Genomic DNA, 87,343 nt, shown 5'->3' with positions numbered 1-87,343 from the left:
CTGACCCCTTGAACTCCCCCCTGATACCCTCCCCGCTGCTTCCTAGGGTGTCTTCACCCTAGGAACGTCAGCTCCAGCCCTCACCGCTTGAACAGGTACGCCATCTCCTCCAGCCGCGCCCCCTTTTCGTCGCACACCGCGAACTTCCCACCCGAATACAGCGTGGCACCGCCGAAGCGTCCGTCCTTGGTGAGGGCGTAGAACTCGAGATCGAACTTGGGGCGGCCGTTGGGGCCCATCAGGCGGGCTTCCGTCATGGCCACGACCCGCTCGAGGGTCTTGAGACAGGCCGCCTCGGGCGTCAGCCCCTGGCGCATGAACTCCACGATCAGGAACGACGCGCAGGTCTTGATGTTGGCCTCGCCGCGTCCCGTGCTGCCGGCGGCGCCGACCAGGTTGTCGCAGTACTGCCCGGCGCCGATCACCGGCGAGTCGCCGATGCGGCCGGGCACCTTCCACGCCATGCCGCTGGTGGTGGTCACCGATCCGATGTCTCCCGCGCCGTTCACGGCGTTCATGTTGATCGTACCCGTCGTGAACTTGATCTTGATGTCCTCGTCGTGATTGAGCCACGCGTCGTTGGCGTTCAATCGCGACTTCCAGCGCATCCAGTCCTGGCGCGACTGCTCGGTGAGCAGATTCTGCTCCTTGAAGCCCATCGCCTTGGCGAACTTCGTGGCACCGGCGCCCACCAGCATGACGTGATCGGTGTAGTCCATGACCGCCTTGGCCACCAGCGACGGCGTGGCGATCCCCTCGATCGCCGCCACCGAGCCGGCGCGGCGCGTCGGGCCATGCATACACGACGCATCGAGCTGGACCACGCCTTCCTCGTTTGGCAATCCGCCCAGCCCCACCGACTGATCGGTGGGATCGAGCTCCACTAGATTCACGCCGGCGATCGCGGCGTCCAGCGGGTCTTCGCCGGTCAGCATCTTGTCGTAGGCGACCTTCACGCCCTTGATGCCGTTCGACGACGACACCACCAACGGGCGCCCGCGGAATTCGGGGATCGTGGCCGGCGCCGACGCCGTGTGGCCCAGTTCCTGCCCGAAGTCGTCGGGCAGACGGGGAACGAAGCCGGCTGCGGCCAGCGCAGCGGAGCGCTCGAGAAAGTCGCGACGGGACAAAGGCACGTGAGGCTCCGGAACAGGGTCGGGTGACGACAGGGTACCACGAATGGTCTTCTGGTGATCAAACCGACGATATCGCAGCAAGCGACTGGTGGCGAGAGGCAGGTTTGTCGGGCACCTTCTTTACAGTAGCATCCTACCTTTACTCCCCCCCATGACCACTCCGGCCGAAATCGCCGATGCGCTGCGCGCGACCTCGTTTCTCGAGGGCTTCACCGACGCGCACCTCTGGAAGCTTTCGCGGCACGTCACGCCGCTCACGCTCGTCCCTGACGACACCATTTTCAACGAAGGCGAAGCCCGCCAGCGCTTCGCGATCTTGTTGAGCGGTGCCGTCGCCATCGAGAAGTCGTCGGATGGTCGCACCACGCGCCTCGTCACCCTGGGTGCCGGCGAAGCGGTCGGTGAAGGCCTGCTGCTCGATGACTCCGCCCACGGCACCACCGCGCGCGTGATCATGCCGGGCACCGCGATGGTGCTGGCCCGCGATCAGCTCGACGACATCACGCGTGAAGCGCCGCAGCTCTACGCAGCGCTGGTGGCCCGTGCCGCTCGCGCGATTTCGGCACGTCTGCGCCGTGCCGATGCCACACTCGTGGGCCGCGGCCGCACGCTTGGCTTCGGCGGCCACCGCACCCGCCAGGAACACGACCTGCTTGGCGAGCGCGACGTGCCCTATGAAGCGCTGTACGGCGTGCAGACGCTGCGCGCGCTCGAGAATTTCCCCATCACCGGCATTCCACTTCGAGAATTCCCGGTGCTGATCGAGTCGTTGGCGGCAGTGAAAGAGGCGGCCGCGCAAACCAACCTCGAACTCGGTCTGCTGGAACAGGAGCATGCCGATGTGATTATCCGCGCCGCCCGCGAAATACGCGCCGGCCGTCATCACGAGCACTTTCTGGTAGACATGATTCAGGGAGGGGCCGGCACCTCCACCAACATGAACGCCAACGAAGTGATCGCGAATCGCGCGCTCGAGCTCAGCAATCAGCAACGTGGCGCGTATGACGTGATCTCACCCAACGATCACGTCAATCTCAGCCAGTCCACCAACGACGTGTATCCCACGGCGGTGCGCATTGCGCTGCACAAGAGCCTGTCGGGCTTCCGCATTGAATTGGCGCGCCTGGCGGATGCCTTCGGCGCCAAGGGCGTCGAGTTCGCGCCGCTGATCAAGATGGGGCGCACGCAGATGCAGGATGCGGTGCCGATGACGCTCGGTCAGGAGTTCATGGCCTTTTCGCATACCCTGCAGGAAGACGTGGACCGCCTGGGCGAAGCCCAGTCGTTGATTCGCGAGATCAATCTTGGCGCGACCGCGATCGGCACCGGGATCAATGCGCCGCCGGGCTATGCGGCGCTGGCGTGCAAACATCTCGCCGTGATCGCCGAGGTCCCCGTGATCACGGCGTTCGACCTGGTGGAAGCAACCAGCGACACGGGCGCCTTCGTGCAGCTCTCGGGCGTCATGAAGCGCACGGCTACCAAGCTGTCGAAGATCTGCAACGATCTGCGCCTGCTGTCGTCGGGGCCGCGAGCCGGATTCGGCGAGATCAACCTGCCGGCGATGCAGCCTGGCTCGTCGATCATGCCGGGCAAGGTGAACCCGGTCATTCCCGAAGTCGTGAATCAGGTGTGCTTCGAAGTGATCGGCGGCGACGTCACGGTCACGATGGCGGCCGAAGCGGGGCAGCTGCAGCTCAACGCGTTCGAGCCCGTGATCGCGTATCGATTGCTGCGCGGCATCGACATGCTGCGCAACGCGTGCCTCGTGCTGCGTGAGCGGTGCGTAACCGGCATCACCGCCAATGCCGACCGCATGCGTTACTTCGTGGAGCATTCGATCGGCATCGTGACGGCGTTGGTGCCCGTGCTCGGTTATGAAATCGCGACCGACATTGCGAAGACGGCCCTCGCCAGTGGACGCGGCGTCTTCGACCTGGTGCTCGAGCGCAAGCTGCTCACGCGCGAGCAGCTCGACGAGATCCTCAATCCGGCGGCCATGACCGCGCCGCGCGACACGCAGGAATTCAGCACGGTCACCATTCCGCCGGCGTAAGTAGCCGCGGGTACTCCGACTCTCGGGGTACCCGCTGTCGTCCGGGTCGGCTCGCCTGTCACTCTCGCCACGCCATGCACTCAGCCCTGTCGTCTTCCCGGATCCGTTTCACGTCGAGCCTACGTCGTGTCCGCTCCGTCGCGCTTACGCTCGCGGTGGCGGCGTGCGGTGGCGGCGGCGATCCCTCCGGGCCGCCGGTCGTCGTGAATCCACCCACGGTGCGCGGCGTGACCGTCACGCCCGTCACGGCCACCATTCGCGTGGGCGAAACGCAATCGCTCAGCGCCGGCGTCGATGCCATCAATGGCGCCGGCACCGGCGTGACGTGGAGCAGCGAGTCACCCACCGTGGCCACGGTGAACAGTACCGGACTTGTCACGGCCATCGGCATCGGCACGGCCACCATCCGCGCCACGGCCGCGGCCGACACGCGCGTGAGCACGACGGCCACGATCACGGTGCAGGCGGCGCGCAACATCACCGTCAGTCCGACCGCGGTGTCGCTGGGCACGGCGCAGACGCAGGCGCTGCAGGCCACCGTACAAATCGACGCCGGACTTCCCACCACGGTGACGTGGCGAACCAGTGCCGCCACCATCGCCACGGTATCGGCTGCTGGCGTGGTGTCGGGTGTGGCGCAGGGCACGGCCACCATCACCGCCGTTGCGGTCGGAGACACCACCCTGCGCGCGACCGTGACCGTCAACGTGGTGCCCGTCGTGCGCACCGTCGCCGTGTCGCCGACCACGGCATCGTTGTTCATCAGCGCCTCACAGCAACTCACCGCGACGGTCACCGCCGACGCCGGTGCGGTGCAGACGGTGACCTGGCGTTCCAGCAATCCGGCCGCCGCCACTGTGAGCGCCACCGGCCTCGTGACCGCCATCGCGCTGGGCAGCACCACCGTCACGGTACTCTCCACCGCCGATACCACGCGCCGCGCCACCAGTGCGATTACCGTAGCCGCGCGCCCGGTCACGGTGAGCATTGCGCAGCGCAACGTCGGCATTAATCCCGGCACCAGCACCACGCTCACGGCCGTCGTCAGTGCGGATCCCGGTGTCGCCACCGGCGTGACCTGGAGCTCCAGCGCGGGTGGTGTCGCCACGATCTCGGCGCAGGGAGTCGTAAGCGCGGTGAGCGTGGGCAGCACGCTGATCACCGCCACGTCGGTGGCCGATGGCACGAAACGCGACACGGTGACGCTGAATGTCGTGCCTCGACTGGCCGCGGCGTGGAGCGCGACGCGACTGGGCGGTGTGTTGCGCGACGATCTGTTGTCGATCTTCGCGGTGAGCGCGGCGAACGTGTTTGCCATCGACCTGCAAGGCGACGTCTATCGCTGGAACGGCACCACGTGGACGCTGTCGCTGTCGAACAGTGCCGATTATCTGGCGCTGCATGGCTCGTCGGCCACGAACATCATCGCGGTGGGCACCAACGGTGCGATAGCGCGCTGGAACGGCACCGCGTGGAGCGCGATGACATCGGGCACCACCCAGACGCTCAACGCAGTCTGGGTAGAGAGCCAAACCGTGGCGTGGGCGGCCGGCAACAACGGTACCGTGCTGCAGCTGGCCACCAACACATGGAGCACGGAAACCACCAACTCCACGCAGACCCTGAACGGCGTTTGGGGCGGCGACAACGTGGTGTATGCCGTGGGCGCGAATACGGAAGTCCTGCGTCGCGTGGGGGCCACGTGGGCGCGCGTAGCGGTGCCGAGCTCGGAGCTGCTGTACGGCGTGCACGGCAACAGCGCCGCCGATGTGGTCATCGTGGGCACCAACGGCACGCTCCTGCGCTGGAACGGCACGGCGTGGTCGGTGCTCGGTGTCGGCGGATTGGCCGGCAACCTGTACCACGTGAGCGGCTCGGCCGCCAACGGTGGACGTCGCTATCTGGTCGGCGACGGCGGTGTCGCGCAGCTCGATGGCATCACTGCAGCGCTGGTGAGCACCCCGTATGCGCCGCAGCTGTTTGGTGTGAGCGTGGATGCCACGGGTACCGCATGGACGAGTGGCGAACGGGGATCGGTGCTACGCAGTGCCGACGGTGGCGGGGCCACCTGGACCACGAACAATTTGGCGCCCGATCTGCTCGACGTGTGGACGGCCGCGGCCGATAACGCGTTGGCGGTCGGTGAGTTCGGGTTCGTGTATCGCTGGAACGGCAGCAACTGGACCAAAGTCACGGTGCCCACGCAGGCTACGCTCACGAGCGTGTGGACGACCACGACCGGCGAGGGGTTCATCGGCGGCGAATCGGGCATCATGCTGCGACTGATCGGCAGCGCGTGGGTGCCGATGGCCTTTCCCAGTGTGAGTACGGTTTCGGCGCTTTGGGGCACGAACGGCGGCAACGTGTATGCGACCACGAAGGCCGGCGAGATCTATCGCTTCAACGGATCGGCGTGGACGCTGCTGACCACCGCCCCTTCGCCGCTGTGGGCGGTCTACGGGACATCGGCGGCCGACGTGTATGCCGCTGGCGAGAATGGCGCAGTCTGGCGACTGAACGGTGCGGTCTTCACGGCACTCCCCGCACCTGCCACCGGCACGTTGGCCGGCATCTGGCTCACGGCCGCCACGAACGTGTTCACCGACGGCGCGAACGCCGCGGGTACGACCGGTATCGCCTACCGCTACAACGGCACCGCGTGGTCGTCGCTGCAGCCGGGCGCGACGCCAGCGCTCACGGCGCTCTGGGGCCCGAGTGAATTCGATCTCTACGCAACGGGCGACAACGGTACGATCCTGCGCTTCAACGGCAATACGTGGACGTCGATGCCCACCGGGACGACGGACCTGCTGTGGAGCGTGTCGGGTGCACCGAATGCGTCCGCAGGATTTGCGGTCGGCATCAACAGCACGATCGTCGCCGCGAGTGGATCCTCGGCGTTTCGTGCGGCCATTCGCGCGACATCGGATGCGCCAGCACTCGGGTCACTCGAGCCGTCTGCTTCCGCTCGCGTACGCCGCGGTCCGCAGCCACACGGCATCGCACGCAAACGCAAGTCATCGCGCTAGCCTCGCGATCGCCTCGCGATACCGCGGGCAGGTGTCACGGTCGTGACGAAGGCGAACGGCGCGGTGACCTGGGTCACGGCGCCGTTCGCTCATCCGTATCACACTGTTTTTTGTGCACGGTGAGTGAAAAACTTGAGCGTTCGGGACGAAAAACTGTCCCGGACGCCTCCGCTGTAACGGCGGTGCCCGTGCCGTGATATCCCTGACAAACGCCTGCGCGAAATGATGCCGCGCGTCGGCATCGGTCGTCCAAAGTGTGAGTTGGATGACATTGTGCGCTGCGGATATTGACGGGGATGTACCCGTGATTCCACAGCAGCGCGCTTCGACCTTCGCTGGTGCGTGCTGTTCTCATGCGTGTTTCCCCGAACAAGTACGGCTCGCGCTCGACGCTTCGTCGCGCAGCCCGTTGGATCTCGCCGGTCACGCTCGGATCGATGCTCGCCATCGGTCTGCACGCGTGCGCCGTGCCGGCCGATGGCGTCACGGGTAGTTCCGGCAACGGCACCGGCGGTACGCCCACGCGTTTCGAGAGTTCGACTGGCGCACTCAATCTGAATGCCGTCGGCGCGTCGCAATCGATCACGGTCACGGCCCGCGACCGGTCGGGTAACGCGATCGCCGGCGTACCGGTCACTTGGACGAGCTCCGATGCCACGATCGCCGATGTCGCGGGAAGTGGGTCGACCGCGATGGTCACGGCGCGTGCGCCGGGCCGAGCGACGATTCGTGCCCGCACCGGCGATCTGGTGCTCGAGATCAGCGTCGGCGTACTCGCCGTTCGCAAGATCACGATCGCGCCGCAGGCGGTATCGGTGATCGCCGGGGGTCAGCTGCCGCTCAACGCCACGGTCGATGCTGACGCCGGCGCGTTGCTGGATCTCCGCTGGCTCTCCGACAATCCGTCGATCGCGGCGGTGAACACGCAGGGTATCGTGACCGGTGTGGCGCCCGGCAACACCATCATTCGCGTGAATGCCGTCGGCGATGTCCGTGTGACCACTACCGCGCAGGTGACCGTGACGTCGGCGGGTTCGATCGCCATCGCACCATCTACGTTGTCGATGGGCACCGGCGAGCAGCGCACGCTCGCCGCTTCGGTCAATCTCGAGCCCGGCCTCAGCACCGCGCTCACGTGGCGCAGCCAGAACAACGCCGTCGTGACGGTCTCGTCGACCGGTGTCGTTACCGGCGTCTCAGTGGGCAGCACGCTCATTACCGCGGTGTCCGTCGCCGACACCACGCGCCGCGGCACGGCCGCCGTCACGATCGTGCCGGTGGTACGCGATCTCGATATCACGCCCGCCGCCGCCACGATCTTCACCGGCGACACACGCCAACTCGGCGTCAACTTTACTGCTGATCCCGGCGCTTCGCAGTTGGTGATCTGGCGGTCGAGCAACGCCACGGTCGCCGCCGTGTCATCGTCTGGGCTGGTCAGTGGGGTGTCGGCCGGTACGGCTATCATCACCGCGATCTCCGCGGCCGACACGACCAAGCGCGCCACGTCGTTGTTCACCGTGCGCTATGCGGCCGCGGTGAGTGTTTCACCGGCGGCGGCCACCGTCGGCGTGGGTGGTACGCGTACGATCGTCGCAAACGTCACCACGGAGAACGGCGCCACCACGGCCGTCACGTGGCGTAGCAGTAATGCCTCAGTCGCGACGGTCTCGGCAACGGGTGTCGTAACCGGTATCGCTGTCGGGTCGGCTGAAGTCAGCGCCGTCGCCGTCGCGGATACCTCGCGCCGCGCGACGTCCACGATCACGGTCGCGGCTGTCGTGCGGTCGGTCAGCGTCACGCCCGGCACGTCGGCCATGCTGGCCGGACAAACCGTGCAGTTGGTACCGACGGTGGTGGCAGATGCCCCATTGTCGACGGCGGTGACCTATCGCAGCTCGAACAGCGCGGTAGCCAGCGTGAGCGCGGCCGGACAGGTCACGGCGATCGCGCTCGGCAGCACCAGCGTTATCGTGCAGTCGGTGGCCGACACCACGATGCGTGATACCGCCTTCGTGTCGGTGTCCAACGGCCTCGCAACGACGTGGGCCGCCACGCGTCTCGGCGGCGCGCTCTACGAAGATGTCGTCTCGCTGCGCGGGATCGACGCCAACAGTGCCTTCGCGGTCAACAGCGTGGGTGACGTGTTCCGGTGGAATGGCAGCACCTGGTCGGTCGCCGTACGCGGCGCCTCGTACGGAACGCAATTCCTGGCCGTGCACGGATCGTCGTCCAGCAACGTCATGGCGGTGGGCACGAACGGGGTCACGATCCACTTCGATGGCTCGATCTGGAGCATCGAGAGCTCGGGTACCACGAACCGCTTGAACAGCGTGTTCATGGAGAGCACGATCAGCGGCTTCGCGGTAGGCGAGAATGGCACCGCGCTGCGCTGGAATGGGTCGGCGTGGAGCGTCAACAGCACCGGATCGACGCAGACGCTGAACAGTGTATGGGCGAGCGGTGGCATCGCGTTCGCGGTGGGCGCGAACGGCGAAGTGCTTCGCTTCGGCAATGGCAGCTGGTCGCGTCAGACGGTCCCGACCACCGAGTCACTCAGCGGCGTGTCGGGCATTACCAGCTCCAACGTGGTGGCCGTCGGCGCGTTCGGCACGATCCTGTCGTTCAGCGGCGGTACTTGGACGACCGTGAACAGCAACGGCATCGTGGCCGACCTGTATGCCGTCAGCGCGGTGTCGGCCAGCGATACGCGGCTCTATATCGCCAGCGATGATGGCTTGCTCCTGCTGAACAGTGGCACGCTCACCCGAGTGACCACGCCGTACACCCCGCGCATGTTCGCGGTGTCGGCCGACGCCGCCGGTCAGGTGTGGGCGGGCGGACAGCGCGGCAGCGTACAGCGTCTCGCGACCGGAACGTGGGAGACGGTCGGACTGGCTCCCGACCTGATCGACGCCTGGACGACGTCAGCCACCAATGCGTGGGCGGTCGGCGAATTCGGATTCATCTATCGGTGGAACGGATCGGTGTGGGCGCGACAGGCCACGCCGACCACGGCCACGCTGAACGCGGTCTGGGGTGCCAGCAGCACCGAAGCCTTCGCGGCCGGCGACAACGGCACCATGCTGCGCTTCAATGGCGCAACGTGGACGGCCATGAGCTTCCCGTCCACCGCCAGCGTGTACGGTCTGTGGGGCACCAGCGGATCGAATGTGTACGCGGTGACGGCGGCGGGTGAGGTCGTCCGCTACAACGGCTCGTCGTGGGCCGTTGCCGCCACGAGCAGCAATGCGCTGTGGGCCATTCACGGTTCGTCGCCCACGGAGATCGTCGCCACGGGCGAGAATGGAGCGGCCCTCCGGCTGAGCACTGGTGGCTGGAGCACCGTCAACGTGAACACGACGGGCACGCTCGCCGGCGTCTGGTCGAGCGGCACGGGCGCCACCGCGGTCGGCGCCGCGGCGTCGGGGAGCAGCGGGGTCGCGTTCTCCCTGAGCGGCACGTCGTGGTCGTCGATTTCGACCGGCAGCAGCCGGGTACTCACGTCGGTCTGGGGCCCGAACGCCGCTGATCTCTACGCCACGGGCGAACAGGGCACGCTTTTGCGCTACAACGGCTCCTCGTGGAACGCCCTGACCACCGGCACCACGGACTTGCTCTGGAGCGTCACCGGCGCCCCCAGCGGCATCGGCGGGGCGTTCGCGGTCGGCTACAACAGCACCGTGGTCGCCGGCTCCAATAGCGCGTCGTTCTCGACCACCATGGTCCGTGCCATGAGCGTGGCCAAGGGCATCGCCCTCGACCCGTCAGCCGGCGCCCGCACCGTTCGCGGACCGCTGCCGAGCGGCAAGGCCCGCAAGTCGCGGGGCAAGCGGTAGCGGCTCCGCGGTAACGGCTCCGCGGTAACGGTTCGGCGGTAGCGGCTCGGCGGTAACGGCTCCTCGGTAGCGGCTGGACCGTAGGTTCACGCGAAGCGCGCGAAGGGCCGCGAAGAATCGCGAAGAACGGCAGAAGCATTTTTGTTGCTGTTCTTCGCGAACCTTCGCGGCCCTTCGCGAGCTTCGCGTGAACCAGCGAACGACCGAACGTCAGCTCAGTGCCGGCCGACGCGGTGCCGAGAGCTGCGACCACCCGACGCTCACTCGCGCGAGAACGCCGCCATCGTGGGGCCCATGGCGTCGATCGTCTCGCGGGCGTGCCAGCGATCCTTACCGTTGTACAGGAACGCGAAGGCCAGGATTTCGCCGTTTTCAGCGGTCACATAGCCCGACAGGCCGATCACGTCGTTCGTCGTGCCGGTCTTCGCGTGCAGGTTGCCTTGGGCCGGCGTGGCGCGCATGCGGTTGCGCAGCAGTTCGGATTCACCGGCCACCGGCAACGACGCGTGGAACGCGCTGCCCCAGGGGGCACGGTGGGCGTGGGCCAGCAACTGCACCAGGCTGCGCGGGGTGACGCGGTCGAGGACGGACAGGCCGCTGCCATCAGTGACGCTCACCGCGTCGGGCGCGGCACCGACTTGGCGTACCATGAACTCGTTCAGGGTGGCCGATGCATTCTCGGCCGATCCCAGCGTCTGCTTGTCGGCGCCACGCGCCGCGCCGCGGAACAGGAGTTCGGCAAAGATGTTGATGCTCTCGCGGTTCATTGTCGAGATCAGGCGCGCCAGCGGCGGCGATGGCAAGCTCGTCACGAGCGTCGCGTTGTCCGGGGTGCGCCCCACGCGCAGGGCGCCGTCCACCGTGATGCCCTGCTCCTCCAGCGCGGCGCGGAACGCCCCGCCGGTGAACGTGGCCGGATCGCCGACCACGAGTTGATAGCGCACCGTACCGGCGCGCGCGCCGATCGTGCCCGAGACCACCACGCGATCGTTGCCGGCGCGATGGGCGCTGATGCGCGTGCTGCTGCCGGCCACGGTGCGCACCGTGTTGGTGATGGTCAGCCCCCGGGTGGCCGGTTCGAGGAACACCGTGGCCGCGCCGCCCGAGCCGCCCGCCGTGACACCCACGATCACGATGTTCTCATTGAGCGTGAGCGCCGAGAACGGGGCCGCGTAGCCGGCACCAGCGTAGCGCGTGAGCCAGCCCTCGGGGATGCCGCGCAGCTCGAGCGCCGAGGCGTCGGCCACCAGGTCGCCGGTGACGCGCTTGATGCCGGCGCCAGCCACAAAGCGCGCCAACATGCTCATCGACGCGTCGGGGCCACCACGCACGAAGCGCGGCGACAGCGACGGGTCGCCATCACCGCGGAGCACGAGGTTGCCCCGCACCACCCCATTGGCCTCCAGCGGCCCGTCGCGCAGCACATCGGTACTGAACGTGTGTTCAGGGCCAAGCTTTTCGAACGCGATGGCGGAGGTGAACAATTTCATGGTGCTGGCCGGCACCATCTTGCTGTCAGCTCCGTGCGCAAACAGCGTATCGCCGCGCGAAATGCTGATCACCATCGCGCCCCATGCCCCGTTCTTCGTGCGACTGCCCAGCAACGTGGTCAGATCGCTGGTGAGCGCCGCTTCGCCACGTGGGGACGTGAAGCGCAACACTGGGACGATGGGCGCGCGGGTACGGCCCGCGCGTGTGCTGCGAGTGCTGCGCTTCGCCGGCGTCTTCTTCTTGGGGGTGGGGCGCTTGGTTTGCCTCGTCGATCGCGACTGCACCGCCAGCGCGGTGATCGCGGTCGCCGATGCGGACCCGGAGGCGGCGTTCGCCTCGGCGTGAGGCGGCGCGACGACAAGAAGGCCCGCGAACAGGGCGAGCGTACGACGGCGAACGGTACTGGTGAGCCGGAAAGGCGTCATCGTCAGACCTTGAGGACGAACCCACGCTTCCATGCGCCCCAAAGAATCAGGAACCAGAGGGCGACGAAGCTGAGGGCGTACGCGAACGAAGCTTCCCGCAGCGGAAGCCACGAGGCGTACAGGGTGTTGAACACGAATCCCTGCGCCGAGATCCGACTGCCGGTACTTGTCTCCCAGGTCCAGATCGATGAGGTGATACGCGCCATCAATCCGGACCCCAGAAACGCGAGCATGGGGTTGGTACCATATACGACGAACGGAAACGTCCAGCGTCGCACCTGCATCACGTCGATGATCCACATGCAAGTCGCGAGCGAGACGGCGCCCATACCCGCCGTAAACACGACGTACGAGCTGGTCCAGATGCTCTTGTTGATCGGAAACACCCAGTGCCAGACGAGTCCCAGCATCATCGTCAGTGCACCGACCGCAAACAACCCGGCGAGGCGATCGGTGAGCGTGCGCTCCTGACGCGCGATCCATCGTCCGGCGAACGTACCCAGCATCATGGTGCCGATGGCCGGGACGGTACTCAGCAGGCCTTCAGGATCCCACGTTTTGCCGCCGACCCAGAGATGGTTCGTGCCGAGGATGGTGCGGTCGAGCCACGCGCTCAGCAGGTGGTCTGGCTTATCGAGTACAAAGCGACCCGCCACGCCGGTATCGGGGACCGGCACCAACGTCATCAGCGCCCAGTATCCGAAGAGCAGCACGGCGAGGATGACAAACTGCTGCCGCAGTGTCGTGCGCCACGTGAGCAGCGCACCGAACAGATAGGCCAGACCGATGCGTTGCAGCACGCCCAGCACGCGCCAATGCTCGATGCGGTCCACCACACGATCGAGAAACGAGGCCTCCAGCAGCGCCGGCGGCCACGTGAAGAACGGAAACCCGGAGAGCAGGAAGCCAAAAAGGAAAATGAGTGCGCCGCGACGGAGAATCTGCCGCAGAATGGCGCGTTCATCATCGCCGCGGGCGCGCCGCGCGCGCAGCGAGAGTTCGGTGGTGATGCCGACGATGAACAGGAAGAACGGGAAGATGAGGTCCGTCGGCGTCCACCCGTTCCAGGCCGCGTGTTCGAGCGGCGGATAGATGGCAGACCAGGTACCGGGGTTGTTGACCAGCAGCATGCCGGCCACGGTCATGCCCCGGAACACGTCGAGCGAGACGAGTCGCTCGGGGCGCTCTGCCGTTTGGCCAGACGCCACCCGGCTGACGGCCATCAGGCGCCGCCCTCGGCCTTGGAAGCGGCGACCTTCCATCCGGTGGTGTCGCACCGCACGTCGTACGACTTGGTCGGCGACAGCGTGCCGTTGTCGTCGCCTCCCACGTAGTGACCGCCAAGTCGGACCGTCACCGTATTGCCGTTGTCCGCCTCGGTCTTGCCACGGAACACCACCAGCATCGAGGGATACGGGCCGACCTCTTCAAGCTTCTCGCGAATCTTCCGCTGCGCGACCGTGTCACTGCTGTAGAAGTACGTCGGTCCCTTGTCCTGCAGCACCTTGAAGCCGTCGTCGGGCACAGCGGAGTCGGTGCCGGCGGCGCTCAGAAAGCGCTTGGGGAGCGGTTCCGCCTTCGTGATGTAGTCGAGCACCGCAAGCCCGACCGGCGTCGTGTCCGTGCTCACACACGACGGACCGGCCGCTAGCTTCGCCTCCGCGGCCTTTTCTCGGTCAGCCGCCGCGCCACCGCCGCACGCGGCGAGCAACAGCAGCAGGCAGGGACCAGCGGCGGTCAACAACGTGGCCAGAACAGGGCGAGACGCTCGGGGCATGGCAGGACTCGGGATTAGGTGGTACTCTCGCGAGAGCCGGATTGCAGCATTGACCGACCACCGCCGCCTACCACGGGAGAGCATCGGGGAACGACGATCGCCATGTGGCGTAGAGCTACAGAAGCGCAGCAACCGCACACGGACTTCATCCTGCAGATATGTACTGCTGACGAAGCTATGTACAGCGTTGACGAGGTTTGTCGAGGGGCAGACCTCCGAAATCACCGCGAGTGGAGGAGGGCATCGGATGTCTACGGGCAATCGAATGGCACGTGAAGGAATCTCCGCCGGACTCATCGGAGCCACCGCGATTGCGGTCTGGTTCGCCATTCTCGACGCAACACGCGGCGAGCTCCTCGCCACCCCGGTCATGTTGGGCACTTCACTCGGATCGCTGTTTCTGCAAGGCGACACGCCGAGTAGAGCCGCTGCGTTCCTCGGCTACACGGTCTTCCACTTCGCGATCTTCTGCGTGATCGGCTATGGCTTCTCGTGGGTCGTGAACAGCGCGGAGAAAGTGCCATCGTCGTTCATTGGCTTCGCCGGCCTGTTCGTCGTGTTCGAAGTGGGCTGGGTCGGCTGGACGACCGTGCTCGCGCAGGGATTCGGTGACATCACATGGTTGCAGGTCTTCATCGCCAACCTCATCGCATCAGGCGCCATGGGCGCCTACATGTGGAAGCAGCACCCGTCACTGCCGGGACGCGTCGGAGCACAGATAGCGGGAGCCCCTGAGTGAACGGCAAACGGCGCTAAGAATCAACGGCGCTAAAAGTCAGGGGCGCTAAAAGTGAACAGCGCCAAGAATGAACGGCGAAACGACAAACGGCGGGAACGGCGAGCGATCCATCCGCTCCATCTGTTCACGCCGTTTGTCGTTTCGCTCCTGATTCTTAGCGCCGTTCACTTTTAGCGCCGTTCACTCTTAGCGCGGTCGATTCTTGGCGCCCCTAAGCCGTTCAAAACAGCTCGTCCAGTTGCTCCGCCATCCGTCCAAGTCCGTCGCGCCATTCTGCTTTCATCCGCTCGCCGGTTGCGACATCAGGCAACCGGGAGTGTTCGAGTTCCACGGCGCAGCGCGCGTTGCCTTTACGGCCGATCGACACGCTCACCAGCGTGCCGTCGTGCAGCATCAGCCGCAGGAAGCGCGGTGCCACGGCGTTCATCACCTTGTAGCCGAAGGCCCCGCCCCATTGCCGGCGCGTGGGGTCGTTGAAGGCGCGGAAAATCTCGCTGGGCGACGCGTCGATCGTCCGTGACACACTGACGGCGACCGTGCCCAGCGCCTCGGCCGGAATCGGCGCGGCCGCGTGCGACACGCGCGGCTGTTCGGCGTCGCGCCACGCGCCCGGCTTCTTGCCACCGTTTTCGGCGGCCTGACGCGCGGCTTTGCCGAACTTCTTTTCGGCGGCGGCTGCGTTCTTCTTGGGCGCAACCTTGGGCGCGTCCTTGCCGACGTGACGTCGGGCTACCGGCTTCTTGCCCGCCATCAGGTCAGCGCATCCGTCGAGGGGACCCAACCCACCTGCGCACTGTCCTGATCATCTTCGCCGCGCTGCGACCACTTGAAGAACACCACCGTCATCACCGCATAGAAGAAGACACCACCGGGAATCCACATGATCAGACCACCGTACTGCTGGTCCATCATCGGCGTGATCCCCATGATGCGCGGGGCGACGGCATACGCCGGGTACAGCAGCGTATCCGCCATCGCGATGTAGATCGAGATGACCGACATCGGGATGACCATCACAAAACAGTACAGCATCTGCGCCGGGTATGGCGCACGCGGCAGCTCGGGCAGCGGTGACGTGAGCGGCCACCACATCAGCACTGACGCCGCGATGAACATCAGGTGTTGCACGATGTGAATCGGGTGATTCGCCAGCGCCAGGTTGTACATCGGCGGCAGGTGCCAGAACGAGAGCACCAGGTTGAAGATCACGAAACAGGCCGCGATCGTCGTACCCTTGCGGGCCACCGCGAACACGGCCGGTGTGCGCAGCAGCGGACGCAGCATCCAGCCCGGGGTGCCGATGATCATCAGCGGCGGTACGATCAGCGTGAGGATCAGGTGCTGGACCATGTGCCCGCTGAACAGGTAGTAGTCGCTCAGATCGTGCAGCGGTCCGTTCAGCGTGAGAAACAGCAGCAGGAGCGACGTGAAGAAGCTGACGCGCTGCGCCGACGTGGGGCCCTGCGGCGCGGCCGCCGCATCGAGCTGCGCGCTGGTGGCCTGCGCCATGTCCGGCACGGTCACGGGCACGCGGTCCATCGCCGACGGCCCCTGACGCACGCGCCACATATAGGCCGCCCCGATCGCGGCGATGCCGATCGCCGTGCTGGGGTGGATCGTGAAATTCGACCAGCTGAGCTGGGCGGCGGGGTGCAGCAGGAGCGCGATCATATCGGGAATTTACACTGCAGCGGATGCGCCAGCGGATGCATGAGCGGATGCGCCAGCGGGCGGAGGAGAACCGAACGTGGCCAGACACCAGCTCAACGCTGACGACTGGCCACGGGTTCTCGCGACGGACGACTCAGCGATTAGCTGAGCAGGCCAAGTCGCAGCACGAGCTTGGAGAACAGGAACAGCAGTCCAATCAGCGTGAGACCGGCCACGATCAACGGGCCGGTGAACAGCGAGCGGAACAGCTTGTGATCGTACTTGAGGTGCATGTAGTACATCACGACGATGTAGAACTTCACCGCCGACATGATCAGCATGCTGGGCACGTACACCCAGCTTTCTTCCCACGCCTTGATGTAGTACGCCGAGACTTCGACCGCGGTGATCACCGTGAGAATCACGGCGATCTTCCAGTACGTCGTCCAGGTTGGATGGTGCGCTTCGTCGTGGGCGTGGCCAGCAGCCGGGGAATGGTCAGCCATCACCGCCTCACTTGATCAGGTAGATGAGCGTGAAGATCGCGATCCACACCACGTCGACGAAGTGCCAGTACAGCGCACAGATGTCGACGAGCAGCGCATCCGACGGCTTGAGTCCACGCTTGTAATCGATCGCGAGCAACGTGAAGAGCCACAGCACGCCGGCGGTCACGTGCGCGCCGTGGAAGCCGGTCAGCGTGAAGAAGCTCGAGCCGAACAGGTTCGTTCGCATCGTGAGTCCTTCATGAATGAACGACGTGAACTCGTAGGCCTGACAGCCAAGGAAACCGATACCCAGGAGGCAGGTCGCCCACAGCCACGTTTTCGACGAACCGAGAATGCGGTCCCACGTGGTGTGCTTGGGAAGGTCGCGATTCTGCACCGCGGCCAGCGCAAGCACCATCGCCAGCGACGACATCAGCAGCACGAATGTCGAGGCCGACGTGACCGGGATGTTGAGGATCGCCGGGAACACCTTGCCCGTGGTCGGACTCGTCCACGCTTCGTGCGGGAACGGGCCTTCGGGGCTGCGTCCCTTGTAGATCAGGTACGTCGAGATCAACGACGCGAAGAGCATGCATTCGGAACCGATGAAGGTCCAAATGGCGACTTTACGGTTGTCGAGCCCCAACGAGGTGTAATGGCCGCCGCCGTGCGCGTGGCCGTCGCCGTGCGCGGCGGTCGTAGGTGCCGTAGTGGCGGTCATCTTAGTGGTGATCCTCGAGCGGCGTGAGCAGCCAATTGTAGAGCGAGCCAATCCAGAGCGCCGTACCAGCCAGCATCACGGCCACTGCGGTGGGAACGCTCGCGTCCATGAACAGGAGCCCACCAAACATCACGATCAGTCCGAAGGCGGTGACCAGCGGCCAGATCGAGGGATTCGGCATGATGATGCCGAGTTCCTGCGATGTCGGGATATGCCGGCCCTTCTCCTCTTCGTACGTCGTCTCGTGCACGAGCTTCTCACCACCCTTCATGTTCCACAGCGGGTAGCGCGACTTCACCTGCGGCAGTTCGGCGAAGTTGTAGTCGGGCGGCGGCGACGGAATCGTCCACTCGAGCGTCGCGGCACCCCACGGGTTGCTCGACGCCATCCGTCCACTGCGCCAGCTGCTCCACACGTTGATCAGGCCGAACAGCGTGCCGATCATCAGGATGAGCGTACCACCGGTCGACATCGCGTTGAACAAGTCGAAGCCCTGGCCTGCATCGTATTGATAGATACGACGCGGCATGCCGAGCAGACCGCTGAAGTGCATCGGGAAGAACGTGAGGTTCATGCCGACGAACGAAATCCAGAAATGCCAGTTACCCAGCTTCTCCGACAGGAAACGGCCGGTGATCTTCGGGAAGTAGTAGTACATGCCGGCGAACAAACCGAACACCGAGCCACCGAACAACACGTAGTGGAAGTGTGCCACCACGAAGTACGTGTCCGTCTGCTGGAGGTCGGCCGGGGGCGACGAGTGCATCACACCCGAGATACCGCCCACCGTGAACATCCCCACCAGCGCGATCGCGAACTTCATGGCGACCGTGAACTGGATCTGGCCGCCCCACATCGTGGCCATCCAATTGAAGATCTTCACGCCGGTCGGAATCGCGATCAGCATCGTGGTGAGTGAGAACACCGCGTCGGCGATCGGGCCCATACCCACCGAGAACATATGGTGCGCCCAGACGCCGAAGCCGAGGAAGCCGATCAGGATGCCCGAGTACACCATCACGGGATAACCGAACAGCGGCTTGCGCGAGAACGTGGGGAGCACTTCGGACACGAGACCGAAGGCCGGAAGAATCAGGATGTACACCTCGGGGTGACCGAACACCCAGAAGAGGTGCTGCCAGAGCAGCGGGTCAGCGCCCTTGGCAATCGTATAGAAGTTCGTGCCGAAGAACCGGTCGAACTGCAGGAACACGAGCGCCACGGTGATCACCGGGAAGGCGAGCACCACCAGGAACTGCACGACGAACGACATCCACGTGAAGATCGGCATGCGCATGAGCGTCATCCCGGGCGCCCGCATGTTGATGATCGTCGTGATGAAGTTGAAACCGGCTGCCAGCGAGGAGATACCGAGGATCTGCAAACCGATCACCCAGAAATCCATGTTGTGCTGCGGCGAGTACGCCTTCGTGCTCAGCGGCGCGTAGCCGAACCAACCACCATTCGGCGCCATCGACCAGAAGATGGGCAGGGTGATGAAAATGCCGCCCAACAAGTAGATCCAGTACGAGAACGCGTTGAGTCGCGGGAAGGCGACGTCACGCGCGCCGATCTGTAGCGGGATCAAAAAATTGAAGAACGCCGCCGAGAGAGGCATGACGGCGAGGAAGATCATCGTCGTGCCGTGCATCGTGAACAGCTGATTGTACATCTCGGCCGAAATGAGCTTTCCATTCGGCGTCGCCAGCTGAGCGCGCAGAATCGCGGCCTCGAGGCCGCCGACGACGAAGAAGATCAGGCCGGTGATCAGATAGAGCGCCCCGATGCGCTTGTGGTCTACCGTAGTAAGCCAGGACCACACGCCCGTGGTCGACGGAATGGGCTTGGCTTCGGTGTACGGGGGCGCGGCAGCGATGGTTGCCATCGGTGTCGTTGGTCAGCGGTGACGGTGACTTACTTCAGGGCCTGGAGGTACGCGACGATGTCCGCGACCTCCGCGTCGGTCAAACCGCCGACGTTGACCACCATCTTGGTTTTCGGATCCGTCACACCCTTGCCGAGCGAGGGCATGATGGAGCCGGGCTTCATGTGCGGCGCACTCTTGATCCAGTACGACAGATGCTTCGTGTCGTTCGGATAGAGCCCACCGGCGATCGTGTGCCGCGACCCCACATGCGTGAGATTCGGACCCACGTTTGCCATGTTCATCGGCGTGCCGGCGATCGCGTGGCAACCGATGCAGCTCGACTTGCTATACAGCTGGCGGCCACGCTCCGCATCACCCTTGCCAAGCAACGATGCGTCGAAGCTGATCAGAGTCGTGAGCGGTGTTTTGGGAATCGTGAAGGCAAACTCTTTTTCGATCCGCTCCTTCGGAAACACCCACATCGGCACGGGCGCAGACTTCGCGGTCGTGTCGGCAGCGACCGCGGGCGTGACCGCCGATACCTGCAGCAGCGGCGTGCTGCCCGCTCCGGCCGGAACAGGAGCGACGGCCGGCACGGTCGTGGCAGCGCCGACGTCGGCGGTGGCCAGCGGGAAGCTCGCCGGCTGCTTCTGATGCGCGGCCCACTGCCCGAACTCGTCGGCCGTGACCGTGAACACCCGGAACCGCATGTTGGCGTGCGACGGACCGCAAAACTCAGCACAGAAACCGTTCCACGCCTTCGAACCAAGGTCCTTGTTCGGCGTGAACCAGAGGTAGTTGGTGCGATTCGAAATCAAGTCGCGCTTGCCACCCATCTGCGGAATCCAGAAGGAGTGCAACACGTCGACGGTCTTGAGCTGAAAGTTGACCGTGCGGCCATTCGGCAGATACAGCTCGTTCGCGGTCGTGATGCCGTACTGCGGGTAGCGGAACTCCCACCACCACTGGTGCCCGATCACCTCGACCTGCAGCGCCTCGGGCGCCGCTTTCGCCTGCGTCTTGAAGATCGTGCGGACCGTCGGAATCGCGATGAAGATCAGGATGACGGCAGGAATCGCCGTCCAGGTGATCTCGAGCGCGGTATTGCCGTGCACCTGCTTGGGAACTCCGCCATCCGGACGACGGCGGAACTTGAAGATGGTATAGACCAGAGCAGCTTCGACACCAATGAAGACCAGCGTGCCCCAGAAGAGCAGCTTGTCCCACAGTGCATCGATCGCTGCGTTGTAGTCCGAATTCGGGTTGAACGTCGAATTCGGATACTCGCCGCCGCACGCTGCAAGCCCTAAGGCCAGAGCGCCCAGCAGCGCGACGGATGCCAGCCGTCGCGGGCGGAACGTGCCAACCATGCCGGTTCCTGAGTGAGTAGAGAGCCTCGTGTGACGCGCGGTCGCGCAGAGACGACGAGGGCCGTTGTAGACAGCCTTGCGAAGCTAAACCGACGTTTCCGGCTGCCGCAAGCAAATCGGAACATCATGGCCATACTTCCCCAGTTTTCCTGATTTGAAGTAACTCTCTTTGCGAATTTTTGACGGTTTTTGAGTCCGAATCTGGTCCGAACGCCGCGCGTTGGACGGCCGCTCGGGGACGCCGTCACCGTGCGGCCGGCGGCCACGCCCGCCCTCGACACCGCACCGTTTCCGCACCCGACTCCAGATCGTCTATTGCTCGTGATCCAGATCCGACGTGCCACCATGCCCCGCGCCGCTTCCGCGGCACTCGCGTTCCTGCTGCTCCTGCCGGCCTGTCGCGCCTCGGACAGCCCCCAAGGGGGCACCGGCGACGGCACCTTCCTGATCGGCGTCGGGGCCATCCCCGGCAGCCCGGGATACGATGAAGTCGTGCGAGGGGTCGATCTGGCCGTCGAACGTCTGAACTCCGCCTCCTCCCTCCGGTTCCGAAGCCGTCCCCCGAAGGTCGGCTCGGCCGGCGCCGTCCAGGTCGCCCAGCAACTGACGGGAGATCCCGGCGTCATCGCCGTCGTCGGTCACCCGGAAAGCGGCAACACGATCGAGGCCCTTCCGGTCTATGCCGACGCCGAACATTCCGGCGCCAACGGCGTCGTCGCCATCTCCCCCACGGCCTCGTCGCCGCAACTGAGTGGCAAAAGCCCGTGGTTCTTTCGCGTAGCGCCGAGCGACAATGACGCCGCGCACGTCACCGCGCAGTGGGCGTTCGACTCACTCGGCGCCAGACGCGCCGCGATCATCTATCGCAATGACTCGTATGGACGCGACTGGGCGAGCACCTTCTCCCAGACGTTCACCCGGAGCGGCGCCAGCGTGATCGCCCGCGAGCCCTATCTGAATGGCGTCACCGAGTGGGATGCCTATGCCCAGCTCCTCTCGACGATGCACCCCGACGTGGTGCTCTTCCCCGGCGATGCGGTCGATGCGCTGGCCTTCATTCGCGCCCTGAAAGCACACGGGGTCACTGCGCCGTTCATCGGCGGCGACGGCACCGAACAGATCAATCGGCACGCGGAGGCCGTCGGTGCGCGGTATGTGGCGTTCTTCCGCGCCGATCGAGCGACGAGTCCTGAAGCGCTCTGGTTCCTGTCGCGCTACCGCGAGCGCTTCAAGCAAGACCCCGACATGTTCGCCGCACTGTCGTACGACGCTGCAATCGTCATGGGACGCACGATCATCAGCGGGGCGCGCACGCGCGCGGCACTGCGCCTGGCGCTCGAGAGAATCGGCAATGGTGCCCCCTCCGTTGACGGCGTGGCCGGACGGATCGCGTTCGAACGCAATCACGACATCAAGGGACGCAGCGTCGTCATTGTTCGCGTGGATCGCGTGCGCGGCAACGCCGACACGGCCGCGGACAGCACCGACGCACCAGATGGAGGAACGCGCTGATGGCCGTCATCCGGCTCGCGACCATTCGCGTCCGATTGATCGTCGGCTTCGGCACGTCGATTGGCCTGCTCCTGCTCGCTGGGCTGTTGGGGTGGTACGGCCTCAAGCGAAGCAACAGCGAAGCGGAAGCCACCGTGCGCGCACTCGCCGACCGATCCGAGTTCACCGAGCAGGCGACCACGACCGTGCTTCGCGAGCTCGTGGCAGGACTACGCTATCTCACGAGCCGTTCGCCCGAAGACGAAGCCCAGTACGTCGCACTCGTGGCCGAAGCCGGAAAACTGCGCCGGGCCGCCCTCGATCAGGGCATCCTGCGCGCGGACGAACGCCAGCGACTTGAAGCCATTGGCACGCTGCAGGCCGCGATGGAAGTGCGGATTGCCGTCACCCACGCCTGGCAGGTGGTCGGCAACGAAGGAAACGCGCAACGCGTGCTGCAGCAGACCAGTCGTGACATGCAGGCGATCGAGTCCGAGCTGCAGGCGCTGCGTCGGGCCGCGCGCACCGGTGCCGAAGATTCGATGGAGCGTATGCGCGATGGCCTCTGGAGAGCGGAGCTGTTGCTCGCCATCGTCGTCGCGTCCGCCTTCGGGGTGGCAGCCTTCTTCGGGCTCTCCACCGCGCGCGCCGTGACCGCTCCGCTGGTGCGACTGCGCGACGAGATGATGGCGATCGGCGCTGGTGACCTGCGTGATCCCGACGTCGACCTGCGGCGCTCCGGCGTGGCGCGCGAGTACGCCGAACTGATCGATGCCATGCAGCAGGCGCGAGAGCGACTCCGCCGCTTGCTGTCACGCGTACAGGACGAAGCCGATCAAGTCACGCTCGCGGCAGGCGAACTCAGTGCGTCCGCGTCGTCAGCCGCGGCGTCGTCGCAGCATGTCACCACCGCGGTCATGGATATTTCGCACGGCGCCACGGTGCAGTTGAGCGCGCTCAACACCGCCAGCCACACGGTGAAGCAGCTCGCGGAGGCCGGCGCCACGATCGGTGAAGCGGCCGAGGAGACGGATCGTGTGGGCCGTGACATTCGCAACACCACCAACAACACGCGCGATCAGGTACAGCTGGCCATCGACACGCTGCTCGGCGCGCGCGAAGTCGTCACGGCATCCCGCGCCGAAATGGTCTCGCTGAAAGATGCGACGAGTGATATCGACGACTTCGTGAGCGTGATCTCCGAGATCGCCACGCAAACCAACTTGCTTGCCCTCAACGCCGCGATCGAAGCGGCGCGTGCGGGCAGTGCCGGACGTGGCTTTGCCGTGGTCGCGCAGGAAGTGCGCGCGCTGGCCGAGCAGAGTGCGAACGCGGCCAACGAGGTCACGGAGAACGTGAAGCGCATCCGCGCACGCATTGCCAGCGCGTCGAGCGCGGTGGACTCCGGTGCCACGCGCCTCAAGGACGTGGAAACCGTGGCCGAGGGCGTGGGCGAGGCACTGTCGCGCATCGAGCATGCGGTCGCGCAGGTCGAAGGCGCGGCGTCACGCGTGTCCACGGCGGTGAATGCCAACCGTCAGTCGTTGGGCGCGGTGCAGAAATCGCTCACCAGCGCCCGCGATACGGCGGAAGGTCATGCAGCCGCGGCAGAACAGGTCGCGGCCAGCACCGAACAGACCTCCGCCTCCGCGCAGGAAGTGTCCGCCACTGCCGAGATGCTGCAGACGGCGTCACTTCGCGTACGCGGGTTGATCGGCGAGTTCAGGACGTGAGTTCGGCGGCCGCTCTGCCGCTTCCGCGCTTGCCATAGGTGCTGGTCGACTCGAAGGCACGTGAAGAGTTGGCGAACAACGTCGTGACAGGGGATGGTCGATTCACACTTATGTGTTCTAGCGCGATTGGTCGCAAGTCGCCGCCGTAGCTCATCCGGTGCACTGCCTCCACCGTAGTCTCCGCTCCGAATTCACGGCACGTGCCCCGCTCGCACATTTTGATCGTTCCATGTTCCATGCTCACTCTGAAGTTCGGGCAAGTCGAGCGTCTAAGAAAATGGTTTAAGCTCACGATCGATTCACGGGTAACTAATGAACACGCGAGCCAGACGGACGATAGTCGTCGGATTGTTCGCACTTGCGGTCGCTGCTTGCGACCAATCGAGTGAAAGTTTGACTACAACCGCACCAAGTCAGCCTAGGTATCTGTTTGACGACGACTGGATAAGCGGCAACTGCTGGGGAGGCACTTGCCAGCCTGTCTCTAGCGGCGGAAGCTATGGTTCGTTGTACAGCCAAATTCAGGCAGAATCAAGCAGATTGATTGGCCTGTCGACAAAACCTCTTTGTCAAAATATCGGAACCGCAATGTGGCGAATGCTAACACGTGGGCAATATTTTGTTCGAATTGAAGGACCCGCGAACGTAAATGGCACTATGGCAGCTGGGGAATACCAACCGCTAGACGGACCGTTTGTCCCGAATCCGCCAGGCGCCACAGACAATTCACGAAACGGGTCAATCTGGTTCGCGCGCGGTCGGTTCCTCGTCGCGAAGGATGGATCTTACAGCGATACTATCGATACAATCAGACACGAGACTGGACATACGCTTCTTGATCTATCGCTTGATCCGTCTGGGTACACTCTGGTTATGGATGCCGGTCAAGGTGGATCGATTACAGCTCAACAACTGGCGGTGCAGTGCAGATAATCTGCAAGCCGACTCCTTCGAAAGTGGCCCTCTTGCGCACGATCAGTTTTACGTTGTTTTTATGCGCACTCTGCATTCGTACCGCGAGCGCACAGTCTTCAGGCACTTCTTCATCAGGTGTCGATACTTCGCAACTTGCTGATGCCGCGCTGAAAGGAGTCGGCATACGTATACGAATTGCCTCGGGGCTGGAGTCGGGGAGAGTTATCGTAGTCTTGGACAGCGCGTTTGTGGACGGGAAGAAGCGCGTCGAGACTGAAGCGTTGTTGCAGCGTGCTGCGGTAGCGAGGAGTGCGTCTGCAACGCCTGTGCACTACAGGGTTGCGCTACAATCGTTTGAATCTCTAACCGATAGTACAGCGAAGGTGATTGTCACACTTGCTACCCGCGCTACTGCCGGTTGTGACAACAAAACATTTGCGGTGCTACTCGTGAAGCGAGCCGGAGCATGGAGATCAAATTTGATTGTGGAGGTTGTTGCAGTTGGCTGCAAGAATAGCCGTTAGCGGTGCGTGGAGCTGTCGGGTATTCCGCTACTAAGCCTTTAACCACGTGCTGCGTGGGCGCCACGAACACGTCGCCCCCGTGCGCCTTGGGGTCGACGCGCTCGAGATGCTCCCACAGAGTCAGGCAGCTACGGTGAGTTCGACCACCATCACACCACGCTCGGCGAGCATCGCGAAATAGCGTTCCGCCGGGATGCATTCGTCCGGAGTGTGCACGCCGGCGGAAATGGCACCGCTGGCCTGCAGCTGCCCGGTAATCGACAGCGTGTAGCCCGTCGTACGCATCATGGCGGAGATGCCGTGTTCCGCATCGTACCGGTCGAGCACTTCCCACGCCCGCGTGCCGGACACGCCGTCTTTGGTACCGCGCACGACCACGCGCAGCGCCACGAGGTCGGGCTTGCCCTTGCGCAGCTTCTCTCCGGCGACGCGCACGAACACGTCGCGGGGCACGACCTGCTGCCCCTTCACGTCCACCGCCTCGTTGCCAAGTAGGCCGAGATCACGGATGGCTGCCATGACGCGCGCGTGTCCCGGATAGCGCAGCGTCTTGTACTCCATGGTGGGAATCACGCCGGCATAGCGGTACACCATCGTGGACAGACCACCGGCCGTATGAAACGCCTCGAGTTCACCGACCGGCTCGGCGAACGGCACCGATTCGAGTTCGGAGAGCGCGGTCACGTGCGCCGGCTGTCCGTTCCGCACCACCAGTGACTCGGTCGTGTAGTAGTCCACCATGCCTTCGATGGAATAGGCGATCTGATAGCCCAGCGGTGGCTCAGGCGTTTGCGGCAAGCCCCCCACGAACAGCTTCACGCTTTCCACGGTGTCGAACTGATCGATGCCGTGCTGGGCGATCACATTCACCATGCCCGGGGCGAGACCTGTGTCGGGGATCACACTGATCCCCTTGGCTTTCGCGGCGGCGTCGAGCTTCTTCTGTTCCTGAACGATTTCCGTGTTGCCGCCGAGGTCGGCGAAGTGCACACCCATCTCGACGGCGATCGCGGCGAGCGGTGCATTGAAGTAGTACGGGATGGCGCTCATCACCGCGTCGCAGCGGGAGAAGAGCGCGCGCACGGCATCGGCATCACGGACATCGAGCGCGATGGCTTCCAGGCGCGGGCCGGCGAAGGGCGCGAGAAACGCGGGAAGGGTGCCGACGCGAACATCGGCCAGCACGACCTGCGTGACCGAGGGATTGTTCAGCAGATCGTACGTACACGCGGTGCCTTGCAGCCCCGCGCCGAGTACCAGCATGCGCATGTGGGTGGCTCCAGCAATTTCTAGAGAGGGGGAGTGTCTATGGATCACAAGCTAACGCCTCCGGCGGCCGGGCGGACCGAAGCGCCCGAGTGGCATTCGCATCTGCTCGAGCACAGCGCACAACTCGCCGAGGTGTTCTCGTCCGTTCAGCGGATCGCCGTGATCGGCATCAAGCCGGAGATCGTCGGCGGGCCGGCGTACTACGTGCCGGAGTATCTGCAGACCGCAGGATTCGAGATAATCCCGGTGCCGGTGTACTTCCCGGACATCACGGCGATTCTGGGCGTACCGGTGCAGCGATCACTCAGTACGGTGATACCGCCCGCCGACATGGTGCTGCTGTTCCGCCGGTCGGGCGATGTGGCGCAGCATGTCGACGAGATGCTCGCCGCCAAGCCGCGCGTGGTGTGGATGCAGCAAGGCATTCATGACGCCGATGTAGCCGAAACGCTCGCCAAGGCCGGCATCGACGTGGTACAGGACAAGTGCGCGATGGTCGAGCACCGCCACGCGCGGTAATGAGTGGGACGGACGACCTACTGCCGCACGCGATTGCGGCCGTCGGCCTTGGCCCGATACAGCGCGGCGTCCGCCCTCGACAACAAGTCTTCCACGCTTTCGATGCGGGCGGCGGGAAAGACGGCTACACCGACGCTGGCCGTGAGCTTGAGCGGCGGATGCTCCCCACCTCGCGCGAATTCGTACTCGTCGACCGCTGCGCGGATGCGCTCCGCGAACGCCACGGCTCCGGCTTCGTCCGTTTCTGGCAGCAGCACCAGAAATTCTTCGCCGCCATAGCGCGCCACGATGTCGCTACCGCGGATCGTGTCGAGCAACAGCTGACCGACGTCACGCAGGACGTCGTCACCGACGAGGTGCCCGTACGTGTCGTTCACCTTCTTGAAGTGATCGAGGTCGATCATGAGCAGCGCCATCGTGGAGTCGTAGCGGAGCGCACGCTCCATCTCCGCCGTGATGCGCTCGGTGAGCGCGCGGCGGTTCAACAACTGCGTGAGCGGATCGGTCTGCGCAAGCTGTTCCAGTCGCGCGTTGTCGGCCATGGTGCTCTCGACCATTTGCGCGCGCTGGATGACCGCGACGGCAGCGGTGATCACGGCCTGCGCGAACTCGAGATCGTGCGGCCCGAAACGGTCCTGATCGCGGGTACGGCGCACGAGAAACACGCCGTACTGGCCCCGGTCGACGGTGAACGGCAGGGCGATCACCGAGCGGATGGGCACTTCGATACCTTCGATACCCCACACATGCCGTACGCCCTCGTACAGCGGATGCGTGTCGAGATCTTCCACCAGCACCGGCTGTCCCGACTCGAGCGCCGCTTTCAGTTCCGGATAGCGATCGAGCTGAATGCTGAGATGCTGCAGTCCCGGGTTCTCGAACGCCGCCACCACCACGGCCTGCGAGTCGCCCGGTCTTGCCAGCACCACCGAGCAGTGCGACACACCCAGCGCGCGCGCCGCTCGACGCACCAGCAGGTGAAAGAGTTCGGTGACCGACAGGTCGCCGGTGACTTCGTGCAGAATGTCCACCAGCTTCCGACGACTGTCGGCATCCTGCTGGGCGCGCACCAACGCTTCTTCCGTGCGCGCGAGCGCCATGCGGGTGGAGCGGAGCATGGCCCCCGTGCGCAGCTGCGCCTGCACGCGCGCCAACAACTCCTTCGGCCGATACGGCTTGCGGATGAAATCGGCCGCACCCAATCCCAACGACCGCACCGACGCTTCCTCCGGCGGTTGCGCGGACAGCATGAGCACCGGCAAATCACGCCAGCGCTCTTCGCTCTTGATGCGCTCGAGCAGCTGACATCCATCGGCATCCGGCATCAGGATGTCGAGGAGCAGCAGATCGGGCGCGCGCTTCTCGAGCTGTTCGAGACAGGCCATCCCGCCATTGGCGGGAATCACCTCGTACCCGTTCTCCTGCAACAGCCAGGTGACGGATTCGAGGACGGCCACATCGTCGTCAGCGACGAGAATTCGGGAAATGGGCATCAGCCGTCGCGATCAGCGGGCGCTTGCGATCACGCGTCGCCACCACCATCGAGCCCGAGCTCTCCGGTCGACGCATCCCCTTCGCTGCCTTCTACGCCGTCGACGTCATCCTTGTCGTCGGGAATCACGCGAGCCACCGCCTGCACCACATCGTGGTCATCGAGTGCCACCAGCTTGACGCCCTGGGCCGCACGACCCGTGACGCGGATTTCGCTCACCCGCGAGCGAATCGCCACACCCTGACGCGTCATCAGCATCAGCTCGTCTTCCGGTACCACTTCCATCAGCGCGACCACGTCGCCGGTCTTGGCGGTGCGGTTCAGCGTCAGGATGCCCTTGCCGCCGCGCTTCTGCACACGGTACTCGCTCACTTCGCTGCACTTGCCGAGACCCTTTTCGGTCACGACGAGCAGCGTCGCTTCGCGCTTGATCACGACCATGCCCACCAGCTGATCTTCGGGGCGCAGTTCGATGCCTTTCACACCGGTCGTGTCGCGGCCCATCTCGCGCACGTCGCTTTCGTGGAAGCGCACCGAGAGACCATGGCGCGTGGCCAGCACGACATCGTTGCTGCCCGACGTCACCTGCACGTCCATCAGCTCGTCGCCTTCTTCGACCTTGATGGCCTTGATGCCATTCGAGCGCGGATTGCTGTACTGCGACAGCGCGGTCTTCTTGACCGTCCCCTTGCGCGTGCAGAACAGCAGGAATTCGGTGTCGCTGAACTCGCGCGTGAGCACGATCGCGCGGATGCGCGTGTCGGGCGTGACGTTGATGAGGTTCACGATCGGCTTGCCGCGCGTGTTGCGCCCGGCCTGCGGCAGCTCGTGCACCTTGAGCCAGAAGCAACGGCCGTCATCGGTGAAGATGAGCATGTACGTGTGCGTGCTCGCCACGTAAAAGCGCTCGATGAAATCGTTTTCCTTGAGATCCGCGCTGGACTTGCCGCGACCGCCACGCCCCTGGCGGTTGTACAGTGACAGCGGCGTGCGCTTGATGTAGCCGTTGTGCGAGATGGTGACGACCATCTCCTCTTCGGCGATCAGATCCTCGATCGAGAACTCGCCTTCATCGCTGACGATTTCCGTGCGGCGCTCGTCGCCGTAGGTCTCCATCAGCTTCAGCAGCTCGCCCTTCATGATGTCCATGCGGCGCGGACGCGACTCGAGGATGCTGCGCATCTCGAGGATGAACGCGCGCACTTCGACAAGTTCTTCCTCGAGCTTGTCGCGCTCGAGGCCGGTGAGCTTGGCCAAGCGCATGTTGAGGATCGCTTCCGCCTGCCGCTCGGAGAGCCCGAAGCGCGCCTGCAGCTGCAGGCTGGCCGTGGGAGTGTCGTCGGCCGCGCGGATCATGCGGATCACTTCGTCGATATTGTCGACGGCGATCTTCAGTCCCTCGAGGATGTGCTCACGTTCGAGCGCCTTGTCGAGATCGAACTGCGTACGCCGCACGATCACTTCGTGGCGGTGCTCGATGTAGTGACCGATGCACTGCCGGAGCGTGAGCACCTTGGGCACGAGCTGTCGCGTGTTCACGTCGGGCACGAGCGCCAGCATGATCACACCGAATGTGCTCTGCATGGCGGTGTGCTTGTACAGCTGATTGAGCACCACACGCGGGATCGCGTCACGCTTGAGCTCGACGACCACGCGGATACCATCACGGTCGGACTCGTCGCGCAGCGCGCTGATGCCGGTGAGCTTCTGATCGCGCACCAGCTCCGCGATGTCGATGACCAGCTTCGCCTTGTTCACCTGGTACGGCACTTCGGTGATGACGATCTGCGAACGGCCGGTCGATTCCTTCTCTTCGATCACGGCCTTCGCACGCATCACGATGCGCCCGCGACCCGTATCCTGATAATCGGCGATACCGGCGCGACCGTAGATGTAGCCGCCCGTCGGGAAGTCGGGGCCGCGCACGATCGCGCGCAAGGCCGCACCTTCGAGTTCGGGGTTGTCGATCATCGCGATCACGGCGCTTACGACTTCGCGCAAATTGTGCGGCGGAATGTTCGTCGCCATGCCCACCGCGATACCCGACGAACCGTTCACCAGCAGGTTCGGCACGCCCGAGGGCAGAACACGCGGCTCTTGAAGACGATCGTCGAAATTCGGCGCGAAGTCGACGGTATTCTTGTCGATGTCTTCGAGCATTTCCACCGACATGCGCGTCAGTCGCGCTTCGGTATAGCGATAGGCGGCCGCGTTATCGCCGTCCATCGAGCCGAAATTGCCTTGGCCGTCTACCAGCGGATAACGCAGCGAGAACGTCTGGACCATACGCACGAGCGCGTCGTACACGCTGCTGTCACCGTGCGGGTGATACTTGCCAAGCACGTCACCAACGACGGTCGCCGACTTCTTGAACGGACGCCCCGGCAACAGTCCGAGCTCGTTCATCGCGTACAACACGCGGCGATGCACAGGCTTGAGGCCATCACGCACGTCGGGCAGTGCACGCGAGACGATGACGCTCATGGAATAGTTGATGAACGATTCCTTGACTTCCTCGTCGATGAGGCGCGGCAGGATGCGTTCGCGGGCGTTCGGTGCAGTCATGTGACGTCGGGCAGGAGAGACGTGGTCCGCAACTTTGATCGACAGCCTTTAAATATACACGACCCGAGGCGTAAAAACAACGCGTCGGGTCTGGCATAACCTAATGCATTTCAACGACTTAGAAACTCAACCGGAGTCAGGCGCCCCAGCTGCGTACGATCGAGAGCAGCCGCCACTCGCCGCCGACCCGGCGCAGCAGATACGCGGCGCCACCGTTGCTCCCCGAGCCCACCGCGATTCCGCCCCGCTCGCGCGGACGGTTCACCCCGACCACCGCGTAGTCCCGCCAGATCACCATCGGCGCCACCACGATGTACGACAGATCGGCGCTCGGATTCTTGGCGCCCACCGCCGTGAAGAATTCGTCGCGGGCCCGCTGCTGTCCTTCCGGCCCGAAGTACGCCTTCACCCGCGGCCGCGGCGCCTTCGGGAAGTCCATGTCGGCGAAACCGGGCACCACGAAGGTGACCGTGTCACCCATGACGGGTGACGGCAGACAGCCCGGCTTGGTCGGATCAGGCACATCGCCGGTCAGGCCGGTGGCCACGGCGCGATGCACCCCCGTCCCGTCCTCATCCCAGCGCGGTCGGTCGATTCCCGCTTCCCAGCCGACCACCACGCGCAGCAGCGCCCGTGCCTCGGGGGTCGCCAGCGCGCTGCCAGCCCCATACAACACGATCGTCTGCTCCATCCGCTCGACCATCGCCTGCAGCGCCTTCTGCAGGTCCGGCGTCGTGTCTTTCGGGAAGACGCGAAGCGAGCCGGGATTGCACCGGTCACCAAGGTCGGCCCAGGCGGAGCGCGCGAGGTACTCTCGGCGCAACGTGTTCAAGCGCTGGGCGTCGCTTCGCGTCTCCGCCGCGAGATACGCCGCCGTCGCCGCCGTGCTATCTGTCTGTGCGCGGATCTGGGCAAAAGGTGCCACCAACAATCCTGCCAAGACCCACGCCTTCACCGTCATCAAGGCGTGCTCGCTCCGAACGGTCGCGCATCCACCGTGACCGGCGTTTTCGCCACTCTCACCGGCGGCTCCGGCATCGGCATCTCGGCGGTCTCGTCTTCCGACGTCTCTTCGGCCAGCTCTTCTGCTTCGTCGGCGGCCGCTTCGGCGTCGATCGCACGACGTTCGGCCTGATATCGCTGATACCACTCGCGCGTGACTTCGCCCGCCAGTTCACGATTGCCCAGGCCGAACGACAGAGACAACGCCAGCGCCACCGCACCGAACAGGATCGCAAACGCCGTCGTGACGATATCCGTGGCGATGCCCAATTCCTGCAACGCCATGAACACCGCGAGCACGATCACACCGGCGCGACCCGTACGCGCCAGCCACGGACCGCCGTGCAATCCGCCCGCCGACGCCATGATGAGGCCACCGACGAATCCGCCAAGGACGATACCGAGAATGATGATCACGATCGCCGCGATCACACTCGGGATGTAGCTCACAAGCTCGGAGAACACATTGGCCAGCGACTCGAGACCGATCGCATTCGCCGCCACGAGCAGCACGGCGAACATCACGCACCAGAACAGCAGATTGGCGATGACCTTCGCGGGATTCATGTGCGAACCCGAACGCTCGACGGCTTGCATCACCCCGCCGCGCTCGAGCAGCTGATTGAAATGCAGGCGGCGCAGCAAGCGCCCGGTGCCCTTCTCGATCACCTTCGCCACGAGATAGCCGGCAAAGAGAATGACGAGTGCGCCGAACAGCGCGGGCACGAATTCCCCGAGCAGCGCGAAGCTCTGTTCGAGACGTTCGGTGAACGTGGACGTAAGAGCGGCCTGACCCGAGTCTGTCTGCGTCGCGGTGGCCGCGAACTGCAGAGAGTCGGGAAATTGTTGCTGTAACAAAGTCAAATGGAGAGGGGGTGCCTGCGGACCTGCTGGAAAGTAGCGAAACACCCGTCACGACGGAAACGAGCCCTTTTAGAGTCGCGTTCCCCGCTTCACATCAAAGATGACGCTACGGCGGCACTGTGGGCAGAGGAGCCACTCCCGCTGCCGGTGATACCCCAAGCCGAACGACCCGCCGCCGATCGCCCGCTGCGTCATGAGCACCGCGCATCGCGGGCAGAGCGGGATCTCCCCGCTCTGCACCATCTCCCGCATGGCCTTCTCCTCGGCCGACGTGAAGCGCGCCGTTTCGGTCACAGGCGTACGACGACTTTGCCGAACTGCCCGCCCGACGAGAGCCGTTCGAAGGCCTGGGCCGAGTCCTCGATCGACCACACCGAGTCCACCGGCGGCATCAGGTCCCCCTCGCGAAAGAGCGCGGTCATCGCGTCGAACTCAGCGTCGTTCCCCATGGTCGACCCCATCAGCGTCCACTGATTCCAGAACATCCGGCGCACGTCGAGCTGCACGAACGGTCCGCTGGTGCCGCCACACGTCACCAGACGCCCCCGCTTGCCGAGCGCGACCAACGACTGCGACCACGTGGCTTCACCCACCGAGTCGATCACCACGTCCACGCCACGCTTGGAGGTCCGGGCACGGATCTCTCTCCCGAGGTCTGGATGGGTGTGGTCGAGGAGATGATCGGCACCGAGCGCCTGCGCTTTCGCCAGCTTGTCCGCACGGCTCGAGGTCACCCAGGCCGTGGCGCCAATACGCTTTACGATCTGCAGCGCCGCCAGCGCCACCCCGCCGCCAATGCCCCAGATCAGCACGTGATCGCTGGGCTGCACCCGGGCGCGGGTCACGATCATCCGCCAAGCGGTAAGCGTGGCCAGCGGAAACGCCGCCGCCGTCTCGAACGGAATCGTATGGGGAATGATGCGGACGTTGTCGGCGGGCACCACCACGTAATCGGCAATCGTACCATGGCGATGCTCGCCCATGATGCCATAAGTGAGACAGAGCGGCTGGTCACCATCGCGGCAGTACTCGCACTGGCAGCGGCGGTCCACCAGCCCCGGATTCAGGATCACATGATCCCCGGGCGCGATGCCCTGCACCGCATCGCCGACGGCATCGATCACCCCGGCCCCGTCGGAGCCGAGCACCCAACCCGGCTGAATCTTGACCCCGGGAATTCCGCCGAGCACCCACAGGTCCAGCCGGTTGATGGCCGCCGCCTTGATCCGCACGCGCACACTGTCGGGGCCGTCAAGCGCCGGCACAGGCAGGTCGTCGCGGACGCGAAGCTGGTCGAGGCCGCCATGAGCATCGATCGTCAGGGCACGCATGGTCATGACGGGTTGGGAAGAAGGTGGACGTCTTCGAGGAATCTCCGCTGCCTCGCGACGAAATGGGAGTGCGGCGTCGGCACCCCCTGTCATGGCGGTCCGAGGCCTATATTGGAAGGATTACGCTCCCCGGACTGTTCACCACGACCGTCACGCCACATGTCGTCCATCAAGGTTCCACCGCTCGGCGAATCCATCGTCGAGGCGACCATCTCCCGTTGGCTCAAGGACGAAGGCGACCGCGTCGCCGCCGGCGATACGCTCGTCGAACTCGAGACCGATAAGATCACCGTCGAGGTGCCGGCTCTGGAGGCTGGTGTGCTCACGAAGCGGCACAAGGGTGAAGGCGATGTCGTGAACGTCGGCGACGAACTCGGTGAGATCACGGCGGGCGCTGGTGCGGCAGCTGTCGCGGCACCGGTTCCTGCGGCGGCGCCGACGGCGGCCGCTCCTGCAGCCGGTGGCGACGTGAAGGTGTCTCCGGCTGCCGCGCGTCTCGCGACGGAAGCCGGGATCAACCCGGCCGACGTCGCGGGCACCGGTCGTGGCGGTGTCGTCTCGAAGCCCGACGTGGTGGCGGCCATTGCGACGCCGGCCAAGGCGGCGGCCGCGCCGACGGCGCCAGCCGCGCCAGCCGCGCCAGCCGCGCCAGCCGCTCCAGCCGCTCCGACCGTCGCCGCGCCGACTGGTACGCGCGAAACGCGCGAGAAGATGACGACGCGTCGCAAGCGGATCGCCGAGAACCTGTTGCTCTCACAGCACCAGACGGCGCACTTGACGACGTTCAACGAGATCGACATGACGGCCATCACGGCCCTTCGTGAGCGTCTCAAGGAACGCGTCGAGAAAGAACAGGGCGTCAAGCTGTCGTACATGCCGTTTTTCGTGAAGGCGGCCTGTCTCGCGCTCGAGGCCTATCCGGCGGTCAACGCGCAGATCGATGGCGACACGATCGTGTACAAACACTATGTGAACATGGGTATCGCGGTGGCCAGCGACGCCGGGCTCGTGGTGCCGAACGTGAAGGACGCTGACAAGAAGAGCATCGTGCAGATCGGCAAGGACATCGCGGCCGTGGCCAAGCGTGCGCGTGACGGCAAGCTGTCGATGGATGACCTCACCGGTGGCTCGTTCACCATCACCAACGGTGGCGTGTTCGGCTCGCTGCTCTCGACGCCGATCATCAACTATCCGCAGGTCGGCATCCTCGGATTGCACAAGACGCAGGACCGCCCGGTGGCGATCGACGGCAAGGTCGAGATCCGCCCCATGATGTACGTCGCGCTCTCGTACGATCACCGCATGATCGACGGCCAGCAGGCCGTGTTGTTCCTGGTGCGCTTCAAGGAACTGATGGAAGACCCGGCGGCGATGCTACTCTAACGGCGAAGTAAGGGGTACGGAGTAGGGGGTAGGGAGCGGGGATTACCCCGTACTCTCTACCCCCTACTTCTTACTTCGCAGTTATAAAAGCACCACGACGCCCCTAAGCGTTTCCGCCGGGACGTCGGGCTTCACCAGCACGCGTTTCAATGCGAGGATTGGAGTCGCGGCCAGCGATTGAAGTGCTGCACAGTTTGGTAGCTACGCGAATTGCGTGCCGTCGTGTTTTATGACGCGCCGTGCGACGGTCGGTAACGTCATCCGCCGCGATTGCTGATTTCAATGTACGTCCTACGTCGCCCGGGCCAATGGGGATCTCCGTACTGCGCACAAAGCGTTACCTACCCGACGCGTTCGAGCAGATCGGTAACGGGAAAGCGGAGCAGACCGCCCGACGGCTGATCCACCGTGGTCGCGGTGTACTGCTGCAGCAGTTGGAGGGCGAGCCGCAAACGGAACGATGGCGCGCTCAAGTCGAGAGGCGGCACGATGCGTAGCGCGACCACGTCTCCCTCGATCCGGGCGCTCAGACCGAGATCGGATCCTCTCGGGAGGGAGGCCAGAAGTTCGAGCAAGACCGTCGCCAGGCTTTCCTGGACAGCCGACACCGGCACGCGCACGGGCGGCAGATCGGCGAGTACGTCGACGACCAGCCGCACGAGCGCGACCTCCGCCGCGGAAGCCACCACCGCGAGCGCCGGCGCGAGAAGAGCCGTCACCGTGATCGCCTCCGCCTCGGCTCGCCGCATGGTCGGCTCGTCGAGCAGCCGACGCAGCAGGCGCAGTTCCGCATCAGCAGCCTCGGCCGACTGCCGCGCAGCGCCCAACAGCTCTTCCTGATTTTCGTTCAGGGCGCCAAACGGCGTGTCGAGCAGGATGTGCAACGGGAGCTGCACCTCACGCACCCGCTCGCTCATGGACGCCACGATCTGTTCGAGCATCTGACGGTGCTCGTCGGCCCCTGCCTGCGCGTGGGCGATGTCGCGGTCGGCGGCGTCTCGGACCGACTGCAGGGCCTTCTGCATCGTGGCCGGATCGACTTGACGGGCGATCCAGACCCCGATGCCCATCGCGCTCAGCGCGGCGAGCACGCCGGTGATGAGCACGAGGGTTGGTACCGCCCGCCCGAGCTCCCCCCAGTAACCAAGTGCCGCGATGAGCAGCAGCCCGATCACCGACGGCGCAACGGCCAGTGTCAGCCGTCCGCGCCTACCCATTCGTTCGACCCTGCGCAAACGCCTGCGTAACGTCAGCCGTCGGCGGCGCCTCGGCACCGACCACCTGCACATCGAGTCCGAAACGGTTGTGCACCAGCCGATCCATGATCGACGGGCGGATCGTGCGAAGCCACCACGGGCGATAGCTCTGGCCAATCACGATCAGCGACACTCCATGTTCCATCGCGAACTGGCACAGCAGGCCGGCCACGTCGGTGCCTTCGAGTTTTACGACATCCGCTCCCATGCGCTGAGCCATCTGCATGTGCTCGACGAGACGCCGCTGCACCACCGGGTCGATGCGATCGGCGCGTTCCTGCGGCGTCTGCACGTACACGCAATACCAATCCGAGTTGAGACGACCGGCGATCCGACTGGCCTTCTGTAGCAGCACGGAGCTGCGCGGTGCGCGACTCGCCATGCCAACCATGATGCGATCGACCGACGCATGTGCCGTGGCGTGGCGTCCGGTCTCGCGACGTACGATGCCTTCGCGCTCACGGTCCACCGAGCTCGCGACCTCGCGGAGCGCCAACTCACGCAGGGTAGTGAGGTGCTCCTCCGTAAAGAAATTCTCGAGGGCGAGCGGGATCTGCGACGCCCGATAGATCTTTCCTTCGGTCAGTCGCTGACGAAGATCGGCCGCCGTCAAATCGATATTGACGACTTGATCCGCCCGCGACAGGACCCAGTCCGGCACCGTCTCCCGCACCGCCAAACCAAGCGTCTGCTGCACGACCGCATTCAGCGATTCGAGATGCTGCACATTCATCGCGGTAATCACACTGATCCCCGCGTCCAGCAGGAGCAGCACGTCTTCCCACCGCTTGGCGTGCCGAAGTCCCGGCACGTTGGTGTGCGGTAGCTCGTCAATGATGGCAACCGCCGGACGTCGCGCTAAAAGCCCGTCAAGATCGAGGGCTTCGAGCATGACGCCGCGATACTCCAGCTGCAGGCGCGGCAGCACCTCAAGGTCGCCCACCTGCGCGTCGGTCTCGCGACGGCCGTGCGTTTCGATGAAGGCAACCACGACGTCGACCCCGCGGCGACACAACTCGTGTGCTTCCTGCAGCATGCGGTAGCTCTTGCCCACACCGGCGGCCGAGCCGATGTAGACTTTCAGACGACCGCGTACGAGCGCGCGCACGAGTGACATCGACTCAGAACGTGAGCGCGAGTGATGTGACGAACACGCCGTTGCGGCGTGCGTATCCCGATGCGTCACGGCTACTGGGAAAGACGGCCCCGTCGGCCGCCAAGCCGCGCAGTTCGGTGCGCCAGAGCATCGTCGGCTCGGGGCGGATGTCGAGGCCGACTGAGGCGCCGTTGGTACGGAAGGGTACCCCTGTGGCGGTTGTCGCGAGCACCCCCTCGGCATCGGCGAAACGTTCGACGCGCGCCGACAGCGCCACGACTGGACTTACCCACAGTCGACCGACGAGCGTGGCGCCATACCACGCGTGGTTCGTGCGTGTTGCGGTCACACTGTCCTGCCGCTGCTGCGCCCCGATGTCGAACTGCGCGAGCACATCGAGGCGATCCGCGATTCGCGAGGTGAGGCCAACCCCGTTGAACAGACGCCGCTGAGCGCGGGGCTCGTTGCCGGCATAGCCGTACCACGCGAGCGTCATGGCTGGTGTGGCCGCCCAATCGAATCGCAGGCCGAGGCTCTTGTCGTCGTTGCTCTCCGAAATATTCTGCCATCCGTTCACAACATCCACCCGTGCCGTGAGTGCTGGCGTGGCCTGCCATGTGGCGCGCACCCCGGTGGAGTAGTACGGCGAGTAGTCGGCCACGAGCGATCGCGTGTACACCGGATTGTCGCGACTGACCCAGCCCTCCATCCCTGAGTTCGAGTAGAAGATGCCGCCGTCGATCCACAGGCGCGGCGTAATCTGGAAGCCGGCGTACGCCTCCTGCAGCGAGCGGGCCAGCACATCTCCGCTCACAGCGCCCTGACGGGGCTCCGCCGCGTAGTTCGACTGCACGGAGGTGCCGGCCTGCAGCGCCACCCGTCCTCGTACGCGACCACCGGTCAATCTCGCCTCGACGAACGCGAGATTAATGTTGAATTCATTGTGCCGCGCGGGCTGTGTGGTGAAGGCCCGATCACGGGTCGACGGACGATTGACGTCGAAGGCATAGACCCCGTCAACGAACGCACCAACGGTGATGCGACGTGCGGTGTCGCTGACAGCGGATTGCGCAGCGATCGGTACCGTCGTTCCCATCAGCGCGATCAGTGTCGCGAATACGGTCGCCGCCCGCACGGTGTGATGGTCGATCATGAGCGTTTCCCTGCGCTGGACATCGTGAAGGCGCTATCGAGCGCCAGATTGAGACGAAGCACGTTGATGCGAGGTTCGCCGAGAATGCCAAGCTGACGCGGCTCGATCGCACGGGCAATCAGCGAGTCGACTTGGGCGCCAGCGACGCCGCGGGCGCGGGCGACACGCGCGATCTGCACGCGGGCGCTGGCGGGCGAGATGTGCGGATCGAGTCCCGACGCCGACGCGGTCACGAGGTCGGCCGGCACCGATCCGCGCGCCGCGCCGTCGGCAACCGCACTGTCGACCCGCAGCGCGATGAGCGCCGCCAGCGTGCTATCGGTCGGTCCGCGGTTCGTGCCGCCGGACGCCGTGGCGTCGTAGCCATCGCCGGCGGCCGAGGGCCGCCCATGAAAGTATTCCGGCTTGGTGAAGCGCTGCCCGATGAGCGCGCTGCCGACCACGTGCCCATTGACGGCGATGGGTGAACCGCTGGCCTGCCACGGAAACAAGATGTGAGCCAGCGAGGTCACCACGGCGGGATAAAGCGCGCCGCAGAGGAGAGTGAGTATCACGGTCAGGGCGCACGCAGGGCGCAGGAGCGAGCGGATCATGGGTGGATTCCGAAGAATGAGATCAAACGAGGCGCAGCGTAACCAGCAGCACGTCGATCAGTTTGATGCCGACGAACGGCACCAACAGACCACCGAGCCCGTACACAAGCAGGTTGCGACGCAGAATGACCGAGGCGGCCGCCGGGCGATACGTCACGCCACGCAGCGCGAGCGGAATCAGCGCCGCGATGATGAGGGCATTGAAGATCACGCTGGCCAGAATGGCCGACTGTGGAGAGTGCAGCTGCATCACGTTGAGTTGCGCCAATGCGGGAAACGTCGCGATGAAGATGGCCGGAATGATCGCGAAGTACTTCGCGACGTCGTTCGCGATGCTGAATGTCGTGAGACTGCCGCGCGTCATGAGCAGCTGTTTGCCGATCTCGACGATCTCGATCAGTTTGGTCGGATCGGAATCGAGGTCGATCATGTTGCCGGCTTCCTTGGCCGCCTGCGTGCCGGTGTTCATGGCCAAGCCGACATCGGCCTGCGCAAGCGCGGGGGCGTCATTGGTGCCATCACCGGTCATCGCCACGAGACGCCCACCAACCTGCTCGCGCTTGATCAGCGCCATCTTGTCCTCCGGCGTCGCCTCGGCCAGGAACTCATCGACCCCCGCTTCCTTGGCGATGGCGGCGGCAGTGAGCGGATTGTCGCCGGTGATCATGACCGTGCGAATACCCATGGCGCGCAGCCGATCAAATCGCTCGCGCATGCCCTCCTTCACCACGTCCTTCAGGTGAATGACCCCGAGCACGCGCGCCGTGGTGCCGTCGAAATCGGCGACGACCAGTGGCGTCCCACCATCACAGGCGACCTGCTCGACCAGCGCATCGATGTGCGGTGAGGCGCTGCCACCGCGTTCGCGCACCCACCGTGTCACGCTGTCCGCCGCGCCTTTGCGCACCATCTCGCTGTCCAGGTCGACGCCGCTCATCCGGGTATGCGCGGAGAATCGAATGACCTCAGCGGTGCGGCTATTCACCGGCATCGCGTGCAACCGCTGCGCGAGCGAGACAATACTGCGTCCTTCCGGCGTTTCATCGGCCTGCGACGCGAGATACGCGCGTTCGGCCAGTTCACGTTCCGTCACGCCCTCGGCGACCAGCAGGGACACCGCCTGACGATTGCCGATCGTGATCGTGCCCGTCTTATCGAGCAGCAGCGTGTTCACATCGCCTGCGGCCTCCACAGCCCGCCCGCTCATCGCCATGACATTCTGCTGAATCATGCGGTCCATGCCAGCAATACCGATCGCCGACAACAGACCGCCGATCGTGGTGGGGATGAGGCAGACGAGCAGCGCGATCAGCACCGCCAAAGGCACGGCCGCTCCGCTGTAGATCGCGAACGGCTGCAAGGTCGCCACCGCCAGCAGGAACACGACCGTGAGCCCTGACAGCAGGATCGTGAGCGCTATCTCATTTGGTGTTTTCTGGCGCGACGCGCCTTCCACCAAGGCGATCATGCGATCCACAAACGTCTCGCCAGGATTAGCCGTGATCCGGATGACAAGAAAGTCCGACAGTACGCGCGTGCCACCGGTCACCGCCGAACGATCACCGCCACTCTCGCGAATCACCGGTGCCGATTCGCCGGTTATGGCCGACTCATCGACATAGGCAACGCCTTGAAATACTTCGCCGTCGCTCGGGATGATGTCGGCTGGGAAGCAGACCACGAGGTCACCGCGTCGCAGTGAAGTCGCGGATACCGCCTCGAACTGCGTGATGTCGGGCGTCCCACCATCGGTGGTATCGAGCCGCTTGGCCAACGCATTCGTGCGGGAGGAGCGAAGCGTACTGGCTTGCGCCTTGCCTCGCCCTTCGGCCAACGCTTCGGCCATGTTGGCGAAGAGCACCGTGACCCAGAGCCACGCCGCCAACTGCCAGGTGAAGCCGGCGTCCGGGCGACCGGCGGCCTGTGCTCGAAGAGCCAGGAGCGTCGTAAGCACACTGCCCAGCAGGACAACGAACATGACCGGGTTCTTGATCATGTGCCGTGGATCGAGCTTCGTGAACGCCCCACGTACGGCGAGGCGCACAATCGGACCATCGAAGAGTGGTCGCGGAGCAATCGACATCAGAACATCCTCCCGGTGTGCATCAGTAGCTGCTCGACGATCGGTCCGAGGGCGAGTGCCGGTAGAAAGGTCAGCGCCCCGACGATCACGATGACGCCGGTGAGGAGCACGACGAACATCGGGCCGGTGACCGGGAAGGTGCCGCTGGTTTCCGGTGCAATCCGTCGCTCGGCCAGGAAGCCGGCGAGCGCCAGCACGGGCACGATGAGCGCAAAACGCCCGAAGAGCATCGACACGCCGAACAGCGTGTTGTAGAAGTCGGTGCCGCCGCTCAAGCCGGCAAAGGCGCTGCCGTTATTCGCGGCCGTTGACGTGAACGCGTACAGAATTTCCGAGAGGCCGTGCGGTCCCAGGTTGGTCCGGCCCACCAGACCGTCAGGCAGCAGCACGGCCAGCGCCGACATCCCGAGCACCACGGCCGGAAAGGCGAGCACATAGAGCATGGCCATCTGAACTTCGCGGGCCTGGATGCGCTTGCCGAGGTATTCCGGTGTGCGACCCACCATCAACCCGGCAATGAAGACCGTGAGCACAACCATGATCAGCATGCCGTAGAGGCCGGCACCCACACCGCCGAAGATCAGCTCACCGAGTTGCATGTTCACCATCGTCACGAGCCCGCCGATCGGCGTGAACGAATCGTGCATGGCGTTGACCGCGCCGCACGACGCCGCCGTCGTGACGGTGGCGAACAGCGCCGACGCACTGATGCCGAAGCGCGTCTCTTTGCCTTCCATGTTGCCTCCCGCATGGCCGACCAGCTGTGATGCGACATCGACACCACGAGCGGCGTGGATGGGATTACCGCGGGCTTCGGCCCAATAGGTCGTGCCCACGCCGACGGCGAAGAGCAGGAACATCGCGGCCAAGAGCGCCCATCCGTGGCGCCGATTGCCCACCATGAGACCCAAGGCATACACCAGCGCCGCCGGGATCGCGAAGACGGCGAACAGCTGCCAGAGATTGCTCAGCGGTGTTGGGTTCTCGAAGGGATGCGCGGAGTTCGCGTTGAAGAATCCACCGCCATTCGTTCCGAGCTGCTTGATGGCCTCCTGACTGGCGACGGGACCAAGGGGGATCGTCTGCGCTGCCCCCTCGAGCGTGGTGACGTCGAGCGAGGTGGCGAACGTCTGAATCGCTCCCTGCTGAACGAAGACGAGCGCGAGCACCAACGAGAGTGGGAGCAACACGTACAGCGTGCCACGGACCAGGTCACACCAGAAGTTGCCAATGCGGCCGCTGGCTTCGGTACCCTTCCGCGCAACGCCGCGAATCAGCGCGAACGCCACGCTCAGTCCGACGGCCGCTGACACGAAGTTCTGCACCGCCAGCTGTGTCATCTGCGAGAAGTACGACATCGTGCGCTCGCCGGCGTAGCTCTGCCAGTTCGTGTTGGTCACGAAAGATGCTGCCGTTTCGAATGCCTGACGGTCCGGGACCGCGGGCAACGCGTGCGGATTGAACGGCAAGTGATTCTGCACGCGAAGGGCCACGTAGGTCACGAGCAGCGACACCGCGCTGAACGCGAGCAGCGACATGGCATAGCGGGACCAGTGTTGATCTTCGGCCGGATCGACACCGCTGAGCCTGAAGAGCACGCGCTCGAGTCGCGACAGCCAACGCACCCGACCGTCGAACACTGCGACCAGATACAGGCCGAGCGGCTTGGTGACACCGAGGATCAGCAGGGAGAAAAGAGCAATCTGCAGCCAGCCAATGGTGGTCATCTCAGAAGCGCTCCGGTCGCAGCAACGAGTAGACCAGATACGCAAGGATGAGCACCGCCAGCGCGACGGCGACGACAGCGTCGAGAGACATCGCGGTCGCGGTCATGGACGCGAGCCCTCGCGGACTCCGTCGTGATTGGCGCGGCCCAGTCGCAGGCAACCCTGCACGTAGCCGGCAAGTGAACTGAAGACGAACAGTGCGAGCAACCCAAAGAGCAGATCGCGCATAGAAACCCCTGAATCGGTTCTCGCGCGGATCGACGATCACGTCCGGTGATCTCTGCCGACCACTGCCTCGCGCGGGCGCCTGCCACAGGCGCATCTTCAGGCTATCGCGGAGCCCGAGAAGGCCGCACAAAGAACCGGGGCGCGCTTTACAAAGACTCCGTTAAAGCGCGGCGCTCATCAGTCGATCGCGGCAAACCGGTAGCCGACGGCGGACTCCGTAATGATGAGCGTGGGTCGCAGTGAGTCGTCTTCGATCTTTCGACGCAGATGCGCGACATACACACGCAAGTACTGCTGGGCATCGCCGTGACTCCGTCCCCACACCGCATCGAAGAGTTGCTGGTGTGTCATCGTGCGTCCGGCATGCGTGACGAACGCCAGCAACAGCGCCCACTCCGTCGGTGTGAGATGGACCACCGTGTCGTCTTTGGTGAGCGTGCGCGTGGCGCGATCGACGGTTAGCCGACCGACACGGATCGGCGCATCATCACGGGTGATCGACGGCATGCGGGCACGGCGAAGATGCGCCCGGAGTCTGGCCTGCAGCTCGAGGGTGCTGAACGGCTTGGCGAGGAAATCGTCGGCGCCTGCATCGAGCAGACGCGCCATCTCGCGATCCGTATGCCGAGCCGACAGCACGATGATCGGCGTGGACGACCACGCGCGAATAGACTGACACACCACTAGGCCATCAGCGTCGGGGAGCCCCAGGTCGAGGACGATGAGCGACGGGCGCTCCTGCTGAGCAAGGGACAGCCCGTGCGCGGCCGTCGCCGCCTCGTACACGACGTACCCCTCGGATTCGGCCGCCGCACGAATAACGGACCGGATGGGTGTCTCGTCTTCGATGACGAGGATGGTGGCGGGAGTCATAGGTCCCGTGAACGCTAGCATGCACCACGCGCGCAGCGAGGGGGGACACGGGCCAGCGCCGTGAAGATCCCACAAAAGATTCACGCGGAATTAGCTTTCCCGCATGACCTCCCCGACTCTTCAAACTGCCGACGTCGTGGTGCTTGGCGGCGGCCCTGGCGGCTATGTCGCCTCGATTCGTGCGGCACAACTCGGCCTCACCGTCACCTGCGTCGAATTCGACAAGACGCTGGGTGGGACGTGCGTGAACGTAGGGTGCATCCCGTCGAAAGCACTCCTCCAGAGCTCCGAACACTATGAATGGCTGCGCCTCCATGCGGCCGAACATGGGATCAAGGTCGATGGCGCGTCGATTGACCTTCCCACGATGATGGCCCGCAAGACGGACGTCGTGGCCCAGAACACCAAGGGCGTCGAGTTTCTGTTCAAGAAGAACAAGATCACGTGGGCCAAGGGCTACGGCACGCTGCAGCCGGGCAATGTGGTGGAGGTGAAGGCGGCTGACGGCACGATCTCGCACTGGCAGGGCAAGTCGGTGATCATCGCCACCGGCTCGGTGCCGGTGCAGCTGCCGTTCCTGAAGTTCGACGAGAAGCGCGTGCTCTCGAACGTGGGTGCGCTCTCGATTCCGGAAGTGCCAAAGCATCTGGTGGTCGTGGGCGGCGGCGTGATCGGCCTCGAACTCGGCTCGGTGTGGCGACGCCTCGGGGCCAAGGTCTCGGTGGTGGAGTTCCTGCCCACGATCCTCACCGGCAACGACGACGATCTGGTGAAGGAAGCGGACAAGATCTTCCGCAAGCAGGGGCTCGAGATTCACACGGGCACCAAGGTGACCGGCGCCGACGTCCATGACGACGGCGTGCGCGTCCACGTGGAGAGGGACGGCGTGGCCTCACACCTCGATGCCGATTACGTGCTCGTGTCGGTGGGCCGGAAGTCAGCGATCGGCGGCATCGACCCGGCGGCGCTGGGTCTCGCGATGGGCGCGCGCGGCGAAATTCTCGTCGACGATCAGCAGAAGACGAATCTGCCCGGCGTGTACGCGATCGGCGATGTGTGCGGCGGCAAGCTGCTCGCGCACAAGGCGGAGGAAGAAGGCGTGATCGCCGCCGAAGTGATCGCGGGGAAGCCAGTGCATATGCACCACCGCACGATCCCGGGCATCGTCTACACATGGCCTGAGTTGGCCACGGTGGGACTCACGGAGCAGGAAGTGAAGGCCAGCGGCCGCGCCTATCGCGTGGGCAAGTTTCCCTTCAGCGCGAACGGCAAGGCGCGCACGATGGGCGAGACGCAGGGCTTTGTGAAGTTCGTCGTCGACCAGGACACCGACGAGATCCTGGGCTGCCACATGATCGGGCCGAATGTGGCTGATTTGCTCAGCGAAGTGGTGCTGGCCATGGAATACCGCGGCAGCGCCGAAGACATCGGCATCACAGTGCATTCGCACCCGACGCTCAGTGAAACGGTGAAGGAAGCGGCACTGAGTGCGTTGGGACGCGCGATACACATGTAGGACAACAGCAGCAAACTCCCTAGTAAGCAGGGAGGAGGGGAACGGGGGCAGGAAGCAGTGAACCGCGTCGAGCGGCCTGCTTCCTGCCCCCTGATGTCCCCCATCCTGCTAACTAGGGAGTTAGCAGTTTAGAAACATCGCACCGAGCTTAGAACATCTTCCCGATCGACTGACCGATCACCACGCCCAGTGCCAGCATGGCGACGCCAACGACCATCAGCATCATGTTGGATGACTTGGGCTCGACCATTGCACCGGTCGCCGCGGCTGTAGCGGTCGCCAGTTTGGTTTCGGTGCGTGCTTCGGGAATCGCGGCCATGATGTTCGCGGCAATGTAGGCCGGCGTGGTCATGCGACGACGCTGTTCGGTTTCCGTCGAAATCATCTTCCAAAGGTCCACCTGCTTGGCATCGGCGCGACGCGCCTCAGCTTCGCTGGTCTCGCCGTCGAGCCACTGGTGGATCACCAGCGCTGGTCCTTCGGCCGCTGCCATACCGGGAAGCGGCACTTCGCGATCTGCCACGGGACGATCAACAACCGGCGCGGCGTCGCGTTGCGGCAAATTCTGACCGAGGTTCTGGTCGTCGTGCGCTTCATGTCGGTCGAGCATCAGTCGTATTTCTCCTCGAGCAAGGTCTGAAGGGCTTCTCGTGCCCGATGCACGCGCATCTTCAGTGCTCCAACAGTTGTACCCAAGAGATCCGCCATTTCTTCGTAGGAGCGCCCTTCAACATGCTTCATGATGAAGGCTTCCCGAAGAGACGGGGCCAACTGCGCGAGGGCTGAGTCGAGGTCCTGCCGCAGTTCCGTGCGGTCGAGGTCCTCATCGGGACTCGCGTAGGTGGAGGGCTGGTCGTCTTCGTCGTAGCTCAGGTGCGTGCGCCGAATATTCTTCAGCCAATCCTTGCACCCGTTCGCAACGATCCGAAAAAGCCAGGCATCGAATCGACCACGGACTTCACCGAGATGGTGATAGGCCTTGATGAAGGATGTCTGGAGAATGTCTTCGGCTACGTCGGGACTTCCCGTCATACCCAAAGCATGCCGATACAGCGGATCGCTGTATCGACCGATCAGCATCGCGAAGGCATCGCGTTCTCCCGCGAGAATGCGGGAGATGACGTCCTGGTCCGAATCGACGTCTGCGGGAGTGGGTTCTTCTTCCGTCATGGTCACGGCGCTAGGATAACGCCGTATGAACGGTATTGACACCCCTTCCAGCAAACGAAGCGCGAAGAACGTCGCTGATCGTCTCGTTGGAAGGACGAATCGCCGCGGAGGAGGTCACGCAGGCCGTGCAGGGAGTATCGGCACGTGATGGAATGCACTCCAGTGGTGATTTCGGATCAGCGCGCCATGCGCATCGAGATGCGGCGGCTCGTAGCGAACGCGACCATTCCCCTGCGGTGCGAGACCGGTGCGCGGCGATGCGTCGCCGCGTTCCACCGCCTGCTGCAGCGCATCCTGGACGCCGCGAACGACGCCACAGGGCACGCCGACCCAATCGAGGGCGTCGATCCATTCAGCGGCCGGACGTTGCCCAGCCTGCGCGGCAATTGCCGCCACGACGCGGTCGCGGTGCGCCACCCGACCGGCGTTCGTGGCGAGCTCCGGGTCACTGGCCAAATCATCGAGCCCGAGCGCACGGGCTGCGGGTGGCCATTGCGGATCGGCCCCCACGGCCAGCACGAACGGACGGTCGGCGGCGGCGAACAGTTGGTACGGCACCAGATTGGCGTGGGCGTTGCCCCAGCGGCGGGCATCGCGTCCGGAGACGATCGTGTTCTGCGCGACGTTCGCCAGGGCCGCCAGGGCCGACGCCTGCAGCGTGACATCGATCCGGCGATCCGCCGCGGTGACGAGGCGATCGCGACCCGAGAACGCGCCGAGCACGGCGATCGCGGCGTCTTTGCCCGTGACGAGATCGACCAACGCCACGCCGGTCTTCATCGGCGCACCATCAGGCTCCCCGGTAATGGCCATCCAGCCACTTTCGGCCTGCACGACGAAATCGTAGCCGGGTCGCGCGCTCTCCGGCCCAAAGCCGGAAATGGTGCACCACAGCAATTTCGAATTTCGCGCCAGTAATCCATCAGCATCAAGCCCATACCGAGCCAATACGCCAGGAAGAAAGTTTTCGATGACGATATCGGCGTCAGCAATGAGCGTATGCAGCAACTGCACGTCGGCGGGGGATCGGAAGTCAGCGGCGAGTGACAGTTTGTTGCGATTGGTGCTCAGGAAGTACGCCGACTCGCCATCGGGAGCGAACGGCGGCCCCCAACCGCGGGTGTCATCGCCCGATCGAGGGCGCTCGACCTTGATGACATCAGCGCCGAGGTCGCCCAATACCATGCTGCAGTGCGGTCCGGCCAGCACCCGCGAAAGATCAACGACTCTGACCCCTTGAAGCGGTAATGTCTTCATGATGTTTTTATGATGATCTATTGAAGGCGCGAGACGTACCGTGCTTTTGATCTGCGGACACCGAATGAAGCTGTCGACCGCGATGGCTCCACCACCGTATAATATGCGGTTCCCCTCGCGAATCACGTCCGTATACCTTGCATAGATGACTGAAAATCATATAGTTACCCCAGTTCTGGTGGACGTGGACCATACTATTGAGGCCTGAGCAGCACCTCCTCCGTAGAAAAGTCGGGCGACCACCTCTACCTCCATTGCTGGCGGAAGGAGTCCGTTCGACCCATGGCCGATTTGCCGCAGGCTGACGACGACACGATCACCGAAGGTGACGCACCTCCTGCCAGTCCGGCTCCGCGCCGCGGCCCTGGGCATCGGGCTGCAGACGCACGCGACACTGCGGCCGAGATGGCGCAGCGGGCGCACGAGATCAGCCTGGAGGCCGGCAGCAAGATGGCCGGTGCCATGCGCGAGGTGATCGGCGCGGCGGCTGGGTTCAGCCCCTTCGCGATCGAGAGCGCGCGTGACCTGATCAACTACATGGTCCGCCGCGGCCAGATGGGACAGGAAGAGGCCGAGGTGTTGATTCAGCAGGCCGAAGCCGCCTACATCGCCAAGCACGGGTCGCTGCCGATTCCGGGGCCAAAGGCTCCACCGCCGAAGCCGGTCCCGCTCGGGCAGTTGCCGAAGGCCGTCACCGCGCCTGCCGCGGCGGCTGAAGCGGCCCTCGAGGCGCGAGCCGCGATGCGGATCGAGCCCCAGAAGCCGTCCGACAAGGTCACTTTCGCGCCGCTTCCCCCGAAGCCGGCACCGAAGCCGCCCGCTCCGAAAGTCGAAGTGGTCGAAGCCCCGGTCGAAGTGAAAGCGGAACCCAAGGTCGAGGCAAAGCCCGCCGCCAAGGCACCGGCCGCGAAGCCCACGCCGGCGGCCAAGGCTCCTGTAGCCACGAAGACCGCCGCTCCGGCGGCCAAGGCGCCGGCCAAGGTGGCCGCGCCGGCCAAGGCTCCCGCCAAGGCACCGGCAAAATCACCGGCCAAGGCCCCAGCGAAAGCACCGGCCAAGGCAGCGGCTCCGGCGAAGGCCCCAGCCAAGGCTCCGGGCAAGGCTCCAGCCAAGCCAGCGGCCAAGGCTCCTGCCAAGAAGGCGCCAGCAAAGAAGAAGTAGGTCGACGTGTTCGTCGCGTCGGCACCGAGTCGCCTCGACTTCGGAGGAGGGTGGACAGATGTCCCACCCTATCCCGGAGAGCGAGGCGGCTTTGTTTGTAACCTTGCCATCGAGCGCCGAGTCCGGATCGCGCTGCGCCCGGGCGTCGCCGAACCGGATCGCGTGCCGCTGGTGGCGGCCGCGGCGCGGCGCGCCGGATATGTGGGGCACGTCGCGATACAGAGCGACTTCCCCATCGGGGCAGGGCTTGGCGGATCGTCCGCCGCCGGCGTCGCCCTCGCCGCCGCCCTTGCGGCCGCGCAGGACCGCGAGTTCACCCCGGCGACCATCGCGGAGTGGAGTCGCGCGCTCGAGGTTGAAGAGCTCGGCATCGCCGGCGGCCGTCAGGATCACTACGCCGCGGCGTTCGGTGGCGCGCTGGGCCTGACGTTCGGCACCGCCACTGCCGGCGACGCGGTCGAGGTGGAGCAGATTCCGCTCTCCGCGGTCGGTCGGGCCGCGCTCGAGGCGCGCCTCACGCTCGTGTATACCGGTGAATCGCGCATCTCCGGCGAAACGATCACGGCCGTGCTCGATGCGTACCGCGATCGCACGCCGCGAGTCGTAGAGGCGCTCGACCGCATGGCCGTACTGGCCCGCGGCATGCGCAGTGCGCTGCACGCCGCCGATGTGACCACGCTCGGCGCGCTCGTTGACGAGCACTGGGTACATCAGCGGGCGCTGCATCCGCGGATCACCACCGCACGGATCGACGCACTCGAGCACGCCGCCCGCGCGGCCGGAGCGCAGGGACTCAAGGCGCTTGGGGCCAGCGGCGGTGGATGCGTCATGATCATCAGTACGGCGGCCGACGCGGCCCGCGTCGTCGAGGCCGTCTCGCCATTCGGTGAGATCCTGCCGTGGCGCATCGCCACCACTGGCGTAGAGGTGTCGCGGCTCTCGCCCGACGCCTAGACTGTACCTCGTGACGTACCGATATCCGCTCGATCCCGTCGCGCTGACCGCATCGCTGGTCGCGATCGATTCGCGCAATCCGTCGCTCGTGCCTGATGGGCCGGGTGAGCTGGCGTGCGCGACGCATCTGGCGGCCGTGTTGAATGCGTGGGGCTTCGCGGTGTCGCTGCAGGAGATTGCGCCCGGCCGCGCCAACGTGATCGCCCGCATCGGCCCCACCGGACGCACACCGCTCGTGTTGAACGGCCATCTCGACGTCGTCGGGGTCGACAGCATGTCGCATGCGCCTTTCGCGCCCGAGGTGCGGGACGGCCACATGTTCGGGCGCGGCTCCACCGACATGAAAGGTGGTATCGCGGCGATGTGCGTGGCGGCCGCCCGCGCGGCGGCGCGAGGGTCGCTGGCCAGCGAGATCGTCATCACGGCCGTGTGCGACGAAGAGTACGAATCGATCGGCACCCGCGCGCTGTTGGCGCAGGGACTTCGCGCTACCGGTGCGATCATCACCGAGCCCACGCGCCTGGCGATCGCGCCGGCACACAAGGGATTCGCGTGGATCGAGGTGGTGCTGCACGGGCACGCGGCGCACGGTAGTCGATATGACGTGGGCGTCGATGCGAACCGTCACGCCGGGCTGCTGCTGGCCGCGCTCGATCGCTACGAACACGACGTGCTCACCACCCGCGTGCATCCCCTGCTCGGCCGCGCCTCATTGCACGCCTCGTCGATCGTGGGCGGCACCGGGTGGTCGACGTACGCCGAGCGCTGCACGCTGCACATCGAACGCCGCACGCTTCCCGGTGAAAGCGCGGAGCAGGCGCTGGCCGATGTTCGCGCTCGGTGCGATGAACTGGCGGCCTCGCGGCCGGGCTTTCAGGCCGATGTGTCACTGGTGTGTGCACAGCCCCCGCTTGATCTCGCGCTCGATGCCCCGTTGATCGCGTCGATGCGCGCCGCGTGTATCGCGGGCGGAGTCGAGCCGACCATAGCCGGTTTGTCGTGCTGGACCGATGCCGCCTTGTTCGCCGAGGCGGGGATCCCCGCGCTGTGCTTCGGGCCCGGCGACATCGCTCGTGCGCACTCGGCCACCGAGTGGGTGGAGATTGCCGACCTCGAGCGGGCTGCGGACATACTGGAAGCGGTCTGCGCGGGGTGGGGTCGGTAGGGGGTTTGGGCTGTGGACTGTGGGCTGACGACTCGTTTTCGCCCATAGCGCATCGCCCACAGCCCATAGCCCCTCTCGCTACCTTGCAGCGAACTATGCATCTCTCCGTTCTCCAGTACGACCGCCTCGAGCGCGCCATCACCGATGGCACGCGGCTGCAGCTCTACCGCCGCGGTACCGAGTTCCTCGTGATCCCCGAGCGACTCCGCCTGCACAACGGGCGTGAGCTGATCGTCGCTCGTCATCCGAGTACGGGTAGCCTGCTGGAGATCTTCCTCGATGAACTGGACGGCATGGAGATCGTGAAGTGAGCGCGAAGTATCCGTTGGTCGCGGTCTTTGCCGATGAGTCGTGTCTCGGCAACGGGAAGAGTGGCGACACGCCCGGCGGACTCGGCGCGTTGATCGAATTCCGAAAAGCCGACGGCACCGTTCAGCGCTTTGATCTGTGGGCGTCGGAGCCGGATACGACCAACAACCGGATGGCCTTGCGCTCGGTGATCGACAGCTATGAGGCGATGTCGCGGAAGGGAAACGCACTCTCGGTCCTGTTCACGACCGACTCCCGCTACATCGTGGACGGGATGACGTCGTGGGTGCGGGGCTGGATGGCGCGGGGCTGGAAGCGGGCGCAGGGGCCCGTGGAGAACGTGGAGCTGTGGCAGGCGGCGGTCGAAGCCGTGGCCATGCACGAGACCCAGTGGGCCTGGGTGAAGGGGCATGCCGGTCACCCGCAGAATGAGTATGCCAATCACCTCGCGACCCGGGCCGCGGCGGTGCAGGATCGCTCGGATGGCCTGGTGGTCTCGTCGTTCGAGGAGTGGTGGGCCGCGCAGCCGGTCCGGGCTAACACCAAGCGGGCCCCGCTGTCACCTTTTCCGGAGCCGGACGCCTTTGCGGCCGCCCCCGCGTTACCCGGGGCCAAGACTGCGCGTCGGATGACGTAAGGACTCCGGCGCACGAGTGCCGGTCCAACTCCGGATGCTCATGTTCAAGTATCTATTCATCCTCGCGATCGGCGTCGCCATCGGCTACGGCTACGGCTGGAAGGACGCGCAAGAGAACGAAAAGAACGTCGCCGAGCGAGTCGTAGATCGCATCGGTGGCGAGACGCGTGAGCGGATGGGAAACGACGTGGATAAGCGTATGGCAACCGAAGGGAAGTGAGCGTCGTGTCGCGTTCGCTGGACGATCTCGATCGCCTCGCCTTCCGTCTCTCGCGCACGGTCCGAACGCAGTACCCGCATCTCCTGACGCAGGGCTTCACGCTGACTGATCTCGAGGAACGGCTCCTGCCCTTCCGGGAGGCGCGCCGTGAAATGGCTGACGGTGGCGCCGACGCTTTTGAGCGAACGGTACTCCGCCTCATCGCCGGCGAGCGCGGCTATCTCCAGACCGAGTCGGGACTGCAGGCGGCGTGTACGCAGGCGCTCGCTTCACCGTCTCCGTCGATGTCGTTGGTGCGCGCGTGGGCGACGACCTCCCTCACCTTGGCCCAGCAGGCCGCTTCGGTCGGTACGGAGCGGATGGCAACCCCGCCCGCGACCGATATCAGCGACCGGTCGGGTGAGACCAAGCCGGAGACAAAACCCTGCGGCTGTCGCTTCTGTGGAAACCGTCTGCCGGAGAACCGGCGCCTGACGTTCTGCCCGCATTGCGGCATGGACCTGACCAAGCGGCAGTGTCCTGCGTGCAGCACCGAGCTCGACGTCAACTGGCGCTTCTGCGTGACATGCGGTCGCAGCGCCGATCTGCCGGATATCGTGCTCCCAATCCGTAAAGCCAGCTAGTTCCGCGTGACCCGCTGAATCCTGTCGATGACGTGAGGTGTATACTCGTGTATGCCTCACGTTTTGTCTGTCCGGTCGTTCGTTCGCCACACGCTGTTCGCCGCATCGACGGTTGGCCTGTGCGCCTCGTGCGCGTCGGCGATACCGGTGGGAACACCGGCCCGTCCGATCGGCACGCCCCCGTCCAGTGCATCGCCGTCGGTGCAGCCGTCGTCGCAGCCAGCGCTGCGCTGGCCCGTGCGCACGGCCGAACACATCGACCTGTGGCTGCATGCGTTCGCGTTGATCAGTGAAGACACGTCGCGCGTACGGCTGTATCGCAACGGGTACCGCGATTCACTGGTCGTGGTGAAGAACCAGCGCAATGTGCTCACGAGCCTCGACGCCAATCGCGCGACACTCGCGAAACGATTGCCACTGACCGGCGGGTATCTGCAGGCGCAATTTCTCCCGTTCGAGTTCTCGAACTGGGACGCCATGAAGTATGCGATCGAACGGTTCCTGCAGTTCGAGGGCGATCCGCGTCGTGCTCCCGATCGAGAAACGCAGGCGCGTGTGGCGCTCATCGCGTCGATGTTTCCGACCGCGGCCGATCGCGAGTGGCTCCGGCTGTTCCTGGCCGGTGTGCTCGATGAACAGGACCGATTCTTCAACGCCGAACACTCGCGCGTGATCCGGACGCGGGCGGCGGTGATCACGTCGGTGGACAGTTTGTGGCAGCAGGTCTATCGCACGAAGTTCGAGCGCTTTCTGAACAACACGTCGCAACGGCAGGGGGATTTGCTGTTGTCACTGCCGATCGGCGGCGAAGGGCGCACCGCCAGCGGCCCGAACCGGCAGACGATGGTGGCCGTCCCCTTCCCCGCGCGCAGTGACGATGCGGTGCAAGTGTTGTACGTGCTCGCGCACGAGATCACCGGCTCACTGGTGGGCACGGTGGTCACCGACAACACGACACCGGCGGAACAACGCGCCGGCACGGCCGACCGCTATGTGTCGATGGGACAGGTACAGGCCGGCGCGATGCTGCTGGCCGCTATCGCGCCGGAGCTGCGCGACGGCTATGTGCGCTATTACGTGGAACAGGCCAATATTCGTAGTTCAGGTATGACGGCGTACAACGCACTCTTCGACTACGGCTTCGCCCTGCCGCCGGCTATTCGCGAGGCACTTCAGCGGCAGATCGACATCATCTTGAGCGGCATCTAGTGCCGACGACCGCGCTTCACCCGTCACCAATCCATGGCTGATATCCCGCGCACCGCGCTCGAGCGCGTGCTGGCCCGCGCCAGCGAACTGCAGACGACCACTTCCGAGGGCGTGGAAAGTGTGTCGGAGGAGCGCCTGCTCGACATCGCCAAGGAGGTCGGGCTCGATCTGGCGCACGTGCGTCAGGCGATCGCCGAGGAACGGGCGCGCTTGCCCATGTCGGAAACCGAGTCGGGACCATTGCTCGATAGTCTTGGACCGGCGTCGCTGGGCGCACAGCGTACGGTGCCCGGCACGCCCGACGACATCTTGCGCCGTCTCGATTCGTGGATGCCGCGCATGGAGTCGCTCTCTACGCGTCGTCGCATCGGTGACCGGCAGAGCTGGGAGCCGCGTCGTGATCCGTTCGGTAACTTTCTCCGCTCATTCGGCGTGGGCGGTCGACGCTTCGATCTCGTTCGGGTGGATCAAGTGACGGCCAGTGTCACGGCGATCGACGGCGTGCGAAGCGTGGTCCGCCTCGATGCCGATATCGCCGGCATGCGCCGCATGCAGCGCAATCAGGCCGTGGCGCTGGTCATCGCCCTCGGCATGCTGTACGCCATCATCGCGGTACCGGTGCTCTTTCTGGTCAGCACCGGCGCCGGCACCGGGATTCTCGCCGGGCTTACCGCCTTCGTAGGGGGCGGCGGATTCCTGGGCTGGCGCGCGCTGCGTCGCGCCTACCGCAATGCCGTCGACCGCATGCATTTGCGCATCGAACAGCTCCTCGACGAGTTGGAGCAGGATCGCATGAAGGAGCCGCCGAACCTGCTACAGAAGGTCGTGACGCAGATTACGGCGCGGTAACCAGCTCCAGCACGAACGCGCGTCGGCGCACCCGCTCGACCAGCCAGCGCACGCCCATGTTGCTCATGACGAGCATCGAGCCGGTCATCAGCAACGACTTCACTTCGCGACGCGAGATCTTGACCGACCCACCCGGCTTGAGCATGGCCGTACTCTGCACGAGATCACGCAACGTGGCGTAGGCCAGCAGCAGCGGCAGAATGCAGAACAGGCGAATCGAAATGGCGCGGCGCGGGATGAGCAGGAGGTACATGCGCGCTTCTTCGAGGTCGTGCCAGGCCAACTGAATCAGCTGGGTCAGCGCTTCCCGGTTCTTCGCGAGGAGTTCGGGCGCCAGAATACTGCTCTGCGAGCTGCCGTGCGCACGCAGCAGCTCCTCGGGCACGTACACGGAATTCTCCTTCTCGGCATCGACCGCAACGTCCTTCAGGATATTCACGGTTTGCAGCGCCTCGGCGAAGGCGCGGCAGCGCTCGCGCAGAATGGCGTAGCGTTTGGTGCCGATGCTCGACGAGTGTTCGTGCCACAGGTCGGTGAGCATGTAGCCTACCGTGCCCGCCACGTAGTAGCAGTACTCCTTGTACTCCTCGACGGTCTGAATGCGGATGCCGTCGGGATAGAGCAGCACGAACTTGCGCATGCCGATCGTCATCTCGCCGACCCACTTCTGCACCACGCCGCGCGTTTTTGGCGGCAGCCCCGAGAAGTGCGCAAACACGAGGTCGGCGTTGAGCGTAAGCGACAGATGCGCTTCGTCGCCCACGAGCGGCTTTACACCCTGCAGAAACCGCTCGAGCGCCGCGGCATCGTTGAACGCCGCGAGGAAGTCGTCGAATAGCGCCGCCTTCACCTGCGGATCGACCGCCGGCGCGTCTTCGACGGTATCGGCAATGCGGCACAACAGATACGCATCGAGCACCGCCTGACCGAGCGCACCCGGCAGGACTTTGATGCCGAGCGCAAACGTGCGCGACACTGCCGGCAGGATGGCCTCGCAGAAGCGGGCGGCATCGCGCTGGGACAGGGCGGCAGAGACAGCGATCGGCAGGGTCATGTCGTGCAAGATACGATGCGCGGCACAGCCGTGCGTCACCAAGTCTGGACGGAGGGGTAATAGAATGAACAGTCCGGGCCCGAAAGGGCCTTGCCGCGGCGGTCGTGGGGACACGAGGTTCCAAGGGTGATCGAGTCTCCTCCCGACTTCCGTGGTGTATTCCGCACCGACCTGCTCGCCCGGGCCATGTACGCCGAGGGTGCCGGAATCGCGCGGTGCATACCGGCGGGTGTGGCCGTTCCTGCCGACGCCGACGACGTGCCTGCGCTGGTGCGCTGGAGCAAACGTGAGGGCATCGCGCTGATGCCGCGCGGTTCGGGGAGCGGTATGGCCGCCGGCGCGGTGGGTCCTGGCGTGATCGTCGACCTGAGCCGCCTGCGGCAGGTAGGCCCGGTCGACGTGGACGGTCGCCTGATCCGTGTGGGCGCCGGAGCGACGCGGGGCGAGATCGATGATGCGGCGCGCCGCGAAGGGCTGCGCTTTCCGGTGGATCCGTCGAGCGGGGCGTTCTGCACGATCGGCGGTATGGTGGGCGCCAACGCGGCGGGAGCGCGCACGCTCAAGTTCGGCGCCACCCGGCCGTGGGTGCATGGCGTGCGATGCGTGTTCGATGACGGCACCGATGTGTGGGTGCGACGCGGTGCGCCGTGGCCGATCGGCGTACCCGCCGTGCGGCGCATCTCCGATGCGTTGTCGCAGATCAGCGCGCAACTCGGCAGCGAGATCCCGGCGTATGCACTGACGCACGTCGGCGTTCGTAAGGAGTCGTCGGGGTACGCCATCGCCGATACGTTGCGCGCCGATGGGCATCTGGTGGATCTGCTGGTCGGCAGCGAGGGCACGCTCGCGCTCTTCACCGAAGTGGAGCTCTCGCTCATTCCGGTGGCGGGGGCAACGGCGACGATTCTGGCGATCTTCGACTCGTTGGAGGCGGCCACCGCCTGCGCCGTCGAGGCCCGCAGTGATGGTGCGACCGCCTGCGAGCTCCTCGATCGCACCTTTCTCGACGTGGCCGCTTCTGATGGCCCGACGGGGATTCCGTCGCACGCCGAGGCCGTGCTGCTCATGGAAGTTGAAGGGGAGTCGGCGGGGGAGGCGTTGCAGGCGATGACGCATCTGGGCGCGCGCGCCACACGACATGGTGCGAGTGAGGTGCATACGGCGGTCGATGCCGCCAATGAGCATCGGTTGTGGGCGCTGCGTCACGCGGCGAGTCCGATTCTCTCACGGCTCGCGCCGCGACTGCGATCGATGCAGTTCATCGAAGACGGCTGCGTGCCGCTCGATCGGTTCCCCGACTATGTGCGCGGCGTGCGCCGGGCGCTCGATCATTTCGAGATGCCTGGCGTGATCTTCGGTCACGCCGGTGATGCCCACGCCCATGTGAATCCGCTAGTGGACGTGACGCGCAGCGGATGGCGGGATCGCGTGCACGGCATTCTCGATCGCGTCTGCGAACTCACGGCGGTGCTCGGTGGCACCCTGTCTGGCGAGCACGGCGACGGTCGCTTGCGGGCGCCGCTGATGGACCGCGTCTGGGGGCTCGAGGCGCGGGCGGCGTTCGCGCACGTGAAGGACGCGGCGGATCCGTCCGGTGTACTGAACCCGGGATGCAAGATCGCGCGCGAGGGCGACCAGGCGATCACCGTGTTACGGCACGATCCGGAGGCGCCGCCTCTTCCCGCCGTCGCGCGTGCGGCGCTCGACGACATCGAGCGGACCCGAAGCTGGAATCGCTTCCGATTGGACGGATTGGAAGGCTAGTCCCGGCCAGCATTGAGACGGAATGCGGGATGGATCTCCTTTCCAGCACCCGGATTGTGATAGTACGACTCGTTACGGGCAATGAGGGCGGAAGTCGGCCAAAGGCCCCTGGTAAAACGGCAAACATTGGGACGAAACGAGAGTACGGTTCTGGTCGTCTCCTGCCGACACTTGTCTTTACCTGTGCTTCATACATCATCGTCTGCTCATCATCGCGGGTTCACGCTCGCCGAAGTCCTCATGGTCGTCGCGATCATGGGGACCTTGTTCGTGATCACCGTGCCGAAGATCACCGAGCTGAAGGCCCGGACGGCGCTACGCGCGAGCCACGAGACGCTGGAGTCGACGTTTGCCACCGCGCGCGCCGTCGCCATGCAGAAAGGCAAGCGTTCCACACTCACACTGAGCGGTAACACCGTTGGCGTGACCGTGTTGAGCGGTTTGACGAATACGGTGACTCAGGTGATCCGACCGCTCCTCTTCAGTTCGACCTTCGGCACGACCATCACCGCGATTGGCGCGGCGCCGACCTCGATTGCCTTTGATGCGCGCGGTCTGGTGACCCCGGTGAGCGCGACGATTGCGAAGTATAGGATCACGCTCGGCTCCTATGCCGACACCGTCTGCGTGAGTGGCGCCGGCGTGGTATTGCGACGCGGGTGCCGACTGTGAGGAAGCACGTCTCGCGTAAGCGCATCTCGCGTAAGCGCATCTCGCGTAAGCGGCGCGGCTCGTCGATCATCGAGGTGCTCATCGCGTTCGTGCTGCTCATGGTGGCGATCGGCGGGCTACTGTCGACGTCGAACGCCGTGGCGAAGCAGATGGGCGGCGGCCGTCGTCAGTCGATCGCGGCGGCCGTGGCGCAGTCGCGTCTGGATTCGCTCGCCAGCCTGTCATGCACCAATCTGTCGCAGCCGGGCGTGGCGTCAGCCAGCCGCACCACACGCGGCATTCAGGAGTCGTGGGTCGTCACGCAAGGCGTGAACACGGCGGTGGTGGTGGTCACGGTGACGATTCCGCGACAGACGAAGCCCTTGACCTATACGACGATCGTGCCCTGCCGATGATGCATCCAACTCGCCCGCGCCGACGCGGATTCACGCTCATCGAACTACTGATCACGATGACGATCCTGGGGCTGCTCGGCACCATGGTGACGGCCGTGATGGTGGGCCAACAGCGCTTCTTCCAGCGCACGACGCAGCAAATGGACGTGCGTCGCGAACTGCGGACGGCGGTGAACATGATGTCCACCGAACTGCGCGGCGTGTCGTCAGCGGCCAGCGACATCATCGCCTTCGATCGCATGTCGATCACGTTCCGTGCCGTGCTTGGCGCGTCGGTGGTCTGCGCGACGCCGTCGCGCACCCAGCTGGATCTCGTGCCGACGACGACCACACGGATGCAGCTGTCCAACTTCGCGAGCGATCCGTCGATTGGTGATACGGTGGTGGTGTTGCGCAACGATTCATCCGGGGTCGCCGGTGAATACTGGTCGGCGCACCGGATCACCAGCGTGTCGAGTAGCACGACGACCTGCGCCCCCTCTCCGTACGTGGATGCCGCGCTCGATGCCGGGAAGTCGCGCCTACGGCTTGGCGTAACGCCGAACCTGCCCGACTCTGTCGTGGCGGGAGCGCCGCTGCGGCTGTTGCGCACCACGCGATACGCACTGGCCACACAGACATCGGGGGCGTGGTATCTGGGCCGCTCGGAGTACGCCGGAGGCGCATGGACGGCGGTGGTTCCGGTTGCCGGACCGTTTCAGGCGGCGAGTGCGGCGGGCACCGGCGGTCTTGGTCTCGCGATGTATGACAGCGTCGGCGTTGCCGTGACGGCGATCGCGTCGAGTCACCGCATTGCCCGTATCGATGTCGTGGCGCGCGCCTCCGGTGAACGCAGTTCGGGCGTTGTCGGAACGAGCTCCACTGCTGTTTCCGATTCACTCCTTGTAAGCATCGCCCTCCGGAACCGCCGATGACGACGATGACTGTTTCGTATCCTCCACGGCGTGTCGTTCGCGCGCGCCGCGGCAGTGCCCTCATGTTCGTGATCATCGCCATGGTGCTGCTCGCGGTGCTGTCACTCAGCGCGGTCATGGGGACGATGCATGAGTTCAAGGCGGGGCGGAACATGCTCTCGCAGCAGCGGGCGCTGACGATCGCCGAGTACGGCTTGAATGGCCAGCTGGCCAACTGGACGGCCGCGCGGAATGCGCTCCCCGTCGGCGGCATCGACTCGAGCAACGTCGTCGTCACCATTGGTGACACGGCGAAGGTCGCGGTGATGCGACTCAACGCGGCGACGTTCGTCATCAGTTCACTTGGGCGCTCGAGCGTCGGCAACGGACAACTCGAATCGCAGCGTCAGGTGTCGATGTTGGTGCGCATGGCGAGCCCATCGCTGAGGCCGGGGAGCGTGTTGACCGCGCTCGGGAACGTGGATGTGCAAGGCTCTCCCAATGTCACGGGTCGCAACACGACGCCGCCCGGATGGTCCGGCTGCGCGAGCGCCAGCGATACGTTTGCGATCAGCTACAAGCCTGGCACTTTGCTCGCGATTCAGAAGCCGTCAACGCAGGCGGTAGGCGGCACGAACGTCGATGTCGGCTTGAGCGACGCCAACGCCCTGACCCTCTTTGGCACAGAGAGCTGGGCCTCGATGGTCGCGCGGGCCAATATCCGGATATCCGGCAACGTGAATCCGTCGCCGGTCGGCAGTTTTTCGACGTGCACCTACGGCATGGGCAATTGGGGAGAGCCCAGCCGTGCGGGCGGTGCCGTGGTCGGATGCCAGAACTACTTCCCCATTATCTACTCGGCCGGCAATCTCGATTTGACGAGCGGCCGGGGTCAGGGTCTTCTGATCGTGGACGGTCGCCTGAACATTCGCGGCAACTTCACGTTCGTCGGACTTATTCTTGTCCGCGACGAATTCTGGGGCGAGGGGAACATGGATCTCTACGGCGCCGTCATGTCCCGGAATGTGAATGGCGCCGGCACCCGCCTTCGCGGCAACGCGGGGCTGAGATACTCCGCGTGCGCGATCGAGAAGGCCTTGAGCTCGCAGGCCGTTCCCTCTCGGTCGAAGCATCGTTCGTGGGTGCAGTTCTTCTGATCGAACGTACAGATGGCGCGTAAGTCGCGCCATGATGGCGTTATGGTGTAGACTCTACTCGGGCATTTCCGCGCGAATTGTAGCGAGAATTGACAGCAGGGCGTCGAGTTGTTCCGGCGTCAGCATGGCCATCGCGGTGAGATCAGCGGCGTCGATTTGGGGATCGAGCAAGGCCAGCAGCGCCTCGCCCTGCTCCGTGATCGTGCAGAGCACCTGACGGCGGTCAGGACGGGAGCGATCCCTCGTGACGAGCGACGCCTTCTCCAGCTTGTCGAGCAGGCGGGTCACGGTCGACCCTTCGTCGATCATGCGGTCCCGAATCGCCAACGTGGGGAGCCCTGCATCGCCGGCACCGCGCAGGATGCGGAGCACATTGTACTGGGCGAGGCTGAGGCCATGCGGCTCGACCACCCGCGCAAACCGTCGGCTGACGACCGACGCGGTCCGCATGAGGGCGATCGTCGCCTCCTGCGACCGGGAGCGGAAGGGTCGAGATTGCTGAATCTCTTCCTGCAGCGTGCGGCCAGACGTGCGTTCGGGCATAAGGGACGGCTTGGAGGATCGTGCGGGGCGGCGTATCGCCGCTGACGATATTGGCGATATTACGACATTACCGCTCTGCCGCCAGCGCCTCATTCACCCGATTTCTCCGTTATGCCGCTCTCTGACGCCGCGATTCTCCGCGAGCCCACGATCACCGTGCTCGCTCGTCCCCAGTTCGTCGAGGCCAGCCATCTGCCCGTGCAGTGGATCGGTGAATCCACCGATGGCGAGCGGCTCGCCGAGTTCGCCGGCCGCCTCTGCTACATGAGCCAGCGGAATCCGGCCGGCCGGACCACGCGGGATTACCTCGAGAACATCAAGAAGCAGGGGCACGGCAGCGTGCTCGAACATGCGAGCTACTCGATCCTCTTTGAGGGCGTGAGCCGGTCGCTCACGCACGAGTTGGTGCGCCACCGTGCTGGCTTCGCCTATTCACAGCTGTCGCAGCGCTACGTCGATGAAAGCGACGCGCAGTTCGTGATGCCGCCGGCGATGATCGGCGACGAACCACTCGAGCAGGCGTGGCGTGCGCAGGTCACGAGCGCCGTGGAGAGCTACATCTCACTGGTCGAGTCGCTGATGACGCGGTACGCCTGGGTGGACGACAAGGTGCACCGCCGCAAAATGGCGCGTGAAGCGGCGCGCGGCGTGCTGCCGAACAGCACGGAAACGAAGATCGTGGTCACCGCCAACGCGCGTGCCTGGCGCACGATGCTGGAGCTGCGTTCGAGCGAAGGCGCCGAGCTCGAGATCCGCCGGTTGGCGGTGATGGCGCTCCGCGTGCTCACGCAGGAAGCGCCGGCGTTCTTCAGCGATTTCGAGATTTACGAGGGCGCGGATCGACGGGAAGCGGCGCGGATTTCGTACCACAAGGTGTGATGCCGCAGTGGGCACTGGGTGACGACTTCATCGCCCAGTGCCCCTACACACCACCACTACCAATTTCAGGCCTCGATCGCTTCGCGCTCCTTCGCATACTCCGCGACAATCTTCTGCGTCGCCTCATTCGGCACCTGCTCGTAGCCATTGAAGCGCCGCACGAACTGTCCGTGGCCGTGCGTGAGTGAGAACAGTTGCGTGGCGTAGAGATGCAGCTCCGATTGCGGCACGACCGCGCGCACGACACGGCGGTCGCCGGTGGAGTCGGTGCCGAGAATGTGGCCACGGCGGCCGGAGAGATCGCCGAGCACATCGCCGAGGAAGCGGTCGGGTACCGTGATCTCGAGGAGATCGAGCGGCTCGAGCAGCACCGGTCGACACTTCGGCGCGACCGACTTGAAGGCGAGAATCCCCGCCATTTTGAACGCCATTTCGTTCGAATCCACCGAGTGGGTGGAGCCGTCGTACAGCTCGGCGCGGAAGTCCACGAGCGGGAAGCCACCCAGCACGCCTCGCGCGGCGGCCTCCTGCACACCGCGGTCGACCGCCGGGATGTACTTGGACGGAATCACGCCGCCCACGATGGCATCGTCGAAGAGATAGCCTTCGCCACGCGGCATCGGACTCAGTCGCACCCAGCAATCGCCGAACTGTCCGCGGCCACCTGTTTGCTTCTTGTGTCGCCCTTGGCCTTCAGCCTTCGCGGAGAGCGTTTCGCGAAACGCGATGCGCGGCTTCGACAGGTCGGCCTGCACGCCGAATTTGCGTCGCAGCACGGCCATCGACACATCGAGATGCCGCTCGCCCATGCCGCCGACGATCGTTTCGTGCGTCTCGGGATTGTAATGCACACTGAACGTCGGATCCTCGTCGTGCAGGCGGTGCAGGCCAAGCTGTAGCTTCTCCTCGTCGCCGCGCACGGCGGCGCGCGCCGCGAACTGGACCACCGGCTCGGGGAACTCGATCGTGGCCAGCCGGATCGGATGTTCGCGGGTGGAGAGCGTGTCGTTGGTGTGCGTGTTGCGCAGCTTGGTCACGCAGCCGATGTCACCAGCGTGCAGCATGCCGACTTCGACGCGCTCACGTCCGCAGGGAATCGAGAGGTGTCCCAGCTTCTCGCCCACATCGCGGGTGGCGTTGTAGACCTCTTGGCCGCTCGCCACGCGACCTGAGAGCACCCGGAAGTAGCTCACATCGCCAACGTGTGGCTCGGCCAGCGTCTTGAACACCAGCGCGGCGAACGGGCCGTCGTCCTTCGCATGGAGACGGATGGTCTGATGCCCCTCGGCGCCGGTGAGCGCGTGGATCTCCTCCATCTCGTACGCATTTGGCATGAGCTGCACGAGTTCCGTGAGCAACGCCCGGACACCGATCATGCTGTCCGCCGACGCGCAGAAGAGGGGGAACAGGTCGAGGCGCGCCATGGCGTCCTTCATGCCGTGCAACGCGGTGTCGCGATCGATCTCCGCACCATCGAGATAGCGTTCGAGCAACGCGTCGTCGGTGGCGCTGATGGCCTCAATGAGTTCCTGGCGATAACGTGCGAAGCGATCGGCGCATTCCGCCGGCACATCGGCTTCCACGAATTCGCCCTTGGTGCCGCTGGTGTACATGTACGCGCGCTGCGTGAACAGATTGATCACGCCGCGAAAATTGGCGCCGGCACCGATCGGGATTTCCACCGGCACGACTTTCGAGGAGAGGCGCTCTTTGATCTGGGTGTAGACCCGATCGAAGTCGGCGTGCTCCTTGTCCATCATGGACACGACGAACAACACCGGATCCTGCCTTGCCACGGCGGCGCGGAAGACGCGCTCGGTGCCGACTTCCACACCACTCGCGCCACCGATGACACACAGGGCGCCGTCGGCTGCGGCGATGCCGGCGAGGGCGTCCCCCTGAAAATCGAGGGAGCCCGGGGTATCGATGAAGTTGATCTTGCTGTCCATCCATTCGGCGTAGGCGCAACCGAGAGCGATGGAATACCCCCGTTCGATTTCCTCAGGGAGATGGTCGGTGAGTGCGGTGCCGTCACGCACGGTGCCGTGGCGCTTGCCCGATCCCGCGGCAAAGCAGAGGGCGTCCACGAGGCTGGTTTTCCCACTGCCGCCGTGCCCCACCACGGCGATGTTCCTGATGCCGGCGCTGTCATACTCCCGCATTGTCCCCTCCTGCTCGAATCCGGACATCCTGCGGCCCTCGCGAATCGAGGGTCTTTGGGCGGCACGACGATTGGTCGGTCGCCAAACCAAGCGTGCGTCGCGGGCGGGAGGGTGGCAAGAGAGCTCAACCGGACGGCCAGGTCAGGGAAAGCCCTGCCTCATGCCTGCGAGCGCACGCAACAGCAGGAGACTGCGTTCAAGGGGTCAGCCTTCAGGGGGTCAGCGGGTTCAAGGGGTCAGAGTCGTTGAAAGGGGCGTTCAACGGCGCTGACCCCTTGAACGCCCCTTGAACGCCCCTTGAACCCGTTTCTCGGAAATACAGACGGGCCGCGATCACCTGAGGTGTTCGCGGCCCGTCGTCGTGCGCAGACGAAGTAAGTGTGAACTCAGTCTCCCTCGACTTCGAAAGTGAAGGCGTCAGCTTGCCGGATGGAGTCCAGCCAGCTTTCGACGCCAGCATCATCTTCCAGCGACTGCCCGGCTCCGCCGGACGCGACCGTATTCGTGGACGCGAACGAAAAGCTCAGGGCCCGCTCGGTGCCTTCGGGCCAGTCCGGCATGGCCAGTCCAGCCGCGACGCGACGCAGCGTCGACCCACACGCGCCAAGCAGCTCGGAGGCACGGGCCTCGAGTGTCACCAACGGTATATCCAGATCCTGCGTGACCAACCGACCCGTCGTTCCATCCCGCCACGCCGAATCACCGACCGCACCGCGGTCCGGCCATACGCCTAGATGGCGCACGACTCCGGTGTGTGCTTCCAATCGTTCACTCTCCACGGTGGCCGCGAGGGCCAGCGCCAGAGATTGCGCGTCGGCGACGCCGTACAGCGTGACTACTTCGCGCCGCGAGCGAGTGCCGAAGGGAAGCACGGGAATCGAATTCACGTGCGCAACTACCGGCGAATCGGTCGGACGCGCCTCGAGTCGTACGAGGACGTCCATATTCTGCCTCCTGTGTGCAAAGGGTAGACCTGACAAGGCAACTCGTCGAGCACGTGCGCCGTCCACGGGAATGACTGGCCACCCTGTGATGAGCAACACCACCTTCATCCTGCGCTACTCGTATCCTTCGCCGTTGGCCACCCAGACGGCGCCAAGCAGCGCAACCGCAACTGCACCTCCAATGGCAACCACGCCCGCCGGCGTTCCCGTCACCGCGTAACCGATTCGTAACGTGGACGGCAGCACCCAGAGGGCCAGCGCAGCATACCCCGCGGCGGCGAGAAAAGCGGCTGTTATGCGTGTAACGCCGCGTAACGGAAGCACCAGCAATGCAAGGAGCACGCCCCAGCCCGTCGCGATGATCAGGTGATGCAGATATCCGAGGGCGACCGAGGTCAGCGGCGCGGCCGACGACGCCACACCGAAGCGCTCGAGTAGCCCGCGACCGGCAAGCCGGAAGACCCGCCCGGCTTCGCCCTCGCGCCAGCCGAGGCCGAGCAGAGCGCCGCCGGTGGCGATTGCGGTGAGCGTGCCGGCGGCGAACGCGGCGTCGATGAGTTGCGAGAAGCGGCCGTGCGCGTTGCCGTGAGCCATATTCGAAGAAAGATAAAGGGCGGCGCGGTTAACGATGCCGCGATCCTGCCGTCATAACGGAGGACTTCAGTCGAGGGTTCACGTTTGTCGACTTCCCGCTCGTCTTTCCCCTCTGTGTTGGCCGTGTGTCTGGTCACGCTAGGCTGCGCCACCGCGGCGCCACAGCCCGCCGCTGGCTCCGCCGCGTCGGGCTCCGGCGCGCTTGTCAGCGCCGCGCCAAGTGCGTCACGCGAGCAAACGGCCGATCAGCAGGTGCACCATCTGCTCAACCGCCTTGCCTTTGGCGCCCGACCGGGCGACGTGGAGACGGTCCGCGCCATGGGCGTGGACGCCTGGATCGACCGACAGCTGTATCCCGAGCGCATTCCGGACGCCGCCACCGAGCAATTCGTGGCGCGCTTCACGACCTTGGGTAAGACGGGGGAGCAGTTGCTGGCGGACGCGCCGCCACCTGCCGCCGCCCTGGCCCAACTGCAGCGTCGCGGCGGCACCATGACCGCCGCCGATTCCGCCACGCTGCGTGAACAGGGCCGCCAGTCGTACGCCTTCCTGGGCGAGCTCGCCTCGAGCCGGGTGGCACGGGCGGTGATCAGCGAGCGTCAGCTCAACGAAGTGATGGTCGATTTCTGGGAGAATCACTTCAACGTGTTCGCCGGGAAGGATCGCACGCGCTATTTCCTCCCGGAGTACGACGCCAAGACGATTCGCCCCCACGCACTCGGCACGTTCCGCGACCTGTTGGGCGCGGTGGCGAAGAGCCCCGCCATGCTCTATTACCTCGACAACTGGCAGAGCGTGGCCGACAGCGGCCGCCCCACGTTGCGCCCCGCGCAGCGCTCGTTGAACGCGCGGCAGGCCGCCCGTCGCGCGGCGGCGGTGCAGCAGCGCATCGCGCAGAACCCGCAGCTGCAACAGGTGGTGCAACGTCGGCGCGGCCTGAACGAGAACTACGCGCGTGAATTGATGGAGCTGCACACGCTCGGCGTGGACGGCGGCTACACACAGCAGGACGTGATCGAAGTGGCGCGCGCGCTCACGGGCTGGACGATTGCCCGCGGCGCGCAGGGTGGCGGCTTCGCATTTCGCGGGGAGGTGCACGACGCGAGCGCGAAGACGATCCTCGGCCAGTCGTTCGCCGCCAACAAAGGCGTGGAAGAGGGTGAGGCCGTGCTCGACTTGCTGGCGTCGCATCCGAGCACCGCGAAGTTCATCGCCACGAAACTGGCGCGTCGGTTCGTGAGCGATACGCCGCCGGCGGCATTGGTGGAGCGCGCGACCGCCACCTTCCGTCGCACCAATGGCGACCTTCGCGCCGTCGTGCGCACGATCGTGACGAGCCCGGAGTTCTTCGCGTCGGCGAGCTACCGCGCCAAAGTGAAGTCGCCCTTCGAGCTGGTCGCCAGCACGATGCGGGCAATGAACGCGCAGCCCGATGCCACACCGCGCACGTCGCAGTTGGTGAGCCGACTTGGCCAGCCGATTTTCGGCCACCAAGCGCCCAACGGTTATCCTGAAACGGGCGACGCGTGGATGAACACCGGCGCGATTCTCAATCGCATCAACTTCGGACTGGCGGCCGCGTCCGGTCGCGTGCCGGGTATCACGCTGGCGGCGTGGCCACTGACGGCGGAGCTGGCGAACGCGTCGCGCGACGCCCAAGTGGACGGCGTGATCAAGGGGTTGTTCGGCGGCGCGGCGAGTTCCGACACGCGGCAGGTGCTGCTGACCGGCACCAATCCGTTCCTGCAGCAGCATGGCGGCGCCAACGATTCGCTAGTGGTGGCCGACGACGATGCGGGAATGATGGGTGGCATGGCCAGTGACGAGAAGACGGCAAACGCGCGCAGGCAGGCGGCCAGCGAACGCCGAGCAGCACGGGCGCCCGTGGCACAGCAGCAGCAGGCGGCTGGTCGCGAAGCGGTGCGACCAGCACGCGGCGGCACACTCACACAGTCGATCGGCTCGTTGCCGCCGCTCACGGGATTTGCGCAGATCGTTGGCCTCGCACTCGGGGCTCCTGAATTTCAACGCCGCTGAGCGAGGTTCCGAGCATGTCTGCCTTCAACAGTTCCGTGAATCGCCGGGTGTTTCTCAAGGGTGGTGCGCTGTCGCTGGTGACGCTGGGGCTCTCGCCCAGTTTTCTGAAGCGCACCGCACTCGCGATGGAACTGCCGCGCGCGGTGCGCGGCAAGACGCTGATCGTGCTCTTTCAGCGCGGCGCAGCCGATGCACTCAACGTGCTCGTGCCGTTCGGCGACAAGAACTACTACGCGGCGCGCCCGCAGCTCGCGATCGCGACGCCCGCCCGCGTAGGCGGTTCAGCGAATACGGCGGGGGCGATCGATCTCGATGGATTCTACGGACTACATCCGTCGCTGGCGTCGTTCAAGCCGTTGTGGGATCGCGGGATGCTGTCGCCGATTCATGCCGTGGGCAGTCCGAGTGCCACGCGTTCGCACTTCGACGCGCAGGACTACATGGAAACCGGCACGCCCGATCGTAAGGGCACGACCGACGGTTGGCTCAATCGTTATCTCGCGGTGCAAGGCACGTGTGAGGCGTCGTCGTGCACACCCGGCTCCGCCGCCGCGCCGTTCCGCGCGGTCGCGATGACGGCGCAGACGCCGCGCATTCTGGAAGGCGCGAGCCCGGTCGTCGCAATGAACTCCATCGACGAATTCTCGATCCGTACGAACGGTGGTGAAGCCCAGCGTCGCATCGAAGCGCTGTATCGCACGGGGTCGTCAGACCTCGTGCACGGCAGCGGCAGCGACATGTTCGAGGCCCTCAAGGTGCTGCGCGCCGCCAATCCGCAGCAGTATCGTCCGACGGCGGGCGTGGAGTATCCGCGCTCACAGTTCGGGCAACGGCTCTTGCAGATCGCGCAGCTGATCAAGTCGGGGGTGGGGCTCGAAGTCGCCTTCGCCGACGTGGGCGGTTGGGACACGCACGTGAATCAGGGTGGTGCTCAGGGACAGCTGGCCGGGCGTTTGGGCGACTTCTCCCAGAGTATCGCCGCGCTGGTCGCCGACCTCGGCGACCGCATGGATGACGTGGTGATTCTCACCTGCTCAGAGTTCGGTCGCACGGTGCGACAGAACGGCACCGGCGGCACCGACCACGGACATGCGGGAGCGATGTTCGCGATCGGCGGATCATTGCGGTCGGCCAAGAAGGTGCATGGCCGATGGCCCGGCTTGGCGCCGGAGCAACTCTACGAAGGACGCGACCTCGCCCTCACCACGGACTTCCGGGCGGTGTTCAGCGAGATCGCGTCAAAGCATCTCGGCGCGGCGCAACTGCCGAAAATCTTCCCGGGTTACAGTGGCTTCGAGAAGGAGTGGCTGGGCATTCTGTAACCCGCGTGTTCAGTCGCGCCCGCGGGGCGGGCGCGGCGGCACTGGCGGTTGTGGCATGGCCTGCATCTCACGCCGCACCCGCTCCGCTTCCCGTCGCGCCTCGCGCGCGGCATCACGCTGCACTTTGCGCAGCTCCACCATAATGCGATCGGCGGCCGCGCGCGCTTTGGCGTTTCCGCCCACCGCTTCGAGCACGCCGCTTACCGCCTCGGCGATCTGCGCCGGATCGATCTCCCCCGGCGCGGCGCCAATGCTGTCGTGCCAGTCAGGCGGCTCGGCATCACGCATGGCCAGATACGGATCCTCTTCACACGATCCCTTTGGCGCGCTGCCGCGCACGAAGAACTCGCGACGCGACGGGCCGCACCAATCGCTGGCCAGCTTGCCGGTGCCGATGTCGATCTGTTTCGTCTCGATGCCGGCCGGCGGCACCCACGTGCTGTCGTCTTCCGGGCTGTGCCATCCGTCACGGAGAAAGCGCGCCCACACCGGCGCGGCCAGACGACCGCCCGATGCGTTCCAACCCAGGGGCTGCGGGTCGTCGGCTCCGAACCACACGCTCGCCACGAGGGTGGGCGTGTAGCCCACGAACCAGACATCGGTGCCGTCGTTGGTGGTGCCGGTCTTGCCCGCCACCGGACCACGAATACCGGCGTCACGCACCGGACGACCGGTGCCACGATCGACGACGCCCTGCAACAGTGAGGTGATGAGAAATGCGTCGGTTGCTTCGAGTACCTTGGCGCCCGCCGTGCGCGGATGACTCCAGATCACGCGCCCGAATTGATCTTCGACGCGTTCCACGAGATATGGATTCACGCGCGTACCGCCGTTGCCGAATGGCGCGTAGGCGGCCGTGAGCTCGAGCGGCGTGACCGCACCAGCGCCAAGCGCGAGCGCCGGCACAATGGGCAGCTCACTCACGATACCCTGCGCGTGCGCGAGATCGGCGATGCGCTGCACACTCAGCTTGCTGCTGAGGCGCACGGTGGCCGCGTTGGCGGAACGGGCCAGCGCATCGCGCATGGTGATATGTCCTGCGTACTCATCGCCGTAGTTCGCCGGCGTCCACATGGTACGACCGATGTCGATCTCGACCGGTTCGTCTTCGAGCATGGAGGCGGCGGTGAAGCCTTGACGCAATGCTTCGGCGTACACGAACGGCTTGAACGTGCTGCCAGGCTGCCGCTTGGCACGCAGAGCCCGATTGAAGCCTTTCCGCTCGATGCGACGGCCACCGACCACCGCGCGCACAGCGCCGGTAGTGGGGTCGAGGGCCACTAAGGCGCCTTGTGTACGCGAGCCGACGCCACGCGCGGAAAAGCCGCCGTAGGCGCGCTCCTGATCGATCTGCCACGCACCCGCGGCGATCACGCGCTCGCCGGCGATCTGCGCGCGTCGATCGATCGTGCTCCACACGCGCAGTTGCGCGTCGTTGAGCGCCTTGGGGATCACACCGGCCTTGCGCAGCGAATCGAGCGTGACGCGCACGGCTTCGACGGCCCATGAATCGACCGCGCGGGCCGGTACCCACTCCGCGCGTGCCAGTTTGAGCGGCTTGTTCCGCACGGCCTGAATCGTGGCGCTGTCGGCCACGCCTTCGCGCAGCAGCACATCGAACACCACGGCGCGACGCGCTAGCGCGCGCGACTTGTCGCGGCGCGGCGAATACGACGAGGGCGCCTTGGGCAGACCGGCCAGCATCGCCGCTTCGGTCAGCGAGATGTCCTTGACCGACTTGCCGAACAGATCGCGGCTTGCCCCCTCGACGCCGTACACGCCGTTGCCAAGATAGATGGCGTTGAGGTAGCGCTCGAGAATGTCCTGCTTGGAGAGCGACGCTTCGAGCAGCGTGGCGTAGCGCCACTCGAGCAGCTTGCGGCCGAATGTCCGCTCGGTGGCCCGGTTGCCGAGGAAGACGTTGCGGGCGAGCTGCATTGTGATCGTACTGGCCCCTTCGCGCACGCTGCCGGCCGTGATGTTGGCGACGGTGGCGCGACCGACCCCGTACCAGTCGACCCCGTGATGGGCGTGAAAGCGCCGATCTTCGACGGCGATGAAGGCCGCCTGTACCTGCGCCGGGACGCGGCTGAGCGGAACGTTGGTGCGATTCACGGGTGAGAGCGCACTCACGAACGCGCTGTCGCGCGCCAGCAGTGCACCGCCCTCGGTGGGCTTCCAGGCGCGCAGCTGCGCTGGTGTGGGGCAGCCTTGCCAGCCACACGACCACCACCACGAAGCCGTGGTGAGTGCACCGGCAACGGCAAGCGCCCCGGCATAGAGCAAGGGCTTGAACAGCCGTGTGCGCCACGACACGGCCGGTGTTGCGGCTGGTGTCGCGGCCGACGCCGGCGTGTTGTTAGCTTCAGCCTCCATCACACTCCTCTGCGATCATGGCACGTCAGGAACTTCTTATCCGCTACTGCACCGTCCGCACCACGCCGCGCGTGTCGATCTTCATAAAGACAGCCGGAACAGCTGTCTTGGTTGCTTCCGCCCTGCTTCCGGCCATGGCGCGCGCGCACTCTCGTGCAATCCTACGGCCTGAGCGCCCGGAAAGTGCCAAGGTTCAGCCTGCTGCTCCGAAGAAAGCGCAGCCCGTGAAAGCGAGCACAGCGCCAACCGGTCCGCGCGTACCGAACGAGCTCGGACGTATGCCGATTGTGGAGTGGCATCAGGTCGTCGCCGCCGACGGAACGTACAAGGTGTCGCGCGAACGGTTCCGCGCCGAGCTGGCCGAGCTGCATACGCGCGGCTACGTGCCCGTGAATCTCTCGGAAATGCTCGACAAGACGATGGACGTCCCGGCCGGCAAGACACCGGTACTGTTTACCTTCGACGATGCGTCACCGAGCCAGTTCCGGTACATCGAGCGCAACGGCGCGCTGGTGGTGGATCCCACGAGCGCCGTTGGCATGTTGCTCGACTTCATCAAGACGCACCCCGACTGGAAGGCCAAGGGACTCTTCTGCATGCTGCCGGCGGCCGAAGCCGGTCATGCCTTCTTCGGCGACAAGGGCATCGACGGGCAGAAGACGGAGTGGCGCTTGAAGAAGGTGCAGTTCCTGGCGCAACAGGGCTTCGAGCTGTGCAACCACACGCTGTGGCACGCGAAGCTCAGCAAGTACTCCGATGCCGTCGTGCAGGAACAGCTGGCGCGTGGCGCGATGGCGATCGACTCCGCCGTGCCCGGCTACAAGGTGCGCGGGTTTGCCCTGCCCTACGGCTTGTGGCCGAAGAACCGCGCGCTTGCGTTCAACGGTTCTTGGTACGACAAAAAGAGCAAACGCGACGTACGCTACCGCCACGAGGCCGTGTTCGAAGTGGCCGGTGGTCCGGCGCGCAGTCCGTTCGATCCGGAGTTCAACCCGAAATCATTGCCCCGGGTGCCGCTGCAGGGCGGCACCAAACTCTCGGCCACGCTCGATCAGATGGACAAGCCCGGCAAGTGGGCGCGCTACGTGTCCGATGGCAATCCGAAGACGATCGCCAAGCCGTAGCGCGGTGGCCCCTGGTCAGCCGCGCATCTTCTCGGCTTCATCCCAGCGATCGACGGCGCGGCGCAGATGCGGAATCACAATGCTGCCACCGACGATGAGGCCGATGCTCATGGTTTCGAACACTTCGTCGCGACTGACGCCCTCTTCGGCGCAGCGTACAATGTGGTAGGTGATGCAGTCGTCGCAGCGCAGCACCAGCGACGCGACGAGGCCCAGGAGCTCCTTCGTCTTCACGCTCAATGTTCCGCCTTCGTAGGCGCGACCGTCGAGATTGAAGAAGCGGTTGATGACGAGATTGTTTTCGCCGAGGATACGCGTGTTCATGCGCTCGCGGAACAGGCGGAACTCGGCCAGCGCGTCACTTTCGACGTGGTCGTGCGGCGGGGTGTTGGGCGTCGGCGCGTCGGTCACAGCGAATAGTTGCGAAGGGTGGTGAGTGCGGTTTCCAGCGCGGCGCGCTGCTGCTCGGTGGGCGAATTGGCCCACAGCTCTTCGTAGGCAGCAATGGCAAGGGCCAGCGCTTCCTTGTCGTGCTCGGCGGCGGCCAGCGAACTTGCGTTGTCGGCCAGCGCGGCCTTGGCCAGCTGGTCTTCGGGGAAGCGTTGCGTCACCTGAAGCCAGCGAATCGTACGATCGCGCTGATTGGATTCGGTCAGCGCCCACATGTGCCACGCGCCGCGATTCTGGGGATCGGACGCCAGCGCCCGGTTGGCCAGCTCGCCCACGACCTCGGGTCCGCGACCGGAGAGCCAGTAGGCGTTGGCCAGGATGACGAGGGCGCGGGCGTTGGTAGGCTGCTCGTCGACCACACGCTCATACAGCGGGCCGGCCACTTCGGGCATATGGAGCCACGGTTCGGCAGCGGCGACGAGGGCATCTGGCGTGACCGTGGCGCGGAGCGTGTGCAGGCGCTCCATCAGAGCGCCGACGTTTCCGGAAGCTTCGTAGGCGCCCACTGCATCAGCGAGGGCGGCCGGGAGGTCGAGAGGAGGTGCGATCATGGTGGAAAAGTAGACAGGTCCGGTGATCTGGTCAGGTCACAGCCACGATTAATGGGTTGCGCGATTGGGGAAGGATCGTAATACTCCTGATGTCACGCGCTGCTTTTCGAAGTGTGTGTGACGAGCCCACCGACATCGGCTGGCTGCTCCCGGGTCCCAGACCCCGCGGTACCGGAAGGCAAGTACGACTTTTCCGGCAAGTGCGACGGCACGACTCTTCCCGTCCAAAGCGACCCGCAATATCCGCGCTCTCCGCGCATCTCGAGCCCGACATGGGCATCGAACATTCGGCCCGTTGCATCGCATGTCTTCATGCCTGCGGCGGCGTCGCGCTCCCTTCCAGATCGGAACGGAGCCCACTGTACCACTCGCAGTTTTCGAATGACCGAACGCAAACGCCCCATTCGCCGCAGCCGCACCAGTGCCGCGCCGTCCCCCGATTCCGGTGGGGACGACAATCCGTATCTCGATGCACCGTCGGCGCCCGCGCCGAGGGATGCCGCGCCACCGCCGCCGACGGCCGGCGCGCCCGAGGAAGCGCCTCGACCGCGCCGTGGTCGGCCACCGCGTCGCCCCGCGGCCGAAGCCGCCGGCGACGCGCCGGCCAGCGTCGAGCGGGACGCTCCGCCGACTCCGCCCGCCCCTCGCGCCGAATCGCGCCCGGAGCCGCGCGAACCCCGCAGCGAACCCCGCGTAGAGCTCCGCCCGGAGCCGCGATCCGCGCCTCGACCGGAGTCCCTGGCTCCGCCCTCCTTTTTCGATCCAGCGGCCGAGCGGCCTCGTCTGGACAGCGCCGATCGATATGATCGCGCCTTCGATCGCCCCGCCAACCCGCCCGCCAGTAGCGCCAGCGGCGCCAGTAGCGCCAGCAGCGCCGAACGCCCCGAGTCGCGCCCCGACCGCCCATTCGGCGACCGCCCCGAACGACCGGATCGCCCCGACCGCGGAGGCCGTCAGCGTGACCGTGGCCGTCATCGCCATGAGCGCGGCGATCGCGGACCGCGCGGCGAACGCCCCGACGTCGTCGGCGGCGCTCCGGCTGGTGGTCAGGCCGCCCCGCCAGACCGACCTGATCGCGGATCTGATCGTGGACCTGATCGCGGACCTGATCGCGGTGGCGACCGCAACAGCCCGGATCGTGGCGGAGATGCCGCCTTCCGTCGCAATGGACGACGCGGCCGTAACCGCTTCCGTCGCGGAGGGGCCGCCGGTGAAGGTCGTCCGCCGCAGGGCGTTGACGGCGGCGTGGAACGTGCGCCGTCGGTGCCGTCCACGCCCACGGTGGTGGAAGGCACGATGTCCGGCTGGTTCGATGCCTCGCGCGATGGCGGCTTTCTGCGTCGCGCGATCAACAGCTACCTGCCCGACCCCACCGATCCATTCGTTCCGCCGGCGTTGGTGCGCCTGCATCAGCTTCGTCGTGGCGACAAGCTCGATGCCACGTTCGGTCGCGATCCACGCGGTCGTCAGGCCATCATCGAAGTACAGCAGCTCAACGACGGCTCGCCCGTCGTGCTCGAGAAGCGCTCCGATTTCAACACGCTCACGGCCAGCTATCCCGACCGGAAGCTAACGCTGGAAACGGGTCGCCCGGCCAAGACCGGCCCCGAACTCACGCGTCGCGCGATCGACTTGATTGCACCGATCGGCTACGGACAGCGCGCGCTCATCGTGGCACCGGCCCGTGCCGGTAAGACCACGCTGCTGCAGGCGATCGTGGAAGGCGTGGCGATCAACCATCCCGAGTCGGCGCTGCTCGTGCTCCTCGTCGACGAGCGTCCGGAAGAAGTGAGTGAGATGATCACCTGGGGCTACGGCGAAGTCGTGGCATCCAGCTTCGACATGCCGCCCAAGCGGCACGTGGAAGTGGCCGAGATGACGCTCGAGCGCGCGCGCCGCATGGTGGAACAGGGCAAGGATGTCGTGATCGTGCTCGACTCGATCACCCGTCTCGCTCGCGCCTACAACACGGTGGAGCGTGGCACCGGCCGCACGATGTCCGGTGGACTCGACAGCAACGCGATGCAGAAGCCGAAGGCATTCTTCGGATCGGCCCGTATGATCGCGCCACAGCACGGCGGTGGCTCGCTCACGATCATCTCCACGGCGCTGGTCGAAACCGGCTCGCGCATGGACGACGTGATCTTCGAGGAGTTCAAGGGTACCGGCAACTGCGAGATCAAGCTCGATCGCTCGCTCGCCGACCGTCGCATTTTCCCGGCGTTCGATATCGGCACCAGCGGCACCCGCCGTGAAGAGAAGCTCTATCGCCCCGATCAGCTCGAGAAGGTGCACCTGCTGCGTCGCGGTCTGCATCAGCTCCCGCCGCAGGCGGGGATGGAGTGGCTTATCAAGCGTATCGCCGCCACCACGAACAACGACTCACTGCTCGACGGACTCTGAGCGACGGCAGTGGTTCGGACACCGCGGGGCGACGGGAGCATTCGTCGCCCCGCAGTGCGTTCGGCCGGTGCCAGTGCGTGTCACACCGGCGATGGGGACGAGTCGCCTACCGCTCGGCCCCGTTTGCGCGAATGGCGTGACAGTTGTGCCGGGAGTGTGACGATTCGAATCGAGTGTTCAAGTGCCGTGGGGGAAACTCCGATACCTCTACACGAGACGTGCCCGGGCGACGAAGTCCGAGCCGGCAGCCCACCGTGTAGCTCCTCGCAATTCCTCAAATGTTTCGAACTCTGTCACTCCGGGCCAAGATCCTCGCCCTCCCCGTCGTTGCCGCCGTCGGTTTTCTCACGACGCTGGGCACCACGTTCGTGCTTGGCAGCCGATCACAGGCGCAACTCGAGCGCCTCGAGCTGCAGGAATCTCCAGCGTTCGAGACCAGCCAGAAGATGCAGTCGCAGCTCGAGGTGTATCAGCGTGCGCTGCGCGACGCCGTTGGTGCCAGTGACACCGGCGCCGTGGCCAGCGCCGATAGCATCGCCAAGACGTTCGCGATGCTGGCCGACTCGCTCGCTCGCAACAAGAGCGTCAATTCGGACTCCGTCCTCGCCCTGAGCACCGAGTTCAAAAGCTACGCGGCGCAAGCGCGCTCGACGAGTATGGGGATGATCTCCGGCTCAATGGAAGACATGATGGGCGGCATGCAGGGCGTGAAGACCAAGTACGCCGCGCTCGCGAAGTCCCTGCAGCAGCAGACCACCGAACGGCAAGCGGCGATCGCCGCCGCGTTCGGGACGGCCCGCACGTTGCAATCGACCACACGCCTGGTGACGAGCGTGGTGCTGATCATCGCGCTCGTCGCGCTGGCACTGCTGGCGGTCGGCACGCTACGCAGCATCATCGGCGCGATGCAGAAGCTGTCGACGGCAGCCAACGAGATTGCACGCGGCAAGGTGGAACAGCAGATCGACATCACGTCGAATGACGAAATCGGCGCGCTCGCCGGCGCGTTCCGCGAGATGCTGGACTACATCGGCGGCGTGGCACGGGCGGCGGATCGCTTGGCCGCCGGCGATCTGACATCGAAGGTCGACGTGCGCTCGGAGCACGACGTGCTCTCGAAGAGCATCAATGGCGCCGCCGAGACGCTGCAGGGCATCGTCGGCGAGATCAACAGCGTGATCGACGCGGCCAAGCACGGCGATCTCGCCAAGCGCGGCAATCCGGAGCAGTTCCGTGGCGCGTATCAGCAGCTGATCTCGGGCACGAACGAGATGCTGGACTCGGTGGTCGAGCCAATCAGCGAAGCGAAGGACGTGCTGGCGCGAGTCGCCGCCCGCGACCTTTCGGCGCGCGTGACCGGCGAGTACGTGGGTGAGCATGCCGCGATCAAGGATTCACTCAACACGGCGCTCGAAAACATCGCGGAAGTGTTCGCGTCGCTCACCACCGCGATCAGCCAAGTGAACTCGGCGGCCCGTGAGATCGGTGAAGGCAGCCAGGAACTGGCGAGTGGCGCGGCCGATCAGGCCGGCGCGATCGATCAAGTCTCGAACCGCATCAAGGTGGTGGACGACCGCACGAAGGCGAACGTGGCCGACGCCAACGAAGCGCGGGCGGCCATGGAACGTGCGAATGTGGATACGGAGCAGGGCGTGGAACGGATGACGGCGCTGGCGGAAGCGGTGGCCGAGATCAAGCGGTCTGCCGACTCCACGGCGAAGATCGTGAAGACGATCGACGAGATCGCGTTCCAGACGAATCTCCTCGCGCTGAACGCGGCCGTGGAAGCGGCGCGTGCCGGCGACGCGGGCAAGGGCTTCGCGGTGGTGGCCGATGAAGTGCGCAGCCTCGCCATCCGCGCCTCGGAAGCGTCGCGGAATACGGCGACGCTGATCGAAGAGTCGGTACAGAAGGCTGAGACGGGCGTGAAGCTGAATGAGAGTGTCACGCGTCGTCTGCATGAGATCCGCAGCGGTGTGCAGCGGGCCTCGGCGATCATGAACAACATCGCCGAGGGTGCGGCCGAGCAGCAGAAGGAGCTCGCCGAAGTCACATCGTCGATGGATCAGATTGCGGGACTCACGCAGCGTACGGCGGCCAACGCCGAGGAATCGGCCAGTGCCGCGGCTGAGCTGTCGGCGCAGGCCGCCGAGATGCAGGAACTCGCGTCGCAGTTCGACGTGGGCGAGCGCGACCATCGCAGCGAAGGCGGTCAGTCGGTTACATCGGCGTCACGTCGTCAGGCTGCGTTGAACGGTTCGCCGGCCTTCTCGTCACCGCGGCCGGCGGCTCCGCGATCGGCGCCAAAGGCGGCCCCAAAGGCGGCCCCGAAGGCGGCTCCGAAGGCCAAGTCATCGGCTCGACCGGCGGCCAAAGGGCTGGTGAAGTCGCGCGCTTCGAGCGCGCACACGTCAGACGATGTCTTCCCGATGAGTGCCGCCGCGATGATTCCGTTCGACGACGATGACAATGGCTCGGACGACATCCTCGGCTCGTTCTGAGTCTCGGTGATGCCCTGATTGCATTGGTTCAACGCGCCGCCGCCCGGTACTCGTCGAGTAGCGTGGCGGCGGCGCGAATGCCGCCCAGGTAGTTCTCGACACTGATCCACTCGTCGGGCGCGTGGGCGTTCTCGCCGGGCAGACCGAAGCCCATGAGTAGTACGGGTGCGCCAAGAATGCGTTCGAAGTCGCCGACCACCGGAATGCTCCCGCCTTCGCCGGTGATCACGGGCGCTCGCCCAAAGGCTGCTTCGAGTGCGCGCTTTCCCGCCTCGATGATCGGTCCCTTGAGATCGGCCCGCCACGGCCGACCGCCGTGCAGGTTCTCTACGGTCACGGTGACACCGGCCGGCGCCATGCGCTCCACATGCGCTTGCACGAGCGCGGCGATGACATCGGGGCTCTGATCGGGTACCAGCCGGAAGCTCACTTTCGCCATGGAGACCGCAGGCAACACGGTCTTGGCGCCTTCGCCGGTGTAGCCGCTCAGCATGCCGTTCACTTCGCACGTCGGGCGTGTCCACAACCGCTCGAGCGTGGTATATCCGGGTTCGCCGCCGAGTGCCGTGACGCCAACTTCGTGCCTGAGGTGCTCGTCGCTGAACGGCAGCTCGCGCATCTGCGCCAGGACGGCATCGGGGAACGGTCGCACACTGTCGTAGAAGCCGGGAATGGCGATGCGCCCGTCGGCGTCATGCATGGTGGCCAGGATGCGCGCGAGCGCCATGGCCGGATTCACCACCGCTCCGCCGTACATGCCGGAGTGCAGATCCCCGTTGGCGCCCCGCACGTTGATCTCGAGATATGCCATGCCGCGCAGCGAGGACAGGATGCTGGGAATACCGGGCGCGAACATGGTGGAGTCGGAGATCACGACGGCATCGCAGGCCAGCCGTGCTTTCTCGCGCTCGAGGAATTGCTCGAGGTTTTCGCTTCCGACTTCTTCCTCTCCTTCGGCGAGCACGATGACGTTGACGGGCAGCGTCCCGCGCACGGCGAGATGCGCCTCGAGCGCCTTGATGTGCAGGTACAACTGCCCTTTGTCGTCGACGGAGCCCCGCGCATAGATGCGGCCGTCGCGCACGGTGGGCTCGAACGCCGGCGACGTCCACAACTCGAGCGGCTCAGCAGGCTGCACGTCGTAGTGCCCATACACGAGCAACGTGGGCGCGTCGGGGCCGGCGTTGCGCCACTCACCGACCACGATGGGGTGTCCGGGCGTGGGCTCGATGGTCACGGTGAATCCGATCCGCGTCAGCGCATCGGCCACAAACTGTGCCGCCTCGGCGCAATCGGCTTTGTGTTCGCTGCGCGCACTGACGCTGGGAATGCGCAGGAAGGCAAACAGTTCGTCCTGCGCGCGCGCATCGTTGGCGCTGCACCAAGCGGCGAGATCGGCGGGAATCGTAGGAGTGGACATGATTGATGGTCAGCGTTTGCGTGAATTGCGGATTCTACGGGAGCAAGCGGTTTCGGCTCGTATCCAAACGCGGCAAACAGCAGCCGCTACCGCGCGGCGCGGCCGACCATGAGCCCGGCAAACGTAGCCAGGATGCCGGCGACGACACTTACCGCGATATAGAGACCCGCGCGCCCGGCTTTGCCTTGCTGCAACAGTGTGACCGTTTCGGCGCTGAAGGTGGAGAAGGTCGTGAAGCCACCGCAGAGGCCAACCGTGAGCGCCACGCGCAACACTTGATTGTGGTCGGGTGCATCGAACAGGCGCGCAAGCAGGCCGATACAGAAGCTGCCTCCCACGTTGATCAGCAGCGTTGATACCGGAAACCCGCTGTTCGCGGGCTGCAGCAGGACGCCGATGACGTAGCGCGCGACCGAGCCGGTCGCACCGCCCAGCGCGACGGCGAGCAGCATCGGCATCGTCAACGTGGCATTCACGGCCGCCTCGGCACATCGCGGGCAATGCGATATAACCAGATACGCCGCTCGGTCACGATGCCGTCGCCGCGGCGCAGCGGCACCGTGACACCGCGCTGTGACGCCGCGAACCACGCGCCCACGACGCCCGCCAGTGAATCGCCCTTGGCATCCGCGTCGAACGCGACCACGAGCCCGTCGCCCGGGCGGATCTTGTCGTACGCGCTCGCCCAGATGTCGTACTGATTCGTGCGGCCGCCGAGGTTGAGCGCAAAGACCGTTGGCTGATCGGGGAGGTGGAAAGCCAGCTCCGAAGCATCCTGGTAGCGATCGGCGGCCACCCACCGATCGACCGTGCCCTTCAGGAAGGCGCTCTGCCGGCTGTGCTCGACGGCCGCCGCGAGTGTTTCCCAGCCGTGCGCACGGGCAATCGGATCCTTGCGCGGCGGGATCGGCAGGATCGGGGTGGCCGCCTGCCACGCCACGATCGCGAGCAGAATCGCCGCAAACGCCTGACCTCGGTGCCACCATCGACCGTACGACCACGGCTTGTCGCTGGTGGCCAGCAGCATCATCGCGCCGGGATAAATCATCGCGGGCCAGTTCGCTTCCACCGACCGGCGCCACGCGCTGATCGCAAAGAACGCGAGCGGGGCCACCGAGATCACGGCCATGGCGAAACGGCGCGTCATCGGATCGGTGGGCGTCAAGTCGCCGCGCATGCGCCACCCGTCGCGCATCGCAAACCACACCGCACCCGCCATCAGCAGGAATAGAATCGGCGACGCGAGGCCGATCTGTCCGCCCAACATCTCGAGCTCACGCGAGAGCGGGTTGCCACGCGCGCTCGGGTTGAACCCATGGCCCAATTGAAAGCGGAACGACACCCAGTTGTTGAACGCATTCCAGGCCACCACCGGCGCGAACATCCCCAGCGCGATGATCGACGCCAGCCACGGGCCTGGCTCGGCGAAGCGCTTGCGCAACGCGGGATGCAGCACGCACGCAATCACCAACCCCATCGGCAGCAGTACCGCGGTGTACTTGGCCACAAACGCCGCGCCGAGGCCGACGCCGGCGACCGTCCACCAGCTGAGGCTACGCCAGGAGCGGAGGGGAGAGGCCAGTGCCCGCTCCACGCCGAGCAGGGCGAACATGGCACTCGCAAACAGCACGGCGTCGGGGGTGGCCAGTACGAGCCCCAGCGTCGCGATGGGAATGAGCGCCACCAGCATGGCAGCCCGCGTCGCCGCGCGCAGCCCTTCCGTGCCGCGACCGGCCAGCTGCCACGCGCACATGACGGCGGCCACGTGCATCAGCAGCGCGGCGATCGCCGGCCCGGCGCGGACGCCCATGGACGTCTGGCCGAAAAGGCGCGTGCCCGCAGCGATCAGGAACGCGATGCCGGGCGGATGGTCGAAATAGCCCGCCTCCAGTTGGCGGGACCACTCCCAGTAGTACGTCTCGTCGGGCAGCAGCGGGACCAGTCCCGACAGGCCCGCCCGTAGCACGGCTGCGACGAGAATCCAGCTCGCGGCTGACGTCCACGAGCCGGGAGGGGCGACGGGGGGCTTGGTGGCAAGGTCAACCGGTATCGTCATGGGCGCGGGGTAAGTTGCATACATGCCCAATCGTCTCGCTACCGAGTCGTCGCCATATCTGCGACAACACGCGGAGAATCCGGTGGATTGGTATCCGTGGGGCACCGAGGCGTTCGAGCGGGCGCGGGCCGAGCAGCGGCCGATTCTGCTGAGCGTGGGCTACGCCGCCTGCCACTGGTGCCACGTGATGGCGCACGAGTCGTTCGAGGATGCCGACACGGCCGCGCTGATGAATGCGCTCTTCGTGAATGTGAAAGTGGATCGCGAAGAGCGTCCCGACGTCGACGCGATCTACATGCAGGCGGTTCAGGCCTTGACCGGGCAGGGCGGCTGGCCGATGACGGTCGTGCTCACCCCCGATGGCGCGCCCTACTGGGGCGGCACTTACTTCCCGAAGGACGACCGTCACGGCATGCCGTCGTTCACCCGCGTGATTCAGGCCGTGGCCAACGCGTATCGCGATCAGCCCGACGCGATCGCGCGCACGACCGACGCCATGCGCGCGCTGTACGCAAACAGCAGCCGCCCGGCCGGACCATCCGGCACCGTTGACGCGGCGCTGCTCGAGCGCGCCTTCGCCCAGCTCGCCACGCGCTACGATCGCCCCCTCGGCGGATTCACCGGCGCGCCCAAATTTCCGCAGACGATGGCGCTCGACTTCTGCCTGCGGTGGCACGCACGCAGCGGCGACGCGCTGGCCCTCGAGATCGCGCATCGGTCGTTTGTGGCAATGGGGCGCGGGGGGCTGTTCGATCAGATCGGCGGCGGCTTCGCGCGCTACAGCACAGACGCCGAGTGGCTAGTGCCGCACTTCGAGAAAATGCTGTACGACAATGCGCTGCTGGTGCGGCTCGGCGTGCACCTCTGGCAGGTCACGCGCGACGAGGAAGTGCGTCGCATTACCGAGGCCACGATACGCTGGCTCGCCCGCGAGATGACGCTCGCCAACGGCGGGTTCGCCTCGTCACTCGATGCCGACAGCGAAGGCGTGGAGGGCAAGTTTTACGTGTGGACCGCCCACGAACTCGACGCGGTGCTCGGTGACGACGCCGCGATCGCCCGGGCGTATTGGCGTGTTCAACCTGGCGGCAACTTCGAGGGCCACTCGATCTTGCATGTGCCCGTCGCGCCGGCATTGGTGGCGGCGCGACTAGGCCTTCCCGAAGCGCAGCTGCGCTCCACGATCGAGCGGGCCTCAGGCGCCCTGCTGACGGTGCGAGAGCAGCGCGTGCGACCCGGACTCGACGACAAAGTGCTGGCCGGGTGGAACGCCCTCATGGCGCGCGCCTTGGCCGACGCGGCACGTGTGTGGCACGATCCGGCGGTGCGGGCACTGGCGGTGCGGAACGCCACGCTGCTCCGCGACCGGCTCGTGAACGCAGACGGACGCGTCACGCGGGTGCTGTCGGGGACGCACGGACTGAGCATCGGACCCGGGTTTCTGGAGGATCACGCCGCCGTCGCGCTGGCCTTTCTGTCGATCCACGAACTCACGCTCGACCCCGCGTGGCTGCATCACGCACGCCGCGTAGCCGACGCCATGCGGCTGCACTTCTTCGACGAAGGGACCGTCGCGTGGTACGACACGCCGAGCGACGGCGAAGTACTGATCACCCGCGTCCGGGAGTTGAACGACAACGCGACCCCGGCCGGGCCGTCGCTGGCACTCGAGGTCATGTTGCGATTTGGCGAGCTCGACGGGAATTCGGCGGCCCGCTCAGAGCCCCTGACGGCGATGGCGGCGCTGGCCGAGCCGATGAGCAAGTGGCCGAATGCGTTCGGATATCTGCTCGGGGTGGCGCAGCTCGCGATCGATGGTGCCGTGGCGGTGGCGTTGATCGGCGACCCGGACAGTGCAGGAATCCAGGCGCTGGCAGCCGCCGTAGCAGAGCAGTACCTGCCGACCCTGGTCCTTGCCTCAACGGGAGGCGAAACGGCCTCAGCGGCGCTTCTGGAGGGCCGAGCGGCCATCGGGGGCACCGCGACGGCGCATGTGTGTAGGAACTTCCGCTGTGCGATGCCGGTCACCGACGCGGCCACACTCTTGCAACAGCTCTGCACGCCGCTTGCCGTCCCGTGAACGATCGGTCAGGTTGTCCACAGCAGACTGATCATGCCAGCGCTGTGACGGTTACGGCTGGCGACGACCGCGCGTCCTATTTGGACGTCGCCGTCCGGGAGACCCTTCCGGATGGCTCATTCACTTTTGTTGACAGGACGGACCTGCATGCGGGTCTCTGCCCCCATTGCGAACATCCGCGCATCGCTGAGCACAACGCTTCGCGCGACGACAACCACGCTTGCCCTGTTGGGGTTGGCGGGTTGTCTCGATCTCAAGACCACCGCCGACGCCTGCACGGTCTCGGTGGCACCGGCTTCGCTGACGCTGCCGGTGAACGGCGCGTCGACGATCGTCGGCACCGCCTTCGATTGCAAAGGCAACTCGATCCGCAACAAGAAGATCTCGTTTTCTTCGAGCAACACGGCCGTCGCCACGGTCACGACCGAAGGCAACGTGATCGCCGTGGGCATTGGCGGAGCGACGGTCTCGGCGGTCGCCGACGGCAAGAGTGCATCGGTGCAGGTCACGGTGACGCCGGAAGCGGCGGCCAACGTCACCATTACGCCGTCTACGCTGACGCTGCGACGCACCAACACGCGGCAGTTGACCGCTACGGCGCGCAACAACCAGAACACGATCATCACAGGTAGAACCTTCCGGTGGGGCAGCAGCAATTCGTCGATCGTCTCGGTCGATCAGAATGGCTTGCTCACCGCGCTCACGCCGGGCACCGTGGTGATCACGGCGGAAGCTGATCAAACGACCGGCAGCGCCTCGGTCACCGTGACGGAAATCCCGATCGGCAGCTGCTCGCTGGCACCGACCACGTCCAAGCTCACGGTCTCGCAGAGTGTGGTGCAGGCGGTCACGCTGCGCGACACGGCGAACAACGTGATTTCGTCGCTGGGCCGCAACATCGCCTGGACCAGCGATAACGAAATCGCCGCGACGGTTTCCGGCTCCGGAGTCGTGACGGCGCGGAAGGCCGGCACGGCCCGCATTACGGCATCGCCGGTCGAGAACACGCAGGCCTCGTGCAGCGCGACCGTGGAAGCGGTCGACGCGCGCATTGTGGCAGCAGTGATTTCTCCGAAGCCCACGACGTTGCGTCGAGGCGTGGCGCGCCAGTTCAGCGTCGCCCTCTTCGACTCGGCCGGCGGCGCGATTCCGGCGGGCCGGACGATTACGTGGCGGAGCGTGACGCCGGCGACGGCCTCGGTTTCGGCCAACGGACTCGTGACGGGTGTCGCGCTCGGTGCCGCACGTATTGCCGTGAACGCTGAGGGGGCGGTCGATACGGTCTCGTTCTCGATCTCGAACATCCCGGTCGCGACCGTGCGCTTGTCGCCGCTGTCGCCAAGCGTGGTGCAGGGCGGAACGGTTCAGCTCAACGCGACGATCGAAGACTCCACGGGTACGGTCGTCACCGATCGGTTGGTAGATTGGACCAGCAGCGACCCCACGCGCGCGACCGTCTCGGCAACGGGACGGGTGACGACCACGGCGCCTGGTACGGTCACCATCACGGCCACCAGTGAAACGCGTTCCGGCACCGCGCAGGTCACGATTCAGCCGATTCCGGTGGACACGATCGTCGCGAGCAACTACACCGTGCCGCTGAACACGGCGACCAAGCAGTTCTCGTTCCAGCTTCAGGATGCGAGCGGCAGCCCCTTGTTCAATCGGAATCTGAACCTGTCGAACAGCAATCCGGGTGTCGCCACCGGAACGGTGAACGCCGCGACGCAGGTCATCACCGTGCAGGCGTTTACCGCCGGCACGACAACCTTCACGCTGCGTGCGCTAAACAGCAACAATCAACCCGAGGGCAAGACGACCACGGTGACCGTGACCATCACGCCGTCGACGCCGTAGGGAGTCGCCCGCGTCTGACGCAGGACGTAACTTGCACGACGGGGCGCTTCTCAACGAAGCGCCCCGTCGTTCGTTTCCCCCGGCTCCACCGGAGTGCCTGCCAATGAGCGCGTCGCCACCTGCCGCCCACACCAAGCCGTCGTTTCTTCGCGGGCTGTTTCAAGGCGAGATCGCCGAAGCGCTGCTCTTCCCCTATCCCGCCACGCTCGACGCGCGGCGCCCCGACGAAGCAGCCACGGTCCATCGGCTGATTGTCGCGCTGAACGACATGGTGGCGTCGGGGCTGATCGATCCGCGGCAGATGGATGAGAACGAGGCGCTGGGCGAGCCGGTCATCAAGGCGTTTGCCGAGGC

At 65.3% G+C, this 87,343-nt stretch carries 70 protein-coding genes and 1 pseudogene; 32 read left to right on the top strand and 39 right to left on the bottom strand.

Annotated elements, in window-relative coordinates; all coding sequences use genetic code 11:
• Positions 1-80 precede the first annotated feature (80 nt).
• The gene (locus tag RMP10_RS02120; protein WP_310568831.1) at positions 81-1,136 is read right to left on the bottom strand and encodes a N(4)-(beta-N-acetylglucosaminyl)-L-asparaginase; all 1,056 of its coding nucleotides are present in this window, start codon (positions 1,134-1,136) and stop codon (positions 81-83) included.
• 151 nt (positions 1,137-1,287) lie between these two features.
• Here RMP10_RS02120 and RMP10_RS02115 point away from each other — a divergent pair, with 151 nt between their 5' ends.
• The 3 genes from RMP10_RS02115 to RMP10_RS02105 all read left to right on the top strand — a co-directional run bounded on the left by RMP10_RS02115 (position 1,288) and on the right by RMP10_RS02105 (position 10,060).
• A complete protein-coding gene (locus RMP10_RS02115) occupies positions 1,288-3,192 on the top strand; it encodes an aspartate ammonia-lyase (protein WP_310568830.1) in 1,905 nt (634 codons plus the stop codon).
• A 74-nt stretch (positions 3,193-3,266) separates the two neighbouring features.
• Entirely contained in the window at positions 3,267-6,221 is a 2,955-nt protein-coding gene (locus RMP10_RS02110) for an Ig-like domain-containing protein (protein WP_310568829.1), read from the top strand.
• Between the two features lie 353 nt (positions 6,222-6,574).
• Positions 6,575-10,060: an Ig-like domain-containing protein gene (locus RMP10_RS02105; RefSeq protein WP_310568828.1), complete on the top strand. Its 3,486-nt coding sequence runs from the start codon at positions 6,575-6,577 to the stop codon at positions 10,058-10,060.
• Positions 10,061-10,320: 260 nt separating this feature from the next.
• Here the strand turns inward: RMP10_RS02105 and dacB are convergent, their stop codons facing one another.
• From dacB to RMP10_RS02090, 3 genes are read right to left on the bottom strand one after another with little or no spacing between them, the layout of a single operon-like run.
• Positions 10,321-11,976: a D-alanyl-D-alanine carboxypeptidase/D-alanyl-D-alanine-endopeptidase gene (gene dacB, locus RMP10_RS02100; RefSeq protein ID WP_310568827.1), complete on the bottom strand. Its 1,656-nt coding sequence runs from the start codon at positions 11,974-11,976 to the stop codon at positions 10,321-10,323.
• Positions 11,977-11,978: 2 nt separating this feature from the next.
• On the bottom strand, positions 11,979-13,199 hold the full coding sequence (locus tag RMP10_RS02095) for a DUF5009 domain-containing protein (RefSeq protein ID WP_310568826.1): 1,221 nt from the start codon (positions 13,197-13,199) through the stop codon (positions 11,979-11,981).
• Complete coding sequence (locus tag RMP10_RS02090; RefSeq protein WP_309670522.1) at positions 13,199-13,753, bottom strand: hypothetical protein; 555 nt, start codon at positions 13,751-13,753, stop codon at positions 13,199-13,201. Before RMP10_RS02090 ends, RMP10_RS02095 begins: the two co-directional genes overlap by 1 nt.
• Positions 13,754-14,000: 247 nt before the next feature.
• On the opposite strand from RMP10_RS02090, the gene RMP10_RS02085 reads away from it, so the two are divergent.
• Positions 14,001-14,492 (top strand): hypothetical protein, encoded by a 492-nt coding sequence (locus RMP10_RS02085; protein ID WP_310568825.1) that lies wholly within the window; start codon positions 14,001-14,003, stop codon positions 14,490-14,492.
• A 220-nt stretch (positions 14,493-14,712) separates the two neighbouring features.
• On the opposite strand, the gene RMP10_RS02080 is transcribed toward RMP10_RS02085, so the two are convergent.
• From RMP10_RS02080 to coxB, 6 genes are all read right to left on the bottom strand, one after another.
• Positions 14,713-15,243, bottom strand: a complete 531-nt coding sequence (locus RMP10_RS02080; RefSeq protein WP_310568824.1) for a hypothetical protein — start codon at positions 15,241-15,243, stop codon at positions 14,713-14,715.
• Entirely contained in the window at positions 15,243-16,163 is a 921-nt protein-coding gene (locus RMP10_RS02075) for a cytochrome c oxidase assembly protein (protein WP_310568823.1), read from the bottom strand. Before RMP10_RS02075 ends, RMP10_RS02080 begins: the two co-directional genes overlap by 1 nt.
• Positions 16,164-16,303: 140 nt before the next feature.
• The gene (locus tag RMP10_RS02070; protein WP_310568822.1) at positions 16,304-16,648 is read right to left on the bottom strand and encodes a cytochrome C oxidase subunit IV family protein; all 345 of its coding nucleotides are present in this window, start codon (positions 16,646-16,648) and stop codon (positions 16,304-16,306) included.
• A gap of 7 nt (positions 16,649-16,655) precedes the next feature.
• Complete coding sequence (locus RMP10_RS02065) at positions 16,656-17,351, bottom strand: cytochrome c oxidase subunit 3 (RefSeq protein WP_310568821.1); 696 nt, start codon at positions 17,349-17,351, stop codon at positions 16,656-16,658.
• A gap of 1 nt (position 17,352) precedes the next feature.
• Positions 17,353-19,236 carry a cytochrome c oxidase subunit I gene (gene ctaD, locus RMP10_RS02060; protein ID WP_309670528.1) on the bottom strand — a complete coding sequence of 628 codons (1,884 nt, stop codon included), beginning with the start codon at positions 19,234-19,236 and terminating at the stop codon, positions 17,353-17,355.
• 29 nt (positions 19,237-19,265) lie between these two features.
• Positions 19,266-20,588, bottom strand: a complete 1,323-nt coding sequence (gene coxB / locus RMP10_RS02055) for a cytochrome c oxidase subunit II (protein WP_310568820.1) — start codon at positions 20,586-20,588, stop codon at positions 19,266-19,268.
• Between the two features lie 189 nt (positions 20,589-20,777).
• Between coxB and RMP10_RS02050 the strand changes: the two genes are divergently transcribed.
• Both RMP10_RS02050 and RMP10_RS02045 read left to right on the top strand, forming a co-directional pair.
• Positions 20,778-22,100, top strand: coding sequence for an ABC transporter substrate-binding protein (locus RMP10_RS02050; protein ID WP_310568819.1), 1,323 nt, complete (start codon positions 20,778-20,780; stop codon positions 22,098-22,100).
• Positions 22,100-23,812 carry a methyl-accepting chemotaxis protein gene (locus RMP10_RS02045; RefSeq protein WP_310568818.1) on the top strand — a complete coding sequence of 571 codons (1,713 nt, stop codon included), beginning with the start codon at positions 22,100-22,102 and terminating at the stop codon, positions 23,810-23,812. Before RMP10_RS02050 ends, RMP10_RS02045 begins: the two co-directional genes overlap by 1 nt.
• 1,559 nt (positions 23,813-25,371) lie before the next feature.
• On the opposite strand, the gene RMP10_RS02040 is transcribed toward RMP10_RS02045, so the two are convergent.
• The gene (locus RMP10_RS02040; protein ID WP_310568817.1) at positions 25,372-26,520 is read right to left on the bottom strand and encodes a saccharopine dehydrogenase C-terminal domain-containing protein; all 1,149 of its coding nucleotides are present in this window, start codon (positions 26,518-26,520) and stop codon (positions 25,372-25,374) included.
• Positions 26,521-26,559: 39 nt separating this feature from the next.
• Between RMP10_RS02040 and RMP10_RS02035 the strand changes: the two genes are divergently transcribed.
• Positions 26,560-27,039, top strand: coding sequence for a CoA-binding protein (locus RMP10_RS02035; RefSeq protein ID WP_310568816.1), 480 nt, complete (start codon positions 26,560-26,562; stop codon positions 27,037-27,039).
• A gap of 17 nt (positions 27,040-27,056) precedes the next feature.
• On the opposite strand, the gene RMP10_RS02030 is transcribed toward RMP10_RS02035, so the two are convergent.
• The 6 genes from RMP10_RS02030 to RMP10_RS02005 all read right to left on the bottom strand — a co-directional run bounded on the left by RMP10_RS02030 (position 27,057) and on the right by RMP10_RS02005 (position 34,299).
• Positions 27,057-28,532 carry a diguanylate cyclase gene (locus RMP10_RS02030; RefSeq protein WP_309670534.1) on the bottom strand — a complete coding sequence of 492 codons (1,476 nt, stop codon included), beginning with the start codon at positions 28,530-28,532 and terminating at the stop codon, positions 27,057-27,059.
• A 29-nt stretch (positions 28,533-28,561) separates the two neighbouring features.
• Entirely contained in the window at positions 28,562-31,096 is a 2,535-nt protein-coding gene (gene gyrA / locus RMP10_RS02025) for a DNA gyrase subunit A (protein ID WP_309670535.1), read from the bottom strand.
• 136 nt (positions 31,097-31,232) lie between these two features.
• Positions 31,233-32,060, bottom strand: a complete 828-nt coding sequence (locus RMP10_RS02020; protein ID WP_310568815.1) for a hypothetical protein — start codon at positions 32,058-32,060, stop codon at positions 31,233-31,235.
• Positions 32,057-32,962, bottom strand: coding sequence for a hypothetical protein (locus RMP10_RS02015; RefSeq protein ID WP_310568814.1), 906 nt, complete (start codon positions 32,960-32,962; stop codon positions 32,057-32,059). The genes RMP10_RS02020 and RMP10_RS02015 overlap by 4 nt, the downstream gene beginning before the upstream one ends.
• A 69-nt stretch (positions 32,963-33,031) precedes the next feature.
• Positions 33,032-33,256 carry a hypothetical protein gene (locus tag RMP10_RS02010; protein ID WP_310568813.1) on the bottom strand — a complete coding sequence of 75 codons (225 nt, stop codon included), beginning with the start codon at positions 33,254-33,256 and terminating at the stop codon, positions 33,032-33,034.
• Positions 33,253-34,299, bottom strand: a complete 1,047-nt coding sequence (locus RMP10_RS02005; protein ID WP_310568812.1) for a zinc-binding dehydrogenase — start codon at positions 34,297-34,299, stop codon at positions 33,253-33,255. Before RMP10_RS02005 ends, RMP10_RS02010 begins: the two co-directional genes overlap by 4 nt.
• 153 nt (positions 34,300-34,452) lie before the next feature.
• Between RMP10_RS02005 and odhB the strand changes: the two genes are divergently transcribed.
• Positions 34,453-35,676 (top strand): 2-oxoglutarate dehydrogenase complex dihydrolipoyllysine-residue succinyltransferase, encoded by a 1,224-nt coding sequence (gene odhB, locus RMP10_RS02000; protein WP_310568811.1) that lies wholly within the window; start codon positions 34,453-34,455, stop codon positions 35,674-35,676.
• 341 nt (positions 35,677-36,017) lie between these two features.
• Here the strand turns inward: odhB and RMP10_RS01995 are convergent, their stop codons facing one another.
• From RMP10_RS01995 to RMP10_RS01960, 8 genes are all read right to left on the bottom strand, one after another.
• Complete coding sequence (locus tag RMP10_RS01995) at positions 36,018-36,893, bottom strand: hypothetical protein (protein WP_310568810.1); 876 nt, start codon at positions 36,891-36,893, stop codon at positions 36,018-36,020.
• Positions 36,886-38,049 (bottom strand): universal stress protein, encoded by a 1,164-nt coding sequence (locus RMP10_RS01990; RefSeq protein ID WP_310568809.1) that lies wholly within the window; start codon positions 38,047-38,049, stop codon positions 36,886-36,888. The genes RMP10_RS01995 and RMP10_RS01990 overlap by 8 nt, the downstream gene beginning before the upstream one ends.
• Before the next feature lie 4 nt (positions 38,050-38,053).
• Positions 38,054-39,181: an outer membrane beta-barrel protein gene (locus RMP10_RS01985; protein ID WP_310568808.1), complete on the bottom strand. Its 1,128-nt coding sequence runs from the start codon at positions 39,179-39,181 to the stop codon at positions 38,054-38,056.
• Positions 39,178-39,774, bottom strand: a complete 597-nt coding sequence (gene kdpC, locus RMP10_RS01980; protein ID WP_310568807.1) for a potassium-transporting ATPase subunit KdpC — start codon at positions 39,772-39,774, stop codon at positions 39,178-39,180. Before kdpC ends, RMP10_RS01985 begins: the two co-directional genes overlap by 4 nt.
• Positions 39,775-39,796: 22 nt before the next feature.
• A complete protein-coding gene (gene kdpB / locus RMP10_RS01975; protein WP_310568806.1) occupies positions 39,797-41,857 on the bottom strand; it encodes a potassium-transporting ATPase subunit KdpB in 2,061 nt (686 codons plus the stop codon).
• On the bottom strand, positions 41,857-43,584 hold the full coding sequence (kdpA, locus tag RMP10_RS01970) for a potassium-transporting ATPase subunit KdpA (protein ID WP_310568805.1): 1,728 nt from the start codon (positions 43,582-43,584) through the stop codon (positions 41,857-41,859). The genes kdpB and kdpA overlap by 1 nt, the downstream gene beginning before the upstream one ends.
• A gap of 1 nt (position 43,585) precedes the next feature.
• Positions 43,586-43,690: a K(+)-transporting ATPase subunit F gene (gene kdpF / locus RMP10_RS01965; protein WP_310568804.1), complete on the bottom strand. Its 105-nt coding sequence runs from the start codon at positions 43,688-43,690 to the stop codon at positions 43,586-43,588.
• Between the two features lie 299 nt (positions 43,691-43,989).
• Complete coding sequence (locus RMP10_RS01960; RefSeq protein WP_310568803.1) at positions 43,990-44,685, bottom strand: response regulator; 696 nt, start codon at positions 44,683-44,685, stop codon at positions 43,990-43,992.
• Positions 44,686-44,788: 103 nt separating this feature from the next.
• Between RMP10_RS01960 and lpdA the strand changes: the two genes are divergently transcribed.
• A complete protein-coding gene (gene lpdA, locus RMP10_RS01955) occupies positions 44,789-46,201 on the top strand; it encodes a dihydrolipoyl dehydrogenase (protein WP_310568802.1) in 1,413 nt (470 codons plus the stop codon).
• 148 nt (positions 46,202-46,349) lie between these two features.
• Here lpdA and RMP10_RS01950 read toward each other — a convergent pair whose 3' ends face one another.
• The 3 genes from RMP10_RS01950 to RMP10_RS01940 all read right to left on the bottom strand — a co-directional run bounded on the left by RMP10_RS01950 (position 46,350) and on the right by RMP10_RS01940 (position 48,628).
• Entirely contained in the window at positions 46,350-46,811 is a 462-nt protein-coding gene (locus RMP10_RS01950; RefSeq protein ID WP_310568801.1) for a hypothetical protein, read from the bottom strand.
• Positions 46,811-47,371 (bottom strand): sigma-70 family RNA polymerase sigma factor, encoded by a 561-nt coding sequence (locus RMP10_RS01945; RefSeq protein WP_309670562.1) that lies wholly within the window; start codon positions 47,369-47,371, stop codon positions 46,811-46,813. The genes RMP10_RS01950 and RMP10_RS01945 overlap by 1 nt, the downstream gene beginning before the upstream one ends.
• A gap of 114 nt (positions 47,372-47,485) precedes the next feature.
• Positions 47,486-48,628 carry a CoA transferase gene (locus RMP10_RS01940; protein ID WP_310568800.1) on the bottom strand — a complete coding sequence of 381 codons (1,143 nt, stop codon included), beginning with the start codon at positions 48,626-48,628 and terminating at the stop codon, positions 47,486-47,488.
• Between the two features lie 282 nt (positions 48,629-48,910).
• On the opposite strand from RMP10_RS01940, the gene RMP10_RS01935 reads away from it, so the two are divergent.
• From RMP10_RS01935 to RMP10_RS01895, 9 genes are all read left to right on the top strand, one after another.
• A complete protein-coding gene (locus RMP10_RS01935; RefSeq protein ID WP_310568799.1) occupies positions 48,911-49,789 on the top strand; it encodes a hypothetical protein in 879 nt (292 codons plus the stop codon).
• 6 nt (positions 49,790-49,795) lie between these two features.
• Positions 49,796-50,743: a hypothetical protein gene (locus tag RMP10_RS01930; protein ID WP_310568798.1), complete on the top strand. Its 948-nt coding sequence runs from the start codon at positions 49,796-49,798 to the stop codon at positions 50,741-50,743.
• 10 nt (positions 50,744-50,753) lie between these two features.
• Positions 50,754-51,908, top strand: a complete 1,155-nt coding sequence (locus RMP10_RS01925; RefSeq protein WP_310568797.1) for an ArgE/DapE family deacylase — start codon at positions 50,754-50,756, stop codon at positions 51,906-51,908.
• A 95-nt stretch (positions 51,909-52,003) separates the two neighbouring features.
• Positions 52,004-52,219, top strand: coding sequence for a hypothetical protein (locus RMP10_RS01920; RefSeq protein ID WP_310568796.1), 216 nt, complete (start codon positions 52,004-52,006; stop codon positions 52,217-52,219).
• The gene (locus tag RMP10_RS01915) at positions 52,216-52,854 is read left to right on the top strand and encodes a ribonuclease H (protein WP_310568795.1); all 639 of its coding nucleotides are present in this window, start codon (positions 52,216-52,218) and stop codon (positions 52,852-52,854) included. Before RMP10_RS01920 ends, RMP10_RS01915 begins: the two co-directional genes overlap by 4 nt.
• 34 nt (positions 52,855-52,888) lie before the next feature.
• Entirely contained in the window at positions 52,889-53,074 is a 186-nt protein-coding gene (locus tag RMP10_RS01910) for a hypothetical protein (RefSeq protein WP_309670549.1), read from the top strand.
• Between the two features lie 5 nt (positions 53,075-53,079).
• Positions 53,080-53,697 (top strand): zinc ribbon domain-containing protein, encoded by a 618-nt coding sequence (locus RMP10_RS01905; RefSeq protein ID WP_310568794.1) that lies wholly within the window; start codon positions 53,080-53,082, stop codon positions 53,695-53,697.
• A gap of 51 nt (positions 53,698-53,748) precedes the next feature.
• On the top strand, positions 53,749-54,906 hold the full coding sequence (locus RMP10_RS01900) for a hypothetical protein (protein ID WP_310568793.1): 1,158 nt from the start codon (positions 53,749-53,751) through the stop codon (positions 54,904-54,906).
• 33 nt (positions 54,907-54,939) lie between these two features.
• Positions 54,940-55,755: a hypothetical protein gene (locus RMP10_RS01895; protein ID WP_310568792.1), complete on the top strand. Its 816-nt coding sequence runs from the start codon at positions 54,940-54,942 to the stop codon at positions 55,753-55,755.
• On the opposite strand, the gene RMP10_RS01890 is transcribed toward RMP10_RS01895, so the two are convergent.
• Positions 55,742-56,809 carry a phytoene/squalene synthase family protein gene (locus RMP10_RS01890; protein WP_310568791.1) on the bottom strand — a complete coding sequence of 356 codons (1,068 nt, stop codon included), beginning with the start codon at positions 56,807-56,809 and terminating at the stop codon, positions 55,742-55,744. The genes RMP10_RS01895 and RMP10_RS01890 overlap by 14 nt on opposite strands.
• Before the next feature lie 126 nt (positions 56,810-56,935).
• On the opposite strand from RMP10_RS01890, the gene RMP10_RS01885 reads away from it, so the two are divergent.
• The 5 genes from RMP10_RS01885 to RMP10_RS01865 all read left to right on the top strand — a co-directional run bounded on the left by RMP10_RS01885 (position 56,936) and on the right by RMP10_RS01865 (position 61,690).
• Complete coding sequence (locus RMP10_RS01885) at positions 56,936-58,573, top strand: FAD-binding oxidoreductase (RefSeq protein WP_310568790.1); 1,638 nt, start codon at positions 56,936-56,938, stop codon at positions 58,571-58,573.
• A gap of 183 nt (positions 58,574-58,756) precedes the next feature.
• Entirely contained in the window at positions 58,757-59,245 is a 489-nt protein-coding gene (locus RMP10_RS01880; RefSeq protein ID WP_310568789.1) for a GspH/FimT family pseudopilin, read from the top strand.
• Positions 59,242-59,640, top strand: a complete 399-nt coding sequence (locus tag RMP10_RS01875; RefSeq protein ID WP_310568788.1) for a prepilin-type N-terminal cleavage/methylation domain-containing protein — start codon at positions 59,242-59,244, stop codon at positions 59,638-59,640. Before RMP10_RS01880 ends, RMP10_RS01875 begins: the two co-directional genes overlap by 4 nt.
• Positions 59,637-60,554: a type II secretion system protein gene (locus RMP10_RS01870; protein ID WP_310568787.1), complete on the top strand. Its 918-nt coding sequence runs from the start codon at positions 59,637-59,639 to the stop codon at positions 60,552-60,554. Before RMP10_RS01875 ends, RMP10_RS01870 begins: the two co-directional genes overlap by 4 nt.
• Positions 60,551-61,690, top strand: coding sequence for a hypothetical protein (locus RMP10_RS01865; RefSeq protein ID WP_310568786.1), 1,140 nt, complete (start codon positions 60,551-60,553; stop codon positions 61,688-61,690). Before RMP10_RS01870 ends, RMP10_RS01865 begins: the two co-directional genes overlap by 4 nt.
• Positions 61,691-61,744: 54 nt before the next feature.
• Here the strand turns inward: RMP10_RS01865 and RMP10_RS01860 are convergent, their stop codons facing one another.
• The gene (locus RMP10_RS01860; RefSeq protein ID WP_310568785.1) at positions 61,745-62,233 is read right to left on the bottom strand and encodes a MarR family transcriptional regulator; all 489 of its coding nucleotides are present in this window, start codon (positions 62,231-62,233) and stop codon (positions 61,745-61,747) included.
• 111 nt (positions 62,234-62,344) lie between these two features.
• Between RMP10_RS01860 and thyX the strand changes: the two genes are divergently transcribed.
• On the top strand, positions 62,345-63,112 hold the full coding sequence (gene thyX / locus RMP10_RS01855) for an FAD-dependent thymidylate synthase (RefSeq protein WP_309670560.1): 768 nt from the start codon (positions 62,345-62,347) through the stop codon (positions 63,110-63,112).
• A 65-nt stretch (positions 63,113-63,177) separates the two neighbouring features.
• Here the strand turns inward: thyX and RMP10_RS01850 are convergent, their stop codons facing one another.
• The 3 genes from RMP10_RS01850 to RMP10_RS01840 all read right to left on the bottom strand — a co-directional run bounded on the left by RMP10_RS01850 (position 63,178) and on the right by RMP10_RS01840 (position 66,812).
• Positions 63,178-65,301: an elongation factor G gene (locus RMP10_RS01850; protein ID WP_310568784.1), complete on the bottom strand. Its 2,124-nt coding sequence runs from the start codon at positions 65,299-65,301 to the stop codon at positions 63,178-63,180.
• Positions 65,302-65,660: 359 nt separating this feature from the next.
• Positions 65,661-66,218 (bottom strand): hypothetical protein, encoded by a 558-nt coding sequence (locus tag RMP10_RS01845; protein ID WP_310568783.1) that lies wholly within the window; start codon positions 66,216-66,218, stop codon positions 65,661-65,663.
• A gap of 114 nt (positions 66,219-66,332) precedes the next feature.
• On the bottom strand, positions 66,333-66,812 hold the full coding sequence (locus tag RMP10_RS01840; protein WP_310568782.1) for a hypothetical protein: 480 nt from the start codon (positions 66,810-66,812) through the stop codon (positions 66,333-66,335).
• Positions 66,813-66,926: 114 nt separating this feature from the next.
• Between RMP10_RS01840 and RMP10_RS01835 the strand changes: the two genes are divergently transcribed.
• Complete coding sequence (locus RMP10_RS01835) at positions 66,927-68,849, top strand: DUF1800 domain-containing protein (RefSeq protein ID WP_310568781.1); 1,923 nt, start codon at positions 66,927-66,929, stop codon at positions 68,847-68,849.
• 14 nt (positions 68,850-68,863) lie between these two features.
• Positions 68,864-70,171, top strand: coding sequence for a DUF1501 domain-containing protein (locus tag RMP10_RS01830; RefSeq protein WP_310568780.1), 1,308 nt, complete (start codon positions 68,864-68,866; stop codon positions 70,169-70,171).
• 9 nt (positions 70,172-70,180) lie between these two features.
• On the opposite strand, the gene RMP10_RS01825 is transcribed toward RMP10_RS01830, so the two are convergent.
• Positions 70,181-72,547, bottom strand: a complete 2,367-nt coding sequence (locus RMP10_RS01825) for a PBP1A family penicillin-binding protein (protein ID WP_310568779.1) — start codon at positions 72,545-72,547, stop codon at positions 70,181-70,183.
• A gap of 278 nt (positions 72,548-72,825) precedes the next feature.
• On the opposite strand from RMP10_RS01825, the gene RMP10_RS01820 reads away from it, so the two are divergent.
• The gene (locus RMP10_RS01820) at positions 72,826-73,671 is read left to right on the top strand and encodes a polysaccharide deacetylase family protein (protein ID WP_309672428.1); all 846 of its coding nucleotides are present in this window, start codon (positions 72,826-72,828) and stop codon (positions 73,669-73,671) included.
• 15 nt (positions 73,672-73,686) lie between these two features.
• On the opposite strand, the gene RMP10_RS01815 is transcribed toward RMP10_RS01820, so the two are convergent.
• Both RMP10_RS01815 and RMP10_RS01810 read right to left on the bottom strand, forming a co-directional pair.
• Positions 73,687-73,995, bottom strand: coding sequence for a carboxymuconolactone decarboxylase family protein (locus tag RMP10_RS01815; RefSeq protein WP_171227658.1), 309 nt, complete (start codon positions 73,993-73,995; stop codon positions 73,687-73,689).
• A gap of 83 nt (positions 73,996-74,078) precedes the next feature.
• Entirely contained in the window at positions 74,079-74,672 is a 594-nt protein-coding gene (locus tag RMP10_RS01810; RefSeq protein WP_310568778.1) for a hypothetical protein, read from the bottom strand.
• Positions 74,673-75,053: 381 nt separating this feature from the next.
• Here RMP10_RS01810 and rho point away from each other — a divergent pair, with 381 nt between their 5' ends.
• The gene (gene rho, locus RMP10_RS01805) at positions 75,054-77,075 is read left to right on the top strand and encodes a transcription termination factor Rho (protein ID WP_310568777.1); all 2,022 of its coding nucleotides are present in this window, start codon (positions 75,054-75,056) and stop codon (positions 77,073-77,075) included.
• A gap of 278 nt (positions 77,076-77,353) precedes the next feature.
• The gene (locus RMP10_RS01800; protein ID WP_310568776.1) at positions 77,354-79,576 is read left to right on the top strand and encodes a methyl-accepting chemotaxis protein; all 2,223 of its coding nucleotides are present in this window, start codon (positions 77,354-77,356) and stop codon (positions 79,574-79,576) included.
• A 28-nt stretch (positions 79,577-79,604) separates the two neighbouring features.
• On the opposite strand, the gene RMP10_RS01795 is transcribed toward RMP10_RS01800, so the two are convergent.
• From RMP10_RS01795 to RMP10_RS01785, 3 genes are all read right to left on the bottom strand, one after another.
• Positions 79,605-80,996 (bottom strand): dipeptidase, encoded by a 1,392-nt coding sequence (locus RMP10_RS01795; protein ID WP_310568775.1) that lies wholly within the window; start codon positions 80,994-80,996, stop codon positions 79,605-79,607.
• A gap of 86 nt (positions 80,997-81,082) precedes the next feature.
• On the bottom strand, positions 81,083-81,472 hold the full coding sequence (crcB, locus tag RMP10_RS01790; RefSeq protein WP_310568774.1) for a fluoride efflux transporter CrcB: 390 nt from the start codon (positions 81,470-81,472) through the stop codon (positions 81,083-81,085).
• A complete protein-coding gene (locus RMP10_RS01785; protein ID WP_310568773.1) occupies positions 81,469-83,052 on the bottom strand; it encodes a glycosyltransferase family 39 protein in 1,584 nt (527 codons plus the stop codon). Before RMP10_RS01785 ends, crcB begins: the two co-directional genes overlap by 4 nt.
• A gap of 22 nt (positions 83,053-83,074) precedes the next feature.
• Here RMP10_RS01785 and RMP10_RS01780 point away from each other — a divergent pair, with 22 nt between their 5' ends.
• From RMP10_RS01780 to RMP10_RS01770, 3 genes and pseudogenes are all read left to right on the top strand, one after another.
• Positions 83,075-85,132, top strand: a complete 2,058-nt coding sequence (locus RMP10_RS01780) for a thioredoxin domain-containing protein (protein WP_310568772.1) — start codon at positions 83,075-83,077, stop codon at positions 85,130-85,132.
• Between the two features lie 147 nt (positions 85,133-85,279).
• Complete coding sequence (locus RMP10_RS01775; RefSeq protein WP_310568771.1) at positions 85,280-86,989, top strand: Ig-like domain-containing protein; 1,710 nt, start codon at positions 85,280-85,282, stop codon at positions 86,987-86,989.
• A 103-nt stretch (positions 86,990-87,092) separates the two neighbouring features.
• Positions 87,093-87,343, top strand: a pseudogene (locus RMP10_RS01770) (hypothetical protein); the annotation flags it as partial.

This window comes from Gemmatimonas sp. (assembly GCF_031426495.1).
Classification (GTDB): Bacteria; Gemmatimonadota; Gemmatimonadetes; order Gemmatimonadales; family Gemmatimonadaceae; genus Gemmatimonas.
This window is presented reverse-complemented; position numbering and strand designations above follow the sequence as displayed.

Bases quoted from the DNA above. Each gene is read 5' to 3' on its own strand.
- RMP10_RS01825 (WP_310568779.1), bottom strand. From the start codon at position 72,547: ATGGAGGCTGAAGCTAACAACACGCCGGCGTCGGCCGCGACACCAGCC.
- RMP10_RS01990 (WP_310568809.1), bottom strand. From the start codon at position 38,049: ATGTCACTCGTGCGCGCGCTCGTACGCGGTCGTCTGAAAGTCTACATC.
- RMP10_RS01900 (WP_310568793.1), top strand. From the start codon at position 53,749: ATGCCTCACGTTTTGTCTGTCCGGTCGTTCGTTCGCCACACGCTGTTC.
- RMP10_RS01945 (WP_309670562.1), bottom strand. From the start codon at position 47,371: ATGACGGAAGAAGAACCCACTCCCGCAGACGTCGATTCGGACCAGGAC.
- kdpF (WP_310568804.1), bottom strand. From the start codon at position 43,690: ATGACCGCGACCGCGATGTCTCTCGACGCTGTCGTCGCCGTCGCGCTG.
- RMP10_RS01910 (WP_309670549.1), top strand. From the start codon at position 52,889: ATGCTCATGTTCAAGTATCTATTCATCCTCGCGATCGGCGTCGCCATC.
- RMP10_RS01860 (WP_310568785.1), bottom strand. From the start codon at position 62,233: ATGCCCGAACGCACGTCTGGCCGCACGCTGCAGGAAGAGATTCAGCAA.
- RMP10_RS02090 (WP_309670522.1), bottom strand. From the start codon at position 13,753: ATGCCCCGAGCGTCTCGCCCTGTTCTGGCCACGTTGTTGACCGCCGCT.
- RMP10_RS01800 (WP_310568776.1), top strand. From the start codon at position 77,354: ATGTTTCGAACTCTGTCACTCCGGGCCAAGATCCTCGCCCTCCCCGTC.
- RMP10_RS01795 (WP_310568775.1), bottom strand. From the start codon at position 80,996: ATGTCCACTCCTACGATTCCCGCCGATCTCGCCGCTTGGTGCAGCGCC.
- RMP10_RS02095 (WP_310568826.1), bottom strand. From the start codon at position 13,199: ATGGCCGTCAGCCGGGTGGCGTCTGGCCAAACGGCAGAGCGCCCCGAG.
- gyrA (WP_309670535.1), bottom strand. From the start codon at position 31,096: ATGACTGCACCGAACGCCCGCGAACGCATCCTGCCGCGCCTCATCGAC.
- RMP10_RS01920 (WP_310568796.1), top strand. From the start codon at position 52,004: ATGCATCTCTCCGTTCTCCAGTACGACCGCCTCGAGCGCGCCATCACC.
- odhB (WP_310568811.1), top strand. From the start codon at position 34,453: ATGTCGTCCATCAAGGTTCCACCGCTCGGCGAATCCATCGTCGAGGCG.
- RMP10_RS01935 (WP_310568799.1), top strand. From the start codon at position 48,911: ATGGCCGATTTGCCGCAGGCTGACGACGACACGATCACCGAAGGTGAC.
- RMP10_RS01780 (WP_310568772.1), top strand. From the start codon at position 83,075: ATGCCCAATCGTCTCGCTACCGAGTCGTCGCCATATCTGCGACAACAC.
- RMP10_RS01820 (WP_309672428.1), top strand. From the start codon at position 72,826: ATGCCGATTGTGGAGTGGCATCAGGTCGTCGCCGCCGACGGAACGTAC.
- RMP10_RS01830 (WP_310568780.1), top strand. From the start codon at position 68,864: ATGTCTGCCTTCAACAGTTCCGTGAATCGCCGGGTGTTTCTCAAGGGT.
- RMP10_RS02110 (WP_310568829.1), top strand. From the start codon at position 3,267: ATGCACTCAGCCCTGTCGTCTTCCCGGATCCGTTTCACGTCGAGCCTA.
- RMP10_RS01775 (WP_310568771.1), top strand. From the start codon at position 85,280: ATGCGGGTCTCTGCCCCCATTGCGAACATCCGCGCATCGCTGAGCACA.
- RMP10_RS02070 (WP_310568822.1), bottom strand. From the start codon at position 16,648: ATGGCTGACCATTCCCCGGCTGCTGGCCACGCCCACGACGAAGCGCAC.
- RMP10_RS02115 (WP_310568830.1), top strand. From the start codon at position 1,288: ATGACCACTCCGGCCGAAATCGCCGATGCGCTGCGCGCGACCTCGTTT.
- RMP10_RS02035 (WP_310568816.1), top strand. From the start codon at position 26,560: ATGGATCACAAGCTAACGCCTCCGGCGGCCGGGCGGACCGAAGCGCCC.
- RMP10_RS01995 (WP_310568810.1), bottom strand. From the start codon at position 36,893: ATGGGTAGGCGCGGACGGCTGACACTGGCCGTTGCGCCGTCGGTGATC.
- RMP10_RS02005 (WP_310568812.1), bottom strand. From the start codon at position 34,299: ATGACCATGCGTGCCCTGACGATCGATGCTCATGGCGGCCTCGACCAG.
- RMP10_RS01950 (WP_310568801.1), bottom strand. From the start codon at position 46,811: ATGCTCGACCGACATGAAGCGCACGACGACCAGAACCTCGGTCAGAAT.
- RMP10_RS02040 (WP_310568817.1), bottom strand. From the start codon at position 26,520: ATGCGCATGCTGGTACTCGGCGCGGGGCTGCAAGGCACCGCGTGTACG.
- RMP10_RS01815 (WP_171227658.1), bottom strand. From the start codon at position 73,995: ATGAACACGCGTATCCTCGGCGAAAACAATCTCGTCATCAACCGCTTC.
- kdpB (WP_310568806.1), bottom strand. From the start codon at position 41,857: ATGTCGATTGCTCCGCGACCACTCTTCGATGGTCCGATTGTGCGCCTC.
- RMP10_RS01940 (WP_310568800.1), bottom strand. From the start codon at position 48,628: ATGAAGACATTACCGCTTCAAGGGGTCAGAGTCGTTGATCTTTCGCGG.
- RMP10_RS01785 (WP_310568773.1), bottom strand. From the start codon at position 83,052: ATGACGATACCGGTTGACCTTGCCACCAAGCCCCCCGTCGCCCCTCCC.
- coxB (WP_310568820.1), bottom strand. From the start codon at position 20,588: ATGGTTGGCACGTTCCGCCCGCGACGGCTGGCATCCGTCGCGCTGCTG.
- RMP10_RS01845 (WP_310568783.1), bottom strand. From the start codon at position 66,218: ATGGACGTCCTCGTACGACTCGAGGCGCGTCCGACCGATTCGCCGGTA.
- dacB (WP_310568827.1), bottom strand. From the start codon at position 11,976: ATGACGCCTTTCCGGCTCACCAGTACCGTTCGCCGTCGTACGCTCGCC.
- RMP10_RS02080 (WP_310568824.1), bottom strand. From the start codon at position 15,243: ATGGCGGGCAAGAAGCCGGTAGCCCGACGTCACGTCGGCAAGGACGCG.
- kdpC (WP_310568807.1), bottom strand. From the start codon at position 39,774: ATGATCCGCTCGCTCCTGCGCCCTGCGTGCGCCCTGACCGTGATACTC.
- RMP10_RS02045 (WP_310568818.1), top strand. From the start codon at position 22,100: ATGGCCGTCATCCGGCTCGCGACCATTCGCGTCCGATTGATCGTCGGC.
- RMP10_RS02065 (WP_310568821.1), bottom strand. From the start codon at position 17,351: ATGACCGCCACTACGGCACCTACGACCGCCGCGCACGGCGACGGCCAC.
- rho (WP_310568777.1), top strand. From the start codon at position 75,054: ATGACCGAACGCAAACGCCCCATTCGCCGCAGCCGCACCAGTGCCGCG.
- RMP10_RS01960 (WP_310568803.1), bottom strand. From the start codon at position 44,685: ATGACTCCCGCCACCATCCTCGTCATCGAAGACGAGACACCCATCCGG.
- RMP10_RS02030 (WP_309670534.1), bottom strand. From the start codon at position 28,532: ATGCCCATTTCCCGAATTCTCGTCGCTGACGACGATGTGGCCGTCCTC.
- ctaD (WP_309670528.1), bottom strand. From the start codon at position 19,236: ATGGCAACCATCGCTGCCGCGCCCCCGTACACCGAAGCCAAGCCCATT.
- RMP10_RS02075 (WP_310568823.1), bottom strand. From the start codon at position 16,163: ATGATCGCGCTCCTGCTGCACCCCGCCGCCCAGCTCAGCTGGTCGAAT.
- RMP10_RS01895 (WP_310568792.1), top strand. From the start codon at position 54,940: ATGGCTGATATCCCGCGCACCGCGCTCGAGCGCGTGCTGGCCCGCGCC.
- RMP10_RS01865 (WP_310568786.1), top strand. From the start codon at position 60,551: ATGACGACGATGACTGTTTCGTATCCTCCACGGCGTGTCGTTCGCGCG.
- RMP10_RS02085 (WP_310568825.1), top strand. From the start codon at position 14,001: ATGTCTACGGGCAATCGAATGGCACGTGAAGGAATCTCCGCCGGACTC.
- lpdA (WP_310568802.1), top strand. From the start codon at position 44,789: ATGACCTCCCCGACTCTTCAAACTGCCGACGTCGTGGTGCTTGGCGGC.
- RMP10_RS01870 (WP_310568787.1), top strand. From the start codon at position 59,637: ATGATGCATCCAACTCGCCCGCGCCGACGCGGATTCACGCTCATCGAA.
- RMP10_RS01850 (WP_310568784.1), bottom strand. From the start codon at position 65,301: ATGTCCGGATTCGAGCAGGAGGGGACAATGCGGGAGTATGACAGCGCC.
- RMP10_RS01890 (WP_310568791.1), bottom strand. From the start codon at position 56,809: ATGACCCTGCCGATCGCTGTCTCTGCCGCCCTGTCCCAGCGCGATGCC.
- kdpA (WP_310568805.1), bottom strand. From the start codon at position 43,584: ATGACCACCATTGGCTGGCTGCAGATTGCTCTTTTCTCCCTGCTGATC.
- thyX (WP_309670560.1), top strand. From the start codon at position 62,345: ATGCCGCTCTCTGACGCCGCGATTCTCCGCGAGCCCACGATCACCGTG.
- RMP10_RS01810 (WP_310568778.1), bottom strand. From the start codon at position 74,672: ATGATCGCACCTCCTCTCGACCTCCCGGCCGCCCTCGCTGATGCAGTG.
- RMP10_RS01840 (WP_310568782.1), bottom strand. From the start codon at position 66,812: ATGGCTCACGGCAACGCGCACGGCCGCTTCTCGCAACTCATCGACGCC.
- RMP10_RS02105 (WP_310568828.1), top strand. From the start codon at position 6,575: ATGCGTGTTTCCCCGAACAAGTACGGCTCGCGCTCGACGCTTCGTCGC.
- RMP10_RS01985 (WP_310568808.1), bottom strand. From the start codon at position 39,181: ATGATCGACCATCACACCGTGCGGGCGGCGACCGTATTCGCGACACTG.